Genomic DNA, 88,519 nt, shown 5'->3' on the forward strand with positions numbered 1-88,519 from the left:
CCCCCCCCCCCCCCCCCCCCCCCCCCCCCCCCCCCCCCCCCCCCCCCCCCCCCCCCCCCCCCCCCCCCCCCCCCCCCCCCCCCCCCCCCCCCGCGGCGTCGTGCGTGAGGCCCCAGGGCCCTCGCGTGCGTCCGTCCGGCTACACGTCGGCGTCCTGCAGCGCCTTGGTCATGTCCACGAAGCCCTTGCGGGCCGCGACCAGCCGGCCGTCGCGGACGACCTGGAGGGTGACGTCGGTGTTCACCAGACGGGGGAACCCGATCGAGGCCAGGCGGTCCTGGAACTCCCAGCGCAGGGTGGGGGTGAGCCCGCCGGTCCCGATCTCCAGCCCGCTGTCCAGGGTGCGGCGCACGGTGTCCTGGGTCACCTCGCCCGCGCCGATCTTCTCCAGCGCGGCCTTCAGCACGGTGAAGGCGATCCAGCTGGTCTGCACGGCGGTGTCCGCGGGGTCGATCCGGGTGTCGGTGAACGCCTGCTCGCGGATCACGCTCTTCATCCGGTCCCAGCGCGGGTCGGTCTCCACCGGGTACCAGCCGGTGACGTACGACCCCTCGTAGGGGCCCGACCTGCCGCCGGAGGCGTCGATCGTGGTCTGGTCGACGTTGCCCAGCACGGTGCCGGTGCGCACCTCGGGGTACTCGCTGCGGGCGCGCCGGAAGGAGTCCATGAAGGTGCCGGTGCGGTCGCCGAGGGCGGGCACCACGCAGCCGGTGGCGGAGGAGTCGGAGGTCGCGTCGCCGAGCGCGCTGCGGGTCTGGCCGGAGAACTCGGTGGCGTCCTCGGCGGCCCGTACGTCCCCGGCGGGGTCGTGTCCGCCGGCCTTCAGCCCGGCGTTGAGCATCACGGGCAGCTGGTCGCCGCCGATGGTGTCGGGCCGCACCAGGGAGACCCGGCCGCAGTCGTCGGCGAGCTCCTGGCCGAGTCCCGCGAGAAGGGTCGGCTGGCCGCCGTTGACGGGGTAGGACAGGGGGGAGGTGAACTCGTCGTTCGTGATGCCGTACCCGCCTATGTAGGGGATGCCGGCGCTCTCCAGGATCGGGAAGAAGGAGTTGGGGTGCTGGCTGTAGGAGCCGACGACGGCGACGGCGTTCTCCTTCACCGCACGCCGGGCGCACTTCGCGACGGCCACCGAGTCGTTGGCCTCGTTGCACGTCGCCACGTGCAGGGTGCGGCCGTTGATGCCGCCGTGGGAGTTCACCCAGCGCGCGAAGGCGCGGGCGAACGCGGGCATTCCGGGCTTGTTGGTCTCGTTCGTGTCCTGGGGTGCCCAGGTCATGACGGTGATGCGGTCATCCCCGTCGCCCCCCGTGACGCCGGGGATGACCCCGCAGCCGACGGCCAGCGACGCGAGCGTCACCAGGGCCCCCGCGGTGCGGATGCTTTTCTTGACGGGCCTGGTGAGAGTGGGGAGGAATGTGCTGCGGTCGCTTAGCCTGCCGGTCATGTCCACGCACGATTCCCCCACATCCCTAACCCTGGAGTGTCCTTCAGGCAACGCCGAGTGACATCGAGGTGAATTGCGGGGGACCGTTCCGGCACGTGAGACTAAGAACGTACGATCGATGACCGTGCAAGGTTCGGAGAACTCTTCCCGTCGCGGCCGTCGCTCCTCCACCATGGGCGGCATGCCACTCAACGACATGCCGTGGTGGCGCTGGCGCAGCAATGTGCGCTCCGCGCTGCACATGCTCTCCGACCCGGTGTTCCAGCGGGACGTCTGGCTGGCCGGTGTCGAAGGCTACGGAGACGTCACCGACGCCGTGTACCGGCTGGTGGAGGACACCTGGCTGGACAACTGGTCCGCCGAGAAGTACGTCGGCACGATCTTCCGTGACTCGCAGGAGGCGGCGCTCGTCGACACCGCCGTGCTGCGGGTGCTGCGGATCATGCACCAGGTCGGTCCGGACGCCCCGGTCATCGCCTACCTCGAGAACGCCGGCTGGCCCGAGGCGATACGGGCCGCGCGCGACGCGCACGTACGGATGGCGGCCAGCGACGGGGACGACCCCGACGCGCCGCCGCGCTCGCTGGAAGTGCTCCAGATCATGACGCGGTCCGCCTAGCGGAACGGTTGTCGGGGGTGCGGCGGCGTGTGGGACCCTTTCCTGCATGAACGAGCAGCCCACCCGTGCCGCGGCCCCGGCCGAGCAGTACGTCCTGACCCTGTCCTGCCCCGACAAGCAGGGCATCGTGCACGCCGTGTCGAGCTACCTGTTCATGACCGGCTGCAACATCGAGGACAGCCAGCAGTTCGGCGACCACGACACGGGTCTGTTCTTCATGCGCGTCCACTTCTCGGCGGAGCCGCCGGTGACGGTGGAGAAGCTGCGGGCGAGCTTCGCGGCGATCGGTGACTCCTTCCACATGGACTGGCAGATCCACCGGGCCGAGGACCGGATGCGGGTCGTGTTGATGGTCAGCAAGTTCGGGCACTGCCTGAACGACCTGCTGTTCCGCGCACGTATCGGCGCGCTGCCCGTCGACATCGCGGCGGTGGTGTCCAACCACACGGACTTCGCCGAGCTGGTGGCCTCCTACGGCATTCCCTTCCACCACATCCCGGTGACGCGGGACACCAAGGCCGAGGCGGAGGCGCGGCTGCTGGAGCTGGTGCGTGAGGAGGGTGTGGAGCTGGTCGTCCTCGCCCGCTACATGCAGGTCCTCTCCGACGACCTGTGCAAGCAGCTCAGCGGGCGGATCATCAACATCCATCACTCCTTCCTGCCGAGCTTCAAGGGCGCGAAGCCGTATCACCAGGCGCATGCGCGGGGTGTGAAGCTCATCGGGGCGACCGCGCACTATGTCACCGCCGACCTCGACGAGGGGCCGATCATCGAGCAGGAGGTCGAGCGGGTGTCCCACGACGTCACGCCCGATCAGCTGGTCGCTGTCGGGCGGGACGTCGAGTGCCAGGCGCTGGCGCGGGCCGTGAAGTGGCACGCGGAGCGGCGGATCCTCCTCAACGGCCGCCGCACGGTCGTCTTCGCGTAGCCGCCCGCGGCCCCGGGCCGTCACCCGGATCCGCGCGTTCCCCGCGCCCCTGGGGTGGGGGGCTGGCCCGGGTGTTCCGGCGGGTGCGGGTCGAGTGCGGCCGTTCGCGCAGTTCCCCGCGCCCCTAAAGATCGCGCAGTTCCCCGCGCCCCTGAGTGACTGCGCCGTTCCTCGCGCCCCCTAAAAGATCGCGCCGTTCCTCGCGCCCCCTACAGATCGCGCCGTTCCTCGCGCCCCCTACAGATCGCGCAGTTCCCCGCGCCCCCTAAAAGATTGCGCCGTTCCCCGCGCCCCTTAAGGGATTGCGCCGTTCCTCGCGCCCCTGTGGGCGACGGGCCGCTCAGGGGCGCGGGGAACTGCGCGACCAGCCACGCACGGTCCGCAGGGGTCCGACGGCCTGTCTGCCCTTGGGGGCGCGGGGAACTGCGCGAGCGGCCCAGGGCCGGCCGCACCCGGCGGCGAGAGCCGGGGGCGTTACATGCGGCTCAAGGACGCCGTCGCGTACAGGACGTCCCGGATGGCGTCCCGGTCGCCGACCTGCCCCGCCGCCGCCTCCTCCGGAGGAACATGCCCCGCCGCCAGCTGGCAGAACTCCACGTCGTCCAGGGCGACATGAGCCACCTCGTGGGCGGCGGAGCCCACCGCCGCGGGGGAGTCGAGGGGGATCAGCCACTCGCCCCCACCTGTCCCCTCGATCTCCAGCCGGAGGCTACGGCCCGGCGCACCCGCGGCCACCAGCCGCCGCTCGGACCCCCGAGAGGCCAGCCCGGCCCGCCGCCGAGAGGCCAGCACCGTGGGCAGCATCCGCGCGGCGAGGTCGATCATGCCGTGCAGATGACGGCCGGACGGCGGCTCGTAGGGGTAGTCCACGGCCTCGGCGATGTCCCCCGCGTGGACCCAGCACTCGAAGGCCCGGTCGAGCATCGCGTCGTGCAGGGACAGTTCGAAGGCGCCGTAGGACACGCTGAGGCCGCCCGCGGTGCCGCCCGTGAAGGACACGGTGCGCACGATGTCATGGCTCTGCTCCCGCCAGGGCGCCCGCACCGTGCGGGTCGGCGGGAAGTGCGAGCCCCGCCAGTACGCCTCGGTGCGCTCGGCGGGGCCGCCCGCGCCCGACGGATCCGTCGCGCCGCCGAGCGGGTCGCCGAGGCCGAGGGAGAGCGCGACCAGGCCGTCGACCGCCATGAGATGCGCGATGACCCCGGCGACGGTGGTGCGGCGGTTGTCGAACTCCCCGCCCTCGAACCACCGCAGCCGCACCGGCGCGTGCCACTCGGCGTCACCGAAGTCCTGGAGCAGCGCGTCGAGGCGGGCGGTCTCGGCGTCGTAGGCGGCGGCCCAGCCGGGCACCGGGATGCGCGGCGGGCGCCGTTCCAGGCAGCTGGTGAGGACACGGGTGCGCAGGCCCGGGTCGAGGTCGAGCGGCTCGGGACGCTGGAGCAGCCCGACCGCCTCGCGCAGCCGCAGCGCCTCCTCCGCGCAGGTGCCGCAGCCACCGAGGTGCTCCTCGACGGCCGCGGTCTCCTCCGGCGAGCACGCGGCCAGCGCCCACGCGCCGAGCAGTGCCTTCAGCACCTGGTGCTCGAGTACGAGCGGCACCACCTCCGCCGCGGCCGGCAGCGGCGCGCCGCCGTCCTCGACGGAGGTACGGGGCAGCGGTATCCGCGGCGGCCCGTCCCGGTCCTCGTACCCCCCGAAGGGGTTCGGCTCGGTCACGCCGCACCTCCGCAGCCCGGGGGCGCGCCGGGCGCGCCGGCGTCGTGCGCGGTGGACAGGAGCTGGAGGCCGAGGCGCAGTCGGCGCCGGGCCTCGTCCTCGGTGACGCCGAGGTCGACGGCGGCCTGGCGGTAGTCGCGGCGCTGGAAGTAGGCCAGTTCCAGCGCGGCGCGCAGGGGCGCGGGCATGGACTGGACGATGTAGTCGGCGCGGGCGGCGACGGAGGCGTGGCCGACCTTGTGCTCCAGTTCCTCGGCGGTGCCCGGGCCGCCCCGCTCCAGCGCGGCGGTCTCCGTGGCGCGCAGCCGCCGCACGGCCAGCCGGTGGGTCAGCGTGGCGACCCAGGAACGCAGCGGTCCCTGCCGGGGGTCGTAGCTCTCGGGGTGCTCCCAGACATGGGCGAAGACGTCGCGGGTGACGGCGTCGGCGGCGCGCTCGTCGCCGAGGACGGTGTGCGCGAGGCCGTGCACCAGTGAGGCGAAGCGGTCGTAGAGCTCGCCGAGGGCCGCGGCCTCGCCCCGGGCGAGCCGCTGCTGCATCTTGCGGTCCCAGCGGGGCTGTGCGTCCTTCGTCGCCATGCGGCCCCCTCCCCCTGCTCCTGTCCGGTCTGTGACAAGCGTGCGCCCACCGCGTTCTCGAATGTAGTCGGCACGTCCGAGAACGCACGCCCCTTTATGGCAATGTGCGCCCCCCTGCGAGCCCCGAGTGATAGTGGACCTTTGGTGCACCTCGCGCCTTCTGCCGCCCTTACCCACCCTGTTCTTGATCAAGCTTGACATCAAGCCGATCGAACAGGATCGAGTCCGATTGAAACAAGCCTCTTCTGATCGGTTCCCGTTTCCAGCCCTGTGTTTCAGGGAACGGCGGCTGGGCAGCCGCGCTGACAGGAAGCGTAGGCCCTGCTTCCGTTTCCGGGCTGTTCCGGGAAGTCCCGCGAATGAAGGGCATGGTGGTGACGTTCAATGTGACCGATGACGAGCGCGGTGACTGGGCCGTGCTCCGGGTGACGGGCGAGCTGGACCTGGTGACATCACCGGTTTTGCGCCAACGGGTCCACGACAAGGTGGCCGACGGCCGCCACAGCCTCGTCGTCGACCTCTCCGAGGTCGTCTTCTGCGATTCCAGCGGCATAGGCGTGCTCATCGCCACCCGCCGCCTGCTGCGCTCCTGCCAGGGCCGGCTGCGGCTCATCCTGCCCGCCGAGGGAGCCGCCGAGGGCTCCCACGTCAACCGCGTCATCGGCGCCCTGGGAGTGCGCCGGCTGTTCGACGTCCACGCCGACGTCGGCGCGGCGGTCGCGGAGGAGGACCGTCCTCTGTCGGCGTGACGGCGCGCCCGCAATGACACATTGTTGTTCCGAAATTCCCCCGGTCTTGGCACATCCGTCGGTTTCCCGCTCCGGTGGGCCGCCCGGCGTCGTACGCTCCCTGCCGGAAGCACCCCGACGTCATGTGAGGCGGCCCAGAGACATGGTCAGCAGCGAGTACGAGGGCAGGATCGCGGCCAGGTTCGCCGGCTTCGACCAGGACGGCAACGGCTACATCGACCGCCAGGACTTCAGCGGCGCCGCCAAGGCGCTGCTCGCCGAGTTCGGCACCCCCGCCCGCTCCGACAAGGGCCAGGCGCTGTACGCGGGCGCCGAGGCCTTCTGGCAGGGCATGGCGGGGATAGCGGACCGGGACGGCGACCAGCGCATCAGCCGCGAGGAGTTCGTCAACGGCGCGGTCAAGCGTCTGCGTGACAACCCGGACCGGTTCGCGGAGATCGCCCGTCCCTTCCTGCACGCGGCCCTGGACGTCGCCGGCACCGACGGGGACGGCGCGGTCGCGGTCACCGACATCGCGCGCGTGCTCGCCCTCCTCGGCGTCACGGAGACCGTCGCGAGGGCGGCCGCGGCGGCGCTCGACGGCGACGGGGACGGCAGGGTCGGCGAGGCCGAGCTCGTCCCGGCCTTCGCCCGCTACTTCACCGTCCCCGAGTAGCACTCCCGCCTCACGCGCCCGCCCGGGTCCGAGCAGCGCTGTCGCCTCACGCGCCCGCCCGGGCACGCGTGGCACCCGCGCCTCACGTGCCCGACCCCGCCCGTGAGGCGGCGGCAGCACCTCACGCACCCGCGTAACGCTCGCGCAGCTTGTACTTGAGCACCTTCCGCAGGGTCTCGCCCCGCGGAAGGGCGTCCACCACCTCCAGCTGTTCCGGCAGCTTGTGCACGGACAGCCCTTCCGCGCGCAGATACGCCGTCACGTCCGCGAGCGTCAGCGGCGCGGCCCCCTCCGGCTGCTCGACGACCGCGCAGACGCGTTCCCCGCGCTCGGCGTCGGGCAGCCCGATCACCGCCACGTCCCCGACGGCCGGGTGCGCGGACAGCAGGTCCTCGATCTCCCTCGCCGAGACGTTCTCCCCCTTGCGGATGATCACGTCCTTCAGCCGCCCGGTGAGCACCAGATGGCCGCTCGGCGTGAGCCGCCCGAGGTCCCCGGTGCGCAGGAACCCCTCGGCGTCGAAGGCCTCGGCGGTCTGCGCCGGGTCCAGGTACCCCTGGCACACCGCCTCCCCGCGCAGCCGCACCTCGCCGTCGACGATCCGGACCTCCATGCCCTCGGGCGGCCGGCCCTCGGTCGTCGCCAGGTTCTCGGCGCTGTCGTCGGGGTCGCCCATCGTGATCATCGGCACCTCGGTCATGCCGTAGCCGTGGGTGAGGGCCACGCCCAGTTCCCGGGTCACCGCGTGGTACAGCTCCGGCGGCTTCGGCGCCCCGCCGCCCGCCAGCAGCCGCAGACTCGGCACGACCCTGGCCCCGGGCCGGCCGCGCTGCTCGGCGAGGAACATCGAGTAGAACGCCGTGGAGCCGCCCGCGACGGTCACGCCGTGCCGGCGCAGGTCCTCCAGCGCGTCCGGCAGCGCGAACTGCTCGAACAGCACCGCCGGGAACCCGTACAGCAGCAGCATCACGAGGTAGTCGGGGCCGCCGATGTGGGCGTACGGGAAGGCGATCGAGCCGATGTCGTCCGGCCGGGGCCGCAGCGCGTGGGCGAGGCAGGAGCCGCCCGCGATCAGTGAACGGTCGGTGTGCAGGACGCCCTTGGGGGCGGAGGTCGTGCCCGAGGTCCAGTAGATCCAGCGCACCGAGGTGCCCTCGGCGGGCGGCGGGGGCAGCACGGCCGGGTCGTCGTCCGGGAGGCTGCCGTACACCTCGAAGACGCCCTTGGCGCCCAGGCGCCGGGCCATCGCCGTGTGGTCGAAGCCTCGCCAGGTGCCGGGCACCGCGAAGAACTCCGCCCTGGACCCGCGCAGCGCGAAGCCGGTCTCGCGCTCGCGATGGAAGGGGATGACGGGCGACTGCACGGCGCCGAGGCGGGCCAGCGCGCAGGACAGCACGACCGTCTCGACGCGGGTGGGCAGCTGCCAGGCCACCACCGTGCCGGGGCGCACCCCGAGGCCGTACAGCCCGGCCGCCGTCCGCTCGGCCAGCGCGCGCAGCCGGCCGAACGTGACGGTGCGGTCCCCCTGGAGGAGGACCGGAAGGTCCGGGGTGTGACGGGCGCGGCGGTCGAGCAGCTCCCACAGGGTGCGGGCGGAACTCAGCGAGTGCGGGGTCTCGTTCACGTCATCCCCCTCCTTGGCTGACGACTCGTCAGCTGCCATGCTATCTGACGGACCATCAGATAAGCATCGGGTCGTCACCGGTCCGGACGGACGGACCACGGCCCCGCGACGGACACCGGACGGACACCGTCCGGCGGAGGGGGAACCATGACGACGGAACTGCCCCGGATCATCAGCGTCGACGACCACGTCATCGAGCCCGCGCATCTCTTCGAGACCTGGCTGCCGCGCGCCTACCGCGGCCGCGGACCCCAGCCCCTGACCGCCGGCATCGGTGAACTCGCCTACGTCGGCGGCAAGTACCAGATCACCATGGACCCCGACGGGCCGCCCACGGACTGGTGGATCTACGAGGACCTGAAGTTCCCGTACAAACGCAACATTGCCGCCGTCGGCTTCGACCGCGACGAGATGACCCTGGAGGGCATCACCCGGGAACAGATGCGGCGCGGCTGCTGGGACCCCGCGGCACGGCTGGCCGACATGGACCTCAACCACGTCGAGGCCAGCCTCTGCTTCCCCACCTTCCCCCGCTTCTGCGGCCAGACCTTCGCCGAGGCCCACGACAAGGAGGTCGCGCTCGCCTGTGTGCGCGCCTACAACGACTGGATGGTCGAGGAGTGGTGCGGCGACAGCGGCGGCCGGCTGATCCCGCTGTGCCTGATCCCGCTGTGGGACATCGGTCTCGCCGTCGCCGAGATCCGGCGCAACGCCGCGCGCGGGGTGCGCGCCGTGACCTTCTCCGAGATCCCCTCCCACCTAGGGCTGCCGTCCATCCACTCCGGCCACTGGGACCCGTTCTTCGCCGTGTGCGAGGAGACCGGCACGGTCGTCAACATGCACATCGGCTCGTCCTCGCAGATGCCCGCCGCCTCCCCGGACGCCCCGCCCGCCGTCCAGGCCTCGCTCTCCTTCAACAACGCCATGGCCTCGATGATGGACTTCCTCTTCAGCGGCGTGCTGGTCCGCTTCCCGCGCCTGAAACTCGCCTACTCCGAGGGACAGATGGGCTGGATCCCGTACGCCCTGGAGCGCGCCGACGACGTCTGGGAGGAGCACCGCGCCTGGGGCGGGGTGCGCGACCTGATCCCCGAGCCGCCGTCCACGTACTACTACCGGCAGATGTTCTGCTGCTTCTTCCGCGACAAGCACGGGGTCGCGTCCCTGGACGCGGTGGGCCGCGACAACGCCACCTTCGAGACCGACTACCCGCACGTCGACTCCACCTTCCCGCACACCAAGGAGGTGGCCCTCGACCATGTGAAGGGCCTCGACGACGAGACGGTGTACAAGCTGATGCGCGGCAACGCCATCCGCATGCTCGGCCTGGACCTCGACCGCTGATGGACCTGTCGTACCCGCCCGAGGAGGAGGAGTTCCGGGCCCGGCTGCGCGAGTGGCTCGCAAAGACGCTGCCCACACTGCCGCCGAAGCCGTCACCGGCCGACTGGCCCGCCCGCCGGGCCTACGACATGGGCTGGCAGCGGACGCTCCACGACGCCGGGTACGCCGGGGTGCACTGGGACGGCTCGCCGACCCGGCGGCTGATCTTCCTGGAGGAGACCGAGCGCGCGGGCGCGCCCTATGTGGGCGCCGGGTTCGTCGGGCTGCTGCACGCCGGGCCGACCATCGCCGCCGAGGGCACCCCCGAGCAGCGGGAGCGCTGGCTGCCGCCGATCCTGCGCGGCGAACAGGTGTGGTGCCAGGGCTTCAGCGAACCCGGCGCGGGCTCCGACCTCGCCGCCCTGCGCACGCGCGCGTGGCGCGACGGGGACACCTATGTGGTGAGCGGCTCCAAGATCTGGACCTCCCACGCCGAGGTCGCCGACTGGTGCGAACTGCTCGTGCGCACCGACCCGGACGCGCCGAAGCACCGTGGCATCAGCTGGCTCGCCCTGCCGATGGACACGCCCGGGGTGACCGTACGGCCGCTGCGGACGCTGGCCGGGTCCGAGGAGTTCGCCGAGGTGTTCCTGGACGAGGTGCGGGTGCCGGCCGCCAACCGGGTCGGCGCCGAGAACGACGGCTGGCGCGTGACCATGGTGACCCTGTCCTTCGAGCGCGGCACGGCCTTCGTCGGCGAGGTGGTCGCCTGCCGCCGTGTCCTCGGCGAACTCGCCCGCGAGGCCCGGCGCAACGGCTGCTGGGACGACCCCGCGCTGCGCCGCCGGCTGGGCAGGCTCAACGCCGAGTTCCGGGCGCTGTGGCGGCTCACCCAGTGGAACGTCAGCGAGGCGGAGGCCTCCGGCGGGGTGCCCGGTGTGGGCGGTTCGGTCTTCAAACTGGCCTATTCGCAGGCCCGTCAGGCGCTGTACGACACCGCCGCGGACGTCCTGGGCGCCGACGGCCTCGACCTCGCGCGGCCCTGGGTGCTCGACCGCCTCTCCTCGCTGTCGTACACCATCGCCGCCGGGACGTCGGAGATTCAGCGGACCATCGTGGCCGAGCGGATTCTGGGCCTGCCGAGGGGGAGGTGAGGGCCGGTGCGGTTCCAGCCGACCGGGGAGCAGAAGGCGCTCGCGGCGAGCCTGCGGGAGCTGCTGAGGCGCCGGTTCGGGCCCGAGGCGCTGCGGGCGGCCGTGGGCCGGGACCGGCTCGACCGTGAGCTGTGGCGCGAGTTGGGGGCCGCCGGGTTCTTCGCGCTCAGGCTGCCGGAGGCCCGGGGCGGGGTCGGACTGGGGCTGCCCGAGGCGGTGCTGGTGTTCGAGGAGGCCGGGCGGGCGCTGCTGCCGGGCCCGTTGATCGCCACGCATCTCGCGGCGGGCGAGGTGCCGGGCGCGGCGGAGGGCGAGGTCGTCGTCACGCGGGCCGACGGGGGCCTGGTGGAGTGGCTGGCGGAGGCGGACGTGGTGGCCGGGGTGCGCGAAGGGGGGTGCGCGCGGGCCGTACCGCTGCGATCGGTCGACCCGCTGACGCCGCTGCACCGGGTGCGGGACCGGACGCCGGAGCCGGACCGGACGGGGGAGCCGGACCGGACGGGGGAGCCCGACCCCCTCGTCTCGCTGCTGACCGCCGCCGAACAGCTCGGCTCCGCCGGACGCGCCGGTGAGCTGGCAGTGCAACACGCCCGTGTGCGGGAACAGTTCGGCAGGCCGATCGGGGCGTTCCAGGCCGTCCAGCATCGCTGTGCCGACCTGCTGGTCCGTACCGAGCTGGCCCGGGCCGCCGTCTACACCGCCGCCGTGACCGCCGACCCGGCCGACATCGCCGCCGCCCGGCTGCTGGCCGACGAGGCCGCCGTACGCGGCGCGCGGGACTGTCTCCAGGTTCACGGCGGGATGGGGTTCACCTGGGAGTCGGAGGTGCATCTGCATCTGAAGCGGGCGTGGGTGCGGACGCATCGTGCGGGAGGCGGTACGCACAGTGAGGAGTTGTTGGCCCGTGACCTGTCGGCCCCGGCTGGCTGACGGGCGCCGGCCTGCGGGAACGGCCGTGCGGACAGCGGGATGTCGCGGATTGTGGCATAGCGGCATCACGGAGCGTTGATACCGGGTTGTGTCCTACGTGTGACTCGTCACGTCCTGGAGTCGGCGTCCGGCTCCGGTACCTTGTGTGGGATGCGAGTGGTTCCGGGGACGAGCCATGCCGGAGTTGCCTCTGAGGCGGCCCCGGATCCGGCGGTGCGCGCCGCTGCTCGCGGGGCGGGAGTGCGAGAAGCCACCGTCTGTTCGACCTCCGGCGGTGGCCGTCGCACAGTATGCCGCAGGGGTACTCCTTCGCGCTGGAATATGCCCGAAGCGCTTGTTGGGGTGACGCAACGTCAACCAAGCTGTCCTGTAAGGGATTCACGTTCCGTGACCCTTGCTCTGGCCGTTGTTCTGATCATGCAGAAAATGGCTACGATCGTGGCCCTCGTGAGGCGCGAGCCTTTGTGTCCGCCGGTTCGGATGGTGTGAGCGGTGCAGGTGCTTCAAGTGCAGCTGGAGGTCCGGCCCGACCCCGCGGAGGTGGGGCGAGCCCGGAGGTGGGCGCGTGCGCGGCTCACCGGCGCGGGAGTGGGGGTCGACGAGCCGCTCGCCGAGACCCTGATCCTGCTCGTGTCCGAACTGGTCACCAACGCCGTGGTGCACACCGGCCGGCCGGCCGTGCTGCGCCTGGTGCTGCCGCTCGCGGCCGGACCGGCGACCGTCCGTCTGGAGGTCGCCGACACCAGCGACCGCGCCCCGGTGCCGCGTTGTGCCGACGGTGACGAGACCGGAGGGCGCGGACTCGCCCTGGTGGACGGCCTGGCCGACCGCTGGGGCTGGAGCCCCGACGGCGTCGGCAAGCGCATCTGGTGCGAACTGGACCGCTGCCCCGAGCCGCGCGCCGCGACGGTGTCGTACGGCGGCAGCGTGAGTGCCTACGAGGGGCTGGCCTACGAGGCGGTGTGACCTCGCGCGGGTCACCTCGGGGGCATTCCCCGGGCATCCCTGAGGCATCACCGGGGCACCCCTGGGGCACGGTTGCAGCGCCCGTCCGCTCCCTGCCGCCGACGCGGCGGGGTGCGCCCGGATGTGCTCCCGTGCGCTCCATGCCTGAATCGGGCATAAGTAATAATTCGCCGTTGGGGTGTTGACGTCGCGTGTCCGTTTGATCACGCTTGTGGACAGCGATTCGCCGTGAGGGGACGGCGAGGGCTTCGGTGACGGGAGCCCTCGGCGAGTGTGGGTCGTGATCCGGCGTCGGTCCCCTTCAAGGGTCGGAAGGGGCGGGGCGGGACGCCGGAGCCGGCCGGCGGCGCGCGATGCCGTGCTCGGGGCGGGCAGTTGCGCGCCGCCGGCCGGGGGAGCGGGGGAGGCTGGGGGCCGGGGAAGCCGGGGGTATGCCCTGGGGGGCAGTCCCTAGGGGTGGGGTGGGCCCCCGGATCAGAGAACGGCCACCGGTGCCACGGGGGTTCCCGTCGCGCCGGTGAAGGGTTCGGGTGTCGCCGACAGCAGGAAGTCGTGGCGGCCCGTTTCTCCACAGGCTGTGGACAACTCTTCCAGATTCCAGTTCTGGCCCTGGAGCATGCCCATCTCCACCAGATGCAGGGCGTGTACGGGCAGCCACAGGTCCTCGATCTCGGGCGGGAAGATCTCGAACGTCAGGGTGTCGTTCGCGACCGCGGCCACGTCACGTGCGTGGAACCACTCGGGCGTACGAACCGACAGCCCCGGCGACGGATACGCGTAACCATGCCGGTCCCCGGCCAGCAGCACCCGGATCTGCCCCGTGCGCACCAGCACCACGTCACCGGCGCGCACCCGTACGCCCGCGAACTCCTCGGCCGCCTCCAGGTCCTCGGGGGTGACCGCGTGGCCGCCGTCCAGCCGTTCGACGCCACGCGCGCGTGCCACGTCCAGCAGCACCCCGCGCGAGACGAGATGGCGCACCTTGTCGATGCCCGCGAAGGCGGCGCCGCCGTGCGCGGTGACGGTGGCGGCCGGGCGGCCGTTGTAGAGGCGGCCGGAGTGCGAGACATGGGGCAGGGCGTCCCAGTGGGTGCCCGCCTGAAGGCCCATCGTCACCACGTCGTCGCTGCACGCCACCGTCCCGGGCCCGAACAGTTCCTGATTGACCTGCACCATCGCGTGCAGCGGGTCGATCCGGCCCGGGATCATGCCCGTCTGCACACCGTCCTGCCTGAGCGGCAGCGCGAGCGGGACGCGGCGCCCGGTGCGCACGCGGGCCGCCGCCTCGCGCACCACCTCGTCGGTGACCAGGTTCAGGGTGCCGATCTCGTCGTCGGCCCCCCAGCGGCCCCAGTTGTTCACCCTCTTGGCGATCTCGTGGAACTCGGCCGGCAGTGCCATCGGTGCCTCCCCGGGGCTTGTCCTGGCCCGTCCGTCGGGACTTAGAATCTAACGGTCCGTCAGAAACCGCGGGAAGGGGCCGGGCGTGGGGAACTTCTTGAGCGGCAGGGTCGTCGCGGTGACCGGGGCCGGCCGGGGCATCGGCCGCGCGGTGGCACGGGCCGCGGCCGCCGAGGGCGCCCGGGTCGTGGTCAACGACTACGGCGTCTCCGTCGACGGCGCCTCACCCACGAGCGAGATCGCCGGCGCCGTCGTCAAGGAGATCGAGGCCGCGGGCGGCGAGGCCGTCGCCGTCGCGGACGACATCTCCACGATGGCCGGAGGCCAACGCGTCGTCGACACCGCGCTGTCGGCGTACGGACGCCTCGACGGGGTGGTGTGCGTCGCAGGCATCCTGCGCGAACGGATGCTCTTCAACATGTCCGAGGAGGAGTGGGACCCCGTCCTCGCCACCCATCTCAAGGGCACGTTCACCGTGTTCCGCGCCGCCTCGGCGGTGATGCGCCGGCAGCGCGCTGGCACCCTGCTCGGCTTCACCAGCGGCAACCACCAGGGGTCCGTCTCCCAGGCCAACTACAGCGCCGCCAAGGGCGGTGTCATCTCCCTGGTCCGCAGCGCGGCCCTGGGGCTGCACAAGTACGGGGTGACCGCCAACGCCGTGGCGCCCGTCGCCCGCACCCGCATGTCGGCGAACGTCCCCGTGGAACTCGCCGAGATCGGGGAGCCGGAGGACGTGGCCGCGCTCGTGGTGTACCTGCTGTCCGAGCGGGCGCGGGAGATCACCGGGCAGGTGTACACGGTCGCCGGGCCGAAGATCGCGGTGTGGGCGCAGCCGCGCGAACTGCGGGCCGCCTACGCGCAGGGCCCCTGGACGCCCGAGCGGATCGCCGAGCTGCTGCCGGGGACCGTCGGGGTCGATCCGATGCCGCTGCTGGAGAAGGTCGCCGCCATGGAGCGGGCCGCGGCGGCCGGGGACCGGCCCAACGCCGGGGCGCGCCAGGTGCCGTAGGGGCACACGTTCGCGGAAGTCGAGGAGAGCCGATGGACTTCGGGTTTGCCGCCGAGGACGAGGAGTTCCGTGCCGAGGCCCGCTCGTGGCTGGCCGCGCACGCCGGGGCCGCGACGGACCGGCGCGCCTGGGAACGCACGCTCGGCAAGGCCGGGTGGATCGGGATCGGCTGGGCCGAGGGCGGGTACGGCAACCGTCCGGCCGGCCTCACCCGGCAGGTCGTCTGGGCGGAGGAGTACGCCCGCTCCTGCGCGCCCCCGCGCTCCGGGCACATCGGGGAGAACCTGCTCGCCCCGACGCTCCTCGCCCATGGCACCGAGGAGCAGAAGGCCCGCTTCCTGCCCCCGGTCGCGGCCGGGGACGAGCTGTGGTGCCAGGGGTACAGCGAACCGGAGGCCGGGTCGGACCTGGCCGGGGTGCGCACCCGGGCCGAGCGCGCGGCCGACGGGACCTACCGGATCAGCGGGCAGAAGATCTGGACCTCGCTCGCCCACGAGGCCGACTGGTGCTTCGTGCTCGCCCGCACCGACCCGGGCTCCCGGCGCCACCACGGGCTGAGCCTGCTGCTGGTGCCCATGGACCAGCCGGGACGCGTCGAGGTGCGGCCGATCCGCCAGGCCACCGGGACCAGCGACTTCAACGAGGTGTTCTTCGACGGCGCGTACGCCCGCGCGGAGCACGTGCTCGGCGGCGAGGGCGCCGGATGGCGGGTCGCCATGACCCTGCTCGGTGTCGAGCGGGGCGTGTCGACGCTCGCCCAGCAGGTCGGGTTCGCCGCCGAGCTGGACCGGGTGGTGCGCACCGCCGTGGAGAGCGGCGCCGCCGACGACCCCGTCGTACGGAGTCGTCTTGTACGGCAGTGGGCCGAGCTGCGCGTCATGCGCTGGCACGCGCTGCGCACGCTCGGCGGCACGAGCGGCCCCAGCACGGCGAAGCTGCTGTGGGCCTCCTGGCATCAGCGGCTGGGGGAGCTGGCCGTGCTGGCGCGGGGCGCCTCGGCGGGAGCCGGGCCCGTCGCGTGGTCCGCCGGTCGGCCGTACGAACTCGACGCCGATCAGCATCTGTTCCTGTTCTCCCGGGCCGACACGATCTACGGCGGCTCGGACCAGATCCAGCGCACGATCATCGCCGAGCGGGTGCTCGGACTGCCCAGGGAACCCAGGGGATAGGGGAGTGGCCGGGATGCGTGGTGTGGTGTTCGACGGCAGGCGGGCCGAGGTCGTGGACGACCTCCAGGTGCGGGACCCGGGGCCGGGCGAGGTGCTGGTGGCCGTGTCGGCGGCGGGGCTGTGCCACAGCGATCTGTCGGTTCTGGACGGCACGATCCCCTTCCCCGTGCCGGTGGTGCTCGGGCACGAGGGCTCCGGGGTGGTGGAAGGGGTCGGCGCGGGCGTCACCCATGTCGCGCCCGGCGACCGGGTGGCCCTGTCCACGCTGGCCGGCTGCGGCGCCTGCGCCGAGTGCGACCGGGGCCGGCCGACCATGTGCCGGCAGTCCATCGGGCGCCCGGGACGGCCCTTCACGCGGGCGGGGGAGCCACTGTTCCAGTTCGCCTCCAACTCCGCCTTCGCCGAACGGACCCTGGTCAAGGCCGTGCAGGCGGTCCGGCTGCCGGAGGACGTCCCCATGCCGTCCGCCGCGCTCATCGGCTGCGCGGTGCTCACCGGGGTCGGGGCGGTGCTCAACCGGGCCCGGGTCGAGGCGGGGGACCGGGTCGTGGTGATCGGCGCGGGCGGGGTCGGGCTCAATGTCGTCCAGGGCGCCCGGCTCGCCGGGGCCACGCGGATCGTGGCCGTCGACGCCAACCCGGACAAGGCGGAGGCCGCCCGGCGGTTCGGCGCGACCGACTTCTTCACCTCCGCCGACGACGTGGCCGGGGTGCTGCCCACCGGAGCCGACCATGTGTTCGAGTGCGTGGGTCGGGTCGAGCTGATCCGCCGGGCCGTGGACCTGCTCGACCGGCACGGCCAGGCGGTGCTGCTCGGCGTCCCGCCCGCCACCGCCGAGGCGTCCTTCCGCGTCTCCTCCCTCTACCTGGACAAGTCGGTCCTCGGCTGCCGCTACGGCTCCTCGCGGCCGCAGCGGGACATCGCCCGGTACGCCGAGCTGTACCGGGCCGGGCGGCTGATGCTGGACGAGCTGGTGACGCGGACGTACCCGGTCGAGGACTTCGGCAAGGCGGCGCAGGACGCCCGGGCGGGGAGGGTGGCCCGGGCGGTGCTGACGTTCTGAGGGGTTTGCGGCCGACCGTTCCGATATGGGGTGCCGCCGGACGCCTGGCCGAAAGTTGTCCACAGGCGGGGGAAAACTCGTCACGTTCTCACGCGCGTGCCGTCGTCACATGCGTGCCGTCGTCATGTGCGTCCCGTCTTCGGGCAGGCTGCCGTCCTCGGGCAGGATCCCGTCCTCGGGCAGGCTGCCGTCCTCCGGCAGGCTTTCGCCCTCCGGCAGGGACCCGTCCTCGCGGCCGGTGACCCGGAAGGTGCGGCGGTACGCGGTCGGGGTGACGCCGAGGGCCGCCTGAAGGTGCTGGCGCATCGACTGGGCGGCGCCGAAACCGGCGTCGCGGGCGATCCGGTCCACGGACAGACCGGTGGACTCCAGCAGATGCCGGGCCCGTTCGACGCGCTGCTGGGTGAGCCACTGGCCCGGGCTGACGCCCGTCTCCTCGCGGAACCGGCGAGTGAAGGTCCGTACCGACATCGACTCCTGCGCGGCCATGTCCCGCAGCTGGATCGGCTCGTGCAGCCGGCCGAGCGCCCAGGCGCGGGCCGTCGTGGTCGTGGCCTGCTGAAGGTCGGGCACCGGCCGCTCGATGTACTGCGCCTGCCCGCCGTCGCGGTGCGGCGGGACGACCGTACGGCGGGCCACCTCGTTGGCGACGGCCGTGCCGTGGTCGCGGCGGACCATGTGCAGGCACAGGTCGATGCCGGCCGCGACGCCCGCCGAGGTCAGCACGTCCCCGTCGTCGATGAACAGCACGTCGGGGTCCAGATCGACCTGGGGGAAGGTCCTCCGGAAGTGCTCCGCGTCGGCCCAGTGCGTGGTCGCGGGGCGGCCGTCGAGGTAACCGGCGGCGGCCAGCACGTACACGCCGGTGCAGATGGAGGCGAGCCGTGCGCCGGGGCGCACCAGGGCGAGCGCCGCCCTGAGCTCCTCGGTGAGGGTGCCCCGCTCGAAGACCGGGCCCAGCTCGTAGGAGGCCGGGACGATCACGGTGTCGGCGGTGGCCAGGGCCTCCGGGCCGTGGCCGACCTGGATGGCGAAGTCGGCGTCGGTCTCCACCGGGCCCGGCGGGCGCACCGAGCAGGTGATCACCTCGTACAGATGCCGCCCCCGGGCGTCCTTGGGGCGGCCGAAGATGCGGTGCGGGATGCCCAGCTCGAAGGGGAGCAGCCCGTCCAGGGCCAGGACGACGACGCGGTGGGGGCGGAACTCCGGCTCACTGGGCATGGCCCGATTCTAACGAATGCTGTCCTTCGGGCCACTCGATGCGTCTGGCCGGATCGCCGAGTCTGTATGTCGTGAGCCAGACGAACCAGAGCCGGACGAACGAGGACCGGACGAACGAGGGCCGGGCAAGCGAGAGCCTGACGAGCGAGAGCCTGACGAGCGAAGGCCGGGCAAGCGATCGCCGGGCGAACGAGGGCCGGACGGGCGAGACCGCCGCGGACGCCGTGCCGCGGCCGAAGGCCGTCCGTGACCGTCGGCGCGTCCACCGTGCCTGGTTCGTCGCCGCCGTCACCTTCGTGACGATCCTCGGCGCCGCCGCCTTCCGGACCCTGCCCGGGCTGATGTTCGACCCGCTGGAGGAGGAGTTCGGCTGGTCGCGCGGCACGGTCGGCGCCGCCGTCTCCGTCAACCTCGCGCTGTACGGGCTGACCGCGCCGTTCGCCGCGGCGCTCATGGACCGCTTCGGCATCCGCAGGGTGGTCGCCGCCGCCCTCACGGTGATCGCCCTCGGCTCGGGGCTCACCGTGTGGATGACCGCGCCCTGGCAACTGCTGCTGTGCTGGGGCCTGCTGGTCGGCCTCGGCACCGGCTCCATGGCGCTGGCGTTCGCCGCGACGGTCACCAACCGCTGGTTCACCGAGCGGCGCGGGCTGGTCACCGGCATCCTCACCGCCGCCTCCGCGTCCGGCCAGCTGATCTTCCTGCCGGTGCTGTCCTGGATCGTCACCCGTCACGACTGGCGCCCGGCCGCCGTCACCGTCGCTCTCGCCGCCCTCGCCGTGGTGCCCTTCGTCTGGCTGCTGCTGCGCGACCACCCGGCCGACGTGGGTCTGCGGCCGTACGGCGCCGAGGAGTTCGTGCCCAAGCCCGCTCCGGTCCAGGGCGCCGCGAGCCGTGCGGTGAAGGTGCTGTTCTCGGCCGCGCGCACCGGCCCCTTCTGGCTGCTCGCCGGCTCCTTCGCGATCTGCGGCGCCTCCACCAACGGCCTGATCCAGACCCACTTCATCCCCGCCGCCCACGACCACGGCATGCCGGTCACCGCCGCGGCCTCGCTGCTCGCCGTCATCGGGGTCTTCGACGTCATCGGCACGGTGGCCTCCGGCTGGTTCACCGACCGCTTCGAGGCCCGCCGTCTGCTCGCCGTGTACTACGCCCTGCGCGGTGTCTCGCTGCTGTTCCTGCCGATGCTGATGGCGCCGAACGTCCACCCGCCGATGCTGTTCTTCATCGTCTTCTACGGCCTGGACTGGGTCGCCACCGTGCCCCCGACCATCGCCCTGTGCCGCGAGCACTACGGCGAGGACAGCGCGATCGTCTTCGGCTGGGTGCTGGCCTCGCACCAGATCGGCGCGGCGGTGGTGGCCTTCGCCGGCGGTGTCGCCCGGGACGCCTTCGGCTCCTACGACGTCGTGTGGGTCGCCTCGGGCGCGCTGTGCGCGGCGGCCGCGCTGATGGTGCTGGTGATCCGGCGCCGGCCGGCCGGGGTGCCGGCCCTGGCCTGACGGTCCCGGCCCGACGGTCCGGCGGGGCGGTCCTGGGGTGGGGCGGGGTCCGGCGTGGAGCTCAGTTCTCCAGCCGGGCGAACCGCCCCAGGTGGAAGAGCAGGGGCTCGTCCGCCCCGGCCGCGCCGAGGGCGTCGACCCGCCCGACCACGATCAGATGGTCACCGCCGGTGTGGACGGCGTGGATCGTGCAGTCGATCCAGGCCACCGTGCCCGTCAGCCGGGGCGCGCCGGAGACGGGCGCGTCGTCGTACGCCACCCCCGCGAACTTGTCGCCGCCGCTGACCGCGAAGCCGCGGCACAGCTCGCCCTGACCGGCGGCCAGCACGTTCACACAGAAGGCGCCCGCGCGGGCGATCCGCGGCCAGGTCGTCGACGAGCGGCCGACCATGAAGGCGACCAGCGGCGGATCGAGGGACAGCGAGGAGAAGGACTGGCAGGCGAAGCCCGCGGGAGAGGACTCGTCCGCGGCCGCCGGTGCCGTGACGACGGCCACGCCTGTCGCGAAGTTCCCGAGCACCCGCCGGAACACGCCCTGGTCCACGGGTGCCCGTTCGTCGGCGCCCACGCAGCGCAGCTCCGGCCGGGGCAGCGCCTCCACGGGGTGCGGCGCGGCGGGGCCGGACGACCTGAGGTAGCGGACGGCGGCGGCCGCCATCCCTGCGGTTCCCATCACACGAACAGTGAACCTGACGCGGCGTCAGATAGGAAGTCCGCTTCGGTCACATTCGGGGCCGGTACGGCGGTCAGCGCCCCGTGAACTTCGGCGCCCGGCGCCGCGCGAAGCTCTCCAGACCCTCCCGGGCGTCGGAGGTCGTCATGTTGATCTCCTGCGCTGCGGCCTCCGCGGCGAAGGCGGTGGCGCGGTCGCTGTCGAGGGAGGCGTTGACGAGCTGCTTGGTCAGGGCGAGGGCGCGCGTCGGGCCTTCGGCGAGACGGCCGGCCCACTCCCGGGCGGTGACGGCGAGCTCGGCGTCCGGCACGACCCGGTTGACCAGACCCAGCCGTTCCGCGTCGGCTGCGGTGAGGGCGTCGCCGAAGAACATCAGCTGCTTCGCCCGGTGCGGTCCGATCAGCCGGGGCAGGAGGTAGGCGCCGCCCGCGTCGGGGACGAGGCCGCGGCGGACGAACACCTCGATGAAACGGGCCGATTCGGCGGCCAGGACGAGATCGCAGGCGAGGGCCAGATGGGCGCCGAGGCCCGCCGCGACACCGTTCACGGCGGCGACGACCGGCTTCTCGCAGTCGAGGACGGCGGCGACGAGCCGCTGGGCGCCGAGGCGCAGGGTGCGGGCGACGTCCCCGGCGACCCGGTCTCTGTCGGCGACCCGGTCCCTGTCGGCGACTCGCTCCCCGCCGGCGCCCTGCTGCCCGGAGCCCGGCGCGCTGTCCTGCCGCCCTGCTGGGCCCCGCGCGCTCTCCTGCTGTCCCGGGCCCGGTGTGCCGTCCTGTGGCCCGTCCCGCCGGCCGGCTCCCGCTCCGGCGCCCCGCAGATCCGCCCCCGCGCAGAACCCCCGTCCCGCTCCGGTGATCACCACCGCCCTCACGTCCGGGTCGGCGGAGGCCTGTGCGAGCCGCAGGACGAGGAGTTCGCGCAGGCCGGGGGTGACGGCGTTGAGGGCTTCGGGGCGATTGAGGGTCAGGTGGGCGACCTGATTGTCAGTGGTGTGCTGTATCCATGATTCAGCGGATCTTTCCGGTGATCGGGGGAAATCGTCCATGCCCATCTCAGCGACACACCGCCAACGCGTCCAGCGCCACCGCGCCGTGGCCCCGGGGCAGCACCATCAGCGGGTTGACGTCCAGCTCGGCGAGGTCGTCGCCCAGTTCCAGCGCCATGCGCTGCACCCGGAGGATCACCTCGACGAGAGCCTCCACGTCGGCCGGGGGTCGCCCCCGCACCCCGTCCAGCAGAGCCCGCCCGCGCAGTTCGCCGAGCATGTCGCGGGCCTGCTCCTCGCCGAAGGGCGGCACCCGGACGGCCGTGTCCCGCAGGACCTCCACGAGCACCCCGCCCAGCCCCACGGTCACGGTCGGCCCGAACAGCTCGTCGTGCGAGACGCCGACCACCATCTCCACGCCCTGCTCGACCATCTGGCAGACCAGCACCCCGTCCAGCTCGACCCCCTCGTAGCGGGCGATGTCGGTCAGTTCGCGGTAGGTGTCGCGGACCTGGGCGGCCGAGGTCAGCCCGACCTTCACCAGGCCCAGCTCGCTCTTGTGGGCGATCCGCGCGCCGGAGGCCTTCATCACCACCGGGTAGCCCACCAGCCCGGCCGCGCGCACGGCCGCCGCCGCACTGGTCACCAGCTGCTCGCGCGGCACCCGGATGCCGTAGGCGCGCAGCAGCTGCTTGGCCGCGTGCTCGCTCAACTGGCCGCTGTTCTGCAGCAGTTCGCGCGCCTTGCGGTAGGAGGGGGACGGCGTGCGCGGCGCTTCGTCGAAGGGGGAGCGGTAGTCGCGCACGAAGCGGTGATGGCCGAGGTAGGCGCGGACGGCGGACAGGCAGTTGCCCACCGTGCGGAAGGTGGCGACCCGGGAGGAGCCGAGCAGCACCTCGCGATAGGCCGGCTCGGTGCCCACCGGCGATCCCCACACGACACAGACCAGTTTGTCCGTGTGCTCGGCGGCGTCCACCAGGTCGCGCACGAGCCGGTCGCTCAGCGGTGGGAAGGGCCCGGTGACCGGGCAGACCAGCACCCCCACCTCGGGGTCGGCCAGCAGTGCGTCGATGATCTTCCGGCCGCGTTCGTCGCCCACCGGATGCCCGCCGTTGTCGACGGGGTTGGCCACGTTCAGATAGCCGGGTATCCACTGGTGGAGTTCGGCCTGCTTCCGCTCGGACAGCCGCGGTATCCGCAGTCCGAGTCCGGTCGCGAGGTCGGCGACGTGCGCGCCCGTGCCGCCCGAGATCGAATAGACCGCGACCCCGTCGGCGCGCGGGGGCCGGGCGCGGGCGAGCAGGGCCGCGGTGTCCTGGAGTTCGTCGAGCCCGTCGACGCGGATCACGCCGAACTGCCGCATCGCCGCGTCGACCACGGCGTCCGCGCCGGTCAGCTTGCCGGTGTGGGAGGCGGCCGTGCGGGCGCCGGTCTCCGTGCGGCCCACCTTGACCGCGACCACCGGCACGCCCCGCCGGGCGGCCCGGTCGGCGGCCAGCAGGAAGGCGCGGCCGTCCTTCAGGCCCTCCATATAGGCGGCGATCGCGCCGACCTCGGGCCGCTCGGCGAAGTAGGAGATGAAGTCGGCGGTCTCCAGGTCGGCCTCGTTGCCGGTCGGCGCCCAGTGCGAGAGCCGTACGCCCAGCTCCTGGAGGGCGAAGACGGGCCGGCCCTGGTGGCCGGACTGGGTGACGAGCGCGATCGCCGGACCGTCGAGGTCCTCGCGGAACCGCTCGAAGGCGTTGAGATTGGTGTTCGGCCCGAGCAGCCGCAGCCCGGACCGGGCGACCGCGGCGGACAGCCGGGCCTGCGCGGCGGCTCCCCTCGCACCGGTCTCGGCGAAGCCGGAGGCGAAGACGACCGCGAACCTCGCCTTGGCCTCGGCGAGTTCCTCGATCACCGGCAGGGGGTCGGCGACCAGCAGCACGGCCAGATCGACCTGCTCGGGCAGGTCGGCGACGGAAGGGAGGCAGGGGATCCCGAAGACGGAGGCGCGGGCGGGGTGGACCGGGTGCAGCCGGGCCCCCATCCGCTCGGCCCAGGACAGCAGCTGCCGGGTGACACCGGTGTTCGGGCGCCCCTCGGTGTCCGACGCGCCGATCACGGCGACGGACTCGGGCCGGAACAGCCGGTCGAGGTCGGGTGCACCGGCGTGCAGCGGGCGCCCGCTGACGTCGAGATCGTCGGCCGGGCGGCCGTGGACGGCCGGGCCGGGCCGGTGCTCGCCGCACGCGATGACCCGGGCCCGGCGGGAGTCGGTGGTGAGGGTGCCGTGGGTTGATCCAAGCATCTGTCCGCCCGCTCCTGTCGTGACAGCTCCAGTAACTGACGCTCTGTCAGATTACTGAATTGACACAACGTCAGGAACTGCCTGTGCGGACAAAGATTGTGAAGCCGGCGCGGCCCGGACCGGCTCGGCCGGCCCGGCGCCGGGTCCCCGGCCGCCCTCGCGTCGTCGTCCGGAGGGCGGAGTGGACAGGGAGCCGGGCGGCGGGACCCGGCGGCCCACGGTCACCCGGCCAGCCGCGACACCCCCGACCCGGCGCGCCGGGCGATCCTCTTGGCGATCTTCTCGGCGTCGAGGGCGAGCTCGCGCAGCATGCCGCTGATGGGGTTGGTGAAGCCGGTGAAGTACAGGCCGGGGGCGTCGCGGGGGCTGCGGGCGCCGTGGACGACGGGTCTGCCGCTCGGGTCGAGGACGTCCAGATGGCCGACCAGGCTCTCCAGGGCGCGGGTGTAGCCGGTCGCCGCGATGACGGCGTCGGGGGCGACGCGGGTGCCGTCGGCGAGGAGGACCTCCTCGTCCTCGAAGGCGTCGACCGCGGCGACCACCTCCACCCGGCCCGCGCGCACGGCGTCGATCAGGCCGACGTCCTGGACGGGGATCGCCCCCTGGCCCACGCGGCTGTAGAGCCCGCTGTCGGGGCGGGGCAGGCCGTGGGCGGCGAGGTCGGGGACGCTCACCCGGGCCAGCGGCCGGGCGAGCGTGTCGACCAGGCCCACGGGCAGCCGGCGGACGAGGACGCCGGTGTACTGGGCGGCCCAGCCGGCCGTGGAGCGGCGGACGATGTGCGGGGCGGTGCGCACCGCGAGCCGGACCCGCTTGGCGCCGCCCTCGACCAGGTCGACGGCGATCTCGGCGCCGGTGTTGCCGACGCCGACGACGAGGACGTCACGGCCGGCGAAGGGCTCGGCGTTGCGGTAGCGGGAGGCGTGCAGGAACTCGCCGGGGTAGACGTCACGGCCCGGCCAGTCGGGGACGAGGGGGGTGTGGTTGTAGCCGGTGGCGACGACCACGGCGGCGCCGTCGAGCCGCCGCCCGCCCGTGGCGTGCAGCAGCCAGCCGCTGCCGTCCGGGGAGCGTTCGATCCGGGAGACCTCGACACCGGTCACGATCTCCAGGTCGTGGTGCTCGGCGTACTTCTCCAGGTAGCGCACCACGTCGTCCCGTGACACCCACCGCCCGAACCTGCGGGGCATGGCCAGGCCGGGCAGGGCGGAGAGCCGCCGGGTGGTGTGCAGATGCAGCCGGTCGTAATGGCCGCGCCAGGACGAGCCGACCGCGTCGGACTTCTCCAGTACGACGGCGCGCAGGCCCCGGGCGCGCAGCGCGTGCGCGACGGCGAGCCCGCCGGGGCCGGCGCCGACGACGTAAACGGGGCGTTCGGCGGGGTTCGCCACGGGGGGTGCGGACGCAGTGGAGTCGGACATGTCCGCGAGCGTAATGACACTCAGGGTTGATGGGTCTCGGTCAAGACCGGAATTGGTTGCGGAATGGTCACGAGTGGGGTGGTCGTGTGAAGGGTGCGCGGACGGAAGGCGGTCCCGTGGGGGCTCTCGCGCGGGCCCGGTCCTCCCGCGTCTTCCCGCCCCTCCACATCTGACGTACCGTCAGATCCATTCTTCGGCGGCGCATCGACGGGAGCGGCGGCCATGGACACGATCTGGCTCAGCGGTGCGGAGTGGCTCGCGGTGCTGCGTATCGGCCTCGGCCTGTGGTGGCTGGAGAGCTGGCGGCACAAGGACAAGAAGGCGTGGTTCGAGCGGGGCAGCGGCATCGAGTGGGCCGCGGGGGTCGCGGCCGGGCACCGCTGGGGCGCGGTGCGGTCGGGGTTCCGGACCGTGGTCGCGCCGCGCCCGAGGCTGATGGCCTACGTCGTCGCCTACGCCGAACTCGCCCTCGGCCTGGGGCTGATATCGGGACTGCTGACGCCGGTGGCGCTGGTCGGCGGGCTGCTGCTGAACGCCGTCTACTTCGTGCTCATGATCCACGACTGGGCCGAGCAGGGGCAGAACTCGATGATGGGGCTGATCTCGGTGGTGGGCCTGTTCGGGATGTCGTGGCAGACCTGGTCGCTGGACAGCGCGCTCGGGTGGTTCCGGTGAGCGGGGCGCCGGACACCGACCCGTTCTCCCGCCCCTACTGGGAGGCGGCGGCCCGGGGCGCCCTGCTGCTGCGCAGGTGCCGGGACTGCGGCCGGGCGCACCACCATCCGCGGGAGTTCTGCCCGTACTGCTGGAGCGAGGACGTGACCTGGGAGGAGGCGAGCGGCCGGGCCACGCTCTACTCCTGGTCGGTGGTGCACCGCAACGACCTGGCGCCCTTCCGGGAGCGCACGCCCTATGTGGTGGCCGTGGTCGACCTCGCCGAGGGGCCGCGGATGGCGACGGAGCTCGTGGGCGACGCGGCCGGGGCGCCACGGGCGGGGATGGAGCTGGAGGCGGGCTTCAGGGACGGGGTGCCGGTGTTCGGGACGCCGGGGGGGCAGGCCTTGATCGTATGAGCGGATGACCTTGAATGGGCGGATGACGTCGACACACGAGCCCTCTCTGACCAGCCACGTACCCGAGCTGTCCGGCCACGGCCTGCGGCTGCTGCCCTGGGACGCCGATTCCCCGGCGGACGCGCAGGCCTGGCTGCGCGGGCTGACCGACCCGGAGTTCCGGCGCTGGAACACGCCCCTGCGGCAGGTGGAGGACCTGGCCGCCGCGCGGGCCTCGCTGCGGGCGAAGGCCGAGCGGGCGGCGGACGGCGCCGACGTCACCTTCCGTGTCGTGGACGCGGCGAGCGGGACGACGCTCGGCCAGATCGGGGTCAACATGATCGACCGCCTGATGAGCACCGCCCGCGTCGGCTACTGGGTCCTGCCCGAGGCCCGCGGCCGGGGCGTGGCCACCCGCGCCCTGCTCCTCGCGACCCACTGGGCCCTGACCGACCTCGGACTGCACCGGCTCGAACTCGGTCACGCGGTGGGCCACGACGCATCCTGCCGCACGGCCGAGCGCTGCGGCTTCCCCGCCGAGGGCACCCTGCGCGGCGCGATGTGGGAGGACGAACGCCGCTCGACCTACCGCGACGTCCACCTCCATGCCCGGCTCGCCACGGACCCGGAGGTCACGGCCACAGCAGCCCCTTGACCCAGCCCTCGCCCTCCCGGCGGTAGACCAGGCGGACATGGCGGCGCCGCTCGTCGCCCTGGAAGAACTCGGCCTCGTCGGGGCGCATGCGGTAGAGGGTCCAGGAGGGCACCTCGGTCTCCGGGGCGGTGCGGGCCAGGTCCCAGGCGGCTTCCGAGGCCCGGTTCAGGGTCTCCAGCGAGGGCAGCGGCTCGCTCTGGTGCCCGGTGAGGGCCGCGGCCAGGGCGCCGGTGGTCCGGGCGTGCAGATCGGCGCGGGCGGCGCCGGGCGGGGCCTGCTCCACGGGGCCGCGCAGCCGGATCTGGCGGCCGTGGGCGGGCCAGTAGAAGCCGAGGGCGGCGTACGGGCGGGCGGCGAGCTGGCGGCCCTTGCGGCTGGTGGCGTGGGTGGCGAAGGCCCAGCCGTCGGCGTCGGCGCCGTGCAGCATCACGGTGCGTACGTCGGGCAGGCCGCCCTCGTCCGTGGTGGCGAGGCTCATCGTGTGCGGTTCGGGCTGCCCGGCCGCGGCCGCCTCCGCGAGCCACTCCGTGAAGAGGGCCAGCGGCTCGGCGGGGGCCGCGTCCGGGTCGAAGGGCCGCAGTTCCGTGACGCCGGGGGCCCACACCCGCAGCGACCGGAGCAGTTCGTGGAGGTCCAGTGCCATGGGCCGAGTATGGCCGTGCGGGCACCGGCCGCCGTTCACCCCCTGCCCAGCACCACCGTCCCCGAGGAGCAGAACCAGCCCCCCGTCCCCGAAGCCACCGCCAGCTCCGGCAGCGAGCCGTCCGCGCGGCGGACCTGACGTGCCTCCGCCTCGCCGCGCAGTTGCCGTACCGCCTCCACCAGCAGGAACAGGCCGCGCATACCCGGGTGCTGGGCCGAGAGGCCGCCGCCGTCGGTGTTGACCGGGAGCGCGCCGCCGGCCACCGTCAGCCGCCCCTTCGACACGAAGTCCCCGCCCTCGCCCTTGGCGCAGAAGCCGAGGTCCTCCAGGGTCACCAGGGTCATGTAGGTGAAGGCGTCGTAGATCTCGGCGAGGTCGATGTCCGACGGCCGCACCCCGGCCCGCGCGAAGGCCAGGGGGCCGCTCACCGCCGCAGGTGAGACCGTGAAGTCGGGCCAGGAGGAGAGCGCGGAGTGGGAGACGTGCTCGCCCGTGCCGAGCACCCACACCGGGCGGGTCCGGCAGTCGCGCACGTACTCCGGGGCCGCGAGCAGTACCGCCGCCCCGCCGTCGGAGCGCAGACAGCAGTGCGGCTTGGTGAAGGGGTCGGCGATCATCGGCGCGGACAGCACCTCGTCGACGGTCAGCGGCGTGCGGTGCAGCGCCTGCGGGTTCAGCGCCGCGTTCGCGCGGGCCTGGACCGCCACCTCGGCGAGCTGCTCGACCGTCGTGCCGTACTCGGTCATATGGCGGCGGGCCGCCATCGCGTACTTGGCGATGAGCGTGATGCCGTACGGCGTCTCGAACTGGGCGGGGCCGCGGCTGCCGAAGGAGACCTCGCCGGTGCGGCGGCCCGCGCGGACGTCGGCCCGTGCGGTGGAGCCGTAGACCAGCAGGACCGCGCGGGCGTGCCCGGCCGCGATGGCGTCGGCCGCGTGGGCCGCCATCACCTCCCAGGTCGCGCCGCCCACCGAGGTGGAGTCCACCCAGGTGGGCCGCAGGCCCAGATGGTCGGCGACCTCCACGGGTGCCAGCAGGCCGGTGCCCGCCGAGGCGAACCCGTCGACGACCGACCGGTCGAGCCCCGAGTCCGCCAGCGCGCGCCGGGCGGCCTCGGCGTGCAGGGCGTACGGGGTGGCGTCGTCCACCCGGCCGCAGGAGGAGAGGGCGACGCCGACGACGGCCGCATCACGATGACCCATGACAACTGACGGTACGTCAGATCTGGTGCCCGGTCGAGGTGCCGGACCCCTTCGCATCCTGGCCCGTGGGCCCTAATATGACGGTCCGTCAGTTCCGGAGGTCGCCCATGGACGTCGCCTTCACACCCGAGCAGGACGGGATCCGCCGCACCCTGCGGGACCTGCTCGCAGGACACCCCGTACCGGTCCGCGAGGCCGTCGATCTGCCCGGCGGTCACGACCCGGGCCTGTGGGCCGCGCTCGCCGAACGGCTCGGCCTGCCCGGACTCGCCCTCGCCCCCTCCTACGGCGGTGTCGGCTGCACCGCGACGGACCTCGCCCTCGCCGGCGAGGAGACCGGCCGCGCCCTCACCCCCTCGCCCCTGCTGGCCACCACCGTCCTGGCCGCCCCGGCGCTGCTCGCCCTCGGCACCGACGCCCAGCGCGCCCGGCTCCTCCCGGCGCTCGCCGACGGCACCCTCACCGCCGCCCTGGCCGCGCCCGGCCCGGCCCTCGCCACCGCCCTCGCGCTCACCGGCGACAACACCGGGCCCTGGTCGGGCGACGGCCGCGCGGGCGGCGTACAGGCCCGCCGCGAGCGGGGCGGCTGGCGACTGTACGGCGAGAGCGGCCAGGTCCTCGACGGGCACGGCGCGGGCCTGCTCCTCGTCCCCGCCCACACCGGCGGCTACGCCCGCTCCCGCACACTCCTCTTTCTCGTCCCCGGCGACGCCCCGGGCCTGACCCGCGTACGGCAGACCGCGCTGGACGCGACCAGGCCGTGCGGGCTGCTGCAACTGCGGGACGTGGAGGCCGAGTTGCTGGGGGAGGACGGCACGGCGGACGTGCCCGGGGCGCTGGCCCGGGTCGGCGCGGGTGCCGCCGCTTTCCTCGCCTGCGAGGCGGTGGGGGCCGCCGGGCGGGCGCTGGAGCTCACCGTCGAACACGTGCGGCGGCGCGAGCAGTTCGGGCGGCCGATCGGCTCCTTCCAGGCGCTCCAGCACCGGCTGGCCGACGTCCATGTCCATCTCGAGGCGGCCCGGTCGGCGGCGTACTACGCGGCCTGGGCGGCGGCCGGACCGGAAGGGGCGGGTGACGGGCCGGCCCCGGCGGCGGACGGCGCCGCCCCCCTCGCCCTCGCCCACGCCCTCGACGCGCTGCGGCTCGCCGCCGCCGAGGCGATCCAGTTCCACGGGGGCCTCGGCTTCACCTGGGAGCACGACGCCCACCTCTACTTCAAGCGGGCGGCCGGCGACGCGCTCCTCTTCGGCCCCGTCCATCGGCTGCGGGCCCGCGCCGCCGAGGCGGCCGGGGTGTTCGGCCCTGCGTGTCAGGAGGTGACGGTGTGAGCGGCCTCGGAGTGCGGTTCGTGCAGAAGGTGTCGTCCACGCGCGGCTTCGCCCGCGTCGCCCCGCACGTCATCCCGGCCCTGGACCGGGCCGTGCACCGGCTGACCAGGGGAAAGGTGCTGCTCAGCGCCCAGCTGCTGCCCGGCGTGGTGCTCACCGTCACCGGCGCCCGCAGCGGGCTGCCCCGGCGCACGCCGCTGGCCTGCATGCCGGAGGAACCCGGCCGCAGCTGGCTGCTGGTCGGCTCCAACTTCGGCCGCACCGGCCACCCCGCCTGGACCGCGAACCTCCTGGCCCACCCGGACGCCGAGGTCAGCTGGCAGGGCCGGGACATCCCCGTCACGGCCCGGCTGCTGACCGGGCCCGAGCGGGACGGGGCCTGGCGGGCGGTGCTGGCGTTCTGGCCGCCGTACGCCACGTACCAGGCGCGGGTGGAGCGCGAGATCCGGATCTTCAGGATCGTCCGGAGGCCGCCGTCGTAGTGGTGCCGGGCCGGGTCAGAGCGCGTGCTGGACCAGCAGGAACGTGCCGATGCCCAGCATCGCCGCCCCCGAGGTGCGGGTGACCGCGCGGGCGGCGGCGGGGCGGGCGCGCAGCACCGCGCGGGCCAGGACGCCGACGGAGAGGTAGACCGCGGCGCAGCACGCCATGTGCAGCAGGCCGAGCGCCGCGGTCTGCGCCGGCACCGGGAGGTGCCCGCCGTCGACGGTGAGGAACTGCGGCAGGACGGAGAGGTAGAGCAGCAGGCCCTTGGGGTTCAGGCCGCTGATCGTGGCCCCGCGCAGGAAGACGCCCGCGCTCCCGCCGCGCACCGGCTCCTCGCCGGCCCCGGGCACCGCCGGGCGGCGCAGCACGCCCCAGCCCAGCCACACCAGGTAGCAGGCGCCGGCGACGGTGAGCGCGGTGAGCAGGACCGGGGAGCCCGCGACCAGCACGGCGAGACCGGCCGCCGCGAGCACGGTGTGCAGCGCGTAGCCCGATACCAGGCCGCCGACCGCGGCCGCAACCGAGCGGCCGCGCAGCCCGGCGGAGATGGCGTACGCCCAGTCGGCGCCCGGCACGCACACCAGCAGCAGGTCGATCGCGAGGAAGGAGAGGAGGGAACCCGAGTCCATGCCGGGAACGCTATGCCGGATTGGCCCGAAAGTGTTCCTGAAGTTTGCCCGCGCTCTCGCACAGTGAGGGAAGATTTACCCCATGGATGACGTGGACCGGAAAATTCTTGCCGAGCTTCAGCAGGACGGGCGGCTGACCGTGACCGAGTTGGCCGGGCGGGTGCGGCTGAGTGTGTCGCCGTGCCACCGCCGGCTGCGGGAGCTGGAGCGGTCGGGGGCGATCAGCGGATACCGCGCGGTGGTGGAGCCGGCGGCGGTGGGGCTCAGCTTCGAGGCGCTGGTGTTCGTGTCCATGCGGCAGGAGGACCGGGACACCGTCGTCGAGTTCGAGCGGGCGCTCACCGAGGTCGAGCATGTGCTGGACGCCCAGCGGCTGTTCGGCGAGCCGGACTATCTGCTGCGGGTCGCCACCGCGGATCTCGCGGCGTTCCAGCGGCTCTACGACGAGAGGCTGGCCACTCTGCCGGGGGTGCAGCGGCTTACGTCGACGCTGGTGATGAAGCATGTGGTGAAGGACCGGCCGTTGCCCGCGTAGGCGCTGTGCCGGCGGTGGCCGCCGGGGGGCACCCTCGGTTGCTCGCGCACGCGCGGCGGAGTCGCGTGCCGGCAGTTCCCCGCGCCCCTTTCGGGGCGCTTGACAAGACGGTGGGGAATTGCGGCGGGGCTACTTCGTGGGCTTCTTGCCCGTCACGCCCAGGTAGACCAACAGGGCCAGATTCGGCTTCAGTTCGGCCTGCTTGACGCCCCAGGAGGTGAAGCCCTTCTGGTGCGAGGCGACGGCGGCGAGCATGGCCACAAGGGAGCCGGCGACGGCGGCCGGGTTGACGTCCTTGTCGACCCTGCCCTTGGACTGGAGTTCGGTGACGGCTTCCGCGAGGGAGTTGTTCACCGAGTTCAGGATCTTCATGCGGAGCTTGTAGAAGCGCTTGTCGCCCTCGGCCGCGCCGAGATCGACGACGCGCAGGATCGCGTCGTTCTTCCGCCAGAACTCCAGGAATCCGTCGACGAGTTCCTGCGCGGTCTGCCAGCCGGCCTTGCCGACCCAGCTGCGACCCTCCAGCAGTTCCGTCAACCCGGCGCCCTCGGCGGCCATTTGGTCGGCGATCTCCAGGACGGCACCTTCGACGTCCGGGAAGTACTGATAGAAGGTCGCGGGCGAAGTACCCGCCTTCCGGGCGACATCGATGACCTTGACGTCCCGGTACGGAGACGAGCTGAGCATCTCGCTGAGGCAGTCGAGCAGCTTCTGCCGCGTCGCCTGCCCGCGCCGACCGGCAACGCGGCCGTCGACGGTACGCACTTGTCCTGTCATGCCGTCAGCTTACCGAGGGGTGATCGGAGCGCGATTCGGCCGACTGCAAATGGGGTGCGCGGGGGTTCCGCGGCAGGTGTGCTGGTCTGCGCGTTGCGTGAGCGGCCGTTACGTTTCTTGTATGGCCGAAAACAGGGCATCGCGGGTCACGGAGGGCATCCCCTGCTGGGTGGACGCCCAGCTTCCCGACCTGGAAGCGGGGAAACGGTTCTACGGTGAGCTCTTCGGGTGGTCCTACGAGGACTGGTACCGGGGCAGTGTGCGGGCCCTGAAGGACGGTGAGCCGGTCGCCGCGCTGGCTCACAAGGCGGACGGGCGGATGCCCACCGTGTGGACGGTGTACTTCGCCACCCCGGCCGCCGAGCCGCTGGCCCGGCGCGTCCGGGAGACGGGCGGCCAGGTGGTGGCGGTGCCGATGCCCATGGGGGAGCTGGGCACGGTCGCGCTCGCCGCCGACCCCGAGGGCGCGGTGTTCGGCATCTGGGAGCCCGGCACCCACACCGGCTTCGGCCTGCGGCACGCGCCGGGCAGTTTCGTCTGGGCCGAGCTGTACGCCCGGGACACCGCGGGTGCCAACGGCTTCTACGGCGGCCTCTTCCACGACGCGCTGTTCGGGCCGGACGCCGAGCCCGACTTCGGGCGGGCGCCGGTCACCGACGTCTTCGCGGCCGAGATGCCCCCGCACTTCCTCGTCCACTTCCGGGTCGAGGACTGCGAGAGGGCCCTCGCGGAAGTGAACAGCCTCGGCGGACGCGTCCAGGCGGGACCGTTCGCCACCTCGTACGGCACAGTGGGGGTGGTCGCCGACGACCAGGGGGCGTCCTTCGCCGTGCTGGAGCGCTGATCAGGAGGCCTGTCGAAGGATTTTCGCCCCCGTTTGTCCGCTGACACCCCAATTCTCACCCGGTTCGCAACCGGGGCCTCGGCCAGGAAGAATCGGGGTGCGTGCCGCCATGGCGGTGCGGTGGTGAGACGCTGCACGGGGTCGTGCGCACAAGTGGGGCGCACGGCCCGTACGGGGAGGTGGCAGGCAAGTGGTGGATCAGCTGACGCAGCACGATCCGCGGCGGATCGGGCCGTTCGAGGTGCTGGGACGGCTGGGGGCCGGCGGCATGGGGCTGGTCTATCTCGCGCGCTCGGCGTCGGGCCGGCGGGTGGCGATCAAGACGGTCCGTACGGAACTCGCCGAGGACCAGCTCTTCCGCGTCCGCTTCACGCGCGAGGTGGAGGCCGCCCGCGCGGTCTCCGGCTTCTACACGGCGGCCGTGGTCGACGCCGATCCCCGCGCGGCGGTGCCCTGGCTGGCCACCGCCTATGTCCCCGCGCCCTCCCTCGAGGAGATAGTGAACGACTGCGGGCCGCTTCCGGCCCAGGCCGTGCGCTGGCTCGCCGCGGGTGTCGCCGAGGCCCTCCAGTCCATCCACGGCGCCGGGCTGGTCCACCGCGACCTCAAGCCCTCCAACGTCCTCGTGGTCGAGGACGGCCCCCGGGTGATCGACTTCGGCATCGCGTCCGGTGTCTCGAACACCCGTTTGACGATGACCAATGTGGCGGTCGGTACGCCCGCCTACATGTCGCCCGAGCAGGCCAAGGACTCCCGCAGTGTCACGGGCGCCAGCGACGTCTTCTCGCTCGGCTCCACCCTGGTCTTCGCCGCCACCGGCCACCCGCCCTACCACGGCGCCAACCCGGTCGAGACGGTGTTCATGCTGCTGCGCGAGGGCCCCGACCTGGACGGTCTGCCCGACGAGCTGCGGCCCCTGATCGAGTCCTGTATGCAGATGGAGGCCTCGGCCAGACCCACCCCGGCCGACCTCCAGGCCCAGCTCGCCCCGCATCTGTTCGGCTCCGGCTCCGACGACAGCGGCACCGCCTCGGCCTGGCTGCCGGAGAAGGCCGTCGCGATGATCGAGACCCGCCGCGGCGGCCGTCTCGCACCCAGACCCGCGGGTGGTGGCCGCAGCACCGGAGGGCGCCACCCGGGCGTACCCGCCGTACCGCCCCCGCCGCACCACCCGCCCGCCCCCGCCGTCGCGCCCGTCGGGGCCACGGCCCCCGTGGGCGCCCCGGACACCGGCCCCGTCCACCTGGCCGGCGGGTCCGTGCCGATCGGGCCGGGCCCGCGCGTGGCCGACGGCCGCGCCGCCGCCGTGAAGGCGCCCCCGCCCGAGGCGGGCCTGGTGGCCGCGTGGTCCAAGCCGCGGCCCGGTGTCAACGGCGCCGACACCTCCCCGGCGCAGCCGCCGGTCCCGGTCCCCGAGGTCCCCGGCTCCTGGCGCCCCTGGCGCTTCCGCATGTCCAACGACGTCTGGGGCACCCCGGCCGTCGCCGACGACCTCGTCTACGTCACCTCCTTCGAGGTGCACGCCCTCGACGTGGCCACCGGCCGCCGCCGTTTCAAGACCCGGGACGTCGCCTGGTCCATGGCGGTCGCGGACGGCCGTATCCACGCCTCCGACGGCCCCACCCTCTTCGCGCTGGACGCCAGGGAGGGCGCGGACCTGTGGCGCCTGCAGACGGACGCCTGGGTGTACTCGCTCAAGGCCGACCGGGGCACCGTCGTCACCGGCACCCGCGGCGGCGGCGTCCAGGCCTGGGAGGCGGCAGGCGGCCAGAAGCTCTGGGAGATCACCGGCGCCCAGACCGACTTCGAGTCCCCGGAGGCCGGCCCCGCCGTCCACGACGGCACCGTCTACGTCTGGCAGGACGCCCGGCTGCGCGCCCTGGACGCCCGTACCGGCGACGAGCGCTGGTCGTACCCCATCGGTGACGCGGCCTCCTGCGGCGGCGTCCCCGTCCGGCTCACCCCGGCCCCCGACGGCTATGTCTACGTCAGCGCGGGCACCCGCGTCCTCGCCATCGACATCGCCGCGGGGCACGTCAAGTGGCACTTCGAGGCGCCCGCCGTCTTCCTCTGCCCGCCCGCCTACGCGCCCGGCCCCGCCGTCACCGGCGGCGGCGTGTACCTCGCCGACTACCTCGGCACGGTCTACGCCCTCGACGCCACCGACGGCCGCGACCGCTGGCGCATCGCCACCGAGAGCCGGGCCTCGATCGAGCCGGTACTGGTGGCCGCCGGACACGTCCATGTCGGCAGCGGCAACGGCCTCTACACCCTGGACGCCGTCACCGGCACCCCGAAGTGGCGCTTCCAGGCGGGCGGTGACATCGTCGGCGCCCCCTCGGTGGCCGAGGGCCGTATCCACTTCGGCTCCACCGACCACCTGCTCTACACCCTGAAGGCCGACGACGGCCGTCTGCGCTGGAAGCTGGCCACGGGCGGCGAGATCACCGGCTCGCCGGTGGTCAAGGACGGCATCGTGTACGCGTGCAGCAAGGACCGCTGCGTGTACGCGCTCGACGCGGAGAAGGGCACGGGCACGGCACGGACCACCTGACCCGCGCGCCCCGCCGACGGCCGGTCCCGGTACGGGACGGCCGTCGTCCCGGGGCACGGAAGGGGGTCCAGACGGCGGCCGTCGCTCGGGAGGGCGGGTGGCGGACGCCGGTCACCTCACCGCTGAGGCCCGCGCCGGTCTCCTCGCCGCTCTCACAGCAGACGCTACGCCCGGCGAGTCGGCCCCGCCACGCGGGACAGGCCCGCCACCTGCTGCGATGCACTATCTGGTGCGATGCCCGCCCGGCCGCCCCCGGAACAGCTCCGCCTGCCGGCCGGGCGGCAGATTCCCCAGCGCGATCAGCTGCGGCGCCTGGGCGAACCCCCGGGCCAGCGCCCCCTCCCGCGCCGCCCACAGCGCCCGCACGGTCCCCTGCACCGCCTGCGCCGGACACCCCGCGATCACCTCGGCGCAGGACACCGCGGCCGCCACCGCCCCGCCCCGCGGGGTCAGCTCCGACACCAGCCCCGTCGCATGGGCCCGCTCCGCCCCGATCCGCTCCCGCACCCCCATCAGCGCCATCCGCGCGACCTCCCCGTACGGCATCCGCTGCGCCATGAGCAGCGTCTCGTAGGCGCTGACCATCCCGTACGAGGTGTGCGGGTCGAAGAACGAGGCGTCCGCCCCCGCGACGACGAACTCGCACTCCCCGAGCAGATAGAAGGCGCCGCCGCAGGCCATCCCCTCCACAGCGGCGACGACCGGCTTCCACAGGTCGCAGGACTTCGGCCCGACCCGCAGCAGCGGATCGTCCAGCATGTACGGCGACGAGGGCTGCTCCACCACGACGTCCCGGTCGATCCCGGTGCAGAACGCCCGTGTCCCGGACCCGGTGAGCACGACCGCGCGTACCGAGTCGTCGAACCGCAACGCCCGCCAGATGCCGGTCAGTCGCTCCACCGCCGCCAGGTCGAGCGCGTTGAGCCGCTCCGGCCGGTCGAGGGTGACGACGGCGACGGCGGTGTCCTCGTCGACGTCGAGCCGCACACTCACGGCTGCTCCAGCAGCCACTGGGGAAGCCCGTCGCCGGTGAACGAGACCCGCACCCGGGCCCCGATCCGGATCAGCCGCGGGTCGAGGGAGTCGATGGGCGCGCCCGGAGCGGCGACCAGGTTGCCGACGAGCCGGACGCGGGGGGCGTCGGAGAGTTCGACGATCACGACGGGGTACGGCGCCCGCTCCGCGTAGCCGGGCAGCAGCGGCGGATGGGCGACTACGTACGACCAGACGCGGCCGCGGCCGTCGGTGGGCTTCCACGCGCACGCGAAGGACCCGCAGTGCGGGCAGCAGGGCCGGGGCGGGAAGCGGACCTCGCCGCAGTCCGCGCAGGCCTGGACGCGCAGTTCGCCGCGGGCCGCGTACTCCCAGAAGGGCGCGCCGTCGGTGTCGGTGACAGGGGTCAGCATGGTCAGCTCCTGAGCAGCAGCGCGGAGGTGGGCACGCCCTCGCCGGCCGTGACGAGGCAGGTGGTGGCACCGGGGACCTGCGCGGTGGCGGTGCCGCGCAGTTGCTTCACCCCTTCGTTGATCAGGTTGAAGCCGTGCACATAGGCCTCGCTGAGCCCGCCCCCGCCGGTGTTGAGCGGCAGCCGACCGCCGGTCTCCAGCGCGCCCTGCTCGGTGAAGGCGCCGCCCTCGCCCCTCGCGCAGAAGCCGTAGCCCTCCAGGGAGAGCGGGACGAGCGGGGTGAAGGCGTCGTAGATCTGCGCCACGTCCACGTCGTCCGGGGTGAGGTCGGCCTGCTTCCACAACTGCCGGGCGGCGGTCCAGGCGGGGCCGGTGAGGGGGTCGTCGTTCCAGTAGTTGACCATGCCGTGGTGCTGGGCGGGCAGGCCCTGGGCGGCGGAGTGGATGAGGACCGGCCGGTGGCGGCAGTCGCGGGCGCGCTCGCGCGAGACGACCACGCAGGCCAGCGCCCCGTCCGTCTCCAGGCAGTTGTCGTACAGGCACAGCGGCTCGCTGATCCAGCGCGAGGTCATGTACATCTCGCGGGTCAGGGGGCGGTCGTACATCACCGCCGCCGGGTTCTGGTTGGCCCGGTTGCGGCAGGCGAGGGCGACGTTGAACAGGTGGTCCCGGGTGGCGCCGTACTCGTGCATGTACCGCCGGGCCAGCATGGCGATCTCGTCGGCCGGCCGCAGCAGGCCGAAGGGGCGGGTCCACTGGGCGGGGGTGGGCAGTTGCGCGCGGGTCTCGGTCCAGGGGCGCGGCCCGCTGCCGCGCTTGCGCGAGCGCCAGGCGACCCCCACGGTGGCCTGTCCGGCGGCGACGGCGGCGGCGAGGTGGGCGACGGTCGCGCAGGAGCCGCCGCCGCCGTACGGGACGCGGCTGAAGAAGGTCAGGTCCCCGAACCCGACGGCCTTGGCGAGCTCCACCTCGTCGGTCTCCTCCATGGTGTAGGAGGCGACCGCGTCCACCTCGCCGGGCGCGATCCCGGCGTCGTCCAGCGCGGTGAGCACGGCCCGGCACGCGAGCGTCCTCTCGTCCTCCGGCAGGTGCCGGGCGAAGGGGGTCTGGCCTATGCCGACGATGGCGGCGGCGTCCTTGATCCCGGCCATGCGCCCTCCCTGCGGGGCTGGTTCCTCATTGCTGACGGGTCGTCAGATTAGCGATAGCCTGACGAACTGTCAGCAACTGCGGGGCGGGAGGCCGGTTGTGAGGGACGAGTGGAACGCCCCGTGGGGCAGCATTCCCGAGCTGGTGCGCTGGGCGGCCGTGCGCCATGCCGACACCGAGGCGGTCGTCGACTGCGGCGGCCGGGTACGGGTGACGTACGCAGGCCTGGGCGCCCGCGTGGAACGCGCGGCCGCGGCCTGCCTGGCCCAGGGCGTGTGCCCCGGCGACCGGGTGGGTATCTGGGCCCCCAACTCCCTGGACTGGATCACGGCGGCGCTGGGGGCGGTCTCGGCGGGCGCGGTCCTGGTCCCCCTCAACACCCGTTTCAAGGGCGCGGAGGCGGCCGACGTGCTGCGCCGCAGCGGGGCACGGCTGCTCTTCGTCACGGGCACGTTCCTCGGCACCTCCTACGTCGCCTCGCTGCGCAGGGCGGCGGGGGAGGGCGACGGGGCGGGCCCGCTGCCCGGCCTCCCGGAGCTGCGCGCCGTGGTGGTGCTGTCGGAGGACGCGCCGCGGTCCTTCCTGACCTGGAAGGACTTCCTGGCGAGCGGGGAGGGCGTGTCGGCCGAGGAGGTCCGCTCGGTACCGGTGCCCGGCACGGCGGCCTCGGACATCGTCTTCACGTCCGGTACGACGGGCCGTCCGAAGGGTGCGCTGATCACCCACGCGCAGTCCCTGCGGGCGTACGACACCTGGGCCGAACTGGCGGGTCTGCGCCCCGGCGACCGCTATCTGATCGTCAACCCCTTCTTCCACACCTTCGGCTACAAGGCGGGCGTCCTGGCCTGCCTGACGAGGGGCGCGACGATGATCCCGCAGCCGGTCTTCAGCGCGGAGACGGCGCTGGCGAACGTGGCGGCGGAGCGGGTGACGGTCCTGCCCGGCCCGCCCACCCTGTTCGAGTCCCTCCTCGACCACCCCGCCCGCCGCGACCACGACCTCTCCACCCTCCGTCTGGTCGTGACCGGCGCGGCGGTGGTCCCGCTGTCCCTGGTCGATCGCCTGCGGGCCGACCTCGGCGTGGAGACGGTCCTCACCGCCTACGGTCTCTCCGAGGCGAGCGGCTTCGTGACGATGTGCCGCCGCGGGGACCCGCCCGAGGTCGTCGCCGCCACGTCCGGGCGGGCGATACCGGGGGTCGAGGTGCGGGTGGTGTCCCCCGACGGCACCGGCCTCCCGCCCGGCTCGCCGGGGGAGGTCCTGGTCCGGGGCTTCAACGTGATGCGCGGCTACTACGAGGACCCCGCCGCCACGGCCGAGGTCCTGGCCCCCGACGGCTGGCTGCGCACCGGCGACGTGGGGGTCCTGGACGCCGCGGGCAACCTGCGCATCACCGACCGTCTGAAGGACATGTACATCGTCGGCGGCTTCAACGCCTACCCGGCGGAGATAGAGCGGCTGCTGGCCGCGCACCCGGACGTGGCGGAGGTCGCCGTCGTGGGCGTCCCCGACCCCCGCCTCGGCGAGACCGGCAAGGCCTACGTCGTCCGCCGCCCCGGCTCCTCCCTCACCGCCGACGACCTCATCGCCTGGTCCCGCCGCGAGATGGCCAACTTCAAGGTCCCGCGGTGGGTGCGGTTCGTGAACCAACTCCCGCGCAACGCCGCCGGCAAGGTGGTGAAGGGCGAACTCCGCGAGGCCTCCGGCCCATGACGCCCTCGAGGTGCGGGAAGTGAGGTGCCTTGGTGCCGTGAGGCGGCCTGGCTCAGACGACGGGGCACGGCAAGGGGGCCGAGCGCAGGCTCGGCCCCCTTGGTGACGCTCTACGTCACGGCGCGTGCTGGTCCAGCGGCGCCACCACGGCATCATGCGGGGTCACCGGCGCGTGTTGGTCGGCCAGGGCCGGGCTCGCAGCGGCGGCAGTGGCGCCGAGCACCAGGGCGACGGCGGCGACGATCTTCTTTGTGCGGGTCATTCCGACTCCTGTGGGGGAGGGGACTTCCGGACATGAGGGACGCTAGCTCCATATGGCGAGTGTTCGAGCGAGCCGAACGCTTCCCGTCAAAGATCGTCTCGATCCCGCCCCTGGTCGCACGTCGGCCGCGGCGGCCCCCCTCCGCGCCGCCGCGGCCGTCCCCCTCGGGCCGGAAGTACGTGGGATCTACTTGCCGCCGAGATCGAGGGCGGGCGGGGCGGGTGCGTGGTTGTCCATGGTGACGATCACGTCGTCGGCCGGCGGGGCCGGTGCGTGGTTGTCCATGGTGACGATCGCCTCGTCGCTGGGCGGCACGGGCGCGTGGTTGTCCAGGGTGACGATCTCTTCGCTCTGGCTCTTCTTGGCGTCGCTCATGGGTGCGAACTCTCCCCGCTTCGGATGTGTACTGGTCGCCCTTGTCCGGCAACTCCCCCGAGGGTTGCCGGACAAGGGCGTGTCGAGGCCTCACCCTAGGTGGCGACTGCCCCATGGCCGTCTGCCCCCCGACGCGACGGTCACTGGGTAGAGCATCTCAGTGGGGCATAAACAATCGATGAACGCCCTGGCGTGCAGGTCTCAGGCCGCGGAGGCCAGGCCGAGGAGCGCACGAACGTCAGCGGCCTCCGAGGAACCGACCTGCTCGAAGAACGCCAGGGATTCGCGCCAGCAGGCGCGAGCGCGGTCCACTTGCCCAAGGGCTTCGAGCGACCGCCCGAGAGTGGTGAGGACGTTGGCCCGGATGCGATCGCCGCCGATGCAGCCGATGGCGAGAGCCTGCTCCGCATGCTGCGCAGCTCTGGCCGGCTGACGTGCGACGAAGTAGGCCTGCGCGATGCGGAAGTGGGTTGTGCCCTCCCACAGGCGTTGACGGTTCGTCCCGAACATGCACAGAGCTTCGCCCAGTTCCTCCAGCGCGTCCGACGGCCGACCGGCCTCCGTGAGGGCAAGGCCGAGGGCGTATCGGGCGTTGGCCAACCGCATGGTCAGCCCCAGTCGGTCGTAGAGATCGATGCCTTCCTGGGCGAGCGTGATCGCGCGGGCTGTGCGCCCCATGGCCAGGTGCACCCTGGAGAGGTTGCACAGGGCGCTGGCCTCAAGAGGCTGGTTGCCATCGGTTCTGGATCCCTCGATAGCCGACAGCAGGTGCTCCTCGGCATCCCGGTTGCGCCCTTGGATGAGGGCGATGATGCCCCGATCGTTGCTCGCCCAGTACAACGGAATGAGATCGCCGGTGGACTCGGCCAGCAGCACGGCCCGGCACGCCTCCTCTTCGGCTTCGTCGTAACGCCCCGCTACCAAGTGGACGTTGGTGAGCGCGGTGCGAGCACGCCCTTCGGCGCGTTTGTCGCCGGCCGCGGCTGCCGCGTCCCGGGCTGCCAACGCCGCCGACTCGTACTGCCTCGAGTTCGCCCCGGACTCCCCGAGATCCTTCGCCGCCCAGAGGAGGTCCACGCCACGGCGCAGGCGACCATCGCCAAACGCCTGCCGCGCGCAGGCGAGAAGGCAGTTGGCGTCCGAGTAGAGCCAGTCCAAGGCCACTTGCCGGTCGTTGAAACCGAGCCCGGCGTACTGGGTGGCTTCGAGGTGATCCACCAGGCGGTCCCCCGGCCGTTCGATCGCGTACACCCGGGCCGCCGTGGCCAGATAGAAGTCCAGCAACCGCGACAACGCCGCGTCCCGCTCGCTCGGCGGCCACTCGTCGCGTTCGGCGCAGGCACGCGCGTAGAGGCGTACGAGGTCGTGGAAGCGGTAGCGGCCGGGGGCGGCGGACTCGAGGAGGGACGTGTCGACGAGGGACTCCAGAAGGTCCTCCGTGTCGTCGGCGTCGAGGCCGAGTGCCGCGGCGGCCGCGGCGAGGGAGATGTCGGGGCCGTCCGCGAGGCCCAGCAGGCGGAACGCGCGGGCCTGGGCGGGTTCCAGCGCCCCGTAGCCCAGCTCGAACGTGGCCTTGACCGCCAGGTCGCCCGCCTGGAGCTCGTCGAGGCGACGGCGTTCGTCGGCGAGTTTCGCGGCGAGCACCGACACCGTCCAGGTGCGCCTGGCGGCGAGCCGGGACGCGGCGATGCGGATCGCCAGGGGCAGGAAGCCGCAGGCGGCGACCACGTCGAGCGCTGCCTCCCGCTCGGCGGCGACCCGCTCCTCGCCCACGATCTTCGTGAAGAGGGCCAGCGCCTCGTCCGGGGACATCACGTCCAGGTCGACCAGATGCGCCCCGGCCAGGTCGACCATCCGCACCCGGGAGGTCACCAGCGCGGCGCAGCCGTCCGTGCCGGGCAGCAGCGGACGTACCTGCGCGGCGTCGCGGGCGTTGTCGAGGAGGACCAGGACCCGCCGGCCGTCGAGCATCGAGCGGTACAGGGCGGCCCGCTCCTCCAGGGAGTCGGGGACGGCCGAGTCGGCGGTGCCGAGGGCGCGCAGGAAGGCGCCGAGGACGGTCTCCGGCTCCGCCGCGCGGGGGCCCGCGCCCTGGAGGTCGACGTACAGCTGGCCGTCGGGGAACGCGGACCGGGCCTGGTGAGCCACGTGGACCGCGAGGGTGGTCTTGCCGACGCCGCCGATGCCGGCCAGCGCGGAGACGGCCATGACGCGGCCCTCCGCGGAGGTGAGGACGTCACGCAGTTCGGAGACGAACGCGGCGCGGCCCGTGAAGTCGGGCACGGTCGCGGGGAGTTGCGCCGGGCGCACGAGGACCGCGGCGGGCTCGGCGGCGGGCGCCGAGGGCTCGGCGAGGCCCGGGTCCGCCTTCAGGATGCGGTCCTGGAGCTCCCGCAGTCCGGGCCCCGGGTCCACCCCCAGCTCGTCCGCCAGCAGGCGCCGCGTGTCGGCGTAGACCGCCAGCGCCTCCGCCTGGCGTCCGCTGCGGTACAGCGCCAGCATCAGCAGCTCGCGCAGCCGCTCCCGCAGGGGGTGCGCGGCGGTGAGCGCCGTCAGCTCGGAGACCGCCTCCGCGTGGCAGCCCTGCTCCAGGTCCATGTCCAGCCGGGACTCGAGGAGTTGCAGGCGCCACTCCTCGAGCCGGACGCGCTGGGCGTCCGCGTACGGGCCGGGCACCCCGGCCAGGGGCTCGCCGTCCCACAGGGCCAGGGCGCGCCCCAGCACCTCGCGGGCCTGGCACAGGTCACCGCCGTGCCGGGCCTTCTCCGCCTCGGCCGCCAGGTCCTGCGCCACCGCGAGGTCCAGCGACCCCTCGTCCAGGCCCCGCACCGCGTAGCCGCCGGACTCGCTGACCAGCACACCCGTGTCCAGCACCTTGCGCAGCCGCGAGGCGTAGGTCCGTACCGCCGCGAGGGCCTGTGAGGGCGGCTCCTCGCCCCACAGGGCGTCGATCAGCTCGGCCGCGGTGGCCGTACGGCCCTCGCGCAGCAGCAGGGCCGCCAGCAGCGCGCGCTGCTGGGGGGAGCCGGTCGGCAGCGGCTCCTCGCCGCGCCAGGCACGCACCGGTCCGAGCACACCGAAGCGCAGCGGCGCGGGCTCGTCCGAGCCTCGGCGGCGCTGCTCCGGCACTCGCGGTACCCCGTCCATCGACGTCCCCCCTAGGGCCTGTCCGGCTCCAGACATCCCGAACAACTCCGTCAGTTTGCCTTGTGCACGGCGGATGCGTCAGCCGTGCGAGACGCCGATCACAGAGCGGCTCACGGGAGTCCACAAGGCCCTCACATCTCCTCCTCGGCGACACGATTACTGACGGTCCGTCAGATCGGCGCTACGGTGGCCGACATGGACTCCAACCACGGTTTCCCGCGCATCATTTCCGTCGACGACCACACCGTCGAACCCCCGGGCGTCTGGCAGGACCGGCTGCCGAAGAAGTACCTGGACACCGGTCCCCGGATCGTCCGCGCCCCGCTGAAGGAGATGACCTTCCTCGGCGGCCGCTTCAAGCCCGTCATGGGCGAACCGGGCACCACGGACGGCCCGGTCGGCGACTGGTGGGTCTACGAGGACCTGCGCCGGCCGCTCACCCGCCTCGACACGGCCGTCGGGTACGACCGCGACGAGATCCGCCTCGAGGTGATCACCTACGAGCAGATGCGGCCCGGGTCGTACGACGTGCCCGCCCGGCTCGCCGACATGGACGTCAACCACGTCCAGTCCGCCCTGTGCTTCCCCACCTTCCCCCGTTTCTGCGGCCAGACCTTCACCGAGGCCCGCGACCGCGAGCTGGGACTGCTGTGCGTGCGCGCGTACAACGACTGGATGGTGGAGGAGTGGTGCGGCCCCGAGGCCGGCGGCCGGCTGATACCCCTCACCCTGATCCCGCTCTGGGACGCGCGGCTCGCCGCCGAGGAGGTCCGGCGCAACGCCGCCCGGGGCGTGCGGGCCGTCGCCTTCTCCGAGATCCCCCCGCACCTCGGCCTGCCCTCCGTGCACACCGACGACTGGGACCCCTTCCTCGCCGCCTGCGACGAGACCGGCACGGTCATCGCCATGCACATCGGCTCCAGCAGCCGTATGCCGTCCACCTCCGCCGACGCCCCGCCCGCCGTCGGCTCCACCATCACCTTCGCCAACTGCTGCTTCTCGATGGTCGACTGGCTGATGAGCGGCAAGTTCGAGCGGTTCCCCGGCCTGCGCGTGATGTACGCCGAGGGGCAGATCGGCTGGATCCCCTACATCCTGGAGCGCGCCGACGTCGTCTGGGAGGAGAACCGGGCATGGGGCGGCGTCGCCGACAAGGTCCGCCGGCCGCCCTCGGAGACCTTCGCCGGTCATGTCTACGGCTGCTTCTTCGACGACGCCTTCGGGCTGCGCAACCTGGACGCCATCGGCGTCGGGAACGTCCTCTACGAGACCGACTACCCGCACTCCGACTCCACCTGGCCCAAGTCCCGCGAGGTCGGCGAGGCCCAGACGGCCCACCTCGACGCCGACACCGTCACCCGGATCGTGCGCGGCAACGCCATCGAGCTGCTCCAGCTCACCCCCGAGGGGCTCTGGGCGCCGTGAGGTACGGCATCCAGCTCCCGGTCCAGTCCCAGAGCACCCTGTACACCGAGCCCTGGGAGACCGCCGCCGGACCCGAGGACCTGCTCGCCGTCGCGCGCGCCGCGGAGGCGGCCGGGTTCGCCTATGTCGCCGTCTGCGACCACGTCGCCATCCCGCGCCGCCTCGCGGCCGCGATGAGCACGGTCTGGTACGACCCCGTCGCCACGCTCGCCTACCTGGCCGCCGCCACCGACCGCGTCCGGCTGCTCTCGCACGTCGCCGTGGTCGGGCTGCGGCACCCGCTGCTCACCGCGAAGCAGTACGCCACCCTCGACCACCTCTCCGGGGGCCGGCTCGTCCTCGGCGTCGGGGCCGGGCACGTGGCGGAGGAGTTCGAGGCGCTCGGGGCCGACTTCGCCCGGCGCGGAGCCGTGCTGGACGAGACGATCGACGCGCTGCGCGCCGCCCTCGGCCCGGAGGAGTATGCCGAGCACCACGGCAAGCTGTACGACTTCGAGGGCCTCGGCCAGCGGCCCCGGCCCGCCCAGCCCCGGGTGCCGCTCTGGGTCGGCGGCTCCTCGGCGCCCGCCGTGCGCCGGGCCGCGCTCAAGGGCGACGGCTGGCTGCCCCAGGGCGATCCGCGCGAGCGGCTGGCCGGGCGGATCGCCCGCATCCGGGAGCTGCGCGAACGGGCCGCACTGAGCGGGCCCTTCTCCTTCGGGGCCATCGCCGAGCCGCTCCACGTCGGACGGCCGGACTGGGACGTGGGCCGGCGCTGCCTCTCCGGGAGCCCGGACGCCCTCGCCGAGTCCCTGCGCGCCTACCGGGCGATGGGAGTGGACCAGCTCCAGGTGCGCTTCCGCAGCCGGGGCCGCACCGAACTCACCGACCAGATCGCCGCGTTCGGCGCCGAGGTGGCGCCGGGGCTGTAGAGGAGGACCGATGGGCAAGCTGGACGGCCGCGTGGTGATCGTCACCGGCGCGGCACGCGGCCAGGGCGAGCAGGAGGCCCGGCTGTTCCGTCAGGAGGGCGCCGAGGTCGTCGTCACCGACGTCCTCGACGAGCCCGGCGAGGCGCTCGCCAAGGAGCTCGGCGCGCTGTACCTGCATCTCGACGTCGGCACGGAGGACGGCTGGCGGGACGCGGTCGCCGCCGTGAAGGAGGCCCACGGGCGTGTCGACGGGCTGGTCAACAACGCGGGTGTGCTGCGCTTCAACGCCCTCGTGGACACCCCGCTCGACGAGTTCATGGAGGTCGTGCGGGTCAACCAGGTCGGCTGCTTCCTCGGGATGAAGGCCGTGGCCCCCGAGCTGGCCGACGGCGGCACGATCGTCAACACCGCCTCCTACACGGCCCTGACCGGCATGGCGGCCGTGGGGACGTACGCGGCCACCAAGCACGCCGTGCTCGGGCTGACCAGGGTGGCCGCGCTGGAGCTGGCCGGGCGCGGTATCCGGGTCAACGCCATCTGCCCGGGTGCCGTGGACACCGCGATGTCCAACCCGGCCCGGCTGGACCCGGACGCCGACCCGGAGGAGACCGGGCGGGCGCTGGACGCGCTGTACCGCAGGCTGGTGCCGCTCGGGCGGATCGGCAGGCCCGAGGAGGTGGCCCGGCTGGCGCTGTTCCTGACCTCGGAGGACTCCTCGTACATCACCGGGCAGCCGTTCGTGATCGACGGCGGCTGGCTGGCCGGGGTCGGCGTCCTCTGACACCCGCGAACCCTTGTAGCTGACTGTCCGTCAGCTCTTGACCATCCAGGGCCGCGGTGCCACAGTCCCCTATCTGACGGACAGTCAGAAACTCAGCAAACTCGACCCCGGGACGGTGAACCTCCGTGGAATTCGGGCTCTTTGTACAGGGATACGTGGGCAAGCGCGCCGAGACCGATCCCCTCGCCGAGCACAAGGCGCTGATGGAGGAGACCGAGTACGTCATCCAGGCGGACAGGTCCGGGTTCAAGTACGCCTGGGCCTCCGAGCACCACTTCCTGGAGGAGTACTCCCATCTGTCCGCCAACGACGTGTTCCTCGGCTACCTCGCGCACGCCACCGAGCGCATCCACCTCGGCTCCGGGATCTTCAACCCCCTCGCCCAGGTCAACCACCCCGTGAAGGTCGCCGAGAAGGTCGCGATGCTCGACCACCTCTCCGAGGGACGCTTCGAGTTCGGCAGCGGGCGGGGGGCCGGGTCCCACGAGATCCTCGGCTTCCTGCCCGGCATCACCGACATGAACTACACCAAGGAGATCTGGGAGGAGACGATCGCCGAGTTCCCCAGGATGTGGCTCCAGGACGAGTACGCCGGCTTCCAGGGCAAGCACTGGTCCCTGCCGCCGCGCAAGATCCTGCCCAAGCCGTACGGGGCCTCGCACCCGGCGATGTGGTACGCCGCCGGGTCCCCGCCCTCGTACGCCATGGCCGCCCGCAAGGGCCTCGGGGTGCTCGGCTTCAGCATCCAGAAGGTCTCGGACATGGAATGGGTGCTGGAGCAGTACAAGACGGCGATCGTGGACGCGCGGCCGGTCGGGGACTTCGTCAACGACAACGTGATGGTGACGACCACGGCGATCTGCGCGCCTACGCACGCCGAGGCGATCGAGATCGCGGTCAACGGCGGACTGCACTATCTGCCGTCCCTCGTCTTCCGCTACCACGACACCTTCCCGCGGCCCGAGGGGTTCCCCGTCTGGCCCGAGACGCTGCCCCGGTACACACCGGAGTTCGTCGAGGTGCTCATCGAGGAGGAGCTGCTGATCTGCGGCGATCCCGACGAGGTGTTGCGCCAGTGCAAGCGGTGGGAGCAGGCGGGCGCGGACCAGCTGAGCTTCGGACTGCCCGTCGGGGTGCCGAAGGAGGAGACGCTGCAGACGATCCGGCTGATCGGCGAGCATGTGATCCCGAAGATCGACACGGATCCCGTGCACCGGACCACGCGGTTCCGGCGGGGGGCCTGAGCCCATGCTCGACCACGTCATCTCCGGGGCCACGGTCGTCGACGGGACCGGACGCCCCGCCCGCACCGCCGACGTCGGACTGCGCGACGGCCGTATCGCCGCCGTCGGCCGGATCACCGAGGCGTCCCGCACCCGCGAGGACGCCTCCGGGCTCGTCCTCGCCCCCGGGTTCGTCGACCCCCACACCCACTACGACGCCCAGCTGTTCTGGGACCCGTACGCGACACCCTCCCTCAACCACGGCGTGACCACCGTCGTCGCGGGCAACTGCGGCTTCACGCTGGCCCCGCTGAACCCCGCGCGCCCCGAGGACGCCGACTACACCCGGCGGATGATGGCCAAGGTGGAGGGGATGTCCCTCGTGGCGCTGGAGGAGGGGGCGCCCTGGACCTGGAGCACCTTCGGCGAGTACCTGGACGCGCTGGACGGCCGGATCGCGGTCAACGCCGGTTTCATGGTGGGCCACTGCGCCCTGCGCCGCCATGTGATGGGCCCGGAGGCGGTCGGCGGACAGCCCTCGAAGGAGCAGCTCGAGGCGATGCTGCGGCTGCTGCACGAGGCCATGGACGCCGGGGCCTGGGGCCTGTCCACCACCCAGTCCTCCACCCACTCCGACGGCGACGGCCGCCCGGTCGCCTCCCGGCACGCGCTGCCCGCCGAACTGCTGGCCCTGTGCAGGGCGGTCGGCGAGCACGAGGGCACCCAGATCGAGGCGATCGTGGCCGGCTGCCTGGACCGTTTCAGCGACGCGGAGATCGACCTGCTCGCGGAGATGAGCGCGGTGGCCGGGCGCCCGCTCAACTGGAACGTCCTCACCGTCGACGCGGCCGTCCCGGAGCGCGTGCCCCGCCAGCTCCTGGCGAGCGAGCGGGCCCGGAAGGCGGGCGGGCGCGTGGTCGCGCTGACCATGCCCATCCTCACCCCGATGAACATGTCGCTCGGAACCTTCTGCGCGCTCAACCTCATCCCCGGCTGGGGGCCCGTCCTCGGCCTGCCCGTCCCGGAACGCATCCGCCGGCTGAGCGACCCGGACGTACGGCGGGAGATGCTCGGCCGGGCCCGCTCCGAGGAGGCAGGCGTCTTCCGCCGGCTGACCGACTTCGGGCGGTACGTCATCGGCGACACCTACAGCGAGTCCAACGCCGGACTCACCGGCCGGGTCGTGAAGGACATCGCGGCCGAGCGCGGCCAGGACCCGTTCGCCTGCCTGGTGGAGATCTGCGCGAACGACGGGCTGCGTACCGTCCTGTGGCCCATGCCCACCGACAACGACCCGGCCTCCTGGGCCCTGCGCGCGGAGACCTGGCGGCACGAGGACGTGCTGCTCGGCGGCTCCGACGCGGGCGCGCACCTGGACCGGATGTGCGGGGCGCCGTACACGACCCGGTTCCTCGGGGACTGTCTGCGCGGGCGCGGGCTGGTCGGCCTGGAGGAGGCGGTGCGGATGCTGACCGACGACCCGGCCCGGCTGTTCGGGCTGCGCGGGCGCGGGCGGATCGAGGAGGGGTTCCACGCCGACCTCGTCCTGTTCGACCCGGAGCGCGTCGACGCGGACAAGGCCACGCTGGTGCACGACCTGCCGGGCGACAGCCCCCGCCTGGACTCCCGGGCCCTCGGGATACGGGCCGTGCGGGTCAACGGCGTCGAGGCGATCCGCGAGGACGCGGTGACCGGGGCGGTACCGGGCAGGGTGCTGCGCTCGGGCCGCGACACGAGGACGGTGGCGACCAGGTGACCGGCCGGGACGCCCGGGTGGCGGACGGCCAGCGGCTGCTGATCGGCGGCGCCTGGACCGAGCCCGACGGCGGCTACTACGACGTCGTCGACCCGGCGAGCGAGAGGGCCGTCGGCCGGGCGCCCGAAGCCTCGCGGGCACAGGTGCACGCGGCCTGCGCCGCGGCCCGCGAGGCCTTCGGGACCTGGTCGCGCACCGCGCCCGAGGAGCGGGCCGCGCTGCTCGCGCGCGCCGCGGCCGTCATCGGCGACCGGGCCGCCGAGTACGCCGTGCTGGCCCAGGCCGAGACCGGCGCGACCACGGCCACGGCCCGTGCCCTCCAGGTCGGCGTGGGCGCCGCCCGCTTCCGCCGCTACGCGCGCCCGGAGCCCGCCGAGTGGCCCATCGCACCGCAGGTCAACGAAGCCGGACCGATGGGGAGGGCGGCGGTGATGGGGGCCCTGGCGGTCCGCCAGCCCGTCGGCGTGGTCACCTGCGTCACCTCGTACAACAATCCCTGGGCCAACCCCGCCGGGAAGGTCGCCCCCGCGCTGGCCATGGGCAACACGGTCGTCGTGAAGCCCGCTCCGCAGGACCCGCTGTCCGTCTACCGGATGGCCGAGGCGCTCCAGGCCGCGGGCGCCCCGCCGGGCGTGGTCAACGTGGTGTCCGGGCGGGCGGTGGCCGTGGGCGAGGCGGCCGTGGACTCGCCCGACGTCGACATGGTCAGCTTCACCGGCTCCACCGCGGTCGGCCGGAGCATCGCCGAGGTGTGCGGGCGGCACATGAAACGCCAGCTCATGGAGCTCGGCGGCAAGGGCGCGGCCCTGGTCTTCGACGACGCCGACCTGGCCTCGGCGGTGTCCGGCATCGGCACCACCTTCTCCTTCTACAGCGGCCAGATCTGCACGGCCCCGACCCGGGTGCTGGCCCAGCGCGGGATCTACGAGCGGCTGATCGGTCAACTGGCCGCGTACGCCGCCCGGCTGAAGGTGGGCGATCCGCGCGAGCGGGACACCGTCGTGGGTCCGCTGATCTCGGCGGCCCACCGTGACCGGGTCGAGTCCTATGTCGAACTGGGCCGCAAGGAGGGCGCGGTGATCGTCACGGGCGGTGAACGCCCGCCCCTGGAGCAGGGGTTCTTCGTCGCGCCCACCCTTCTCGCCGACTGCACCAACGACATGCGGGTGGCCCGCGAGGAGATCTTCGGACCGGTGGTCGTGGTGATCCCCTTCGACGACGAGGAGGAGGCGGTGCGTCTGGCCGACGACTCCGACTACGGCCTCATCGACTACGTCTGGTCCGCCGACACCGCACGCGCCTTCCGGGTGGCCCGCCGGCTGCGGGCCGGAGGGGTGGGCGTCAACACGGTCGCCCGCAACATGGAGGCCCCCTTCGGCGGCTTCAGGCACAGCGGTGTGGGCCGCGACTGCGGCTCCTACGCCCTGCACGCCTACAGCGAGGTGCAGTCGATCGTATGGCCGGGCTGAGCGCCCGGACGGCCCCGACGGCACCCGCCTCGGGCCGCGGACGTCCGGCTCGGGGCCCCGCGCTCCGGGCCCGGCGCTCCGGCCCTCGGCACCGAGAGTGATGCCGACTGGTCGGTATGGACAGATGAACCGCCGAACGGTAGAGATGGGTCATGCGTATCGCCGTCACCATCTTCCTCACCGACGAGACGATCACCCCGGTACGGCTCGCCCGCGAGCTGGAGCAGCGGGGCTTCGCCGGGCTGTACCTGCCCGAGCACACCCACATCCCGGTCGAGCGGACGACCCCGTACCCCGCGGGCGGCGAACTCCCGCGCGAGTACGGCCGTACGCTCGACCCCTTCGTCGCGCTCGGCCAGGCCGCGGCCGTCACCGAGCGGCTCGGGCTCGGCACCGGCATCACGCTGGTCGCCCAGCACGACCCGATCGCCCTGGCCAAGCAGGCCGCCACCCTGGACCATCTGTCCGGCGGACGACTCACCCTCGGGATCGGCTTCGGCTGGAACGTGGAGGAGGCCGCCGACCACGGTGTGAAGTGGCGCGACCGCCGAGAACTGGTCCGGGACCGGATGCGGCTGATGCAGGCGCTGTGGACGGAGGAACCCACCGGCTACGAGGGCGAGTTCGGCGGGGTGCGGCCCAGCCACGCCCACCCCAAGCCCGCCCGGAAGCCGCGCGGCCCGGTGACCGGCCCCCGCACCCTGGTCGGCGGGGCCGCCGGGCCCAAGCTGTTCACCCACATCTGCGAGTACGCCGACGGCTGGCTGCCCATCGGCGGCCGCGGACTGTCCGAGGCCCTGCCGGTGCTGCGCGCCCGCTGGGCCGACGCCGGACGCGACCCGGACGCCCTCCGGATCGTCCCGTACGCCGTCCACCCCACCCCGGGCAAGCTCGCCCACTACGCCGACCTCGGCATCGAGGAGACCGTGGTGCAGCTGCCGCCCGCGGGCGAGGCGGAGGTGCTCGGCGCCCTGGACGCGCTCGCGCCCTTCCTGGCCGGATAGAGCAGGGCAGTTGGACAGGGGCGGAGTGCCGGTGCGGGGGCCCGCGAGAGGCGGTCCCCCGTCCGGCGCGCGCCCCCGTGAAGCGCCGGCCGGCATCGGTCGGCCCGACCGTATGCTTCGAGAATGACCACATCCGCGACCTCCGGAACCGGCCCGACCGAGAACTCCCTGCGTCGCGCCCTCAAACGCGCCCGGGACGGTGTCGCCCTGGACGTCACCGAGGCGGCCGTGCTGCTCCAGGCCCGTGGCGAGGCACTTCGGGACCTCGCCGCGTCCGCGGCCCGGGTGCGGGACGCGGGCCTCGAGGCCGCCGGACGGCCGGGCGTCATCACGTACTCGAAGAGCGTCTTCATACCGCTGACCCGGCTGTGCCGGGACAAGTGCCACTACTGCACGTTCGTCACCGTCCCCGGCAAGCTGCGGCGCGCCGGGCACGGGATGTTCATGTCGCCCGACGAGGTGCTGGACATCGCCCGCAAGGGCGCCGCCCTCGGCTGCAAGGAAGCCCTCATCACCCTCGGCGACAAGCCGGAGGACCGCTGGCCCGAGGCGCGCGAGTGGCTCGACGCGCACGGCTACGACGACACCATCGCCTATGTCCGCGCGATCTCCGTGCGCATCCTGGAGGAGACGGGCCTGCTGCCCCATCTCAACCCCGGGGTGATGTCCTGGACGGACTTCCAGCGGCTGAAGCCGGTCGCGCCGTCCATGGGCATGATGCTGGAGACCACCGCGACCCGGCTGTGGTCGGAGCCCGGCGGCCCCCATCACGGTTCCCCGGACAAGGAGCCCGCCGTACGGCTGCGGGTGCTCCAGGACGCGGGCCGCTCCTCGGTGCCCTTCACCTCCGGCATCCTCCTCGGCATCGGCGAGACCTACGAGGAGCGTGCCGAGTCCCTCTTCGCGCTGCGGAAGGTCGCCCGCGCCTACCACGGCATCCAGGAACTGATCATCCAGAACTTCCGCGCCAAGCCGGACACGGCCATGCGCGGCATGCCCGACGCCGAACTCGACGAACTGGTCGCCGCGGTGGCCGTCGCCCGGCTCGTCCTGGGCCCCTCCGCCTGCCTCCAGGCCCCGCCCAACCTCGTGGCCGGCGAGTACGAGCGGCTGATCGCGGCCGGCATCGACGACTGGGGCGGCGTGTCCCCGCTGACCATCGACCACGTCAACCCCGAGCGCCCCTGGCCGCGGATCGAGGAACTCGCCGAACGCTCCAGCGCCGCAGGCTTCGAGTTGCGCGAACGCCTCTGCGTCTACCCGGAGTTCGTCCGCCGCGGCGAGCCCTGGCTGGACCCGCGGCTGCGCCCGCACGTGGCGGCGCTCGCCGACCCGGAGACCGGGCTGGCCCGCGAAGGGGCGCTGCCGAAGGGGCTGCCGTGGCAGGAGCCGGAGGAGGCTTTCGTGTCCTCCGGGCGCACGGATCTGCACACCGCCATCGACAGCGAGGGCCGCAGCGGCGACCGCCGCGAGGACTTCGACGAGGTGTACGGCGACTGGGACGCCCTGCGCGAGGCCGCCGCCCCCGGCATGGTCCCCGAGCGCATCGACACGGACGTACGGCAGGCGCTGGGCACGGCCGCGGACGATCCGACGCGGCTGACCGACGCCGAGGCCCTCGCCCTGCTGCACGCGGACGGGCCCGCGCTGGACGCGCTGTGCCGGATCGCGGACGACGTCCGCCGGGCGGCCGTCGGCGACGACGTGACCTACATCGTCACGCGGAACATCAACTTCACCAACGTCTGCTACACCGGCTGCCGCTTCTGCGCCTTCGCGCAGCGCCGCACCGACGCCGACGCCTACACCCTCTCCCTGGAGCAGGTCGCCGACCGCGCCCAGCAGGCGTGGGACGTGGGCGCGGTCGAGGTGTGCATGCAGGGCGGCATCCACCCGGACCTGCCCGGCACGGCGTACTTCGACATCGCCAGGGCGGTGAAGGAGCGGGTGCCGGGCATGCATGTGCACGCCTTCTCGCCGATGGAGGTCGTCAACGGCGCGACCCGGACCGGCATGTCGATCCGCGAGTGGCTGACCGCCGCCAAGGAGGCCGGCCTGGACTCGGTGCCGGGCACGGCCGCGGAGATCCTGGACGACGAGGTCCGCTGGGTGCTCACCAAGGGCAAACTGCCCGCGGCCACCTGGATCGAGGTGATCACCACCGCGCACGAGCTGGGCATCCGCTCGTCCTCGACGATGATGTACGGCCATGTCGACCAGCCGCGCCACTGGCTCGGCCATCTGCGCACCCTGGCCTCGATCCAGCGCGAGACGGGCGGCTTCACGGAGTTCGTGACCCTGCCGTTCATCCACACCAACGCGCCCGTGTACCTGGCCGGGATCGCCCGCCCGGGCCCCACGGTCCGGGACAACCGCGCGGTCACCGCGATGGCCCGTCTCCTCCTGCACCCGCACATCCCCAACATCCAGACGAGCTGGGTCAAGCTCGGCACCGAGGGCGCGGCCGAGATGCTGCGCTCCGGGGCGAACGACCTGGGCGGCACCCTCATGGAGGAGACGATCTCCCGCATGGCGGGCTCCTCCTACGGCTCCTACAAGTCGGTCAGGGACCTGGTCGCGGTCGCCGAGGCGGCGGGCCGCCCGGCGCGCCCGCGCACCACCCTGTACGGCGAGGTCCCCGAGGAGCGGCAGCGGGCCGCGGCGGCCTCCGACGGCCACCTGCCGGAGCTGCTGCCGGTGCTCGACTGACCGCCGTCGGGCCCGCCCCGAGGCTGGCAGTACGATGATCCGACCCTGGTGGCCTCGGTGGGCTGCCCGAGCGACTGAGGAGAAGCGTCCGTGTCTGCCCGACTGCCCTCGTGGGCCTGGGTCACCGGTCTGACCGCGGGCGCCGTCGTCGCCGTCGCCGTCCTCGCCGTGCAGGCCGACAAGGGAGCGCACCCGGAGCCGACGGCGGCCCGGCCGAGCGTGTCGGCGTCGGCGAGCCCGAAGCCGAAGCCGACCGAGGCGGCGCCGCCCGCCGCCCCGGCCGAATCGGGCACCGGGCGCCGTGTCGTCTACTCCCTCGGCGAGCGCCGGGTCTGGCTGGTCGACGCCAGTGACGCCGTGCGCCGCACCTTCCCGGTCTGGCCGGGCACGGTCGCCCCGGAGCCGGGCGGCTACACGGTCGGCACACGCACGGACGCCACCACCGGCTCCGACGGCGTGAAGATCGAGCACATCGTGTACTTCACCCTCCAGTCGGGCGTGAACATAGGCTTCTCCAACGCCCTCGACGGCTCCTCCCCGCCGCCCGCCCAGGGCCGGCAGACCGGCGGCATCCGCATGACCAAGGAGGCGGGCACCGCCCTCTGGGCGTTCGCGACGGAGGGGACCCCGGTCCGCGTGGTCGCCTAGCCCTCCTGCTCCTGCTCCTGCTCCCGCTCGTGCTCCGGCGACCGCTCCCGTTCTCCCTCCCGGAACGGCAGCTGGACCACGATCAGGATCACGCCGCTCATCAGGAACACCCGGGTCGCAGCGTCCAGCCCGTTCCAGTCCTCCGACTGCCACATCGCGAACCACTCGCCGCCGATCCCGATGAACCCGGCCCCGAACAGCAGCATCAGCATCAGCAGCCCGTACGTCGACACCCGCCGGGCCGCCCCGAACCGCCCGCGCGCCCACAGCCAGGTACCGGCGGCCAGCACCAGCGCCGCCACCGTCTCCCAGACGATGATCGCCACATAGGCCGCGTCCTGGAGCGCCGTACTGGTGACGGCCCGCCACATCAGGTCCTCGTCCCCGAACGTGCTGTCCATCGCCAGCACATGCCGCACGAACTGCTGGTTGGACCCGAAGTCGGTGATGTTCCCGAACGCCACGAGAGCGATGTAGAGCGCGGCCGTCGCGGTCAACAGCCCCGCGGCCAGGGGGAGTACGGGACGGTGGGGGGATTTGTTTATGGACATGACAGCAATCTTCCCCGATGGTGATCGAGGCCGGACCTGACGGGTGCCGGGACGGGACGTCGGCCGGGAACTTCGCGGTCTGTCCGTAATCGACGGATTCGGGCGCCGAGCCGACCGTTCCCGGTCGATTACAGTGCAGAGCCTGTCGTACATGCGGACGGTGCCCTGGGGAGGTCTATGTGGGTGCGACGACCGGGCCCGTGTGGGGGCGGGTCGAGCAGCAGGACTTTCGGAGCAGGGTGCGGGGTACCCTGCTCGGGGCCGCTGTGGGGGACGCGCTCGGGGCGGCCGTGGACGGACTCGGCCTGGACGCGATCCGGGAGGAGCACGGGGCCGAGGGGCTCGTCGATCTGGCTCCCGCGTACGGGCGGCGGGGCGCGGTCACGCATCTCACCCAGCTCGGGCTGTTCACGGTCGACGGGCTGATCCGCGCCCAGGTCCGCCGGGACAGCGGCGCCTGGCACCCGCCGACCGATGTGCACCGGGCGTATCTGCGCTGGGCCGCCACCCAGCGCGACTGGGGTCCCGACGAGCGCCGCAAGGACGACGGCTGGCTGGCCCGCGAGGAGTGGCTGTACGCCCGCCGCGCCCCCGCCCGCCCGCTGCTGCTGGGCCTCGGCGACGAGATCATGGGTACACCGGACGCGCCCAAGAACCCCGGCGAGCCGGGCCCCGAACCGGCGGCCCGCTCCGCCGCGTTCGGCCTGCTGGTCGGCTGGGAGCCGCAGCTCGTGGCGCAGCTCGCGCTGGAGTGCGCGGCCCAGACCCACGGGCACCCGGCGGCCTGTCTCACCGCGGGCGGCTATGCCGTGATCGTGCACGGCCTGGCCCGGGGGGAGCATCTGGACGGCGCGGTCCAGCGCGCGATGGGGCTGCTCGCGGCGCGGCCCGGCCACGAACCGGTGACCGAGGCCCTGCAGCGCGCGCTCGGCGCGGTCCGCCAGGGCGTCCCCGACCCGTCCCGGGTGGAGGAACTGTCCGCCGCGGGCACCGCGGAGCAGGTGCTGTCGGCGGCCGTGTACTGCGCCCTGGTCGCCGAGGACGTCCGGCACGGGCTGCGGCTGGCCGCCAACCAGAGCGGCCCGTCCGCCGCCACGGCCTGTCTCACCGGCGGTCTCCTCGGTGCCCTGCACGGCGAGACGGCCCTCCCCCCGGCCTGGCTGGCCGAGCTGGAGGGCCGTCCCACGATCCTGGAACTGGCGGACGACTTCGCGATGGAGATGACCCAGGGGCCCGCCCTGCACGGTCCGGCCGGATCGTCCCCGGGGTGGCTGGCGAGATACCCCCGCACGCCCTGAGACGTGTCGCGGGCGCCCGGCGCCCGGCGACGTTCAGTCCTTGACCCGCTCCCCGCCCGCCTGGGCGGGGACCGTCGCCGCCCCGTCGCCGTCCGTGTTGACGCGCTCGATGACCTCCAGCCGCTCCGGGGTGTCCTCGGGCTTCAGGAACCCGATCAGCACGTACAGCACCAGGGAGACGGCGAGCGGTACGGACACCTGGTACTGGAGCGGCACCCCGCCGTCGACGTTCCAGTTGATCGGGTAGTTGACCAGCCAGAACGCCAGCAGGCCCATCGCCCAGCTGGTCAGGGCCGCGGTCGGTCCCGAGCGGCGGAACGGCCGCAGCAGACCCAGCATCATCGGGATCGCGATCGGGCCCATGAGACCGGCCACCCACTTGATCACGACGGTGATGATGTCCTTGAACGTGGGGGAGTCGACCTGGGTCGCCACCGCCATGGACAGGGCGAGGAACACCACCGTCGTCAGCCGCGCGGCGATCAGCCCGCTGCGCTCGTTCCAGGAACGCGCCTTCGCGGACAGCACCGGCGCCACGTCCCGGGTGAACACCGCGGCGATGGCGTTGGCGTCGGAGGAGCACATCGCCATGGTGTGGGAGAAGAAGCCGACGATCACCAGGCCCAGCAGCCCGTGCGGGAGGAGCTGTTCGGTCATCAGGCCGTAGGAGTCCGAGCCGTCCGGCTTCTGCGCCTCGACCAGCAGCGGGGACATCCACATCGGGAAGAACAGCACCAGCGGCCACACCAGCCACAGCACCGCCGACAGCCGCGCCGAGCGCTCGGCCTCGCGCGGCGACGGGGTCGCCATGTAGCGCTGGGCCTGGTTGAGCATGCCGCCGTTGTACTCGAACAGCTTGATGAAGAGGAACGCGAGCAGGAAGACGGTCCCGTAGGGACCGACCAGCGGTTCGCCGTGGCCCTTCAGGGCGGGCTCGTCCCAGGCGCCGAGGAACCCGATGCCCTTGTCGTTCAGCTCCATGACCACCGCGACGAACATCGCGATGCCGGCCAGCAGCTGGATGACGAACTGGCCCAGCTCGGTGAGCGCGTCGGCCCACAGGCCGCCGATCGTGCAGTAGACGCCGGTGATGACGCCGGTGATGAGGATGCCCTGGTTCAGGGAGACGCCGGTGAAGACGGACAACAGGGTGGCGATCGCCGCCCACTTGGCGCCGACGTCCACGATCTTCAGCAGCATGCCCGACCAGGCGAGCGCCTGCTGGGTGCGCAGGTCGTAGCGGTTCTTCAGGTACTCCAGCGGGGAGGCCACATGCAGCCGTGAGCGCAGCCGGTTGATCCGCGGTGCGAACAGCTTCGAGCCGACGGCGATGCCCAGGGCGATGGGGAACGACCAGGTCACGAAGGACGTGACGCCGTAGGTGTAGGCGATGCCGGCGTAGCCGGTGAACATCACCGCGCTGTAGCCGGACATGTGGTGCGAGATGCCCGAGAGCCACCACGGCATCTTCCCGCCGGCCGTGAAGAAGTCGCTCACGTTGTCCACGCGCCTGTGCGACCAGACGCCGATCGCCACCATCACGCCGAAATAGCCGATGAGCACGGCCCAGTCGAGACCGTTCATGTGCGTCCTCCCAGGGTTCAACCGGCGCTCATCGTGGGCGCTGTCGCGTGAGCACGACAAGTGAGCGTGAGGTCAAAGGGAGGTAAAATCATTCGTGATGATGGCCTTGGTTCACAGACATGAACTCATCGCATCAGCTCACCGGCGTTGACCAGCAACGACTGTCCGGTGATCGCCCGCGCCCTGTCCGACGCCAGGAACGCCACCGCGTCGGCCACATCCCCGTCCGTCGCCAGGGCGGGCAGTGCCATCCGCTCCGTCAGCCGCCGCAGCACCTCGGACTCCGGCACCTTCTCCGAGTGCGCCGCGAACCGCACGTACGCCTGTACCGGCGGGCCCCACATCCAGCCCGGCAGCACGGTGTTGACCCGGATGCGGTCCGGCCCCAGCTCCCGCGCCAGCGAGTACATCGCACTGGTCAGCGCCCCCTTCGAGGCCGCGTACGCGGCCTGCCGCACCTGCGAGGGCGCGGCCACCGCCGACTGCGTCCCGATGATCACCACCGACCCGCCGCGCTCCCGCAGCAGCGGCAGACAGGCCCGGGTCATCCGCAGCGTCCCCAGCAGATTGACGTCGATCACCTTCTGCCAGGTCGTGAAGTCCGCGTCCGCGAGCCCGCCGAAGTACCCGTCCCAGGCGGCCACATGGACCACCGCGTCGATCCGCCCGAACCGCTCCCGCGCCAGCTCGGCCAGCGCCTCGCACTGCCCCTCGTCGGTGATGTCCGTCGCCCGGTACGCCGTGCGCGCCCCGTCCGGATCGACCTCGGCCGCGCAGACCGCCAGGTTCGCCTCCGTCCGCGCCCCCAGCACGGCGTTCCCGCCGTCCCGCACCACCGCCGCCACGACCTGGTGGCCGAGCCCGGCCCCGACCCCCGAGACGACGACGGTCCTGTCCGTGAGCAGCGACATGAGAGGCCTCCCTCGCTCTGGCGCATCATCTGACGGTCCGTCAGAGTATGGGCGACCGAAGGAAAGGGGAACGGGCATGAGCGACGACACCCGCAGCGATCTCTACGCCGAACTGGCCTCCACCGGCCCCTACGGCGTCCGCCCCGGCCACGCCCTGATCACCATGGTCGAGCCGCACCCGGGCCACGAGTACGCCTACAACCGCTGGTACGAGGACGACCACTACTACGCCGGGGCCATGGCCATGCCCTGGATGTACGCGGGCCGCCGCTGGGTGGCGACCCGGGACCTCCAGCTCCTGCGCTACCCGGAGAAGTCGGCCGTCGCCCAGCCGGTCTCGGCGGGCTGCTACCTCTCCACGTACTGGATCACCGCGGGCCGCTACGACGACCACATGCGCTGGACCGTCGCGATCAACCGGCGCCTGAACCGCGACGCGCGCGTCTACCGGGACCGCACCCATGTGTTCACCGCGTTCCAGGACCACGAGCGCACGGTCTACCGCGACGGCGCCGCCGGCCCCCGCGACGTCCACGCCCTCGACCACCCGTACGCGGGCCTGGTCCTCCAGGTGATCGACGCCGAGTCGGAGGACGCCCGCCCCGAGCTGCTGCGATGGCTGACCGGCCGCCATCTGCCCGAGCGGCTCGCGGGCTCACCCGCCGCCCTGGTCACCGTCTTCCGGCCGACCCCGCTGCCCGGCGACCGGATGACCTACGTCAAGCAGGTCGAAGGGGTCGGTACCCGGCTGACCCTGCTGTGGTTCCTCCAGGCCGACCCCCGCGACTGCTGGGAGCGGCACTTCACCGGGCTCGACGAGACCGTCGCCGCCTCGGGCCTCGGCCGCGTCGAGCTGATCGCCCCGTTCGTGCCGACCGTGCCGGGCACCGACACCCATGTGAACGAGCTCCGGTGAGTCAGCGCAGCTCCTCCGGGCAGGGCGTGCCGCGCGGCAGCTCGTAGGGGGAGGCGAGGCGGTAGGTGCCCGCGCGGGGCGCCAGCAGCTCGGTCCACTTGTCGCCGAGCGCGTCCTCCTCGGTCTCCATCAGACAGCCGTTGAGGTTCTCGTACGTCTTCGGGGTGCCCTCGGTCCGGTTCTCGGAGGCCTCGGTCTCCCGCGGCGGCTCGACGCCCTTGCCGTCGGCGTCGACCAGCTTCAGCCAGGGCGAGTACGGCACCCGGATCAGCACGCGGCCCGGCTCGGAGACCGTCAGGGTCATCTCGCCCTGCTCGGCCCGCTCGACCGTGGCCGGCGGGTCGGCGAGCGGGGCCGGGTCGGTCACGGCGAACAGCTGCCAGTTGGCGTCGCCCCACACCTGCCGCAGATACGGCAGCCCGCGCTGCACCAGCTCCCGCTCCCGCTCGGCGCCCGCGCCGTCCGGGTCGTCCTTGGGCAGCACCACGAAGTGCACGGCCCAGCGGCGCAGCCACTCGTGATAGTTCGCCGAGTTCAGGGTGTCGTCGTAGAAGAGGGGGTTGCGCTCCATGTCGGCCTGGCGGTTCCAGCCGCGGGCCAGGTTCACGTACGGCGCCAGCGCGGAGGCCTCGCGGTGCGAGCGGGCGGGCACGACCTCCACCCGGCCCTGCTCGGCGCCGACCTCCTGCAACTCGTTGACCAGCGGCGCGAGCTCACGCGCCCAGGACGCGGTCGGCGTGGTGTGCACGACGTCGTCGACCGACTTGAAGCCGATCCAGCCCGCGAACCCGACCGAGGCGACCACGATCGTGTACCACTTGCGCGAGCGCGGCTGGGTGAACGGCAGCGCGGCCACCAGCGCCACCCCCGCGAACAGCATCGGCAGCCGTGTGATGTTCGAGCCGATCTGCGAGCTGATCAGCCACACCAGCAGCACCGACAGCCCGTACACCGCGGCCGTGATCCGCACCGTCGTCCAGGTCCGCGGCACGACCGCGAAGACGACGACCGCGTACACCAGCGGCAGGCTCGCGGAGGCGAAGGACATCGGCTGGGTGCCGGAGAAGGGGAACGCCCACGCGGACACCGCCACCACCGCGGTCGGCCCGAGGCCCAGCGCCCAGGCGCCCGGCAGCCGCTTCTGGAAGAACATCGCGACCGCGATCAGCCCCACGAACAGCCCCGCGACCGGCGAGGACATCGTCGCGAGCGCCGCCAGCGGGGCCGCGCACAGCGCCTTCGCCCACCGCTTGTAGCGCCACTTGTACGGCCAGCAGAACACGACCGCGACCGCGCCGAGCGCGAACATCGTGCCCAGGCCGAAGGTCACCCGGCCCGAGACCGCGTTGCACAGAAAGGCGAACACGCCCGCGAGCGAGGCCCACAGCGGATTGCGCACCGACCGGCTGCGCATCAGCACCAGCGTCAGCAGACCCGCGGACACGGTCCCGGCGATCATCATCGTCGTCCGGACACCGAGCACCGACATCAGATACGGCGACACCACGCTGTACGAGACCGGGTGCATGCCCCCGTACCAGGCGAGGTTGTACGCCGAGTCGGGGTGGCGGCCGACGAACTCGGCCCAGGCGTCCTGAGCGGCCAGATCACCGCCACTGTTCGCGAACGTGAAGAACCAGACGATGTGCAGGATGCCGGACAGGGCGGTGAAGGCGAGGACGGGATGGCGCAGGAAGACCTCGCGGACCTTCTCCACGGCTCCGCGGGACCGGGATTCGTCCTCGGACGGGGACAGCGGTATTCGCGGGCCGGCGTCCGGGCCCGGACCGGTGTCGTCGGCGCGTGTCGGCTCCGCAGTGGCCACCTGTAGGCACTCCCCGTGTCCCGTCTTCTGCTGTCGGCCGCGTTCCGTTCCCGCAGACTTCACGGCCGTGTTCCCACGTGCGGCGACCTTGTCCCGTTTCGTGACGCTAGCACGCGGCCCGCCGACGGAAACCCGGGCGGGGTCCGAGGCGGGCCGCGGTGCTTTCGCCGGTCAGGCGATACGCGTCAGCTTGTCCGTCCAGCCCGGTTCGGCCAGATCGTTCTGCAGCGCGACCGGCACCTTGACCGCGCCCGCGGTGCCGCCGTCGCCGACGGTGAGGGTGCCGACCTGGGTGCCCGCCTTCGCCGCGTGGGGCAGCTCGTCGGCGGTGAACTTCAGCTCCACCTTCAGGCCGGCCCAGCCGACCGCGGTGACGTCCTTGGTCGCCACGACCGGGGTACGGCCGCCGAGACCGTCGTCCACATAGCCGACGACGTCGCCCTTCTTCAGGATCTCCGCCGACTGGAGGCGGTCCTGCGCGGCCCGGATGAGCTTGTCGCTCGCGGACAGGGCGCCCTGGAGGATGGTGTTGTCGAAGCCGCCCGGGGGCTGGCGGACGACGGCGCCGACGATCGTGCGGGTCTCCCCGTCGATCTCCTTCTTCGCCGCGAAGAGCAGGTTGCCCAGGGCGGAGGTGGTGGTGCCGGTCTTGATGCCGACGACGTCGTTCTTGCCGACCAGCTGGTTCCAGTTGGGGTGCTTGGCGCCCTTGTAGTCGGTGTACTCCATCATCGCCGCGACCTCGCGGAACGCGGGCTCCTTCATCGCGGCCTTGCCGAGCTTCACCTGGTCCACGGCGGTGGAGACGGTGGTGTCGTTCAGGCCCGAGGGGTCGGTGTACGTGGTGTTCGTCATGCCGAGGTCGGCGGCGGCGGCGTTCATCTTCTCCACGAACGCCTTCTCCGAGCCGGCGTCCCAGCGGGCGAGCAGCCGGGCGACGTTGTTGGCGGAGGCGATGAGGATGCTCTCCAGGGCCTCGCGCTGGGAGATCGAGTCGCCGGCCGTCACGTCGACGGTCGACTCCTGGCCGGCCTTGGACTGGTCCTGGGCGGTCTGGTCGATCGGGATCTTCGGACCCTCGGCGCCGCTCTCGAGCGGGTGGTCGCGCAGGATCACGTACGCCGTCATGACCTTGGCGACACTCGCGATCGGGACGGGCTTCTGCTCACCGGAGGAGCCGAAGGAGCCGATGCCCTGCACATCGAGCGCGGCCTGGCCCTCCTGCGGCCACGGGATGCCCTGGAGGTCGCCGCCGAAGGTGTAGCTGTCCTTCGCGGTCAGCGTCAGCTCCGGGGCGGGCAGCGGGCGCAGAGACTGTGCGACCGCAAACGCGATCAGGAGGAGCAGGACCAGCGGGGTCCAGATCTTGACCCGCCGGGCCGCCTGGCGCAGGGGCGTCTGCGGGGGCGGCGGGGTGTTGGTCAGCTCCGCGAGGAGGTCCAGCGGGGGCTTCGGCGGAAGCGGCTGCCGGGTGGTGCGCTCGGCGGCGCCGAGCTTGAGCATGGTGGTCGGCTGGTCGGGGACGTCGCCGAGCCGGCGGAAGACGCTGGTGGGCTGGTCGACGGGGGTCGGCTCGGCCTCGGCCGGCTTCTCCCGGGTGGCTTCGGCGCCGCCGGCGGGGTCGGGCTTCCTCGGGGCAGGAGCGGGGGCCGGGGTGGGTGCGGGGGCGGGGGCCGGGGTTTCGGCTTCGGGCTCGCCGTCCTCGTCCCGGTCCTCGTCCTGCTGGTCCTCGGCCCGGTCCTGCTGGTCCTCGTCCTCGACGTCCTCGGAGGCCGGGGCGGGGGTTTCGCCGGCGGGGGCGTCCTCGCCGTCCTCGGGGGTGGCTTCCGGCTCGTCGGCGGGCTCGGCCTCGGCTTCCGCCTCGTCCGCCTCGTCCGCGCTCGGCTCCCCGGCGTCGGTGTCCTCGTCGCCGTCGTCCTCGTGGCCGTCGTCCGGGGCGTCCTCGCCGGACGGCTCCTCGGACGCCGAGTCCGCAGGCTCCGCCGCTTCGGGCCCATCGGCCGGAAGCTCCGCGGCCGCGTCTTCGTCCTCGTCCGCGTCCCCGTCCTCGACGGACTCCGCGGCTTCGTCCGTGGCTGTGTCCTCGGCCTCGTCCTCGCCCGCGTCCCCGGTCTCGTCCTCGACGGAGTCCTCGGCGGGCTCCTCCGGGGCCTCGGAGGGCGCCTCGGACGGGTCCTCAGGCGCCTCGGAGGGCTCCTCGGAGGCCTGGGCGCCCTTCGTGACCCAGGCGGCGACCGCGGCGCGCAGGCGGGCGTCCTCCTCGGGCTCCTCGGGCTCGGGTCCGGAGGAGGGCGGCTTCGGGAGGGAGAGGACCTGCGTGGCCGTGTCCTTCACGGGCGCCGGGGGCGTCGTGCCGGACTCGCGGGCCACGGCGAGTCGTGGATCGCGGGCCTCGGGAACCGGGGCCGCGGTTCCCGGCGTCGGTTCTGCCGACGACTCGCGCTGCTTCGACCTGTCGGGGGACTCGCCCGCCACCGATGCCTCCTCCGTGCCGCACGCTCTCCGCGCGCCTAACCGAACCCTGAACCGCCGCCCGGACCCGTGTCCATGGCAGTGTCCGAACCATGTACCAGTGTCCTGTGTGTGGCCCTGGCCGACGTGATAGACGAGAACGACATACCTGCCGGTTCCACTACAAACAGGTCACGCACCCTCGACAGACCAATGTGAGAGGGGTCACCCTGTCATTCATCCACGCGGGGAGGCATGGATGGGCAGGAGCCGCAGAACAATTCCGGAGGAGCTTCTGTTGCTGGCACTGGACCCGACCACGGGTACCACTGCACAGCCGCAGTCGCTCGACCTCGGTCTGGCCGGAGCACAGCTAGTGGAGCTGGCGCTGGCCGGACGGATAGCCCCAGACGGGGATCGTATCGCCGTGGTGTCCCCACGGCCGACTGGAGATCCGACACTGGACTGCGCGTTGGAGTTGCTGCGAAGGCGCGGCGCTCCGGTTCGGGCCGTCCACTGGATCGGCGGGCCGCGTCTCGGGCTGCGCCAGACCTACCTCTCGCATCTGGAGCGGTGCGGCATGGTGCATGCCGTGGCGGGCCAGATGTGCGGAGTGCTGCCGACGACTCGCTACCAGGCGACGGACACGGCGATCAGCCGGGAGATCAGGGCCCGGCTGGACTCCGCGATCCGCACCGGCGTCCCGCCGGACCCGCGGACCGCGGCGCTCGCCGCCCTGGCCCACGCGGTCGGACTCGGCAAGCACCTGTACCCGGGCAACGAGGGCCGCTCCTCGCGCTCCCGGCTGCGGGATCTGATCAGGCACGACCCCATGGGCGGTCTCGTGGCGCACGCGGTCATGGACGTCCAGAACGGCGTCGCGGTCCAGCCGCGCCGCAGCCCGGCCCCGGCCGGCCGTCAGGCCGCCCCGGGCAGGCCGGCAGCGGAACCCGCTCGCGGTGTTCCGGTGCAGCCGCACCGCAGTCCCATGGCACGCGCCGGAGTCCACTGAGCCGAGGGCCCGGCACCGCCGCACGACCCCCCGAACCCGTCACCGGGAGCCGCCGCGGGGGGGGGGGGGGGGGGGACGCCCCCCCACCCCCCCCCCCCCCCCCCCTCGTCCGCACCCGGTTCGCGCCCGCCGGCCCCACCCCGGCCCGCGCCCCGACGCCCCTCGGGCAGCCGGTCGTGCCCGCCCCAGGGCGACACCACCCGACGACCGTCTCCGGCCTGAGCCCCGACGTCTTGCGGGCGGCCGCCCGTCTCACCCCCACACCCCCACGGCGCGGCGGAATCTGAACCGACGGGGCCGACAGCCGCGTACGGCGGGGAGGGGACGTGTCGGGGGGTGTCCGCCCGCAGCGGCCGCCGTCGAACACCAGAACTCCCGTAGGGGACCCGTCCGGCGGACCGAGGACGGACACCCCCCGGCGCGGCCCCGCACCACACACCCACGCAGCGCGCCACCCCGACCCCACTCCGCGTTCGAGCGGCCGCTCGTTCCCCTGTCCGGACAGGGACCCGTCCGTGTCCGGATGGGGCGGGCCGCGTGTCCGGATCGCGGCTTCGCGCGTTCACTGTCGTGCACCTCGCGCATATCCCCCGTTTGCCAGCGGTAGGAAGCACCTTGGTGGCAGTCTGCTCAACAGCAGATACGCAAAGTGTCAGGTACAGGCAGTAGCCGGAGGTGCACGTCTCGTGGCGTCCAATGTCAATCCCACCGTCAGGCGGCGCCGGCTGGGCCAGGAGCTGCGCCGGCTCCGTGAACTCAAGGGCATGACCGCGGAGGAGGTGGCCGAACGGCTGCTGGTGTCGCAGTCGAAGATCAGCCGCCTGGAGAACGGCCGGCGCAGTATCAGCCAGCGTGACGTCCGCGATCTGTGCGGGGTCTACGAGGTGGAGGACCAGCGCGTCGTCGACTCGCTGATGCAGATGGCCAAGGACTCCCGCCAGCAGGGCTGGTGGCACGCCTTCGGCGATGTGCCGTACAGCGTGTACATCGGCCTGGAGACCGACGCGGCCAGCCTGCGGGTGTACGACCCGCAGGTCGTGCCGGGCCTGCTGCAGACCCGCGGCTACGCCGAGGCGCTGATCGCGGGCGCCCTGCCGGAGGCCGCGCAGGCCGACATCGACAAGCGCGTACAGGTCCGCATGCGAAGGCAGGAACGTATTTCCGCCGCCGACAACCCGCTCCGCCTGTGGGCCGTGGTCGACGAGGCCGCGCTGCGCCGCGAGGTCGGCAACCGCCAGGTGATGATCGAGCAGCTGGAGCATCTGCTGGAGATGGCCCAACTGCCCCACGTCACCGTGCAGGTGATCCCGTTCTCCATGGGCGCCCACCCGGGCGTCAGCGGCCAGTACGCGATCCTGGAGTTCCCCGACGCCGCCGACTCCACCGTGGTCTACATCGAGGGCGTGACCAGCGACCTGTACCTGGAGAAGGCCCAGGACGTGTCCAAGTACAGCGTGATGTACGAGCACTTGAGGGCCCAGGCGCTGAACGTCGAGCAGACCCGGGAGTTCATCTCCAAGGTGGCCAAGGACTACGCCCGCGAGAACTGAGGGCCGCCCTGGAAGCGGTTGCCGAGGCCGTACCGGAGCAGGGGCGCCGAAAGGTACACCGTTAGACGACCTTGAGGGAAGTCCCTCTGGAATATGTCATCCGGTCGGGTGAACGGTTCCTCCAGGCAGCTGAGTTGGCGAGTAGCGTCGATCACGCCAATCGAGCACACGGGTTGGCGCAAACACAGCAACTCCGCAACTCAGCAAGCAACTGGCTACTGGAGCGAAAATGGCGATCAAGCAGGGCGCGACGGACACGTGGGTCAAGTCGTCCTACTCCCAGGGCAACGGCGCGTGCGTCGAGGTCAAGTCCCCTGTCCCGGCCGCACTGTCGGTGCGTGACTCCAAGGTCACCGACGGCCCGACCCTCGCCTTCCCGACCGGCGCGTGGCAGGCGTTCGTGACCTCGGTCAAGGCCTGAAACGGAGGGTCTTCCTGATCCTCCGCCGCACGACAACTCAACAAGCCTCACCTCAGGAGCCCTCTCGACGAGCTCGCCGTCCTTGCCGAGGGGGCTCGGCTTGTGCCCGGCGCCGCGCGGAACGCCTCCGCCCGGCGCCGGGTCCGTACGGCGAGCGGTCAGCGCACCGGGAACGCCACGTCGCAGACCGGGTCCTCGGGCCCGGCCGCGTCCCAGTCGGTGAAGTAGATCTCCCGGCAGGGACCGTCGTAGGACAGCCCCTCGCGCTTCATCCACTCCTCCACGGCCTCGAAGGCCGCCAGGATCTGCGGATGCGCGACCTGCGCCTTGGTGATCCGGGTGTACGCCAGCTTCCGGGCGGGCTCCACCCGGACCCGGGTCTCCCAGGTGCGGCCGTGCCGCTCGGCCCAGGCCCGCGCCGCGGCCTCGTCGACGACCGGCACACAGCTCTCGGCGGGGCCGTCGCTCTCCATCGACACCGCCGCGTGGTAGACGACGTACGGCGCCGCGGCGACGCCCCCGCAGGCGCCGGCCGCCTGCTCCAGGCGTCCCATCGACGCCCCGATCCAGGCGGGCAGCTCGTCCGCCAGGACGTGCCGGGTCTCGGTGAGCACCGCCCGCGCGGGCACCTCGACCGTCTCGACCGTGAACTTTCCGTACATCTCGGAGCTCCTCCCCGAAAGGCGTCCACGGAGGTACTCGGCCAGCGTCCGCCGCACGGCGAACCGCGACTCCGCGTCCGCCCAGTACGCCGCCAGCAGCCCGGCGGCCTCGCCGGCGTCCGCGTCGGCCACCTCGGCGATCCGCGCCAGCGGCATGTCCAGCTGCCGCAGCAGCGCCACCAGCCGGGCCCGCTCGATCTGGCCGGCCCGGTAGTAGCGGTAGCCGGTGACGGCGTCGACCCGGGCCGGGGCCAGCAGCCCCAGCCGGTCGTACAGCCGCAGCGCCTTGGCCGACAGCCGGGCCCGCGCGGCGAACGCGCCGATGGTCAGCAGTTCGTCGTCGTCCATCTCAGGCAGCCTCGCCCTCCGTCGCCGGACGGCCTGTCCCGCCCGGCGACTCCGACGCTCCCCCTTGCCCCAGGGGCAAGGTCAACAACCGGCGGGAGGGTCAGCCGATCGCCTTCTCGACGGCCGCCACCAGCTCCGCAGACTCCGGCTCGGTCTGCGGCGAGAAACGCCCGACGACCTGCCCGTCCCGGCCGATCAGGAACTTCTCGAAGTTCCAGCGGATGTCCCCGCTGTGCCCCTCGCCGTCCGCGAAGCCGACCAGCCGCTCGTACAGCGCGTGCCGCCCCTCCCCGTTCACCTCGACCTTCTCGGTCATCGGGAAGCTCACCCCGTACGTCGCCGAGCAGAACTCCGCGATCTCCTCGGCCGACCCCGGCTCCTGCCCGAGGAACTGGTTGCACGGCACACCGAGCACCGTGAACCCCTTCTCGGCGAACCGCTCCTGGAGCCGCTCCAGGCCGCTGTACTGCGGCGTCAGTCCGCACTTCGAGGCCACGTTCACGACCAGTACGGCCCGGCCCGCGTAGGAGGCCAGTTCCGCGGAGCCGCCGGTGAGGGCGTCGATCGAGACGCCGAGGGGGGAGGTGCCGTTCAGTTCAGTAGTCATGGGCGGATGCTAACGCCACGCATCTCGGGGGTGCGGTCCGTGCCGGTGCGGCTCCACCGCGTGACGACCGCGCCTCCTCACCGCCCACCGCCCCCGGCCGCCTTCATCAGCACCTCCCCGGCGGCCGTGCGCGAGTACAGCACCGACCTCCCCGCCCGCCGCCGCGCCACCAGCCCCGCGTCCAGCAGCAGCCGCAGATGCCGCCCCACCGACCCGAGCCCCTGCCCGGTCACGGCGACCAGCTGCGTCGTGGACATGGGGGAGGCGAGGAGGCCGAGCACCGCTGCCCGGCCCGTCCCGAGCAGCGCCGCGAGCGCGGCGGGCACCGGCGCGGTGCCACCGGCCAGCACCCCGGAGGCCGGGTACACCACCGCGTACCGCGCCCGGCTCTCCCAGGACACCCACCCCGCCCGGGGCGTCACCGGCACGAAGACCAGCTCGGCCCCGGAGATCTCGCGCGGCGGGTATGCGTGCGTGTTGACCTGGAGCCGGTTGTCGCCGAGCCACCGCGTCCCCGGCCGCAGAGCCCCCAGCACGGCCGCCCAGCCTCCCTGGCCGACCTGCGAGGTCCTCGCCACGACATCGGCCTCCAGCACCCGCCGGCGCCGCGCCCAGTCCGGCCGTACGGTCTCGGACCACAAGCGCGACAGCAGCGCGGCGGCCCGCTCGGCGAGGTCGTCCCGGTCCAGCGCGGCGGGCAGCGGTCCGGCCAGAGACGTCCTCAGATGAGCACGGGCCTCGTCGGGCGCGACGGCCCGCACCCGGGCCAAGGTGTCCTCGAAAGTCTCCCCGTCGCGCGGGGTGGGCGTCAGGAAGTCGGCGATCCACTCCCGCCCGAGCCCGGCCCGTACGAGCAGCCCGGTCACCGGGTCGGCGGCGAGCCGGGCACGGTGACCGGGCAGATGGGCCCGCAGCCAGGCCTCCTCGCCCGGATGGGCCCCGGCCCCCGCCTGCAGGAGCTTCAGACAGGCGAACGTCTCCGCGTACGGCGAGATCAGGAACCGGCTCCCGGCGAGGGTGTCGGCGTTGACCTGCCACCAGCCCATCGACGGCCCCCCGGACGTTTCGCGCGTACGCGAAACAGTAACCACCGGCCGCGCCCCGCTCCCAGACTCCGCCGCATGCGCAGTTACCGAGCACTGTTCCGCACCCCGGAGTTCACTCCGTTCTTCCTCGCCTCGGCCGCCCACACCGCGGCCCACACCATCGGCGGCCTGGCCCTGGCCACACTCGTCTACCGGGCCACCGACTCCCCGCTGCTGTCGGCGGTGAGCATGTTCGGCCCCCAGCTGACCCAGGTGCTGGGGGCGGCCTTCCTGCTCTCGGCCGCGGATCGGCTGCCGCCGAGGCCCGTGCTGACCGGGATCGCGGCGGCCTTCGCGGCGGGCACCGCGGTGCTCGCCCTGCCCGGCCTGCCGCTCGGCGCGGTGTTCGCGGTCGTCCTGCTCCAGGGCCTGATCGCCTCGCTGGGTGGGGGAGTGCGCTGGGGCCTGCTGAACGAGATCCTCTCCAAGGAGGGTTATCTGCTGGGCCGTTCGGTGTTCAGCATGCAGAACGGGCTGACGCAGGTCGCGGGCTTCGCGACCGGGGGCGCCCTGCTGACCCTGCTCTCCCCGGCCGCCTGTCTGCTGCTCGCGGCGGCTCTGTACGCCCTGTCGGCGGTCGTCGTCCGGCTCGGCCTGACGGCCCGCCCGCCGCGCGCCGGCGGCCGCCCCTCGGCACGGGCCACCTGGCGCACCAACGCCACGCTGTGGTCCTCCCGCCCCCGCCGCCTGACCTATCTGGGCCTGTGGGTCCCCAACGGGCTGGTGGTCGGCTGCGAATCCCTCTTCGTCTCCTACGACCCCGGGGCCGCGGGCGCGCTGTTCGCCGTCAGCGCGCTCGGCATGCTGGCCGGCGACCTCGCGGTGGGCCGGCTGCTGCCGCCGGGGGCGCGCGCCCGCCTCGCCACCCCGCTGCTGCTGCTCCTTGCGGCGCCCTACCTCGTGTTCGTGCTGCGCCCGGAGGCGCCCTGGGCCGCCCTCGCCGCCTGTCTCGCCGCCGTCGGCTTCGCCGCGAGCCTGGTCCAGCAGGAACGCCTGCTGCGGCTCACCCCCGACGAACTGGCGGGCCACGCGCTCGGGCTGCACTCCGCCGGAATGCTCACCGGGCAGGGGCTGAGCGCCGCGCTCGCCGGTGCGGTGGCCCAACTGACCTCCCCGGCAACGGCCATGACGGTCATGGCGGGCGCCTCGATCGCGGTGACGCTGACTCTGGCGCGGCTCGACCGATCGTCCGGAGACTCCATTGAAGTTCGTACTGCGAACCAATATAGTTCGTGACACGAACCGAATCCCGCGCATCCGTTCGCGGGTCCGTCCAGGGGGAGTTGAAGAGTCATGGCATCCACGACATCCACCACCGGCCGTACCGTCGTCGTCATCGGCGGGGGGTACGGCGGCGCGACGGCCGCCAAGGCCCTGGACGCCGAGGCCGATGTCGTCCTGATCGAGCCCAAGGACGCCTTCGAGCACGCGGCAGGCTCGCTGCGGGCCCTGGTCCGGCCCGACTGGGCGCAGAACGTCTTCCACTCCTACGACCGGCTGCTGGAGCGCGGCAGGGTCGTGCGGCAGAAGGTCGCCTCCGCCGACCCCGCGGGCGTGACCCTGGCCGACGGCACCCGGATCGACGCCGACTACCTGGTGCTGGCCACCGGCTCGCGCTACCCGTTCCCCGCCCGGGCCGAACAGGACGACGCCGTCGAGGCGCTGGGCCGGCTGCGCGAGACCCACGAGGAACTGGCGGGCGCCGCACGGGTGCTGATCACCGGCGCGGGCCCGGTCGGCCTGGAACTCGCCGGCGAGATCAAGCACGTGTGGCCCGGCAAGGAGGTCACGGTCCTGGACCCGGCGCCCGCGCTGCTGCCCGCCTTCGAGCGGAGCCTGCGCGACGACCTGCACAGGCAGCTGGCCGAGGCGGGCGTCGTACTCCGGCTGGGCACCGCCCTGGCGCAGGAGCCGCCGGCCGAGCCCGGCCGCGCCAAGACCTTCACCGTGGCCACCGCCGACGGCGGCGAGATCACCGCCGACATCTGGTTCCGCGCCCACGGCGTCCGCACGAACGGCGACTACCTCGCCGACGGCGCCCTGACCACCCGTACGGACAGGGGCCGGGTCCGGGTCACCGGCACCCTCACGGTCGAGGGCTACGACCACGTCTACGCGATCGGCGACCTCACCGACCTCCCCGAGGCCAAGATGGCCGGGTACGCCATGCAGCACGCGCGGGTCGCCGCCGCGAACATCTCCGCCCAACTGCGCGGCGAGACCCCCGGGGCCGTCTACACGCCCTCGCCCGTGCCCTCCGTCCTGCTGCCGCTCGGCCCCGAGCGCGGCGTCGGGCAGTTCCCCTCGGAGGAGGACCCCGCGGCCGCGGTCGTCGTCCCGGCCGAGGTGGTGGCGCGGTACAAGGGGACGGACCTGTTCGTCGGGATGTTCCGGGAGCTGTTCGGCACCGAGGCGCCGCAGACGTCGTAGCCCGGTCAGGGCTGGGGGTCGAGGAAGACCTCGGGCACCTTGTTGTCCTGCACCACGCGAGCCAGGAGCGCGGCCAGCTGGTCGCGCTCCCGCGCGTTCAGGCCCGAGGGCAGCTCGTCGATGCGGCGGCAGGCCTCGTCGTAGAACTCCTCCGCCAGCCGGGCGCCCTGCGCGGTCAGCGCCACGCGCACCGCGCGGCCGTCGCTGGGATCGGCCTCCCGGCGCACCAGCCCGCGCTGCGCGGTGCGGTCCACCAGACCGGTCAGGCTCGACTTGGCCAGCCCCAGCATCTCGCCCAGCTCGCGCATGCCGTACGGCTGGGGCATCAGCACGCACAGCAGCTTGCCCTGCTGCGGCGTCAGCCCGTACGCGTGGCTCGCGTCGGCGTACACGGCGTCCACCAGGTACGAGGACCGCACCAACGCGGTCACCACGCTCATCCGCTCCCCATCGGCCTTTGCCATGAGGGAAGCCTAACGGCGCCCGCGCCCCCGCCGATACGACCGGGACGACCGGGACGCGCGAGCGGACGGGGCAGCCCAGACGGCCTCGCGCGCTCCTCCGCCGCGGCCGTGGCGGAGTCCGTTCGCCCGGTCCGCGTGCACGCGCCGAGATGCGGGCCGTCGTGGCACGGCCGATCATCGGAGGCGTGTCGACGACCGGCCACGCGCCCAGTGAGCAGCCCGCCGCCGAGCGGCCCGGCGGCGACCGGGTTCCGCCCGCCGCCTGGCGGAACCTGGTGATGGCCACCCTCGGCTTCACACTCACCTTCTGGGCCTGGAACCTCGTCGCCCCGCTCGCCTCCGACCTCGACGAGCAGCTGCACATGAGCTCCTTCGCCCAGTCCCTGCTGGTCGCCGTCCCCGTGCTGGTCGGCTCCCTGGGCCGGGTCCCGGCCGGCGCACTCACCGACCGCTACGGCGCCCGGCTGATGTTCCCGCTGGTCAGCGCGTTGACGATCGTGCCGGTCCTGCTGCTGATCCCGGCCAAGGAGTCCTATGGGGCGCTCATCGCCGTCGGATTCGTCCTCGGCCTCGGCGGCACGACGTTCGCGATCGGCGTCCCGCTGGTCAACTCCTGGTTCCCGCCCGCCCGGCGCGGCGCGGCCCTCGGCGTCTTCGGCATGGGCATGGGCGGCGTAGCGCTGTCCGGCTACTTCACCCCGCGGATGTACCACCACAGCGAGAACCTGCCGTTCCTGGTGCTGGCGGCGGCCCTCGCGGTGTACGCGGCCGCGGCGGTGTTCCTGATCGACGACCGTCCCGGCCGGCCCGTTCCCACGACCCCGCTCACCACCCGGCTGGGCCAGGCGGGCCGACTGCGCGTCACCTGGGAGCTGTCGGCCCTGTACGCCATCGGCTTCGGCGGCATCGTGGCCTTCGGCGTCTATCTGCCGACCTACCTCAGGACCTGGTACGGCCTCAGCCCCACCGACGCCGGCACCAAGGCCGCGGGTTTCGCCCTGGTCGCCGTCGTCTTCCGGCCCATCGGCGGCTGGCTCGCCGACCGCGTGCACCCGGCGGTGGTCACGTCCTGCGCGCTGGGAACGGTGGCGCTGCTGGCCGTCGTCCAGTCCTTCGACCCGGCCCTGAACCCCGGCGCCACCATCTGTCTGCTGGTGATGGCCGCGGGCCTCGGCACCGCCAGCGGCTCCGTCTTCGCGCTGGTCGCCCGGGTCACCCCGCAGCCCCAGGTCGGCAGTGTCACCGGCATCGTCGGCGCCATGGGCGGCCTCGGCGGTTTCGTCCCGCCGTTGGTCATGGGCGCCGTCTACAGCGCCAAGGACTCCTACTCCATCGGCTTCATGCTGCTGTCCGACCTCGCGCTCGCGGGGTGCGTGTACGCGTTCGCCCGGATGCGGGAGGCGGGCCGCCCGGCCTAGCGCCGGGGTTCATGGCTCGTGGACGGGGACGGGGACGGGGACGCGGCGGGCCGGGGCTCACGGCGTGGGCGCGAACGCCGTCACCTTCACCCCGGTGTCGCAGATCCGTACGTCCGCCCGCGCCCCGCCCGCCGTCGTGAAGCCGGGCGTCAGCGGCCGTGACTCGCCGGGCGGTACGACGTCCAGGGCGCCGACCGGCTCGCACTCGTCCAGCCCCAGGAAGGTGAGCCCGGCGGAGGCGGAGTCGCCCGGGGCCAGGGTGACCTCCTCGGCGTTCGCCGCCGAACCGTCCCAGTCCACCGGCAGTTCGGCGCGGCCGGCCTCGCCCACGAGGAGCAGTGAGGGGAAGCCGCGCAGGGTGCAGGAGCCGTCGCCCTCGTTGGTGAGCACGACCGAGGCGCGGCCCTGCCCGGTGCTGCGGGCCACGGCCGACAGGTCCTTCGTACGGCAGCGGTCGGCGGCGGGGGTGGGGAGCCGGTCGGCGCCGTAGAGGACGCCGGGCGGTGGCGAGGAGGCGCCACCGCCACCGCCACCCGGGCCGTTCCGACTGTCCTGCCCGTTCGGCCCGTTCGGGCCGTTCGGGTCCTCGGGGTCGGACGCCGCGCCGCCGTTCCCGTCCGAGCGGGACGAGTTCGCCCCGGCCTCGCCGCCGGGACGGTCCCCGGCGTCCGACGACGAGGAGGAGCAGGCCGTCGCCCCGGCCAGCAGCAGGGCGGCCGCGACGAGGGAGAGCGTGGGTCGGCGCATGGCTCCTGCCGTCTCTTTCGGTGTCCGCGCGGCCGGTCGGGCGTCCGCGTTCCTCACCGGCGAGGGTATTAGAATCCCGCCGATCAGTTCACCGGCGCTGCCCAGCGCACCGCCTCCGGGGGAAGGGCACGTGCTGTGGACCCGAGCAGTTCGGACGGCATACGCCGCAGGCGGTTCCTGGGCGCGGGCGCGGCGACGCTGGGCGCCGCGGGCGCGCTGGCCGCCGGGCAGTACCTGACCGGCGACGCCTCGGCCTCCGTGGGCGGCCCGACGGCTCCGGCGGGCCCCGGCGTGAACGTGAGCGGCACGGTCTTCAAGCTCGGCGTGGCCTCCGGCGACCCGCTCCCGAACGCGATCGTGCTCTGGACCCGACTGACCCCCGCCCAGCAGGGCGGCTCCGGCATCCTCGCCCCCACGGTGCCGGTGACCTGGGAACTCGCGGCGGACAGCGCCTTCACGAGCATCGTCAGAAGCGGTACGGCGACGGCGAGCGCCTCCCTCGGCCACAGCGTCCACGTCGACGTCACCGGCCTGACCCCGGCGACGGACTACTGGTACCGCTTCAAGGCCCTCGGCCGCACCTCCGGCACGGGCAGGACCCGTACCGCCCCGGCCGCCGGAAGCACCCCCGAGCGCCTGCGCATCGCCCTCGCCTCCTGCCAGAACTGGCAGCACGGCTGGTTCACTCCGTACCGCGACATGAAGGAACAGCGGCCCGACCTGGTGCTGTTCGTCGGCGACTACATCTACGAGAGCTCCGCCTACTCGTACCGCGTACGCCGCCACGAGGGCGGGGGCGCGCCCGTCACGCTGGCCCAGTACCGCGCCCGGCACGAGCAGTACAACACCGACCCCGACCTCCAGGCGATGCGCGCCGCCGCGCCCTTCGTCGTCGTGTTCGACGACCACGAGGTGGACCAGGACTGGGCCGGAGCCGTGGCGGGCGACCCGGTCGCCTGGCCGCGCGACACCTTCCTCGCCCGCCGCTCGGCCGCCTTCCAGGCGTTCTACGAGCACATGCCGGTCCGCGCCCGGCAGAAGCCCAGCGGCCCGGACGCCCTGATGTACCGCAGGCTCGACTTCGGCGCCCTGGCCCGGCTGCACGTCCTGGACACCCGTCAGTACCGCGACGACCAGGCGGCCACCGCCGAGGCCGCGGCCGGGTCGGGCCGCGTCATCATGGGCGACGCCCAGCGGGACTGGCTGCTCGCGGGCATGGCCGAGCCCGGCACCATCTGGAACCTCGTCGCCTCCCAGGTGATGATGGCCGAGACCGACTTCCTGGCCGGTACGGGCAAGGAGTGGTCGTACGACGCCTGGGACGGCTACCAGCAGGAACGCGCCTCCCTGCTGAAGGAGTTCCGGTCCGTGCGCAACCCGGTCGTCCTGTCCGGCGACCGCCACCGCACCATCGTCAGCGATCTCAAGCCGGACTACGCCGACCCGGCGTCCCCGGTCGTCGGCGCCGAGTTCGTCGGCACCTCCATCTCCAGCAACGGCGACGAGGACCTCCAGGCCTTCGCCGCCGAATGGGCGCCCAAGCTGGCCGACAACCCGCACTGGAAGATGATCGACGCGCGCCGCGGCTACCTCCTCCTGGACATCGCCCCCGACGGCATCGACGCCCAACTGCGCGCGATCTCCACGGTGCTGACGAGGAACGGCACGACGGCCACGGCCGCGACGTTCCGCGTGGACGACGGGGTGCCGGGCGTGCGGCAGACCGGGGTGGAGGCGCCGGCGAGCACCGGCGCGCAGGCGTCCCCCGAGACCACGACGGCCACCCCCTGACCCCACCGGGAGAGAACGTGTTCACCACCCGATCCCGGCGGTCCGGCGCAGGCCGGGGACACCGGCGGCCCCGCTCGCTGCCCGTCCTGGCCGCCACCGCCGCGGTCCTCGCGGCCGGCGTCTTCGTCGCGCTGCCCGGGGACGCCGACGCGAAGGTCCCGACGCGCGGCGACTTCGACGCCGACGGCACCACGGACCTGGTCTACCGGAACGTGGCGGGCCAGTTGTACGTGAACACCGGCACGTCCGCGCCCGAGACGATGGCCCTGGACTCGGACGTGTCCAAGGTCAAGGACGTCCTGACGCCCGGCGACCTGGACTCGGACGGCGTCCAGGACATCCTGACCCTGAGCCCGAGCGGCGCCCTGCGGCTGCACACCGGCGTCTACGCGAGGACACCCGGCGGCCTCGGCTCGTACCGTACGGTCGCCACCGGCTGGCAGATCTACAACAAGGTCCTCGCCCCGGGCGACATGAACCGCGACGGCAGGGCCGACCTGCTGGCCCGGGACTTCTCCGGCGCGCTGTGGTTCCACCCGGGGGACGGCAAGGGCGCCTTCGGCGCCCGGGTGAAGGCGGGCACCGGCTGGCAGCAGTTCGACCAGCTGACCGGCGCGGGCGACCTCGACGGCGACGGAGTCGGCGACGTCCTCGCCCGCACCCCCGCCGGGGTCCTCTACCGCTACCCGGGCCGCGGCCCCGGCACCTTCGCCGCCCGCGTCCAGGACCCGAGGAGCGAGTGGGCCTCGTACAACCAGCTCATCGGCGGCGGCGACTGGGACGGGAACGGCAGGACCGACCTGCTGGCCCGCGACTTCTCCGGCGCGCTGTGGTTCTACGCCGGCGACGGCAGGGGCACCTTCGGCACCCGCTCGGCGCGCAGCACGGGCTGGGGCAAGGTCACACAGTTCGCGGGCGCGGGCAACACCCCGCACTTCGGCAAGTTCGGCATCATGGCCCGCACCTCCGCCGGCTCGCTCTACAGCTACGAGGTGACCGGCACCGGCTCCCTGACGAGCAGACTGGAGATCGGCGGGACTTGGCCCCGCTCGACGACCCGTCTGGCCTACGCCTCCGCCCTGCGCGAGAACGGCCTCGCCGACCTGGTCGTCCACTCCACCGGCACCGGCCGTCTGACCAACCCGGCGTACTACGCGCTGACCGACCCCGAGATCGCCGGGGGCTCCACGTCGTACGGCCGCATCCTCGGCCCCGGCGACCTCACCGGCGACGGCAAGGGCGACCTGCTGTCGGTCACCACCACCGGCACCGTCTATCTCAACGCGGGCAACGGCTCCGGCACTTCGGTCGCCGCCCGCGTCCAGGTGGCCACCGGCTGGCAGGGCTACAACGCCCTGATCGCCGGCGGCGACTACACCGGCGACGGCCGCCCCGACGTCCTGGCCCGGGACACCTCGGGCTCCCTGTGGCGCCTGACGGGCACGGGCAGAGCCTCGGCGCCCTTCCTGCCCCGGGTGAGGATCGGCACGGGCTGGCAGCAGTACCGCGCCCTCTTCTCCCCGGGCGACGCCGACGGCGACGGCAAGGCCGACCTGATGACGACGACCTCCGCGGGCGCCCTGCACTTCCACGCGGGCACGGGCACGGGCGGCTTCAAGGCCCGTGTCACCAAGGCGACTTCGGGCTGGAACGTCTGGGCGGACCTGCTCTGACGCGCCGTTACCTGGCGCCCGCGCCCTTCTCCGCGATGCGGTAGATCCTGTGGCTGTCGCGGGCGATGTCGACGACCAGGCTGGTGGTGCCGCTGCCCCAGGTGAGGGTGACGACGGCCTCGGTGCGGTTGCCGACGCTGCCGTTGTCGGTGACCTTCCAGGCGAGCGGGACGTTCTGGGCGCGCAGGACGCCGTCGGCGTGCTCCCGGTTCTCCCAGGCCGCCAGCTGCTTCTGGAGGGCCGGCGTGAGGTAGTGGCCGCGCAGGGCCTTCGCCAGGCTGCCGCCGCCCTCGTCGGACCTCGCGTCGGTGTAGGCGCCGTAGAAGTCGGCGATGCGCGTGATGTCGTCCGACGGCTTGCCGCCGACACTGCGCGGGGCTCCGGCGGAGGCCTGGACGGTGGCGCCGAGGCCGAGGGTGACGGCGAGGAAGCCGGCGGTCAGCACGGCGCGGGTCTTGCTGCTCATGTGTGTGTTCTCCGTGGTCCGAGTGGTCCGAGTGGTCCGAGTGGTCCGAGTGGTCCGAGTGGTTCCAGTGGTTCTAGTGGTGCATCGGCCGGCCGGCGCGTGCTCTGGGCGATGCGGAGCCGCGCCGGTCGGCGCTGTCGGTGGTCGAGGGCCGCCCTCCCCACCCCCGTGGCGGAGGGCGGCCCTGGTCATGGGCCGGTGGGGCGTGCGCAGGGATGTCGTCCGTCGCCCGCGATGTCGTCCGTGGCCCGCCGCCGAGTGGTCGGTCCGGCCCTGGTCGGTGCGACACCAAGAGCATCGGGCGGCACGGCGGCCCGGCGCAACGCCGGACGCCCCCGCGCCGGGCATGGAACCATCCCAGCCCATCTGACGTGCAGATATATGGGCCGCCTGGGACACAGGGACACGAGGGAGACGGAGGAACGGTGCCGACCGGGGACGACGTCGAGCAGTTCGCCGCGCTGCTGCGCCGGCTGAAGGACCGTACGGACCGGAGCTACGGCTCGCTGGCCCGCCGCCTCAGCATGAACACCTCCACGCTGCACCGCTACTGCGCGGGCGAGGCGGTCCCGCAGGACTACGCCCCGGTGGAGCGCCTGGCCGCCTTCTGCGGGGCGACGCCGGAGGAACGCCTCGAACTGCACCGACTGTGGCTGCTCGCGGTGGCGGCACGGCAGCGGGGGCGGGTGGGGGAGGGGGTGGTGGAGCCGGAGGCGAGGGGGCCTGCGGCGAGAGAACCGGAGGCGAGGGAGCCTGAGGCGAGACAACTGGAGGAGCCGACGGAAGCGGCGGGCCCTCACGCGACGGCCCGGTCGGAAACGGCCCGCTCGACCGGACGGCCCTGGTACCGCCGACGCCGCACCGCCGTGGGCGCGGTCGTGGCCGCCGTACTGGCGGCGGTGCTGGCCGGTCTGCCGACGCTGTCGTCCGACCGCTCGCGCCACGACTCCGCGAAGCCCCCCGGCAGCTCCCGTACGACAGGAACCGAACCGTCTACGGACAGCGGGACCGGCAACATGGCCGGCAGCGGGACCGGCGTTCCCACGCCGGCGGACGCGCCGCTCACCTGGACCGCCGACTCCCAGGTCTGGGAGGGAGGCTGCGGACACGACTACGTCATCCAGAAGGAGCCGGACCGAGTGCCCCCGCCGCCGGTGGAGCAGGACGCCGAGGCGTGGGCGGCGACGCAGGGGGCGGTGCCGGGACGGCAGACGATGGTGCGGATCTCGGTGCAGGGGAAGTCGTCAACAGCCGTGGTCCTGGAGGCCCTCAGAGTCCGCGTCGTCAGCCGCGGCACCCCGGCCCCCGGCAACGCGTACGCCATGGGCCAGGGCTGCGGGGGCGACCTGATGCCCCGTGAGTTCTCCGTGAACCTTGACGTCGACCGCCCGATCGCCCGCGCGCGCTCCGGCGGCGACACCGCAACGCCCCTCCCCGTGGTGCGGTTCCCCTACCGTGTCTCCGCCGATGACCCGGAGGCGTTCCTGGTCACCGCGGTGACCGAGGCGTACGACTGCGCCTGGTACCTGGAACTCGACTGGTCCTCCCAGGGCCGCAGCGGTACGGCCCGCGTCGACGACCACGGCCGCCCGTTCCGCACCAGCGGCATCAAGGGCCTGCCCCACTACTGGTTCGGCACCGGCGGCGACGGCGCGCGCCAGTGGGTGCCCCTCGGCGCGTAGACGCCGAAGGCCCGCCACCTTCCGAGTCCTCGGAAGGTGGCGGGCGGTCGCGCCGGTGCCCGGCAGGGATGCGCCCCTGCGGCACCGGGGGCCGGGGGCCGGCGGAGACTTCAACAGACCAGGCCGGTCAGGTCACTTCGACATGATGAAATCGAGGGCGTAACCGGGAGCGGTCGTCCAGTAGGTGACGCGCTGACCGTCGTTGGCGTACAGCGTCTCGACGGGCATGGGGACGTTGACCGGCTCGCCCACCCTGCTGCCGGGCTTACGGCCCTGGAGGCCGAGCGTGATGCTCTTCGCCTCGTACTCATCCATGGGGCCGTTGACGAGCAGGGCGGCGTACGCCTCCTCACCCGGAGCCAGGGTGACGGGCACTCCCGGGTTCGGGTCGCTCTCCTTGATCACGGGGGCCGTGGTCCGGCCGGCACCGAGCCGCACGAGGGGGTAGCGGTAGAGGTTGCACTTCTTGTCACCGATGTTCTGGACGGTGAGCAGAAGGTGCCTGGCGTCCTCGCTGTCCGCGGGCTCCTTCACGGCGGACACCCCGAGGACCTCCTGGGGGCAGGCGGCGACGGCGGCCTTGGTGGCCTTGGCGGCGTTGGCGGTCTTGGCGGTCTTGGCGGCGACCGTCTGCGGCCCGGTGGGGGAGGCCGCCTGCGCCGACACACCACACCCGAGAGCCAGGACGAGACCGGTGACCACGGCGGCGCGGCGGCCCACAAGAGACTTCACGTTCATATGCGTGTTCCTTGTCTGATCGGTAGGAGGTCGCACGCGCCAACCGCCCGGTCCTGCGGACCTGGGGTGCAAGTCGGGGTGTCGTGGCGCTACCGGGCGGTCGGCCGCTTCAGCCGGTGCGACGGCCACAGCGTCGAACGCGGCCCGCCCCTGGGACAACCGCGGTCCGCCGACCTGCGACGGCGGAACGATCCCACCCCAGTTCACCTGCGGAAACAGCGAAGCCTGGGATGCCCGTCCGGGACGGGAACCCCATGGGGAAGGAAGTCCGGCGCAACGCTGGAACCGTCCCGGCCGTACTGACGTGCAGGTAGCGGGAGTACCTGGGACACCGGCCCGGGCAGGGGCGGGACGGCACAGGCCGACGGACGGATGCGAGTACGGACCACATGGACGCGATCCACGACGACGTAGCGGAGTTCGCGTTGCTGCTGACGCGTCTGAAGGAGCGCACGGACCGCAGCTACGCGGCGCTGGCCCGCCGCCTGGGCATGAGCGCCTCCACGCTGCACCGCTACTGCGCCGGAGAGGCGGTCCCCCTGAGCTTCAGCGGGATCGAGAGGTTCGCCGCGCTCTGCGGAGCCTCCCCGGAGGAACGCGTGGAGTTGCACCGCAGGTGGATCCTGGCGGTCGCGGCACGGCAACGATCGGGCACGTCCGACGCCCGGCGGCCACAGACGCCGCAACACACGACGATCACCACGACATCGGCGGCGTCCGCGAGACCCGACAGCCAGGCGACGGAGGCCGAACGCCCCCGCCGAAGGCCCTCACGATCGATGGCACTGGCGGCGGTGCTCGCCGTCGCACTCGCCGGCCTCACCACGTCCGCCGCCGGACCCCACCCGGGCGGTGGTGAACCGTCGGCCTCCGCCCGCACCGCACCGGGACCCTCGGTGCCGGCCCCGCTGACCTGGACGGCCAACTCCCACCTCTGGCAACTCGAATGCGACCACGACTACGTCATCGACAAGCCGCCGGGGGAGGTCCCGCCGCCACCGACCCCGCAGGACGCCGAGGTGTGGGCGGTGTCCCAGGGCGCGGTGCACGGACGCACCACCAATCTGCGGATCTCGGTGCAGGGACGGGGCAACGCGGCCGTCGTCCTGGAGGCCCTGCATGTGCGCGTCGTCGACCGCACCACCCCGGCAGCACCCCAGGGCACGGCGTACTCCATGTACGAAGGCTGCGGCGCCGTCCTGATCCCCCGCCACTTCGCCGTGGACCTCGACGCACGCCGCCCCCTGGCCCGCTCCAGGCCCGGCAACGACCCGGACAGACCGACTCCGGCGATCGACTTCCCCTACCGGGTGTCCCTACGGGAGCCGGAGGTCCTGCTGCTCTCCGCGGGCACCGCGTCCTGCACCTGCGACTGGTACCTCGAACTCGACTGGTCCTCCCAGGGCCGGAGCGGCACGGTACGCATCGACGACCACGGCCGCCCGTTCCGCACCGCGGGCATCAAAGGGCTACCGCACTACTGGTACCGCGACCCCGCGGGCTGGATCCCCATGTCCACCGCGAACTGACGGTCACCGGAACAGCTGCGGAGCGGGACAGACCTCCAAAGGGTCCTCCGGCCGATCGGCCCAACGCCACCAGAGATGCCGCCCCGCACACCTCCACAACGACCGGCAGCCGCGCCGACCATCGTCCTCCCGCCGCACAAGGACGAGCCCACCGGACTCCATGGCCCGACCACACGCAGGACAGCCGGGGGCATCATCGACCGTAAGCCGCACCCTAGGGCCCCTCCCACCCGCGGCGACAGCCCTGGAACCGGCTAGGTTGCCCGCATGACGCCTCCTGCGCGTACTCACGGCCCAGGCCGAGCAGGAACAGGACCCCGCACGACGCGAGCTCCTGAAGACCTTCCCCTCGGCGATCGACATGGCCGAGAACGGGGAACCCTGAGGCGCCCCGACGCCACCCCCAGCCACGCGCATGGCACGCCCCTGAACAAGCGGAAGGGCCAACCCAGGAGAAATCCTCTGAGTATCCGCAGTTTTCAGAGGTGGCGGACTCCTGCGCGTGGTGGTCGTTGCGTGTTGCACTCGGTACGCCGATCGCCGAACCCAACCCCGGCCCCGGCGGCATCTGCGCCCGCCTCGAAGAGCTGGGCCACCGCCTCGACCACTTCGAGGAGGAGATCCGCGCTCGTAGGCCGTCGCCCGCCGAGGTCAAGACACTGCACCTCGCCGCCGCGGTGCCCGTCATCCATCTGATCCGGACCGCCTTCGACACCGAGGGGCGAGCTGTCGAAGTCTGCGACACGGTCATGGCGGCGGACGCCTATGTTCTGTCGTACCAACTGCCGGCTACCTGAGAAGCAGAGTGGGGAGGCGGATGCAGTGACGGAAGAGACTTGGTGGCTCAAACAGGGAGACTCCCTGGTGGGAACGCTTCGGCTGGATGAGTTCGACATGTTCTGGACGGACTGTCGCTTCGAGCCTGGTCCCGGGTGGGCGGCTGTGCGCCCCCTCTTCGAGGCTTCACGGGATGCCTGGCCGGCACATGGTGTGGAGGGGCTTCTGGTTGCGGACGAACGCATCCGCCAAGCGGGGCTCGTTCACGTTCCGAGCGAAGGCGGTGATGCCGTGCGCGCCTTGGTGATCCGGATCCATGGAGATCGAACCCGGCTCAAGTGGTGACGTCCGGGAAGCCCAGCTCGGCCGCTGCCGAGTCGATTCGTCTAGCGCCACAGGCATTCTCGTGTGGGCGAGTAGCTGGGAGCTGATCCAGGCCTGCTCGGGAGACACCCATCCGTGAGCGGCCGCCCCGTTGATGCCAGAAGTAGACGTCAAAGGCCCCGGACCAAGATCGGTCCGGGGCCTTTGCGCTGGTGCCCCCGGCAGGATTCGAACCTGCGACACCCGCTTTAGGAGAGCGGTGCTCTATCCCCTGAGCTACGAAGGCAAGGTGGTGCGCGCATGACGAACACCGCCGCCGACAGTGTAGCGGGTGGTCGTTTGCGGGGCCGGGGAGTTAGGGCCGGGCCGGGGAACGGGAAGCTCACCACTCCGTCCGGGAGCTCGAGGCGAGGTGCTGGACGATCTGCTGCTCGGCGTCAGGACGCCCGGACCTTCGCGCGCCCGGACCTCCGCACGCCCCGACCTCCGTGCGCCGCTCAAGATCCCTCACCCCCGAGTGACCCGTATCCGGTAGACGCCCTCCAGGTCCGCGCCCGCCACCTTGATCGTGATGCTTCGGGTGGGGTCCTTGAAGGTTTCGCCGGGGGAGAAGGGGGCGTCGGAGAGTTCGGCGTGGACGTTGGGGCTGCGGGTGCAGCCGCCGCTGTCGCGCTGGGAGTCGTAGACGCGGATCGGGCCCTGGCCGGTGTCGATGTCGGCGTCGACCTTGTAGATCAGGACGCCGGGGCGGCAGATGGACTCGTCGTTGCCGCCCCGGGTGCGCAGTTCGACGGCGTAGCCGGTGCGCTTGTCGAGGGGGACGAAGACCAGCTTGGCGCCGCCGGTGGTGGAGAGGGGGGTGAGGGCGTGCTCGGTCGTGCCCCGGGCGGCCGCGCAGCTGATCTGGGAGGTGTCCAGCCAGCCCAGCTTCCACTTGTGCCAGCCGAGGAAGTCGTTGTTGGCCCCCCAGTCCTCGCTCATGATGTCCCAGTGGCCGACCGCGCCCCCGCCCTCCTGGGTGTAGAGGTCGGGCAGGCCGAAGACATGGCCGTTCTCGTGGGGGAGGACGCGGTAGCCGGTGCGGTCGTAGGAGCCGGAGCCGTCGTCCTGGCGGGAGTAGACGAAGGACGCGTTGGCGACGGGGACGCCGTCGGCGACCGGGGCGTCGGTGTTGCCCGCGAAGGTCACCGACAGGACCGTGTCCAGGGCGGAAGGGCCCGCGTTGGGGGTGACCAGGACGTTGAGGAGGTCGTAGGAGCGGAAGTCGACCCTGGGGTCGGCCGAGGTGATGATGTCCTGGACCAGGCGGCGGTAGCCGGGGTCGAAGGGGGCGCCGCGCTCTATGCCGTACTCGGCGAACGGCTTCGGCATCCGCAGCCAGCCGGTGATCGGCGCCTCGGGGCGGTAGTCGAGCCGGCCGTAGCTGGCGGTGCGGAACCAGTGCTGGGTCTGGGGGAAGAACTCCCGGAAGCGCTCGAGGGCGGGTCCCTCGCCGGGCGCGTCGGAGAAGTCGATCATCAGGGTGAGGGCGCGGACCGTGCCCGTGGAGGGGGAGTAGCCGGCCGGCGTCGGGACGCCCTCCGACATCTGGACCTCGGCGCCGCCGTTGATCATGCAGGGCGCGAGGGCCGAGGAGCGCGCCAGCGCCGCGGGACCCGGGCCGGATGCCGTACCGCCGAGCGTCAGGCGGCCGGCGCCCGCGGAGGTGCTGACCGCGAGGGTCAGGGCCGTCACGGAGGCGAGGGCGGCGGCGCGGCGCGGGCGTATGCGGCTGGTCGGCTGCGGCTGCATGCGGGGGCCCTTCGGTCTCCGGGCAGCCACCGGTCACCGGCTGCACCCTTTCGATCACCCTGTGCCGGGGGATCGGGGTGCGCTCGCTGGAAGAGACCGATCGTGCGATTCCCGCTCCGATGTTTGTGACTCAGGTCACATGAAATCTCTCGAGAGTCGGGAAATAAGCGGGGAGCCCATCCCCGTTTAATCGTGCGTACGGCGAAACGGGGATCCAGTCCCCGGATCGGATCCAGGGGTCACCGCCCCAGGGGCTTCGAGGGGTCACCGCCCCAGGGTCCAGTCGCCGGACACCCCGGCGGGGCGCGAGCCCCGACCGGACAGAGAACGAACGAGCACCGACCGAGTACCGACCGAGTACGAACCGAACCGATCCGACCGAGGAGTACGCCGTGACGACGACCGCCGCCACCCCAGTGCGCCGCCCGGCGATGCGGCTGCGTGCCGACGCCCTGCGCAACCGGGAGCGGATCGTCTCCGCCGCCCGCGAGATGTTCGTCGAGTTCGGCCCCGACGTGCCGCTCGACGAGATCGCCCGCCGGGCCGGCGTCGGCAACGCCACGGTGTACCGCAACTTCCCCGACCGCGACGCCCTGGTGCGCGAGGTCGTCTGCTCCGTCATGGACCGTACGGTCGCGGCGGCCGAGGACGCGCTCGCGGAGACCGGGGACGCCTTCGAGGCACTGGAGCGCTTCACGCACACGGCCGCGGACGAGCGGATCAGCGCGTTGTGCCCCATGATCCAGAGCACCTTCGACCAGAACCACCCGGACCTGGAGGCCTCGCGCCTGCGGTGCGAGGAACTCGTCGAGGCGATCATGGACCGCGCCAAGGAGGCCGGCCAGCTCAGGCCCGATGTGGGCTTCGGCGACCTGATGGTCGCGGTGGCCCAGCTCAGCAGGCCCCCGGCCGGTGCCGCGTGCCTGGAGGTCGACCGGTTCGTCCACCGCCATCTTCAGCTGTTCCTCGACGGGCTGCGGGCTCCGGCCCGCTCCACCCTGCCGGGGAAGGCTCTGACCATGGAGGACCTGCGCAAGGCCTGACCGATCAGTTCAGCGCTCCACTCCAGTCATCACTCAGGCACCACGCATAACGAGCTCGCGGCGACCGGCCGCCGAGCCGTCCCCGACCACGCCCTTTTCACCGGACACGTCGGCCTGACACGTCCGCTCGATACGACCCGATTCTTCCGTCACGAAGTCCCGAAGTGGGTACCTCCATGTCTGAAACAGCTTCCAAGGCCGCCTCCCCGGCCTCCCTCGCGCCCGATCCGGGTCGCTGGAAGGCTCTTGTCTTCATCGCTCTGGCGCAGTTGATGGTCGTGCTGGACGCGACGATCGTGAATATCGCGTTGCCGTCGGC

General features: G+C 72.9%; 76 protein-coding genes, 1 tRNA gene and 1 pseudogene. 44 read left to right on the top strand and 34 right to left on the bottom strand.

The annotated features are described in order from the left end of the window. Positions 1-139 precede the first annotated feature (139 nt). The gene (locus ACZ6SQ_RS31845; RefSeq protein ID WP_469568258.1) at positions 140-1,444 is read right to left on the bottom strand and encodes an ABC transporter substrate-binding protein; all 1,305 of its coding nucleotides are present in this window, start codon (positions 1,442-1,444) and stop codon (positions 140-142) included. A 118-nt stretch (positions 1,445-1,562) separates the two neighbouring features. On the opposite strand from ACZ6SQ_RS31845, the gene ACZ6SQ_RS31850 reads away from it, so the two are divergent. Together ACZ6SQ_RS31850 and purU are read left to right on the top strand one after the other, a co-directional pair. Next, a complete protein-coding gene (locus ACZ6SQ_RS31850) occupies positions 1,563-2,063 on the top strand; it encodes an SCO4402 family protein (RefSeq protein WP_386377640.1) in 501 nt (166 codons plus the stop codon). A 46-nt stretch (positions 2,064-2,109) separates the two neighbouring features. After that, the gene (gene purU, locus ACZ6SQ_RS31855; protein ID WP_469568260.1) at positions 2,110-2,991 is read left to right on the top strand and encodes a formyltetrahydrofolate deformylase; all 882 of its coding nucleotides are present in this window, start codon (positions 2,110-2,112) and stop codon (positions 2,989-2,991) included. Positions 2,992-3,465: 474 nt separating this feature from the next. Here the strand turns inward: purU and ACZ6SQ_RS31860 are convergent, their stop codons facing one another. Continuing rightward, complete coding sequence (locus ACZ6SQ_RS31860) at positions 3,466-4,707, bottom strand: zf-HC2 domain-containing protein (protein WP_469568262.1); 1,242 nt, start codon at positions 4,705-4,707, stop codon at positions 3,466-3,468. Then, on the bottom strand, positions 4,704-5,285 hold the full coding sequence (locus ACZ6SQ_RS31865) for a sigma-70 family RNA polymerase sigma factor (protein ID WP_386377637.1): 582 nt from the start codon (positions 5,283-5,285) through the stop codon (positions 4,704-4,706). Before ACZ6SQ_RS31865 ends, ACZ6SQ_RS31860 begins: the two co-directional genes overlap by 4 nt. Positions 5,286-5,653: 368 nt before the next feature. On the opposite strand from ACZ6SQ_RS31865, the gene ACZ6SQ_RS31870 reads away from it, so the two are divergent. Both ACZ6SQ_RS31870 and ACZ6SQ_RS31875 read left to right on the top strand, forming a co-directional pair. Then, positions 5,654-6,034 (top strand): STAS domain-containing protein, encoded by a 381-nt coding sequence (locus ACZ6SQ_RS31870; RefSeq protein WP_469568399.1) that lies wholly within the window; start codon positions 5,654-5,656, stop codon positions 6,032-6,034. A gap of 142 nt (positions 6,035-6,176) precedes the next feature. Continuing rightward, positions 6,177-6,689: an EF-hand domain-containing protein gene (locus tag ACZ6SQ_RS31875; RefSeq protein WP_469568264.1), complete on the top strand. Its 513-nt coding sequence runs from the start codon at positions 6,177-6,179 to the stop codon at positions 6,687-6,689. Between the two features lie 121 nt (positions 6,690-6,810). Here the strand turns inward: ACZ6SQ_RS31875 and ACZ6SQ_RS31880 are convergent, their stop codons facing one another. Then, complete coding sequence (locus ACZ6SQ_RS31880) at positions 6,811-8,313, bottom strand: class I adenylate-forming enzyme family protein (protein WP_469568266.1); 1,503 nt, start codon at positions 8,311-8,313, stop codon at positions 6,811-6,813. A gap of 147 nt (positions 8,314-8,460) precedes the next feature. Between ACZ6SQ_RS31880 and ACZ6SQ_RS31885 the strand changes: the two genes are divergently transcribed. From ACZ6SQ_RS31885 to ACZ6SQ_RS31900, 4 genes are all read left to right on the top strand, one after another. Further along, positions 8,461-9,657 (top strand): amidohydrolase family protein, encoded by a 1,197-nt coding sequence (locus ACZ6SQ_RS31885; protein WP_469568269.1) that lies wholly within the window; start codon positions 8,461-8,463, stop codon positions 9,655-9,657. After that, entirely contained in the window at positions 9,657-10,790 is a 1,134-nt protein-coding gene (locus tag ACZ6SQ_RS31890) for an acyl-CoA dehydrogenase family protein (protein ID WP_469568271.1), read from the top strand. The genes ACZ6SQ_RS31885 and ACZ6SQ_RS31890 overlap by 1 nt, the downstream gene beginning before the upstream one ends. A 6-nt stretch (positions 10,791-10,796) precedes the next feature. Beyond that, positions 10,797-11,720 carry an acyl-CoA dehydrogenase family protein gene (locus tag ACZ6SQ_RS31895; RefSeq protein WP_469568273.1) on the top strand — a complete coding sequence of 308 codons (924 nt, stop codon included), beginning with the start codon at positions 10,797-10,799 and terminating at the stop codon, positions 11,718-11,720. Between the two features lie 507 nt (positions 11,721-12,227). Next, complete coding sequence (locus ACZ6SQ_RS31900; RefSeq protein ID WP_469568401.1) at positions 12,228-12,686, top strand: ATP-binding protein; 459 nt, start codon at positions 12,228-12,230, stop codon at positions 12,684-12,686. 474 nt (positions 12,687-13,160) lie between these two features. On the opposite strand, the gene ACZ6SQ_RS31905 is transcribed toward ACZ6SQ_RS31900, so the two are convergent. Then, positions 13,161-14,087, bottom strand: a complete 927-nt coding sequence (locus ACZ6SQ_RS31905; protein ID WP_469568274.1) for a cyclase family protein — start codon at positions 14,085-14,087, stop codon at positions 13,161-13,163. Between the two features lie 85 nt (positions 14,088-14,172). On the opposite strand from ACZ6SQ_RS31905, the gene ACZ6SQ_RS31910 reads away from it, so the two are divergent. From ACZ6SQ_RS31910 to ACZ6SQ_RS31920, 3 genes are read left to right on the top strand one after another with little or no spacing between them, the layout of a single operon-like run. Further along, complete coding sequence (locus tag ACZ6SQ_RS31910) at positions 14,173-15,096, top strand: SDR family oxidoreductase (RefSeq protein WP_469568276.1); 924 nt, start codon at positions 14,173-14,175, stop codon at positions 15,094-15,096. Between the two features lie 32 nt (positions 15,097-15,128). Then, complete coding sequence (locus ACZ6SQ_RS31915) at positions 15,129-16,265, top strand: acyl-CoA dehydrogenase family protein (RefSeq protein WP_469568278.1); 1,137 nt, start codon at positions 15,129-15,131, stop codon at positions 16,263-16,265. 13 nt (positions 16,266-16,278) lie between these two features. After that, a complete protein-coding gene (locus tag ACZ6SQ_RS31920) occupies positions 16,279-17,328 on the top strand; it encodes an alcohol dehydrogenase catalytic domain-containing protein (RefSeq protein WP_469568280.1) in 1,050 nt (349 codons plus the stop codon). A gap of 105 nt (positions 17,329-17,433) precedes the next feature. Here the strand turns inward: ACZ6SQ_RS31920 and ACZ6SQ_RS31925 are convergent, their stop codons facing one another. Continuing rightward, a complete protein-coding gene (locus ACZ6SQ_RS31925) occupies positions 17,434-18,549 on the bottom strand; it encodes a GlxA family transcriptional regulator (protein ID WP_469568282.1) in 1,116 nt (371 codons plus the stop codon). 38 nt (positions 18,550-18,587) lie between these two features. On the opposite strand from ACZ6SQ_RS31925, the gene ACZ6SQ_RS31930 reads away from it, so the two are divergent. Further along, positions 18,588-20,051 carry an MFS transporter gene (locus ACZ6SQ_RS31930; protein WP_469568284.1) on the top strand — a complete coding sequence of 488 codons (1,464 nt, stop codon included), beginning with the start codon at positions 18,588-18,590 and terminating at the stop codon, positions 20,049-20,051. A gap of 61 nt (positions 20,052-20,112) precedes the next feature. Here ACZ6SQ_RS31930 and ACZ6SQ_RS31935 read toward each other — a convergent pair whose 3' ends face one another. The 4 genes from ACZ6SQ_RS31935 to ACZ6SQ_RS31950 form a co-directional block, all read right to left on the bottom strand. Then, complete coding sequence (locus tag ACZ6SQ_RS31935) at positions 20,113-20,724, bottom strand: flavin reductase family protein (RefSeq protein WP_469568286.1); 612 nt, start codon at positions 20,722-20,724, stop codon at positions 20,113-20,115. A 73-nt stretch (positions 20,725-20,797) separates the two neighbouring features. Beyond that, complete coding sequence (locus ACZ6SQ_RS31940) at positions 20,798-21,772, bottom strand: enoyl-CoA hydratase/isomerase family protein (RefSeq protein ID WP_469568288.1); 975 nt, start codon at positions 21,770-21,772, stop codon at positions 20,798-20,800. Positions 21,773-21,779: 7 nt separating this feature from the next. Next, entirely contained in the window at positions 21,780-24,002 is a 2,223-nt protein-coding gene (locus tag ACZ6SQ_RS31945; RefSeq protein ID WP_469568290.1) for an acetate--CoA ligase family protein, read from the bottom strand. A gap of 221 nt (positions 24,003-24,223) precedes the next feature. Next, complete coding sequence (locus ACZ6SQ_RS31950; RefSeq protein WP_469568292.1) at positions 24,224-25,423, bottom strand: flavin-containing monooxygenase; 1,200 nt, start codon at positions 25,421-25,423, stop codon at positions 24,224-24,226. A 222-nt stretch (positions 25,424-25,645) separates the two neighbouring features. On the opposite strand from ACZ6SQ_RS31950, the gene ACZ6SQ_RS31955 reads away from it, so the two are divergent. From ACZ6SQ_RS31955 to ACZ6SQ_RS31965, 3 genes are read left to right on the top strand one after another with little or no spacing between them, the layout of a single operon-like run. After that, positions 25,646-26,098: a DoxX family protein gene (locus ACZ6SQ_RS31955; protein WP_386377621.1), complete on the top strand. Its 453-nt coding sequence runs from the start codon at positions 25,646-25,648 to the stop codon at positions 26,096-26,098. Then, positions 26,095-26,496, top strand: a complete 402-nt coding sequence (locus ACZ6SQ_RS31960; RefSeq protein WP_469568295.1) for a Zn-ribbon domain-containing OB-fold protein — start codon at positions 26,095-26,097, stop codon at positions 26,494-26,496. The genes ACZ6SQ_RS31955 and ACZ6SQ_RS31960 overlap by 4 nt, the downstream gene beginning before the upstream one ends. 22 nt (positions 26,497-26,518) lie before the next feature. Further along, positions 26,519-27,130: a GNAT family N-acetyltransferase gene (locus tag ACZ6SQ_RS31965; RefSeq protein WP_469568298.1), complete on the top strand. Its 612-nt coding sequence runs from the start codon at positions 26,519-26,521 to the stop codon at positions 27,128-27,130. Here ACZ6SQ_RS31965 and ACZ6SQ_RS31970 read toward each other — a convergent pair. Together ACZ6SQ_RS31970 and ACZ6SQ_RS31975 are read right to left on the bottom strand one after the other, a co-directional pair. Then, a complete protein-coding gene (locus ACZ6SQ_RS31970; protein ID WP_469568301.1) occupies positions 27,108-27,773 on the bottom strand; it encodes a pyridoxine/pyridoxamine 5'-phosphate oxidase in 666 nt (221 codons plus the stop codon). The two genes, ACZ6SQ_RS31965 and ACZ6SQ_RS31970, sit on opposite strands and share 23 nt — an antisense overlap. Before the next feature lie 35 nt (positions 27,774-27,808). Then, positions 27,809-28,975 carry a thiolase C-terminal domain-containing protein gene (locus ACZ6SQ_RS31975; RefSeq protein ID WP_469568304.1) on the bottom strand — a complete coding sequence of 389 codons (1,167 nt, stop codon included), beginning with the start codon at positions 28,973-28,975 and terminating at the stop codon, positions 27,809-27,811. 107 nt (positions 28,976-29,082) lie between these two features. On the opposite strand from ACZ6SQ_RS31975, the gene ACZ6SQ_RS31980 reads away from it, so the two are divergent. Together ACZ6SQ_RS31980 and ACZ6SQ_RS31985 are read left to right on the top strand one after the other, a co-directional pair. After that, positions 29,083-30,303 (top strand): acyl-CoA dehydrogenase family protein, encoded by a 1,221-nt coding sequence (locus tag ACZ6SQ_RS31980; RefSeq protein ID WP_469568307.1) that lies wholly within the window; start codon positions 29,083-29,085, stop codon positions 30,301-30,303. Continuing rightward, on the top strand, positions 30,300-30,785 hold the full coding sequence (locus tag ACZ6SQ_RS31985) for a nitroreductase family deazaflavin-dependent oxidoreductase (protein ID WP_469568310.1): 486 nt from the start codon (positions 30,300-30,302) through the stop codon (positions 30,783-30,785). Before ACZ6SQ_RS31980 ends, ACZ6SQ_RS31985 begins: the two co-directional genes overlap by 4 nt. 15 nt (positions 30,786-30,800) lie before the next feature. Here ACZ6SQ_RS31985 and ACZ6SQ_RS31990 read toward each other — a convergent pair whose 3' ends face one another. Continuing rightward, positions 30,801-31,418 carry a LysE family translocator gene (locus ACZ6SQ_RS31990; RefSeq protein WP_386377614.1) on the bottom strand — a complete coding sequence of 206 codons (618 nt, stop codon included), beginning with the start codon at positions 31,416-31,418 and terminating at the stop codon, positions 30,801-30,803. A gap of 82 nt (positions 31,419-31,500) precedes the next feature. Here ACZ6SQ_RS31990 and ACZ6SQ_RS31995 point away from each other — a divergent pair, with 82 nt between their 5' ends. Further along, positions 31,501-31,953 carry an Lrp/AsnC family transcriptional regulator gene (locus ACZ6SQ_RS31995; protein ID WP_386377613.1) on the top strand — a complete coding sequence of 151 codons (453 nt, stop codon included), beginning with the start codon at positions 31,501-31,503 and terminating at the stop codon, positions 31,951-31,953. Positions 31,954-32,082: 129 nt separating this feature from the next. Here the strand turns inward: ACZ6SQ_RS31995 and ACZ6SQ_RS32000 are convergent, their stop codons facing one another. Continuing rightward, positions 32,083-32,718, bottom strand: a complete 636-nt coding sequence (locus tag ACZ6SQ_RS32000; protein ID WP_386377845.1) for a TetR family transcriptional regulator — start codon at positions 32,716-32,718, stop codon at positions 32,083-32,085. Between the two features lie 133 nt (positions 32,719-32,851). Between ACZ6SQ_RS32000 and kbpA the strand changes: the two genes are divergently transcribed. Continuing rightward, positions 32,852-33,574: an AfsK-binding protein KbpA gene (gene kbpA / locus ACZ6SQ_RS32005; RefSeq protein WP_469568312.1), complete on the top strand. Its 723-nt coding sequence runs from the start codon at positions 32,852-32,854 to the stop codon at positions 33,572-33,574. 190 nt (positions 33,575-33,764) lie between these two features. Beyond that, positions 33,765-36,128 (top strand): protein serine/threonine kinase AfsK, encoded by a 2,364-nt coding sequence (gene afsK, locus ACZ6SQ_RS32010; RefSeq protein WP_469568315.1) that lies wholly within the window; start codon positions 33,765-33,767, stop codon positions 36,126-36,128. A gap of 222 nt (positions 36,129-36,350) precedes the next feature. Here the strand turns inward: afsK and ACZ6SQ_RS32015 are convergent, their stop codons facing one another. The 3 genes from ACZ6SQ_RS32015 to ACZ6SQ_RS32025 are packed head-to-tail and all read right to left on the bottom strand — an operon-like array spanning position 36,351 to position 38,685. Further along, the gene (locus ACZ6SQ_RS32015; protein WP_469568317.1) at positions 36,351-37,121 is read right to left on the bottom strand and encodes an enoyl-CoA hydratase/isomerase family protein; all 771 of its coding nucleotides are present in this window, start codon (positions 37,119-37,121) and stop codon (positions 36,351-36,353) included. After that, positions 37,118-37,534: a Zn-ribbon domain-containing OB-fold protein gene (locus tag ACZ6SQ_RS32020; protein ID WP_469568319.1), complete on the bottom strand. Its 417-nt coding sequence runs from the start codon at positions 37,532-37,534 to the stop codon at positions 37,118-37,120. Before ACZ6SQ_RS32020 ends, ACZ6SQ_RS32015 begins: the two co-directional genes overlap by 4 nt. Positions 37,535-37,536: 2 nt before the next feature. Continuing rightward, positions 37,537-38,685, bottom strand: coding sequence for a lipid-transfer protein (locus ACZ6SQ_RS32025; protein ID WP_469568323.1), 1,149 nt, complete (start codon positions 38,683-38,685; stop codon positions 37,537-37,539). Positions 38,686-38,782: 97 nt separating this feature from the next. Between ACZ6SQ_RS32025 and ACZ6SQ_RS32030 the strand changes: the two genes are divergently transcribed. Beyond that, positions 38,783-40,396 carry a FadD3 family acyl-CoA ligase gene (locus ACZ6SQ_RS32030; protein ID WP_469568326.1) on the top strand — a complete coding sequence of 538 codons (1,614 nt, stop codon included), beginning with the start codon at positions 38,783-38,785 and terminating at the stop codon, positions 40,394-40,396. A 115-nt stretch (positions 40,397-40,511) separates the two neighbouring features. On the opposite strand, the gene ACZ6SQ_RS32035 is transcribed toward ACZ6SQ_RS32030, so the two are convergent. The 3 genes from ACZ6SQ_RS32035 to afsR form a co-directional block, all read right to left on the bottom strand. After that, complete coding sequence (locus ACZ6SQ_RS32035; protein WP_469568328.1) at positions 40,512-40,658, bottom strand: hypothetical protein; 147 nt, start codon at positions 40,656-40,658, stop codon at positions 40,512-40,514. Positions 40,659-40,844: 186 nt separating this feature from the next. Then, positions 40,845-41,033 (bottom strand): regulatory protein AfsS, encoded by a 189-nt coding sequence (afsS, locus tag ACZ6SQ_RS32040; RefSeq protein WP_469568329.1) that lies wholly within the window; start codon positions 41,031-41,033, stop codon positions 40,845-40,847. A gap of 201 nt (positions 41,034-41,234) precedes the next feature. Continuing rightward, positions 41,235-44,180, bottom strand: coding sequence for an SARP-family global regulator AfsR (gene afsR / locus ACZ6SQ_RS32045; protein WP_469568332.1), 2,946 nt, complete (start codon positions 44,178-44,180; stop codon positions 41,235-41,237). Positions 44,181-44,375: 195 nt separating this feature from the next. On the opposite strand from afsR, the gene ACZ6SQ_RS32050 reads away from it, so the two are divergent. From ACZ6SQ_RS32050 to ACZ6SQ_RS32090, 9 genes are all read left to right on the top strand, one after another. Then, the gene (locus ACZ6SQ_RS32050) at positions 44,376-45,605 is read left to right on the top strand and encodes an amidohydrolase family protein (RefSeq protein ID WP_469568334.1); all 1,230 of its coding nucleotides are present in this window, start codon (positions 44,376-44,378) and stop codon (positions 45,603-45,605) included. Further along, complete coding sequence (locus tag ACZ6SQ_RS32055) at positions 45,602-46,516, top strand: TIGR03619 family F420-dependent LLM class oxidoreductase (protein WP_469568336.1); 915 nt, start codon at positions 45,602-45,604, stop codon at positions 46,514-46,516. Before ACZ6SQ_RS32050 ends, ACZ6SQ_RS32055 begins: the two co-directional genes overlap by 4 nt. A 10-nt stretch (positions 46,517-46,526) precedes the next feature. Further along, positions 46,527-47,297, top strand: coding sequence for an SDR family NAD(P)-dependent oxidoreductase (locus ACZ6SQ_RS32060; protein ID WP_469568338.1), 771 nt, complete (start codon positions 46,527-46,529; stop codon positions 47,295-47,297). A 125-nt stretch (positions 47,298-47,422) separates the two neighbouring features. Next, complete coding sequence (locus ACZ6SQ_RS32065; protein WP_386377599.1) at positions 47,423-48,541, top strand: LLM class flavin-dependent oxidoreductase; 1,119 nt, start codon at positions 47,423-47,425, stop codon at positions 48,539-48,541. Positions 48,542-48,545: 4 nt separating this feature from the next. Continuing rightward, on the top strand, positions 48,546-50,276 hold the full coding sequence (locus ACZ6SQ_RS32070; RefSeq protein WP_469568341.1) for an N-acyl-D-amino-acid deacylase family protein: 1,731 nt from the start codon (positions 48,546-48,548) through the stop codon (positions 50,274-50,276). Then, a complete protein-coding gene (locus tag ACZ6SQ_RS32075; RefSeq protein WP_469568343.1) occupies positions 50,273-51,745 on the top strand; it encodes an aldehyde dehydrogenase family protein in 1,473 nt (490 codons plus the stop codon). Before ACZ6SQ_RS32070 ends, ACZ6SQ_RS32075 begins: the two co-directional genes overlap by 4 nt. A 152-nt stretch (positions 51,746-51,897) precedes the next feature. Then, a complete protein-coding gene (locus ACZ6SQ_RS32080; protein ID WP_469568345.1) occupies positions 51,898-52,749 on the top strand; it encodes an LLM class F420-dependent oxidoreductase in 852 nt (283 codons plus the stop codon). A 123-nt stretch (positions 52,750-52,872) separates the two neighbouring features. Beyond that, complete coding sequence (locus ACZ6SQ_RS32085; protein WP_469568347.1) at positions 52,873-55,458, top strand: bifunctional FO biosynthesis protein CofGH; 2,586 nt, start codon at positions 52,873-52,875, stop codon at positions 55,456-55,458. A 90-nt stretch (positions 55,459-55,548) separates the two neighbouring features. Further along, a complete protein-coding gene (locus ACZ6SQ_RS32090; protein ID WP_469568349.1) occupies positions 55,549-56,106 on the top strand; it encodes a hypothetical protein in 558 nt (185 codons plus the stop codon). Here the strand turns inward: ACZ6SQ_RS32090 and ACZ6SQ_RS32095 are convergent. Further along, positions 56,103-56,657 carry a DUF2165 domain-containing protein gene (locus ACZ6SQ_RS32095; protein WP_469568350.1) on the bottom strand — a complete coding sequence of 185 codons (555 nt, stop codon included), beginning with the start codon at positions 56,655-56,657 and terminating at the stop codon, positions 56,103-56,105. The genes ACZ6SQ_RS32090 and ACZ6SQ_RS32095 overlap by 4 nt on opposite strands. A gap of 179 nt (positions 56,658-56,836) precedes the next feature. Between ACZ6SQ_RS32095 and ACZ6SQ_RS32100 the strand changes: the two genes are divergently transcribed. Next, positions 56,837-57,955, top strand: coding sequence for an ADP-ribosylglycohydrolase family protein (locus ACZ6SQ_RS32100; RefSeq protein ID WP_469568353.1), 1,119 nt, complete (start codon positions 56,837-56,839; stop codon positions 57,953-57,955). A 33-nt stretch (positions 57,956-57,988) separates the two neighbouring features. Here ACZ6SQ_RS32100 and ACZ6SQ_RS32105 read toward each other — a convergent pair whose 3' ends face one another. Both ACZ6SQ_RS32105 and ACZ6SQ_RS32110 read right to left on the bottom strand, forming a co-directional pair. Continuing rightward, positions 57,989-59,539, bottom strand: coding sequence for a sodium:solute symporter family protein (locus tag ACZ6SQ_RS32105; protein ID WP_469568356.1), 1,551 nt, complete (start codon positions 59,537-59,539; stop codon positions 57,989-57,991). A 125-nt stretch (positions 59,540-59,664) separates the two neighbouring features. After that, positions 59,665-60,450: an SDR family oxidoreductase gene (locus ACZ6SQ_RS32110; RefSeq protein WP_469568358.1), complete on the bottom strand. Its 786-nt coding sequence runs from the start codon at positions 60,448-60,450 to the stop codon at positions 59,665-59,667. Positions 60,451-60,526: 76 nt separating this feature from the next. Between ACZ6SQ_RS32110 and ACZ6SQ_RS32115 the strand changes: the two genes are divergently transcribed. Next, positions 60,527-61,366: a hypothetical protein gene (locus ACZ6SQ_RS32115; protein ID WP_469568360.1), complete on the top strand. Its 840-nt coding sequence runs from the start codon at positions 60,527-60,529 to the stop codon at positions 61,364-61,366. Position 61,367: 1 nt separating this feature from the next. On the opposite strand, the gene ACZ6SQ_RS32120 is transcribed toward ACZ6SQ_RS32115, so the two are convergent. Continuing rightward, a complete protein-coding gene (locus ACZ6SQ_RS32120; protein ID WP_469568362.1) occupies positions 61,368-63,191 on the bottom strand; it encodes an MFS transporter in 1,824 nt (607 codons plus the stop codon). Between the two features lie 171 nt (positions 63,192-63,362). Then, entirely contained in the window at positions 63,363-65,666 is a 2,304-nt protein-coding gene (locus tag ACZ6SQ_RS32125; protein ID WP_469568363.1) for a D-alanyl-D-alanine carboxypeptidase, read from the bottom strand. 235 nt (positions 65,667-65,901) lie between these two features. Between ACZ6SQ_RS32125 and ACZ6SQ_RS32130 the strand changes: the two genes are divergently transcribed. The 3 genes from ACZ6SQ_RS32130 to ACZ6SQ_RS32140 all read left to right on the top strand — a co-directional run bounded on the left by ACZ6SQ_RS32130 (position 65,902) and on the right by ACZ6SQ_RS32140 (position 68,625). Next, positions 65,902-66,654 carry a GOLPH3/VPS74 family protein gene (locus tag ACZ6SQ_RS32130; RefSeq protein WP_469568365.1) on the top strand — a complete coding sequence of 251 codons (753 nt, stop codon included), beginning with the start codon at positions 65,902-65,904 and terminating at the stop codon, positions 66,652-66,654. Positions 66,655-67,340: 686 nt separating this feature from the next. Then, entirely contained in the window at positions 67,341-68,204 is an 864-nt protein-coding gene (locus ACZ6SQ_RS32135) for a helix-turn-helix domain-containing protein (protein WP_386377584.1), read from the top strand. 229 nt (positions 68,205-68,433) lie between these two features. Continuing rightward, positions 68,434-68,625: a DUF397 domain-containing protein gene (locus tag ACZ6SQ_RS32140; RefSeq protein WP_356688680.1), complete on the top strand. Its 192-nt coding sequence runs from the start codon at positions 68,434-68,436 to the stop codon at positions 68,623-68,625. 158 nt (positions 68,626-68,783) lie between these two features. Here the strand turns inward: ACZ6SQ_RS32140 and ACZ6SQ_RS32145 are convergent, their stop codons facing one another. The 3 genes from ACZ6SQ_RS32145 to ACZ6SQ_RS32155 form a co-directional block, all read right to left on the bottom strand. After that, positions 68,784-69,635 (bottom strand): MerR family transcriptional regulator, encoded by an 852-nt coding sequence (locus ACZ6SQ_RS32145; RefSeq protein WP_469568369.1) that lies wholly within the window; start codon positions 69,633-69,635, stop codon positions 68,784-68,786. Between the two features lie 100 nt (positions 69,636-69,735). Beyond that, positions 69,736-70,242 (bottom strand): glutathione peroxidase, encoded by a 507-nt coding sequence (locus ACZ6SQ_RS32150; protein ID WP_469568371.1) that lies wholly within the window; start codon positions 70,240-70,242, stop codon positions 69,736-69,738. 77 nt (positions 70,243-70,319) lie between these two features. Further along, a complete protein-coding gene (locus ACZ6SQ_RS32155; RefSeq protein ID WP_469568373.1) occupies positions 70,320-71,288 on the bottom strand; it encodes an ArsR/SmtB family transcription factor in 969 nt (322 codons plus the stop codon). A 75-nt stretch (positions 71,289-71,363) separates the two neighbouring features. Between ACZ6SQ_RS32155 and ACZ6SQ_RS32160 the strand changes: the two genes are divergently transcribed. Both ACZ6SQ_RS32160 and ACZ6SQ_RS32165 read left to right on the top strand, forming a co-directional pair. Beyond that, positions 71,364-72,563 carry an MFS transporter gene (locus tag ACZ6SQ_RS32160; RefSeq protein ID WP_469568376.1) on the top strand — a complete coding sequence of 400 codons (1,200 nt, stop codon included), beginning with the start codon at positions 71,364-71,366 and terminating at the stop codon, positions 72,561-72,563. Between the two features lie 57 nt (positions 72,564-72,620). Further along, the gene (locus tag ACZ6SQ_RS32165; protein ID WP_469568378.1) at positions 72,621-73,757 is read left to right on the top strand and encodes an NAD(P)/FAD-dependent oxidoreductase; all 1,137 of its coding nucleotides are present in this window, start codon (positions 72,621-72,623) and stop codon (positions 73,755-73,757) included. A 5-nt stretch (positions 73,758-73,762) separates the two neighbouring features. Here the strand turns inward: ACZ6SQ_RS32165 and ACZ6SQ_RS32170 are convergent, their stop codons facing one another. Beyond that, the gene (locus ACZ6SQ_RS32170) at positions 73,763-74,197 is read right to left on the bottom strand and encodes a MarR family winged helix-turn-helix transcriptional regulator (protein WP_469568404.1); all 435 of its coding nucleotides are present in this window, start codon (positions 74,195-74,197) and stop codon (positions 73,763-73,765) included. 302 nt (positions 74,198-74,499) lie between these two features. On the opposite strand from ACZ6SQ_RS32170, the gene ACZ6SQ_RS32175 reads away from it, so the two are divergent. Further along, complete coding sequence (locus tag ACZ6SQ_RS32175; RefSeq protein ID WP_469568407.1) at positions 74,500-75,639, top strand: MFS transporter; 1,140 nt, start codon at positions 74,500-74,502, stop codon at positions 75,637-75,639. 57 nt (positions 75,640-75,696) lie between these two features. Here ACZ6SQ_RS32175 and ACZ6SQ_RS32180 read toward each other — a convergent pair whose 3' ends face one another. After that, positions 75,697-76,386, bottom strand: a complete 690-nt coding sequence (locus tag ACZ6SQ_RS32180) for a DUF4232 domain-containing protein (protein ID WP_469568380.1) — start codon at positions 76,384-76,386, stop codon at positions 75,697-75,699. A 135-nt stretch (positions 76,387-76,521) separates the two neighbouring features. On the opposite strand from ACZ6SQ_RS32180, the gene ACZ6SQ_RS32185 reads away from it, so the two are divergent. After that, positions 76,522-78,177 carry an alkaline phosphatase D family protein gene (locus tag ACZ6SQ_RS32185; RefSeq protein ID WP_469568382.1) on the top strand — a complete coding sequence of 552 codons (1,656 nt, stop codon included), beginning with the start codon at positions 76,522-76,524 and terminating at the stop codon, positions 78,175-78,177. Positions 78,178-78,194: 17 nt separating this feature from the next. Beyond that, a complete protein-coding gene (locus ACZ6SQ_RS32190) occupies positions 78,195-79,850 on the top strand; it encodes an FG-GAP repeat domain-containing protein (RefSeq protein ID WP_469568385.1) in 1,656 nt (551 codons plus the stop codon). 7 nt (positions 79,851-79,857) lie between these two features. Here the strand turns inward: ACZ6SQ_RS32190 and ACZ6SQ_RS32195 are convergent, their stop codons facing one another. After that, positions 79,858-80,316, bottom strand: coding sequence for a hypothetical protein (locus ACZ6SQ_RS32195; RefSeq protein WP_469568387.1), 459 nt, complete (start codon positions 80,314-80,316; stop codon positions 79,858-79,860). Between the two features lie 425 nt (positions 80,317-80,741). On the opposite strand from ACZ6SQ_RS32195, the gene ACZ6SQ_RS32200 reads away from it, so the two are divergent. Then, the gene (locus tag ACZ6SQ_RS32200; protein ID WP_469568389.1) at positions 80,742-81,998 is read left to right on the top strand and encodes a helix-turn-helix domain-containing protein; all 1,257 of its coding nucleotides are present in this window, start codon (positions 80,742-80,744) and stop codon (positions 81,996-81,998) included. A gap of 132 nt (positions 81,999-82,130) precedes the next feature. Here the strand turns inward: ACZ6SQ_RS32200 and ACZ6SQ_RS32205 are convergent, their stop codons facing one another. Continuing rightward, complete coding sequence (locus ACZ6SQ_RS32205; RefSeq protein ID WP_469568391.1) at positions 82,131-82,736, bottom strand: DUF4232 domain-containing protein; 606 nt, start codon at positions 82,734-82,736, stop codon at positions 82,131-82,133. Positions 82,737-83,125: 389 nt separating this feature from the next. Here ACZ6SQ_RS32205 and ACZ6SQ_RS32210 point away from each other — a divergent pair, with 389 nt between their 5' ends. Next, positions 83,126-84,265 carry a helix-turn-helix domain-containing protein gene (locus tag ACZ6SQ_RS32210; RefSeq protein ID WP_469568393.1) on the top strand — a complete coding sequence of 380 codons (1,140 nt, stop codon included), beginning with the start codon at positions 83,126-83,128 and terminating at the stop codon, positions 84,263-84,265. Positions 84,266-84,777: 512 nt separating this feature from the next. Next, a pseudogene (locus tag ACZ6SQ_RS32215) lies at positions 84,778-85,062 on the top strand (UTRA domain-containing protein); the annotation flags it as partial. A gap of 514 nt (positions 85,063-85,576) precedes the next feature. On the opposite strand, the gene ACZ6SQ_RS32220 reads toward ACZ6SQ_RS32215, so the two are convergent. Next, a tRNA-Arg gene (locus ACZ6SQ_RS32220) sits at positions 85,577-85,652 on the bottom strand. Positions 85,653-85,873: 221 nt separating this feature from the next. Further along, positions 85,874-87,157, bottom strand: a complete 1,284-nt coding sequence (locus ACZ6SQ_RS32225) for a M6 family metalloprotease domain-containing protein (protein WP_469568396.1) — start codon at positions 87,155-87,157, stop codon at positions 85,874-85,876. 431 nt (positions 87,158-87,588) lie between these two features. Between ACZ6SQ_RS32225 and ACZ6SQ_RS32230 the strand changes: the two genes are divergently transcribed. After that, the gene (locus ACZ6SQ_RS32230; protein ID WP_469568409.1) at positions 87,589-88,200 is read left to right on the top strand and encodes a TetR/AcrR family transcriptional regulator; all 612 of its coding nucleotides are present in this window, start codon (positions 87,589-87,591) and stop codon (positions 88,198-88,200) included. Positions 88,201-88,519: the final 319 nt, after the last annotated feature.

It is taken from the genome of Streptomyces sp. NPDC048600, from assembly GCF_055587025.1.

Excerpts from the sequence above, each read along its gene's own strand:
- ACZ6SQ_RS31845 (WP_469568258.1), bottom strand. The coding sequence starts at position 1,444 with ATGACCGGCAGGCTAAGCGACCGCAGCACATTCCTCCCCACTCTCACC.
- ACZ6SQ_RS31850 (WP_386377640.1), top strand. The coding sequence starts at position 1,563 with ATGACCGTGCAAGGTTCGGAGAACTCTTCCCGTCGCGGCCGTCGCTCC.
- purU (WP_469568260.1), top strand. The coding sequence starts at position 2,110 with ATGAACGAGCAGCCCACCCGTGCCGCGGCCCCGGCCGAGCAGTACGTC.
- ACZ6SQ_RS31865 (WP_386377637.1), bottom strand. The coding sequence starts at position 5,285 with ATGGCGACGAAGGACGCACAGCCCCGCTGGGACCGCAAGATGCAGCAG.
- ACZ6SQ_RS31870 (WP_469568399.1), top strand. The coding sequence starts at position 5,654 with ATGGTGGTGACGTTCAATGTGACCGATGACGAGCGCGGTGACTGGGCC.
- ACZ6SQ_RS31875 (WP_469568264.1), top strand. The coding sequence starts at position 6,177 with ATGGTCAGCAGCGAGTACGAGGGCAGGATCGCGGCCAGGTTCGCCGGC.
- ACZ6SQ_RS31885 (WP_469568269.1), top strand. The coding sequence starts at position 8,461 with ATGACGACGGAACTGCCCCGGATCATCAGCGTCGACGACCACGTCATC.
- ACZ6SQ_RS31890 (WP_469568271.1), top strand. The coding sequence starts at position 9,657 with ATGGACCTGTCGTACCCGCCCGAGGAGGAGGAGTTCCGGGCCCGGCTG.
- ACZ6SQ_RS31905 (WP_469568274.1), bottom strand. The coding sequence starts at position 14,087 with ATGGCACTGCCGGCCGAGTTCCACGAGATCGCCAAGAGGGTGAACAAC.
- ACZ6SQ_RS31915 (WP_469568278.1), top strand. The coding sequence starts at position 15,129 with ATGGACTTCGGGTTTGCCGCCGAGGACGAGGAGTTCCGTGCCGAGGCC.
- ACZ6SQ_RS31920 (WP_469568280.1), top strand. The coding sequence starts at position 16,279 with ATGCGTGGTGTGGTGTTCGACGGCAGGCGGGCCGAGGTCGTGGACGAC.
- ACZ6SQ_RS31925 (WP_469568282.1), bottom strand. The coding sequence starts at position 18,549 with ATGCCCAGTGAGCCGGAGTTCCGCCCCCACCGCGTCGTCGTCCTGGCC.
- ACZ6SQ_RS31930 (WP_469568284.1), top strand. The coding sequence starts at position 18,588 with ATGCGTCTGGCCGGATCGCCGAGTCTGTATGTCGTGAGCCAGACGAAC.
- ACZ6SQ_RS31935 (WP_469568286.1), bottom strand. The coding sequence starts at position 20,724 with ATGGGAACCGCAGGGATGGCGGCCGCCGCCGTCCGCTACCTCAGGTCG.
- ACZ6SQ_RS31940 (WP_469568288.1), bottom strand. The coding sequence starts at position 21,772 with ATGGACGATTTCCCCCGATCACCGGAAAGATCCGCTGAATCATGGATA.
- ACZ6SQ_RS31945 (WP_469568290.1), bottom strand. The coding sequence starts at position 24,002 with ATGCTTGGATCAACCCACGGCACCCTCACCACCGACTCCCGCCGGGCC.
- ACZ6SQ_RS31950 (WP_469568292.1), bottom strand. The coding sequence starts at position 25,423 with ATGTCCGACTCCACTGCGTCCGCACCCCCCGTGGCGAACCCCGCCGAA.
- ACZ6SQ_RS31955 (WP_386377621.1), top strand. The coding sequence starts at position 25,646 with ATGGACACGATCTGGCTCAGCGGTGCGGAGTGGCTCGCGGTGCTGCGT.
- ACZ6SQ_RS31965 (WP_469568298.1), top strand. The coding sequence starts at position 26,519 with ATGACGTCGACACACGAGCCCTCTCTGACCAGCCACGTACCCGAGCTG.
- ACZ6SQ_RS31970 (WP_469568301.1), bottom strand. The coding sequence starts at position 27,773 with ATGGCACTGGACCTCCACGAACTGCTCCGGTCGCTGCGGGTGTGGGCC.
- ACZ6SQ_RS31975 (WP_469568304.1), bottom strand. The coding sequence starts at position 28,975 with ATGGGTCATCGTGATGCGGCCGTCGTCGGCGTCGCCCTCTCCTCCTGC.
- ACZ6SQ_RS31980 (WP_469568307.1), top strand. The coding sequence starts at position 29,083 with ATGGACGTCGCCTTCACACCCGAGCAGGACGGGATCCGCCGCACCCTG.
- ACZ6SQ_RS31990 (WP_386377614.1), bottom strand. The coding sequence starts at position 31,418 with ATGGACTCGGGTTCCCTCCTCTCCTTCCTCGCGATCGACCTGCTGCTG.
- ACZ6SQ_RS31995 (WP_386377613.1), top strand. The coding sequence starts at position 31,501 with ATGGATGACGTGGACCGGAAAATTCTTGCCGAGCTTCAGCAGGACGGG.
- kbpA (WP_469568312.1), top strand. The coding sequence starts at position 32,852 with ATGGCCGAAAACAGGGCATCGCGGGTCACGGAGGGCATCCCCTGCTGG.
- ACZ6SQ_RS32020 (WP_469568319.1), bottom strand. The coding sequence starts at position 37,534 with ATGCTGACCCCTGTCACCGACACCGACGGCGCGCCCTTCTGGGAGTAC.
- ACZ6SQ_RS32025 (WP_469568323.1), bottom strand. The coding sequence starts at position 38,685 with ATGGCCGGGATCAAGGACGCCGCCGCCATCGTCGGCATAGGCCAGACC.
- ACZ6SQ_RS32035 (WP_469568328.1), bottom strand. The coding sequence starts at position 40,658 with ATGACCCGCACAAAGAAGATCGTCGCCGCCGTCGCCCTGGTGCTCGGC.
- afsS (WP_469568329.1), bottom strand. The coding sequence starts at position 41,033 with ATGAGCGACGCCAAGAAGAGCCAGAGCGAAGAGATCGTCACCCTGGAC.
- afsR (WP_469568332.1), bottom strand. The coding sequence starts at position 44,180 with ATGGACGGGGTACCGCGAGTGCCGGAGCAGCGCCGCCGAGGCTCGGAC.
- ACZ6SQ_RS32050 (WP_469568334.1), top strand. The coding sequence starts at position 44,376 with ATGGACTCCAACCACGGTTTCCCGCGCATCATTTCCGTCGACGACCAC.
- ACZ6SQ_RS32060 (WP_469568338.1), top strand. The coding sequence starts at position 46,527 with ATGGGCAAGCTGGACGGCCGCGTGGTGATCGTCACCGGCGCGGCACGC.
- ACZ6SQ_RS32070 (WP_469568341.1), top strand. The coding sequence starts at position 48,546 with ATGCTCGACCACGTCATCTCCGGGGCCACGGTCGTCGACGGGACCGGA.
- ACZ6SQ_RS32080 (WP_469568345.1), top strand. The coding sequence starts at position 51,898 with ATGCGTATCGCCGTCACCATCTTCCTCACCGACGAGACGATCACCCCG.
- ACZ6SQ_RS32085 (WP_469568347.1), top strand. The coding sequence starts at position 52,873 with ATGACCACATCCGCGACCTCCGGAACCGGCCCGACCGAGAACTCCCTG.
- ACZ6SQ_RS32095 (WP_469568350.1), bottom strand. The coding sequence starts at position 56,657 with ATGTCCATAAACAAATCCCCCCACCGTCCCGTACTCCCCCTGGCCGCG.
- ACZ6SQ_RS32105 (WP_469568356.1), bottom strand. The coding sequence starts at position 59,539 with ATGAACGGTCTCGACTGGGCCGTGCTCATCGGCTATTTCGGCGTGATG.
- ACZ6SQ_RS32110 (WP_469568358.1), bottom strand. The coding sequence starts at position 60,450 with ATGTCGCTGCTCACGGACAGGACCGTCGTCGTCTCGGGGGTCGGGGCC.
- ACZ6SQ_RS32115 (WP_469568360.1), top strand. The coding sequence starts at position 60,527 with ATGAGCGACGACACCCGCAGCGATCTCTACGCCGAACTGGCCTCCACC.
- ACZ6SQ_RS32130 (WP_469568365.1), top strand. The coding sequence starts at position 65,902 with ATGGGCAGGAGCCGCAGAACAATTCCGGAGGAGCTTCTGTTGCTGGCA.
- ACZ6SQ_RS32140 (WP_356688680.1), top strand. The coding sequence starts at position 68,434 with ATGGCGATCAAGCAGGGCGCGACGGACACGTGGGTCAAGTCGTCCTAC.
- ACZ6SQ_RS32145 (WP_469568369.1), bottom strand. The coding sequence starts at position 69,635 with ATGGACGACGACGAACTGCTGACCATCGGCGCGTTCGCCGCGCGGGCC.
- ACZ6SQ_RS32150 (WP_469568371.1), bottom strand. The coding sequence starts at position 70,242 with ATGACTACTGAACTGAACGGCACCTCCCCCCTCGGCGTCTCGATCGAC.
- ACZ6SQ_RS32155 (WP_469568373.1), bottom strand. The coding sequence starts at position 71,288 with ATGGGCTGGTGGCAGGTCAACGCCGACACCCTCGCCGGGAGCCGGTTC.
- ACZ6SQ_RS32160 (WP_469568376.1), top strand. The coding sequence starts at position 71,364 with ATGCGCAGTTACCGAGCACTGTTCCGCACCCCGGAGTTCACTCCGTTC.
- ACZ6SQ_RS32165 (WP_469568378.1), top strand. The coding sequence starts at position 72,621 with ATGGCATCCACGACATCCACCACCGGCCGTACCGTCGTCGTCATCGGC.
- ACZ6SQ_RS32170 (WP_469568404.1), bottom strand. The coding sequence starts at position 74,197 with ATGAGCGTGGTGACCGCGTTGGTGCGGTCCTCGTACCTGGTGGACGCC.
- ACZ6SQ_RS32175 (WP_469568407.1), top strand. The coding sequence starts at position 74,500 with ATGGCCACCCTCGGCTTCACACTCACCTTCTGGGCCTGGAACCTCGTC.
- ACZ6SQ_RS32180 (WP_469568380.1), bottom strand. The coding sequence starts at position 76,386 with ATGCGCCGACCCACGCTCTCCCTCGTCGCGGCCGCCCTGCTGCTGGCC.
- ACZ6SQ_RS32195 (WP_469568387.1), bottom strand. The coding sequence starts at position 80,316 with ATGAGCAGCAAGACCCGCGCCGTGCTGACCGCCGGCTTCCTCGCCGTC.
- ACZ6SQ_RS32205 (WP_469568391.1), bottom strand. The coding sequence starts at position 82,736 with ATGAACGTGAAGTCTCTTGTGGGCCGCCGCGCCGCCGTGGTCACCGGT.
- ACZ6SQ_RS32210 (WP_469568393.1), top strand. The coding sequence starts at position 83,126 with ATGGACGCGATCCACGACGACGTAGCGGAGTTCGCGTTGCTGCTGACG.
- ACZ6SQ_RS32225 (WP_469568396.1), bottom strand. The coding sequence starts at position 87,157 with ATGCAGCCGCAGCCGACCAGCCGCATACGCCCGCGCCGCGCCGCCGCC.
- ACZ6SQ_RS32230 (WP_469568409.1), top strand. The coding sequence starts at position 87,589 with ATGCGGCTGCGTGCCGACGCCCTGCGCAACCGGGAGCGGATCGTCTCC.